At 60.1% G+C, this 115,343-nt stretch carries 93 protein-coding genes (1 of these 93 running past the window's edge); 49 read left to right on the plus strand and 44 right to left on the minus strand.

Translation table 11 applies throughout. The features are described from left to right. The 3 genes from AC1DF8_RS25520 to AC1DF8_RS25530 all read left to right on the plus strand — a co-directional run. Positions 1-249: outer membrane protein (locus AC1DF8_RS25520; protein WP_478155514.1), on the plus strand; the 249-nt coding region annotated here is incomplete at its 5' end. A gap of 222 nt (positions 250-471) precedes the next feature. After that, a complete protein-coding gene (locus AC1DF8_RS25525; protein WP_112542385.1) occupies positions 472-1,131 on the plus strand; it encodes a response regulator in 660 nt (219 codons plus the stop codon). Continuing rightward, on the plus strand, positions 1,128-2,459 hold the full coding sequence (locus tag AC1DF8_RS25530) for a sensor histidine kinase (RefSeq protein ID WP_478155515.1): 1,332 nt from the start codon (positions 1,128-1,130) through the stop codon (positions 2,457-2,459). The genes AC1DF8_RS25525 and AC1DF8_RS25530 overlap by 4 nt, the downstream gene beginning before the upstream one ends. A gap of 3 nt (positions 2,460-2,462) precedes the next feature. Here AC1DF8_RS25530 and AC1DF8_RS25535 read toward each other — a convergent pair whose 3' ends face one another. From AC1DF8_RS25535 to AC1DF8_RS25555, 5 genes are all read right to left on the minus strand, one after another. Beyond that, positions 2,463-3,173: a phosphatase PAP2 family protein gene (locus AC1DF8_RS25535; protein ID WP_162710002.1), complete on the minus strand. Its 711-nt coding sequence runs from the start codon at positions 3,171-3,173 to the stop codon at positions 2,463-2,465. Positions 3,174-3,809: 636 nt separating this feature from the next. Next, the gene (locus AC1DF8_RS25540) at positions 3,810-4,835 is read right to left on the minus strand and encodes an ABC transporter permease (protein WP_112542382.1); all 1,026 of its coding nucleotides are present in this window, start codon (positions 4,833-4,835) and stop codon (positions 3,810-3,812) included. Positions 4,836-4,876: 41 nt separating this feature from the next. Further along, on the minus strand, positions 4,877-6,418 hold the full coding sequence (locus AC1DF8_RS25545) for a sugar ABC transporter ATP-binding protein (protein ID WP_478155516.1): 1,542 nt from the start codon (positions 6,416-6,418) through the stop codon (positions 4,877-4,879). A gap of 72 nt (positions 6,419-6,490) precedes the next feature. Then, a complete protein-coding gene (locus AC1DF8_RS25550; protein ID WP_478155517.1) occupies positions 6,491-7,456 on the minus strand; it encodes a sugar-binding protein in 966 nt (321 codons plus the stop codon). Positions 7,457-7,888: 432 nt separating this feature from the next. Beyond that, positions 7,889-9,049, minus strand: a complete 1,161-nt coding sequence (locus tag AC1DF8_RS25555; RefSeq protein WP_478155518.1) for a serine hydrolase domain-containing protein — start codon at positions 9,047-9,049, stop codon at positions 7,889-7,891. Positions 9,050-9,114: 65 nt separating this feature from the next. Between AC1DF8_RS25555 and AC1DF8_RS25560 the strand changes: the two genes are divergently transcribed. Continuing rightward, positions 9,115-9,762 (plus strand): TetR/AcrR family transcriptional regulator, encoded by a 648-nt coding sequence (locus AC1DF8_RS25560; protein WP_478155519.1) that lies wholly within the window; start codon positions 9,115-9,117, stop codon positions 9,760-9,762. A gap of 124 nt (positions 9,763-9,886) precedes the next feature. Here AC1DF8_RS25560 and AC1DF8_RS25565 read toward each other — a convergent pair whose 3' ends face one another. Together AC1DF8_RS25565 and AC1DF8_RS25570 are read right to left on the minus strand one after the other, a co-directional pair. Continuing rightward, complete coding sequence (locus AC1DF8_RS25565; RefSeq protein ID WP_478155520.1) at positions 9,887-11,845, minus strand: C1 family peptidase; 1,959 nt, start codon at positions 11,843-11,845, stop codon at positions 9,887-9,889. Between the two features lie 118 nt (positions 11,846-11,963). Further along, complete coding sequence (locus AC1DF8_RS25570; protein ID WP_478155521.1) at positions 11,964-13,697, minus strand: hypothetical protein; 1,734 nt, start codon at positions 13,695-13,697, stop codon at positions 11,964-11,966. Positions 13,698-14,205: 508 nt separating this feature from the next. Here AC1DF8_RS25570 and AC1DF8_RS25575 point away from each other — a divergent pair. The 6 genes from AC1DF8_RS25575 to AC1DF8_RS25600 are packed head-to-tail and all read left to right on the plus strand — an operon-like array spanning position 14,206 to position 23,653. Next, positions 14,206-15,591 (plus strand): NADH:flavin oxidoreductase, encoded by a 1,386-nt coding sequence (locus AC1DF8_RS25575; RefSeq protein ID WP_183880411.1) that lies wholly within the window; start codon positions 14,206-14,208, stop codon positions 15,589-15,591. A 33-nt stretch (positions 15,592-15,624) separates the two neighbouring features. After that, positions 15,625-17,151, plus strand: a complete 1,527-nt coding sequence (locus AC1DF8_RS25580) for a c-type cytochrome (RefSeq protein WP_478155522.1) — start codon at positions 15,625-15,627, stop codon at positions 17,149-17,151. Further along, entirely contained in the window at positions 17,148-17,579 is a 432-nt protein-coding gene (locus AC1DF8_RS25585) for a hypothetical protein (RefSeq protein WP_113014739.1), read from the plus strand. The genes AC1DF8_RS25580 and AC1DF8_RS25585 overlap by 4 nt, the downstream gene beginning before the upstream one ends. After that, positions 17,576-19,051 carry a c-type cytochrome gene (locus AC1DF8_RS25590; RefSeq protein ID WP_478155523.1) on the plus strand — a complete coding sequence of 492 codons (1,476 nt, stop codon included), beginning with the start codon at positions 17,576-17,578 and terminating at the stop codon, positions 19,049-19,051. The genes AC1DF8_RS25585 and AC1DF8_RS25590 overlap by 4 nt, the downstream gene beginning before the upstream one ends. 16 nt (positions 19,052-19,067) lie before the next feature. Further along, entirely contained in the window at positions 19,068-21,857 is a 2,790-nt protein-coding gene (locus AC1DF8_RS25595) for a cytochrome c family protein (protein WP_113205103.1), read from the plus strand. Between the two features lie 2 nt (positions 21,858-21,859). After that, positions 21,860-23,653, plus strand: coding sequence for a GMC family oxidoreductase (locus AC1DF8_RS25600; RefSeq protein ID WP_478155524.1), 1,794 nt, complete (start codon positions 21,860-21,862; stop codon positions 23,651-23,653). A 122-nt stretch (positions 23,654-23,775) separates the two neighbouring features. Here AC1DF8_RS25600 and AC1DF8_RS25605 read toward each other — a convergent pair whose 3' ends face one another. Next, entirely contained in the window at positions 23,776-24,849 is a 1,074-nt protein-coding gene (locus AC1DF8_RS25605) for a LacI family DNA-binding transcriptional regulator (protein ID WP_112542369.1), read from the minus strand. 243 nt (positions 24,850-25,092) lie between these two features. On the opposite strand from AC1DF8_RS25605, the gene AC1DF8_RS25610 reads away from it, so the two are divergent. The 14 genes from AC1DF8_RS25610 (at position 25,093) to AC1DF8_RS25675 (ending at position 42,208) form a co-directional block, all read left to right on the plus strand. Beyond that, positions 25,093-26,061, plus strand: coding sequence for a substrate-binding domain-containing protein (locus AC1DF8_RS25610; RefSeq protein WP_112542368.1), 969 nt, complete (start codon positions 25,093-25,095; stop codon positions 26,059-26,061). Positions 26,062-26,173: 112 nt separating this feature from the next. Next, positions 26,174-27,664, plus strand: coding sequence for a sugar ABC transporter ATP-binding protein (locus tag AC1DF8_RS25615; RefSeq protein WP_478155525.1), 1,491 nt, complete (start codon positions 26,174-26,176; stop codon positions 27,662-27,664). Beyond that, positions 27,657-28,673: an ABC transporter permease gene (locus AC1DF8_RS25620; RefSeq protein WP_112542366.1), complete on the plus strand. Its 1,017-nt coding sequence runs from the start codon at positions 27,657-27,659 to the stop codon at positions 28,671-28,673. Before AC1DF8_RS25615 ends, AC1DF8_RS25620 begins: the two co-directional genes overlap by 8 nt. Next, positions 28,670-29,665, plus strand: coding sequence for an ABC transporter permease (locus AC1DF8_RS25625; RefSeq protein ID WP_113014745.1), 996 nt, complete (start codon positions 28,670-28,672; stop codon positions 29,663-29,665). The genes AC1DF8_RS25620 and AC1DF8_RS25625 overlap by 4 nt, the downstream gene beginning before the upstream one ends. Positions 29,666-29,667: 2 nt before the next feature. After that, positions 29,668-30,516: a sugar phosphate isomerase/epimerase family protein gene (locus AC1DF8_RS25630; RefSeq protein WP_478155590.1), complete on the plus strand. Its 849-nt coding sequence runs from the start codon at positions 29,668-29,670 to the stop codon at positions 30,514-30,516. A 70-nt stretch (positions 30,517-30,586) separates the two neighbouring features. Continuing rightward, the gene (locus AC1DF8_RS25635) at positions 30,587-31,234 is read left to right on the plus strand and encodes a nucleoside triphosphate hydrolase (RefSeq protein WP_113117728.1); all 648 of its coding nucleotides are present in this window, start codon (positions 30,587-30,589) and stop codon (positions 31,232-31,234) included. 94 nt (positions 31,235-31,328) lie between these two features. Then, positions 31,329-32,198 carry a D-psicose 3-epimerase gene (locus AC1DF8_RS25640; protein WP_113117727.1) on the plus strand — a complete coding sequence of 290 codons (870 nt, stop codon included), beginning with the start codon at positions 31,329-31,331 and terminating at the stop codon, positions 32,196-32,198. A gap of 384 nt (positions 32,199-32,582) precedes the next feature. Then, positions 32,583-33,677 carry a LacI family DNA-binding transcriptional regulator gene (locus tag AC1DF8_RS25645; protein ID WP_112542362.1) on the plus strand — a complete coding sequence of 365 codons (1,095 nt, stop codon included), beginning with the start codon at positions 32,583-32,585 and terminating at the stop codon, positions 33,675-33,677. Positions 33,678-33,897: 220 nt separating this feature from the next. Further along, positions 33,898-35,517 carry an ABC transporter substrate-binding protein gene (locus tag AC1DF8_RS25650; protein ID WP_478155526.1) on the plus strand — a complete coding sequence of 540 codons (1,620 nt, stop codon included), beginning with the start codon at positions 33,898-33,900 and terminating at the stop codon, positions 35,515-35,517. 208 nt (positions 35,518-35,725) lie between these two features. Further along, a complete protein-coding gene (locus tag AC1DF8_RS25655; RefSeq protein ID WP_478155527.1) occupies positions 35,726-38,287 on the plus strand; it encodes a hypothetical protein in 2,562 nt (853 codons plus the stop codon). A gap of 93 nt (positions 38,288-38,380) precedes the next feature. Continuing rightward, entirely contained in the window at positions 38,381-39,316 is a 936-nt protein-coding gene (locus AC1DF8_RS25660; RefSeq protein ID WP_112971600.1) for an ABC transporter permease, read from the plus strand. Then, positions 39,313-40,197 (plus strand): ABC transporter permease, encoded by an 885-nt coding sequence (locus tag AC1DF8_RS25665; protein ID WP_246781625.1) that lies wholly within the window; start codon positions 39,313-39,315, stop codon positions 40,195-40,197. Before AC1DF8_RS25660 ends, AC1DF8_RS25665 begins: the two co-directional genes overlap by 4 nt. Next, a complete protein-coding gene (locus AC1DF8_RS25670; protein ID WP_478155528.1) occupies positions 40,194-41,198 on the plus strand; it encodes an ABC transporter ATP-binding protein in 1,005 nt (334 codons plus the stop codon). Before AC1DF8_RS25665 ends, AC1DF8_RS25670 begins: the two co-directional genes overlap by 4 nt. Beyond that, entirely contained in the window at positions 41,195-42,208 is a 1,014-nt protein-coding gene (locus AC1DF8_RS25675; protein ID WP_478155529.1) for an ABC transporter ATP-binding protein, read from the plus strand. The genes AC1DF8_RS25670 and AC1DF8_RS25675 overlap by 4 nt, the downstream gene beginning before the upstream one ends. A 2-nt stretch (positions 42,209-42,210) precedes the next feature. Here the strand turns inward: AC1DF8_RS25675 and AC1DF8_RS25680 are convergent, their stop codons facing one another. Both AC1DF8_RS25680 and AC1DF8_RS25685 read right to left on the minus strand, forming a co-directional pair. Beyond that, positions 42,211-45,477 (minus strand): GH36-type glycosyl hydrolase domain-containing protein, encoded by a 3,267-nt coding sequence (locus tag AC1DF8_RS25680; RefSeq protein ID WP_478155530.1) that lies wholly within the window; start codon positions 45,475-45,477, stop codon positions 42,211-42,213. 293 nt (positions 45,478-45,770) lie between these two features. Continuing rightward, entirely contained in the window at positions 45,771-46,526 is a 756-nt protein-coding gene (locus AC1DF8_RS25685; RefSeq protein ID WP_478155531.1) for an SDR family NAD(P)-dependent oxidoreductase, read from the minus strand. Positions 46,527-46,734: 208 nt separating this feature from the next. Here AC1DF8_RS25685 and AC1DF8_RS25690 point away from each other — a divergent pair, with 208 nt between their 5' ends. Then, complete coding sequence (locus AC1DF8_RS25690) at positions 46,735-47,634, plus strand: AraC family transcriptional regulator (RefSeq protein WP_478155591.1); 900 nt, start codon at positions 46,735-46,737, stop codon at positions 47,632-47,634. Between the two features lie 42 nt (positions 47,635-47,676). Here AC1DF8_RS25690 and cysG read toward each other — a convergent pair whose 3' ends face one another. From cysG to AC1DF8_RS25725, 7 genes are all read right to left on the minus strand, one after another. Further along, positions 47,677-49,152, minus strand: a complete 1,476-nt coding sequence (gene cysG / locus AC1DF8_RS25695) for a siroheme synthase CysG (protein WP_478155532.1) — start codon at positions 49,150-49,152, stop codon at positions 47,677-47,679. Next, positions 49,124-51,778 (minus strand): nitrate reductase, encoded by a 2,655-nt coding sequence (locus AC1DF8_RS25700; protein ID WP_478155533.1) that lies wholly within the window; start codon positions 51,776-51,778, stop codon positions 49,124-49,126. The genes cysG and AC1DF8_RS25700 overlap by 29 nt, the downstream gene beginning before the upstream one ends. Next, positions 51,778-52,107 carry a nitrite reductase small subunit NirD gene (gene nirD, locus AC1DF8_RS25705; protein WP_478155534.1) on the minus strand — a complete coding sequence of 110 codons (330 nt, stop codon included), beginning with the start codon at positions 52,105-52,107 and terminating at the stop codon, positions 51,778-51,780. Before nirD ends, AC1DF8_RS25700 begins: the two co-directional genes overlap by 1 nt. An 11-nt stretch (positions 52,108-52,118) precedes the next feature. Beyond that, positions 52,119-54,569 (minus strand): nitrite reductase large subunit NirB, encoded by a 2,451-nt coding sequence (nirB, locus tag AC1DF8_RS25710; protein WP_478155535.1) that lies wholly within the window; start codon positions 54,567-54,569, stop codon positions 52,119-52,121. A 17-nt stretch (positions 54,570-54,586) separates the two neighbouring features. Beyond that, positions 54,587-55,828, minus strand: a complete 1,242-nt coding sequence (locus tag AC1DF8_RS25715) for an MFS transporter (RefSeq protein WP_478155536.1) — start codon at positions 55,826-55,828, stop codon at positions 54,587-54,589. A 453-nt stretch (positions 55,829-56,281) separates the two neighbouring features. Further along, entirely contained in the window at positions 56,282-57,565 is a 1,284-nt protein-coding gene (locus AC1DF8_RS25720) for a CmpA/NrtA family ABC transporter substrate-binding protein (RefSeq protein WP_478155537.1), read from the minus strand. A gap of 37 nt (positions 57,566-57,602) precedes the next feature. Continuing rightward, positions 57,603-58,190, minus strand: coding sequence for an ANTAR domain-containing response regulator (locus tag AC1DF8_RS25725; protein ID WP_112542347.1), 588 nt, complete (start codon positions 58,188-58,190; stop codon positions 57,603-57,605). A 248-nt stretch (positions 58,191-58,438) separates the two neighbouring features. Here AC1DF8_RS25725 and AC1DF8_RS25730 point away from each other — a divergent pair, with 248 nt between their 5' ends. Beyond that, the gene (locus AC1DF8_RS25730; RefSeq protein ID WP_478155538.1) at positions 58,439-60,742 is read left to right on the plus strand and encodes an FdhF/YdeP family oxidoreductase; all 2,304 of its coding nucleotides are present in this window, start codon (positions 58,439-58,441) and stop codon (positions 60,740-60,742) included. Here the strand turns inward: AC1DF8_RS25730 and AC1DF8_RS25735 are convergent. Beyond that, the gene (locus tag AC1DF8_RS25735) at positions 60,739-61,761 is read right to left on the minus strand and encodes a LacI family DNA-binding transcriptional regulator (RefSeq protein WP_112542345.1); all 1,023 of its coding nucleotides are present in this window, start codon (positions 61,759-61,761) and stop codon (positions 60,739-60,741) included. The two genes, AC1DF8_RS25730 and AC1DF8_RS25735, sit on opposite strands and share 4 nt — an antisense overlap. A gap of 235 nt (positions 61,762-61,996) precedes the next feature. Between AC1DF8_RS25735 and AC1DF8_RS25740 the strand changes: the two genes are divergently transcribed. From AC1DF8_RS25740 to dhaL (AC1DF8_RS25795), 12 genes are all read left to right on the plus strand, one after another. Continuing rightward, the gene (locus AC1DF8_RS25740; protein ID WP_478155539.1) at positions 61,997-63,136 is read left to right on the plus strand and encodes a sugar ABC transporter substrate-binding protein; all 1,140 of its coding nucleotides are present in this window, start codon (positions 61,997-61,999) and stop codon (positions 63,134-63,136) included. Between the two features lie 78 nt (positions 63,137-63,214). Continuing rightward, positions 63,215-64,753: a sugar ABC transporter ATP-binding protein gene (locus AC1DF8_RS25745; RefSeq protein WP_478155540.1), complete on the plus strand. Its 1,539-nt coding sequence runs from the start codon at positions 63,215-63,217 to the stop codon at positions 64,751-64,753. Then, on the plus strand, positions 64,750-65,745 hold the full coding sequence (locus AC1DF8_RS25750) for an ABC transporter permease (RefSeq protein ID WP_112542342.1): 996 nt from the start codon (positions 64,750-64,752) through the stop codon (positions 65,743-65,745). The genes AC1DF8_RS25745 and AC1DF8_RS25750 overlap by 4 nt, the downstream gene beginning before the upstream one ends. After that, complete coding sequence (locus AC1DF8_RS25755) at positions 65,742-66,725, plus strand: ABC transporter permease (protein ID WP_112542341.1); 984 nt, start codon at positions 65,742-65,744, stop codon at positions 66,723-66,725. The genes AC1DF8_RS25750 and AC1DF8_RS25755 overlap by 4 nt, the downstream gene beginning before the upstream one ends. Positions 66,726-67,271: 546 nt before the next feature. Beyond that, positions 67,272-68,750: a sugar ABC transporter ATP-binding protein gene (locus AC1DF8_RS25760; protein ID WP_113207447.1), complete on the plus strand. Its 1,479-nt coding sequence runs from the start codon at positions 67,272-67,274 to the stop codon at positions 68,748-68,750. Continuing rightward, complete coding sequence (locus AC1DF8_RS25765) at positions 68,719-69,795, plus strand: ABC transporter permease (RefSeq protein WP_478155541.1); 1,077 nt, start codon at positions 68,719-68,721, stop codon at positions 69,793-69,795. The genes AC1DF8_RS25760 and AC1DF8_RS25765 overlap by 32 nt, the downstream gene beginning before the upstream one ends. Before the next feature lie 95 nt (positions 69,796-69,890). Beyond that, on the plus strand, positions 69,891-70,877 hold the full coding sequence (locus AC1DF8_RS25770) for a substrate-binding domain-containing protein (protein WP_478155542.1): 987 nt from the start codon (positions 69,891-69,893) through the stop codon (positions 70,875-70,877). A 56-nt stretch (positions 70,878-70,933) separates the two neighbouring features. Beyond that, positions 70,934-71,704, plus strand: a complete 771-nt coding sequence (locus AC1DF8_RS25775) for an SDR family oxidoreductase (RefSeq protein ID WP_113202686.1) — start codon at positions 70,934-70,936, stop codon at positions 71,702-71,704. 22 nt (positions 71,705-71,726) lie between these two features. Next, on the plus strand, positions 71,727-72,722 hold the full coding sequence (locus tag AC1DF8_RS25780; RefSeq protein ID WP_478155543.1) for a dihydroxyacetone kinase subunit DhaK: 996 nt from the start codon (positions 71,727-71,729) through the stop codon (positions 72,720-72,722). Positions 72,723-72,736: 14 nt separating this feature from the next. Then, positions 72,737-73,384 carry a dihydroxyacetone kinase subunit DhaL gene (dhaL, locus tag AC1DF8_RS25785; protein WP_478155544.1) on the plus strand — a complete coding sequence of 216 codons (648 nt, stop codon included), beginning with the start codon at positions 72,737-72,739 and terminating at the stop codon, positions 73,382-73,384. Positions 73,385-73,537: 153 nt separating this feature from the next. Continuing rightward, positions 73,538-75,628 carry a bifunctional sugar-binding transcriptional regulator/dihydroxyacetone kinase subunit DhaK gene (locus AC1DF8_RS25790; RefSeq protein ID WP_478155545.1) on the plus strand — a complete coding sequence of 697 codons (2,091 nt, stop codon included), beginning with the start codon at positions 73,538-73,540 and terminating at the stop codon, positions 75,626-75,628. Positions 75,629-75,678: 50 nt separating this feature from the next. After that, positions 75,679-76,335 (plus strand): dihydroxyacetone kinase subunit DhaL, encoded by a 657-nt coding sequence (gene dhaL / locus AC1DF8_RS25795; RefSeq protein ID WP_112542334.1) that lies wholly within the window; start codon positions 75,679-75,681, stop codon positions 76,333-76,335. Positions 76,336-76,367: 32 nt separating this feature from the next. On the opposite strand, the gene AC1DF8_RS25800 is transcribed toward dhaL (AC1DF8_RS25795), so the two are convergent. Both AC1DF8_RS25800 and AC1DF8_RS25805 read right to left on the minus strand, forming a co-directional pair. Next, positions 76,368-77,126 carry an alpha/beta fold hydrolase gene (locus AC1DF8_RS25800; protein WP_478155546.1) on the minus strand — a complete coding sequence of 253 codons (759 nt, stop codon included), beginning with the start codon at positions 77,124-77,126 and terminating at the stop codon, positions 76,368-76,370. A gap of 42 nt (positions 77,127-77,168) precedes the next feature. Next, entirely contained in the window at positions 77,169-78,941 is a 1,773-nt protein-coding gene (locus tag AC1DF8_RS25805) for a cytochrome c biogenesis protein DipZ (protein ID WP_478155547.1), read from the minus strand. Between the two features lie 224 nt (positions 78,942-79,165). On the opposite strand from AC1DF8_RS25805, the gene AC1DF8_RS25810 reads away from it, so the two are divergent. From AC1DF8_RS25810 to AC1DF8_RS25840, 7 genes are all read left to right on the plus strand, one after another. Then, a complete protein-coding gene (locus AC1DF8_RS25810; protein ID WP_478155548.1) occupies positions 79,166-79,537 on the plus strand; it encodes a DUF488 domain-containing protein in 372 nt (123 codons plus the stop codon). A gap of 135 nt (positions 79,538-79,672) precedes the next feature. Further along, positions 79,673-80,713: an alpha/beta fold hydrolase gene (locus AC1DF8_RS25815; RefSeq protein WP_478155549.1), complete on the plus strand. Its 1,041-nt coding sequence runs from the start codon at positions 79,673-79,675 to the stop codon at positions 80,711-80,713. 135 nt (positions 80,714-80,848) lie between these two features. Then, positions 80,849-81,589 (plus strand): response regulator, encoded by a 741-nt coding sequence (locus AC1DF8_RS25820; RefSeq protein WP_112542329.1) that lies wholly within the window; start codon positions 80,849-80,851, stop codon positions 81,587-81,589. Continuing rightward, positions 81,586-82,911, plus strand: a complete 1,326-nt coding sequence (locus AC1DF8_RS25825; protein ID WP_478155550.1) for an ATP-binding protein — start codon at positions 81,586-81,588, stop codon at positions 82,909-82,911. The genes AC1DF8_RS25820 and AC1DF8_RS25825 overlap by 4 nt, the downstream gene beginning before the upstream one ends. A gap of 165 nt (positions 82,912-83,076) precedes the next feature. After that, the gene (locus tag AC1DF8_RS25830; RefSeq protein ID WP_113212970.1) at positions 83,077-83,493 is read left to right on the plus strand and encodes an organic hydroperoxide resistance protein; all 417 of its coding nucleotides are present in this window, start codon (positions 83,077-83,079) and stop codon (positions 83,491-83,493) included. A gap of 339 nt (positions 83,494-83,832) precedes the next feature. Then, positions 83,833-84,432 (plus strand): TetR/AcrR family transcriptional regulator, encoded by a 600-nt coding sequence (locus AC1DF8_RS25835; RefSeq protein ID WP_478155551.1) that lies wholly within the window; start codon positions 83,833-83,835, stop codon positions 84,430-84,432. Beyond that, positions 84,422-85,315, plus strand: coding sequence for a haloalkane dehalogenase (locus AC1DF8_RS25840; RefSeq protein ID WP_478155552.1), 894 nt, complete (start codon positions 84,422-84,424; stop codon positions 85,313-85,315). Before AC1DF8_RS25835 ends, AC1DF8_RS25840 begins: the two co-directional genes overlap by 11 nt. An 86-nt stretch (positions 85,316-85,401) precedes the next feature. Here the strand turns inward: AC1DF8_RS25840 and AC1DF8_RS25845 are convergent, their stop codons facing one another. From AC1DF8_RS25845 to AC1DF8_RS25915, 15 genes are all read right to left on the minus strand, one after another. Then, entirely contained in the window at positions 85,402-86,361 is a 960-nt protein-coding gene (locus tag AC1DF8_RS25845; protein ID WP_478155553.1) for a S1C family serine protease, read from the minus strand. A 136-nt stretch (positions 86,362-86,497) separates the two neighbouring features. After that, on the minus strand, positions 86,498-87,292 hold the full coding sequence (locus AC1DF8_RS25850) for a PfkB family carbohydrate kinase (RefSeq protein WP_112542324.1): 795 nt from the start codon (positions 87,290-87,292) through the stop codon (positions 86,498-86,500). 29 nt (positions 87,293-87,321) lie between these two features. After that, entirely contained in the window at positions 87,322-88,173 is an 852-nt protein-coding gene (phnE, locus tag AC1DF8_RS25855; protein ID WP_113117699.1) for a phosphonate ABC transporter, permease protein PhnE, read from the minus strand. A 1-nt stretch (position 88,174) separates the two neighbouring features. Continuing rightward, positions 88,175-89,095 carry a phosphonate ABC transporter, permease protein PhnE gene (gene phnE / locus AC1DF8_RS25860; protein WP_478155554.1) on the minus strand — a complete coding sequence of 307 codons (921 nt, stop codon included), beginning with the start codon at positions 89,093-89,095 and terminating at the stop codon, positions 88,175-88,177. Positions 89,096-89,162: 67 nt separating this feature from the next. Beyond that, positions 89,163-90,077, minus strand: a complete 915-nt coding sequence (gene phnD / locus AC1DF8_RS25865) for a phosphonate ABC transporter substrate-binding protein (RefSeq protein WP_183880367.1) — start codon at positions 90,075-90,077, stop codon at positions 89,163-89,165. A gap of 51 nt (positions 90,078-90,128) precedes the next feature. Continuing rightward, the gene (phnC, locus tag AC1DF8_RS25870; RefSeq protein WP_478155555.1) at positions 90,129-90,950 is read right to left on the minus strand and encodes a phosphonate ABC transporter ATP-binding protein; all 822 of its coding nucleotides are present in this window, start codon (positions 90,948-90,950) and stop codon (positions 90,129-90,131) included. 218 nt (positions 90,951-91,168) lie between these two features. Beyond that, positions 91,169-92,341: an alpha-D-ribose 1-methylphosphonate 5-triphosphate diphosphatase gene (locus AC1DF8_RS25875; protein ID WP_478155556.1), complete on the minus strand. Its 1,173-nt coding sequence runs from the start codon at positions 92,339-92,341 to the stop codon at positions 91,169-91,171. Continuing rightward, on the minus strand, positions 92,328-93,074 hold the full coding sequence (locus AC1DF8_RS25880; RefSeq protein ID WP_478155557.1) for a phosphonate C-P lyase system protein PhnL: 747 nt from the start codon (positions 93,072-93,074) through the stop codon (positions 92,328-92,330). Before AC1DF8_RS25880 ends, AC1DF8_RS25875 begins: the two co-directional genes overlap by 14 nt. 15 nt (positions 93,075-93,089) lie before the next feature. Next, positions 93,090-93,923, minus strand: a complete 834-nt coding sequence (locus tag AC1DF8_RS25885) for an ATP-binding cassette domain-containing protein (protein ID WP_112542319.1) — start codon at positions 93,921-93,923, stop codon at positions 93,090-93,092. Then, the gene (locus tag AC1DF8_RS25890; protein WP_478155558.1) at positions 93,920-94,834 is read right to left on the minus strand and encodes an alpha-D-ribose 1-methylphosphonate 5-phosphate C-P-lyase PhnJ; all 915 of its coding nucleotides are present in this window, start codon (positions 94,832-94,834) and stop codon (positions 93,920-93,922) included. The genes AC1DF8_RS25885 and AC1DF8_RS25890 overlap by 4 nt, the downstream gene beginning before the upstream one ends. After that, positions 94,831-95,925, minus strand: coding sequence for a carbon-phosphorus lyase complex subunit PhnI (locus AC1DF8_RS25895; protein ID WP_478155559.1), 1,095 nt, complete (start codon positions 95,923-95,925; stop codon positions 94,831-94,833). The genes AC1DF8_RS25890 and AC1DF8_RS25895 overlap by 4 nt, the downstream gene beginning before the upstream one ends. After that, entirely contained in the window at positions 95,925-96,470 is a 546-nt protein-coding gene (gene phnH, locus AC1DF8_RS25900; RefSeq protein ID WP_478155560.1) for a phosphonate C-P lyase system protein PhnH, read from the minus strand. Before phnH ends, AC1DF8_RS25895 begins: the two co-directional genes overlap by 1 nt. Next, on the minus strand, positions 96,470-96,928 hold the full coding sequence (locus AC1DF8_RS25905; RefSeq protein WP_112542315.1) for a phosphonate C-P lyase system protein PhnG: 459 nt from the start codon (positions 96,926-96,928) through the stop codon (positions 96,470-96,472). Before AC1DF8_RS25905 ends, phnH begins: the two co-directional genes overlap by 1 nt. Then, positions 96,921-97,709 (minus strand): phosphonate metabolism transcriptional regulator PhnF, encoded by a 789-nt coding sequence (gene phnF, locus AC1DF8_RS25910; protein WP_478155561.1) that lies wholly within the window; start codon positions 97,707-97,709, stop codon positions 96,921-96,923. Before phnF ends, AC1DF8_RS25905 begins: the two co-directional genes overlap by 8 nt. A 213-nt stretch (positions 97,710-97,922) precedes the next feature. Next, positions 97,923-99,068 carry a M24 family metallopeptidase gene (locus tag AC1DF8_RS25915; protein ID WP_478155562.1) on the minus strand — a complete coding sequence of 382 codons (1,146 nt, stop codon included), beginning with the start codon at positions 99,066-99,068 and terminating at the stop codon, positions 97,923-97,925. Between the two features lie 96 nt (positions 99,069-99,164). Here AC1DF8_RS25915 and AC1DF8_RS25920 point away from each other — a divergent pair, with 96 nt between their 5' ends. Continuing rightward, the gene (locus AC1DF8_RS25920) at positions 99,165-100,463 is read left to right on the plus strand and encodes an alpha/beta fold hydrolase (protein ID WP_478155563.1); all 1,299 of its coding nucleotides are present in this window, start codon (positions 99,165-99,167) and stop codon (positions 100,461-100,463) included. A gap of 30 nt (positions 100,464-100,493) precedes the next feature. Here AC1DF8_RS25920 and AC1DF8_RS25925 read toward each other — a convergent pair whose 3' ends face one another. The 5 genes from AC1DF8_RS25925 to AC1DF8_RS25945 all read right to left on the minus strand — a co-directional run bounded on the left by AC1DF8_RS25925 (position 100,494) and on the right by AC1DF8_RS25945 (position 106,671). Further along, on the minus strand, positions 100,494-101,591 hold the full coding sequence (locus AC1DF8_RS25925; RefSeq protein WP_112971639.1) for a sn-glycerol-3-phosphate ABC transporter ATP-binding protein UgpC: 1,098 nt from the start codon (positions 101,589-101,591) through the stop codon (positions 100,494-100,496). A 9-nt stretch (positions 101,592-101,600) separates the two neighbouring features. Further along, the gene (locus AC1DF8_RS25930) at positions 101,601-103,532 is read right to left on the minus strand and encodes a glycoside hydrolase family 127 protein (protein ID WP_478155564.1); all 1,932 of its coding nucleotides are present in this window, start codon (positions 103,530-103,532) and stop codon (positions 101,601-101,603) included. 29 nt (positions 103,533-103,561) lie between these two features. Then, the gene (locus tag AC1DF8_RS25935; RefSeq protein ID WP_112542309.1) at positions 103,562-104,425 is read right to left on the minus strand and encodes a carbohydrate ABC transporter permease; all 864 of its coding nucleotides are present in this window, start codon (positions 104,423-104,425) and stop codon (positions 103,562-103,564) included. Continuing rightward, positions 104,425-105,351, minus strand: coding sequence for a carbohydrate ABC transporter permease (locus AC1DF8_RS25940; protein ID WP_478155565.1), 927 nt, complete (start codon positions 105,349-105,351; stop codon positions 104,425-104,427). The genes AC1DF8_RS25935 and AC1DF8_RS25940 overlap by 1 nt, the downstream gene beginning before the upstream one ends. A 75-nt stretch (positions 105,352-105,426) precedes the next feature. Beyond that, positions 105,427-106,671, minus strand: a complete 1,245-nt coding sequence (locus tag AC1DF8_RS25945) for an ABC transporter substrate-binding protein (protein WP_112542307.1) — start codon at positions 106,669-106,671, stop codon at positions 105,427-105,429. 168 nt (positions 106,672-106,839) lie between these two features. Here AC1DF8_RS25945 and AC1DF8_RS25950 point away from each other — a divergent pair, with 168 nt between their 5' ends. Then, entirely contained in the window at positions 106,840-107,865 is a 1,026-nt protein-coding gene (locus AC1DF8_RS25950) for a LacI family DNA-binding transcriptional regulator (protein WP_112971643.1), read from the plus strand. 49 nt (positions 107,866-107,914) lie between these two features. Here AC1DF8_RS25950 and AC1DF8_RS25955 read toward each other — a convergent pair whose 3' ends face one another. After that, the gene (locus AC1DF8_RS25955; protein WP_478155566.1) at positions 107,915-109,105 is read right to left on the minus strand and encodes an MFS transporter; all 1,191 of its coding nucleotides are present in this window, start codon (positions 109,103-109,105) and stop codon (positions 107,915-107,917) included. A gap of 250 nt (positions 109,106-109,355) precedes the next feature. Here AC1DF8_RS25955 and AC1DF8_RS25960 point away from each other — a divergent pair, with 250 nt between their 5' ends. Further along, positions 109,356-109,769 (plus strand): cupin domain-containing protein, encoded by a 414-nt coding sequence (locus AC1DF8_RS25960; RefSeq protein WP_478155567.1) that lies wholly within the window; start codon positions 109,356-109,358, stop codon positions 109,767-109,769. A 65-nt stretch (positions 109,770-109,834) separates the two neighbouring features. On the opposite strand, the gene AC1DF8_RS25965 is transcribed toward AC1DF8_RS25960, so the two are convergent. Further along, the gene (locus tag AC1DF8_RS25965; RefSeq protein ID WP_478155568.1) at positions 109,835-110,974 is read right to left on the minus strand and encodes a helix-turn-helix transcriptional regulator; all 1,140 of its coding nucleotides are present in this window, start codon (positions 110,972-110,974) and stop codon (positions 109,835-109,837) included. A 416-nt stretch (positions 110,975-111,390) separates the two neighbouring features. Here AC1DF8_RS25965 and AC1DF8_RS25970 point away from each other — a divergent pair, with 416 nt between their 5' ends. Next, a complete protein-coding gene (locus AC1DF8_RS25970) occupies positions 111,391-113,619 on the plus strand; it encodes a methyl-accepting chemotaxis protein (protein WP_478155569.1) in 2,229 nt (742 codons plus the stop codon). 93 nt (positions 113,620-113,712) lie between these two features. Here AC1DF8_RS25970 and AC1DF8_RS25975 read toward each other — a convergent pair whose 3' ends face one another. Then, on the minus strand, positions 113,713-114,783 hold the full coding sequence (locus tag AC1DF8_RS25975) for an ABC transporter ATP-binding protein (RefSeq protein ID WP_113138808.1): 1,071 nt from the start codon (positions 114,781-114,783) through the stop codon (positions 113,713-113,715). A 70-nt stretch (positions 114,784-114,853) separates the two neighbouring features. Next, a protein-coding gene (locus AC1DF8_RS25980; RefSeq protein ID WP_478155570.1) for a D-tagatose-bisphosphate aldolase, class II, non-catalytic subunit crosses the window boundary here: on the minus strand, positions 114,854-115,343 show its 3' end. 812 nt of this gene lie beyond the right edge of the window; 490 of the gene's 1,302 nt are visible here — the last part of the coding sequence; the start codon falls outside the window, past its right edge; the stop codon is at positions 114,854-114,856.

Genomic DNA, 115,343 nt, shown 5'->3' on the forward strand with positions numbered 1-115,343 from the left:
GGCGTCGGCGTGAACATTCCGCATGTCGAAGTCACCCGTCCCCAGGGCACGACCTTCGACTACGAATTCGGCGGCGTAACCTTCCAGGCGCAGGCCGGCGTCGACTTCCGCGTCACCGACAACTGGTCGACCTTCGTGGAATACAAGGGTACCTATTCGCGCGTCGATGTTCCGATCGACAGCGGCGACCGCCTGAAGACGAACATCGTCACCAACGCGGTCAATGTCGGTATCTCCTATCACTGGTGATCGTCGCAAGCGATAAGCGCTGATACCCGACGCAGGTTGCTGCCCATCCCATCAGTCGCAATCATCGGGTCGGCGGTTTCGCGATAGCCGATCCGAGATCGGAAAAGCATCTGGCCGTATGGTGCATCGGCACGATATGGTCCTGTTGGCTTTATCCTCGGGACGGCTGCTGGACCAAGCTAACAACGGTGCAACCAGCCACTAGGTCGCAAGGGACGGATTGTGCGTATTCTCCTGGTCGAAGACGACGAGATTATCGGTGAGGCGGTTCGCGATCACACGAATACGGCCGGTTACGCGACGGACTGGGTCCGCACGGTCGTCGATGCAGAAGCCGCAAGCAGGTCATTCGAATACGGGCTCGTTCTCCTTGATCTGCATCTTCCGGACGGCAATGGTCTGGTCTTCCTGGAATATTTTCGGGCGCGGGGCGGGGAGGCTCCAGTGATTGTCCTCACCGCCAAAGATCAAATATCAGACCGCATCGCCGGACTTAACGCGGGCGCGGACGATTATCTGATCAAGCCCTTCAACCTCGACGAACTCGAAGCGCGAATCCTTGCCGTTCGTCGCCGCTACGAGGGACGTCGGCGAAATACCATCGAGGTTGCGGATATCGTGATAGAGAGATCGTCGCACTCTATCAGCGTCGGCGGACAGGACGTTCAGTTGACTCCGCGCGAGTGGGCGTTACTCGATCTGCTTGTCGAGCGTCCGGGAAAACTCGTTACCCTGAAACGGATCGAGGACGCCCTTTATGCTTTCGGTGAGGAGGTCGAAAGCAACACAGTGCAGGTGTATATCAGCAGATTGCGCAAGAAGATCGGAATGGAGAAGATCAGGACCGCCCGAGGGCTCGGCTACATGCTGGCGGTCGAATGAGAAGAGATCGAAGCATCGTCCGACCTCTTATAGCCGCGCTCACAGGCGTGCTGGTGCTGTTCTGGCTTGGTGCCATCGGGCTTGGGATCTCGGTGATGGGGTCGGAATTCGACGAGATCTTCGACAATGCGCTCGAGGAGACGACCGAACGATTGCTGGCGATCGTGGAAGAGGGACAACTGCCGAATGTTCAGGAGGGAGAGCAAGCGCATCGCGCGCCATCGACCCCGTCCAAAAAGGAATATCTTGTCTACCAGGTTCGCGGCAGGGACGGAGCGGTTGTCTTTCATTCGAAAGACGCACCGCTCGAGCCATTCGATGTCCCCCTGACCGTCGGGTTCCACGACACGGAAAAGTATCGATTTTATACGGCAATGAGCGCGGATGGCTCTCTCTTCCTGCAGACGGCGGACCGCTTCGGCCACCGGCGTGAGGCGGTGCGGGAGAGTGCGGTGACGATGCTCATCCCGCTTGCCATTCTGCTTCCGCTCAGTTTTCTCCTGATGACGTGGATTGCCAGAAGAGCCGTCGATCCGATCAACAAGCTGCGTGAGGCGATCTCAAAAAAGGGCAGTGGCAACCTGTCGCCTGTCGAGACCGAGACCGTACCCCGGGAACTGAAACCCATCGCTCAGTCGGTGAACCTGCTTTTGCAGCGCGTTCGGGCGGCGATAGCCGCGGAACGGGAGTTCGCCACCAACAGTGCTCACGAGCTTCGCACGCCCGTGGCCGGCGCGCTTGCGCAGACGCAAAGACTTCTCGCCGAGTTGCCGGATGAGGTCATGAAAGCGCGTGCCCGCAATATCGAGGCGGCGCTCTTAAAGCTCGGACGCACGTCGGAAAAGCTTCTCCAGCTTGCCCGAGCTGACGCCGGTCTTGGGCAGACGGCTGCGACGAGCGATCTTCGTCAGGTGCTTGACCTGATCGTCCGCGACTATCGCCGCAGTCCTGCCATAGAGCACCGTCTCGCCTACAGCCCATCGGCAGATCCCCTTATGCGAGCCGTCGATGTCGATGCTTTCGGCATTGTGGTCAGCAATCTCATAGAGAATGCCATCCTCCACGGACGCCCCACCGGCATAATCGACGTGTCGGTAAACCGCGACGGCAGCGTCAGCATCTCTAATGACTGCGCGTTATTATCTGCGGCCGATCTGGATGGGTTGAAAGTCCGGTTTCGAAGAGGGGCGACGTCCGCCAGGGGCGCTGGTCTGGGGCTCTCCATCGCCGATACGATCGTCCGACATATGGGAGGTGTATTGGAACTTCGATCGCCGGCGAGCGGCCGCTCGGAAGGGTTCGAAGCTCGTATCTTTTTGCCTGAATGATCGTCAGGCCCGAATAGCGTCGAGACGCCAGGACAGGGGCTGGAGCCGCCCATCGTTCGCGTAGCTGAAGACGAGTTGTCTGCGGGCAAACTGGTGGGCGAGCCAAAGCGTGAATGCGGCGCCGACCGCCCAGCCCATGATCGTATCGCTTGCCCAGTGTGCGCCGATCATCTGACGGGAGAGGCAGATCGCAACGCCAATTGCGACGACGAAGGGCCGGAGCGCCGGAAACGTCAATGCGACCGACATTGCCATCGCGCCCGCAGTCGCGGAATGGCCGGACGGGAAAGCGGCGAATTCCGAATTGAAAGCGAACGGTTTGAAATAGAATGGTCCGTCGACCGCGAGCAGTTCTGGCCGCGCCCGCCCCACGATGTTCTTGGCCAAGGCGCTTGCAATACCTGCGCCCGCTACAGACAGGAACAGGAAGGCGGTAATCGCGGTTGCGGCATTTACTTTGCGGACTGTCGAGCGGCACAAACCGCCGAGAGGCATCACGATGCGAGAAAGCAATATGATACCCGTGACGGTCAGGAGGAGCTGACCTGTCCCGAGGTCGCTCAGCCAGTTGATAATGCCGTGCAATTGTTTCGGGACGGATTGCATCCAGACACCGAGGGCGAGATCGGCCTCGTTCATGGTCACGAGCGACGCCAGGAAAAAGACGAGAAGTATGAAGGTGGGTCTCTCCAGGAGCGCTCTGCGCGAGGGCACGATCTGGGCCTGGCTGGCAAAAAATCTCCGGTAACCTGCCCGCAAGCGCTTTCGAGCGCGTCCCAGAATTCGGTCTGTCGCCGCAGCGAAGGCGACGAAGAGCAAGGCAGACCTTTTGGATATCGCGGGGACGTCGGTGGCTTGTACGCTCACTGTAATCGAACTTCCGTGGGTAATCTCGGCAAGAGGGGTGATCGGGAACATCACTCCACTGCGAAGTTCGATAGCCGATCAGCCTGACAACAGCCTGAAGGCGATTTTCCCGGCTTGAGAAATCCGAGCGGACGGCGGGCGGGGTCGGGCAGTCACAACGAGAATTTCTCGCTGGTGTGATGCTGACGGGAGGGCACGATGATGGACGTTCACAGTGTAATTGGCGGCGCAGGGTATGTGGGGAAGAGGACGCGCCGTCGATACTGTTCATTCACGGATGGCCACAGAGCATCTTTGCTGGAAGCCAATGAGAGCACGCGTGCAGAGAATTTCCGCCTCGTTGCCTCGGCCTGCGCGGCCATGGCGGATCGGGTGCTCCCCTTGACGTGGATATTCCGCTGAGCTGCAGCTTTGGGCGGACGATATCGCCGCCGTCATAGATCAGCTCAACCCTTGCAAGCCGGTTCTTGCCGGCAAGGAGGCCTAGTCCTGACTGGCAACTACCGGCACTGTGCCTTCGTCCGGAACACGGGCCTCGGTCTGCCTGGCTGCTGACACAAGGCGCCGCTGTGCGCGGATTGCGTGCCATTGTTGGTCGATGAGGACGCCAATAAGGATAACACCACCCATGACGGCGAAATTTAGCGAAGACGGGATGCCGAGCAGATTAACGAGGTTCTGCAATTCCTGGAGCAGAACCGTTCCGAGCACGACGCCGACGATCGATCCCTCGCCGCCGCGGAGCGAAAAGCCGCCGAGTACGGCAGCGGCAATCGCGTAGAGTTCATAGAACTGGCCATGGCTCGCCGGCGAGATCGAGCGCGTATACATGGCGAAATAGATCGCAGAAAGCGCCGTCAGCAGCCCGCAGATGACATAGGCCGACATTACCATCCGGCCGGTACGGATACCGGAATAGCGGGCCGCTTCCTCGTTCTTGCCGATCGCGTAGAGATAGCGCCCAAAGATTGAGCGATGCAATATCACCCACATGACCACGGAAATGATGACAAGCGCAATGAAGGTGTTGGGAACGCCGTAGAACCGTCCGGCCGTCAGAAATTCGAGGTCCGGAAAGTTCTGACCGAACGCAAAGCCCGCTGTTCCGTCGGCCGTATAGAAGCGCGCTGCACCGCGATAGATAAGGAGACCGCAGAGGGTGACGACGAAAGGCTGCAGGTTCAGTCGGGTGATCAGCAAGCCGTGGATGGCACCTATACCCGCGCCGAGCACGAGAATGAGTGGTAGCGCCAGCATCCATGGCATGTCCTGGACGGCGACGAAATCGACAAACAGCACCCCGAGCAGGGCTACGAGCGATCCGACGGAAAGTTCGATGCCGCCTGTAATGATGACGTAGGCCTGGCCGATCGACAGGATACCAAACAGGCCGATCAGGTTGGCGGTATTCGCCAGGTTGATCGGCAGCAGGAAGCGCGGATTGATGACGGCGACGACGATCCCGACGACGACGATGAGAAGCAGCAGTCCAAGATCTTTTTTGACCATGCGAGATCCATTCCCGATACCCAGTTATATTGCCGCAGCTGCTATTTTACGCCTTTACCGACAGCAAGCAAAAGGACGCTTTCCTGACTGAACTCATCCTCATCGAGGATGCCGGCGATCTGGCCTTCATGCATGACGGCAATGCGGTCGGAAACGCCGATCACCTCTTCCATGTCGCTGGAGATCATCAGGATCGCAACTCYGGCATCGGCAAGCGCCCGCATAAGTCCGTAAATCTCGTTCTTCGCGCCGATATCGATGCCGCGTGTCGGCTCGTCGAAGATCATCACCTTCGGGCTCATCGACAGCCATTTGGCAAGCACCACCTTTTGCTGATTGCCGCCCGACAAAGTGCCGGTTCGTGTCGAAACGGAGGGCGCCTTGATGCCGAGGCGAGCGCGCTGCTTTTCGGCCGCCGCAATCTCCCGCTCGGCTGAAAGCATGAAGCGGCTGGCGAGCGCGGGAAGGTCGGCAAGGGTTATGTTCTGGGCGATCGGGAAATCAAGAAGTATGCCGTTACGCTTGCGATCCTCCGGGACCAGGAAAATACCGCGAGCAACGGCGTCCCGGGCGGAACGAAGCACGATTTCTTCTCGGTCCTGCACAATAGCTCCGCCGTAACTGCGGTCTATGCCGAAGAGCACCCTTGCGAGCTCGGTGCGGCCAGACCCGACGAGGCCGGCAAGCCCGAGGATTTCTCCATACCTCATTTCAAGATCGACGGGGCGACTGGGATAGGCCGCAGTACGCACGCCGCTTGCTTTCAGCGCAACTGATCCAGGCGAGCGCTGCGGCTTTGCCGTACGGGCCGCAAGCGCCCGGCCGATCATCAGCTTGACCATCTGATCGTGACCAATGTCCTTTTTTGCGAGCGTGCCGACAAGTGCACCATCGCGCAGGACTACAACCCGGTCGGCGACGCGCTCAACCTCGTGGAGGCGATGCGAGATGAAAATCACACTGATGCCATCCGCCTTCAGCAACTTGATGATATTGAGCAGCCGTTCGGTTTCCGCCAACGGAAGGCTGGATGTTGGTTCGTCGAAGATCACCAGCCTTGCGTTGATGGATAGCGCCTTGGCAATTTCCACCATCTGCTGCTCGGCGAGCGAGAGCGATGCGACTGGCGTGTCGGCGGAGAAATGCGCGCCCACGCGCTTCAGAAGCGGCTTCACCATCTCCCTTAATCGATCGCGATCGACGAGCTTGAAAGGTCCCGCCTTGAGCGGTTCGCGCCCGAGGAAGATATTGGCGGCGACATCGAGATTCTCAAAGAGATTGAGTTCCTGATGCACGAAGGCGATGCCGGACGAGATGCTCGATTCCACAGTGAGGTGACGAAGCTCTGTCCCGTCGAGCAGGATCTTTCCCCGGTCGGGGGCAATCACGCCGCCGAGGATCTTCATCAACGTCGATTTTCCGGCCCCGTTTTCGCCGACGAGGCCGATGACCTCGCCTGGCGCGATGTCCAGTGAAAGACCCTCGAGTGCGACGACGCCTGGATAGGTCTTGCCAACTCCGGAAAGCGAAAGGAACGGCGTTGAGGGCACGCCCGGTGACGGGATGTCGCTGCTATGATTCATCGCCTGCCCATGACTGCTGGTAATGTCAACGTGTTCAGCGGCAGCGGCGAGGGCCGCTGCCGCGAAGCCGGTTTATTTTCCGGCCATAGCCTTCAGGTTGGCGGCATATTTGTCCACGTCATCCTTGCCGATGATGACCGTGGGGATAATGATCAGGCCGTCGGCGGGAACGCCGGACTTGTCGCCCTTGAGGTAGGCGGCCATCAGTTTCATGCCCTGATAGGCCCATTCGAACGGCTGCTGGACGACGGTCGCGGCGATCGTGCCTTCCTTGACGCCCCCGAGTGTAATCGGGTCGTCATCAAAGCCGACGACGGTGATCTGGCCAAGCTTGCCTGCGTCACGAAGCGCCTCATAGATGCGTGGCGTGTTGTAGGAATAGAAGCCTACCATGCATGTCAGATCGGGGCTGGCGACCAGCGCATCCTCGACGTTCTTCTTGGCACGGGTCTGGTCGATGTCGTCCCCGCGAACGTCCACCAGCTCGATCTTGGTGCCCTTGAGCCCCTCCTTCATGCCTTCGATGCGTTCGCGAGCATTATCGGCACCCAGCAGGCCGACGAAGCCCATGCATTTGCCGCCGTCCGGCATCGCCTTCTTGGCGATTTCGGCGGCCTGCTTGCCGGCATCAACGTTCGAGGAGCCGATATAGGCGACGCGATTGGTCTTCGGTGCGTCGCTGTCGGTGGTGAAGAGAGCCGTCTGCGAGCCGATTTTGTTGAGGCCGTCCGTCTGGGTCTTGGGATCGACGGCGGAAACCATGATCCCCTTGACGCCAGCACTGACAAGATCTTCCATCAGGCGCTGCTGAATGGCGACGGCCGCCTGCTCAGGATATTTGAGCTCCATGGTGTAATCAGGCATTTCGCTCTGCGCCTTTTTCACCCCCGCCTCGGCGGCTTTCCAGAAGTCGGACGCTCCGTTGACGACGAATGCGAGCGTCGGCTTGTCGGCAGCGTGGGATGCAGCCAGAGGCACCGCGCTCAGCATCAACCCGGCGAAAAACAAGGCAGCATTCTTGCGTTTCATTTGTTTCATAATACTCCTCCCGAAGGCCGCAATTGCGAGGGCCCGTTCGCGACTTACGGTCGGCCGAATGCGCGCGCCCCCTCCAAGGGCCTGTCGCAAGGCGACGTCTGGCATGGGTGCCGATCGCCCTCCGACGGTATACCAGAATCTCAATTAGTAAATAGTAATATTAGTGGGAGTAGCAGGAGCTTCGGCATAGCAGTTCGATGGAGAAGTTGTACCCGCTGCCCCGCGACCGCTTGTTCCTTTTTCAGGGGAACTCGCCATCACTCGATATCCTCCAACCAACGGCCAGTCCGCCGGCAGCGCGCCGCCGGCGCGCGGTGCAATTCCACCGAGGCAGGTCCGTGTCCGAATTGCTGTTTTGCTGCAATCCCCGAATTGCGCGAGTCAATCGGACCAGCGCAAGGGCTCCTCGTGTTCGCTAGAGCGGATACGAGATCAGAGGGCGCCGTAAATGGTATTGCGCAGGTCGACGGTGAACTGCCCCCACATACCCTCCAGTGCAGTATTGGTCAGCGCCACGACCGTCAGTTCCTTCTGTGGATCCACGAACCAGCTGTGACCATAAACCCCGCCCCAGCGATAGGTGCCCTTTGACCACGGTGTCTGCGCGGCGACGGGATCGGTGACCACGGCCCATCCGAAACCGAAGCCGATCCCAGGGTCCAGCGGCTGGCGCACGCCGTGCGCCTGGTCGCGGGTCATGAGGGCCACCGTCTCCTTGGAAAGAAGCGGTGCTCCGCCTCTACGGATCGTCTCCAGTATCGCGAGCACCTCACGCGCCGTCCCTGCCATGCCGGCACCGCCGGAATGATAGGACTCCGGATTGAAGATGCGGTCCGGCGCGAACTTCACCGATCCGGTCAATGCCGCGACGGATGCCTCCGTGCCCATGCGCTCGGGCTCGGGTGAGGCGTTCTTATAGGCGGCCGCCAGTCTCTCGCGGTCAGTAATGTGGAACGCGGTGTCGCTTAGTCCAAGGGGGCCGGTCACAAGCTTTTCGATCGCCTCGCCAAGCCTGGTGCCGGTTTGCTTTTCGATGACACCGCCGATGACATCCATCGACAGCGAATATTGCCAGTTTGTGCCCGGCGTGAAGAGCAGGGGCGCGCTTGCGATACGCCGGAGGTTTTCGACCAGCGACAGGCCAGGCTCCGCCAGCCCATCGGAAACGCCAGCGCGAACATAGGGGCCATTCTCCTCCGCGAACCCGTAGGTGAGGCCGGCCGTATGCGTCAGGAGATCGCGGATAAGGATCACCGGTTCGTTGCCGTCCGCGAGACGCGGCCGGAAATCCGGCAGCCATCTCGTCACGGGATCGTCCAGTTCGATCAGCCCCTGTTCGACAAGGCGCATGGCCGCAATCGCAACGATCGGCTTCGTTACCGATGCCAAGCGGAAGATCGTATCCTCCGTCATGGCGCGGTTCGCCTCGCGGTCGGCCAGGCCGGCAGCGCGGTGGTAGACGAGTTCCCCATGCCGAGCAACGAGAACGACCGCACCCACGAGCCGACTTTCGAAGAGCGTGTGATCGATGACGGCGTCGAGGCTTCTAGCCAGGGAATTGTCTGCAACAGCAGTTTCGAGAGGGAGACTCATGCGACCAAACCTCCTATATCACAATGATCGTTCCTGAATAACCTGAATCGATTTTGATTTCTAGAGTGATCGTTGTGAAAAATAAGGATAGCGATAAAGAATCCACGGCACGCAAGCGTGGCCGCCCGCCCGCTTTCGATCGCGAGACGGTGCTTGCGGCGGCGCGCGACGTTTTCTGGGAGCATGGTTACGACGGCTCGTCGATCGCCGATCTCACGGCATCCATGGGCATCACGCCGCAAAGCCTCTATGCGGCGTTTCAGTCCAAGGCAGACCTCTACCGGGAGGCTCTTGACCAATATCGCCGTATGCCCCGGCCCTATCCGGGCAATCCGTTGAGGGAGCAGATTGATACGGTTTCCGCCTTCGAACGTTTCCTGATAAATTCGGCGATGATCTTTACTGCCCCCGATCACCCGAAAGGCTGCATGATTTCCACGGCCGTGCTCAACTGTGCCTCCGAAAACGAAGACATTGCCTATCATGTGTCCTCGCTTCGCCAGCAGACGCTCGATGCCTTCACAGCGCGTATCGAGAGCGGAATAGCGGATGGGGAGCTTCGCCCCGACACGAATGCAAGATCATTGGCGCGTTTTCTGGGCGCGATCGTACAGGGCATGTCCGTCCAGGCGCGTGACGGGGCCACGTCGGAGGAACTGATGGAAATGGTGACGCACGCCATGAACGAACTCGGCCGCTACCATTCGAACTGAAGAAGAGTTGATACCCCGCTATGTACCCGAAGGCTATGCGTGGTGAGCTGACATCGCCCACGCGATGCCAGCAAATCAGCCCCACAGACCGAGTGCGATTGCCGACGTTGGATCCACAACATCTTCAGTACTTTGTGACGGCAGCATCGCTGGCGAGCTTGCGCTCCAGTTGCCTTCTGAATTCCTTCTTCTGAACGTTCGACGCGAACCGGGTCTTCCTGAGCGAATCCTCCGCCACCCGAGATACGGATGTGCCGAGAATGCGCTGTAACGTCGACAACAACGTTGCCTTGTCGTTGTCGAAATCGCCGTGATGTCTGGCGTCGCTTGCGCCGCTTGGCGCAAGGAGCCATCGGAGGCGGTCTCCGTCGAATATGGATGCCTGGGACGCGTCCACATCCTTCGCCAGGCCCAACAACGGAATTCCAGGCCGTATGGCGGGGATGTGCGGGGATTTTTCGAATGCGTTGCTGACGAGATAGAGCAGCGACTTATGATAGATCTGGGCGCAGTCGTCATCCTGTTCCGTTGCGTCGTCCAGCGTATAGAGATCGAATTCTTCGATCGCCTTGCTTTTTATTGCAGGAAGATACGCCTTTTTGAAAAGTTCGATCGTGCAGGCCGGAGCCCAGAGGTTCAAGCTTTTGATCGGGACTTTCGCCGCGGCGAACTTCTCGACCAACGGGGCGTGAAATATCGATCCAGCACTGTGACCAACCAGGTGAATCTCATCGATTTTTCCAGCTTTATACAGGTCGATAAGGTGATCACCGACGAGCCTTGCCGAGCCGTTCTTGTTGCTGGTAGCCAGGAGTGCGTTCTCCTTCATCTCGTCCCAAAGAGCTTTCCCGCCCAGATTCCTCGCGAGCACTTCGAGTGTGTCGTCAAGCCGATCGAGCATGAAGTCCTTGGCCCGGTCGAGAACGTCCTCGTCACGGCGGCGTCCGACGGCATCGCGCAGGATGTTCTCGATCGTCGTCCACGCGTCCGAGCGCCAAATGAAAGATAAAGGATAAACTTGCGACTGCAGCAACGGCGCGAGATTGCTCGACACCGTTTGAATTGCGCCGTCCTGACCAACGAGGCCACCGTGGGCGTACAAGAGCACCCTTTTCCGCTTCCAGGATTTCATCGCCGCGGGCATCCGCTCCGTAACGAGCGTCTTCAAACCCTCCGACGTCAGACCATAAGTGCCCTTGTCGTCCAGAACGCCGTCGTTCTTTGAAGTTATAATGTACGGCCTCAGATCGGCGTAGATCTGGCTCTCGTAGCTTCGCGGCGCATTGGCACGCATATTGGCGGTCGCCAGGGAGGAGGTAAGATCGACGGGCGCACCGAGAGCGGCGACCCAGACATCAGAGCCGTTTGCAAGCCAGTCGGCATAGGAGAGATTCGCGAGCCCGCTCGTGCCCCATTTGTCGCCCCAGCTGTTCTGGATCCAGAAACCACGCCGGTCGAAACCGACGATGGCGAAGGCGTGTCCACCGATCACACCGGGACGGTACTCGATGTTCTCGTCGCCAGACTTCACCGCTTGCCAGCCGTCGTGTACGCGTGAGGTGGCATATAATATTCCGGTCTCGGAAATCGCGGCGTGCATCGACACCAGGTCTTTATGATTGACCCGGAAATATGCTCCAAGCGGCCGGGCCAAAGCATCTGCCGACCGTTTTTCTTCGAGGGTCGGGTCAGGGTCTCGCTCCTTCCAGAGCGCGTAAGCACAGAGGCCATGTTTGAACCAGCCCTTCATCGCGCCGCGCGCGCTCGAGCCGTTGTAATTCTCGCCGGGCCATTCGTCGTAGCGCTTTGCCATCGCGTACAGCATCCACGCGCTGACTTCGTCCGCGGTTGGATTCTGGCCCCTTGCTCTCAGCAGGTAATTCGCCACGGTCGCGAGACCGAACCCCGTACACGCTCCCTCGCTCCCTTGATCCAGGATCGGGATCTTGAAGTTACGATATGCCTGCAGGTCCGATTTCGCCGGAACACGGACCAGCGTTGGTATGAAGATCGTATCGCGAAAGTCTATTGTGTCCGGTAACGCATCGAGTGTGCGTGCTGGGTCTTTCTTGGACGTTGGCATGCTGGACCTCCGGTGCTGAGACGAGTGATTATGAGAGGAAAAGCAGATCCGTCGGGATCGTCAGCATCGACCGATCGCAGGGCTCTTCGCGTCGATTATCAGTCGTTCCGCGACGAGATTAACGCTGGTCGGCAGGAATATCGGCACAGGACTGACTTTGGCCGGTAGCAGCAATCCAACAGGGAAAGGATAGCTGTTCGACCAGGTCAGATCCGACGTTCTCCCGCCTGGCTTTCTCCAGTGTGATCTGCCGTATTCTCTTGTTTCCGTCGTAGAAGAGTAGAAAGCGGTAAATGTGATCGGGGATTTTCGCCGCTGCCTTTGCGTCCGTCATCGATGTTGTCGTCGACGTGTTGCTTTGCGAGCCTGTGGCCGAACCTGACGCGGGCACGATCGGAGGTTCGGTGGCGACGTTTGCCAAAGCGTCCAGTATCTGGCTCCGACGTGTGGCCACAATTGTGATCGGGCTCTGTTCTGCTGAGGTGACGGAGTATCGATTGAGCCTGAACCCGTCCAGGCAGGCGGCGACTTCCGTTCTCGACTTGTTGACGCCCGTGCAGGAAAGCACGGCTTCTCCGGTATTGTCCTCGACCTGCTCGAGATTATCGGCAATCTGTTCCAGGTAGATCGAATTTGGCTTGAAGCCGAGACGCAAGCCCGTCGCGAAATAATCGATCAGCCTTTTATCCGGAAGTACCTCAAGATCGTCGGGAATTATCTTGAAGTCCGATAACTTGTTCCAATCACGTCCCTGGAAGCACGTCCTGGAGCCGCGGGTATAGAGGTCCTGCCTGCCGCCCATTTCCAGCAATTCGTAGATTGTCCGGAGCGTGTCGATGTCATTAAAGCCGAAATTGCTAAAAATTGTCTGCCGAAGCTGCCGGCAGTCGTTTTCGACGATCGGGCCTGTTCCATATGCGACTTTCGAAAGCATCGCGCGTTTATCGTCATCCGCGGCAAGGCTGGAGAACAGGGTATTCTTCTGATCCCCGATTGCCGGCATTTGGATCGACAGCATATTCGTATTGACGTTCGAATAGTCCGGTGCGGGCAGATCCCGGGTTAGCTCGCTCCAACCTATGTCGTTGCCGGCGACCATCGATCTCCGGAACTTTACAGTTGCGGTCAGAGTGCCCACCTCATCATCGCCTTGCGGAGTGGTGAGGACGAGAACGCGTTTGATCACACCGTCACGCGATCTCTCGGCGAAACCGAAGGTCGCGTTCGATGACTCTTCGAAGCTATAGTAGGAGGTAAGAATGCTGTCGGTAATTTCGGTCGCCGCGTCCAGCGCAGGTTTTGCCGCCTCCGAAATAACTCCTCCTCCGGCGACGTCTATGAGCGGCTTAACGCGATCCAGCAGGGCTTTCACATCGAAGTTCGCCTTGGTCGTCGCACGGGCCTTCAGGACGAAGCTCAGAGGGTCGTTGTCGTAGCGGATATACGGCGTGCTGAATTCAAAATCGCTATTGGTGCCGAACGTGCGCTCGGTGTTGTTGGCCAYGTAAGAATAGATTGGACGCTCGGTCGATACGTAGCTACCCAACCGCGGTGCCACCGAAATCGTGATTTCATCGGTGTCAGCCGACGTGAAAATCCGCTTGAACATCGCGCCGATCGACGCGGTGCTTCGCGATCCCGGCGGTCTCGACTTAAGTTCGAAACGGAACGTCAGAGCGACRTAGTATTCGCCGGCTTGAGGGATGAAGCCGCCGTTCCAATTGTCGCAGCTTGTCTGGTTTATATTCAGACCACGCCACGACGCGCTGCCTTGGCCCTGGCACGTCTGTTGAGCGCCAACGCCTCCACACATCGCGAAGAACAGGAAGAAAATCACAAGCAACTTCCGCATTCCAGCCCCCCGCCAGACGACCTGAATCGACATGCGTGCACGGCCGGCACGCGTTCATCTAATCCATGTCATGAAGAAAAATTGCAAGTTTAAGTAAAGTCAGTCGTCGGATTTTGTCAAGCGATATCCGCCTCAGATCGAGGCCGCGTGAATGCGCGACGATGCAGGCGTCGAAGCGAAATGGTTGGCGATATAGGCGCTCAATACCTCCGAACCGGCTGCGGCTTCTCTTGCAGAACGTGCTACCGCTTCTGAAGCGAACGCAAATACTTCGACATGAAATGCGCAGCTTACGGTCATGCCGGACACGACCAACGTTGTGAATGTAAGTGCCTGCAGCTTCGTCCTCTAATACCTAAGGGGCGCCGATTGCTGCGATAGGCGGTACCGAAATCCATTTGCAAACTACATTAGATTGCATTACCGTCCATAACACTTGGGGGTTATAAACCTCGCATTGCATTTCGGCTTTTTGTTTTCCTGTTGCTCGTCATTCGGAAGGCCCTGCATGCACCCAGATAGCCAGTACACACACGCCGACAACGCGACCCTCATCTTCAACGAGCTGAAATTTCGCTCGTTGAGGGTCAAGAACCGGCTCTTCCGATCCAACATATCAGGCCAGTTCGACGACTATAACGGCCACGGCGGCAATGCCCGGCTGAACTGGGAGGAGAAGTTCGCGCGCGGCGGGATCGGCTGCATCATTTCATCCTTTACCCCGGTCTCGGTGCGCGGCCGTATCCTCGTGCGTTACGCGATGATCGACGACGACGACAAGATCCCGTTCTGGCGGGAGGTCGGCAGCCGCGTCCACAGCCATGACTGTCGGTTTATCATGCAGCTCAGCCATTCCGGCCGCCAGCAGGACATGGGCGGCGTCGAAAACCTGTTCAACAGGGGCCTGAGCTCGACCAACAAGAGCGATTACTTCCATGGACTGCTCGCCCAGGCGATGACGAAACCCGAGATCGCCGAGGTCGTTGAGCAGTTCGCGCAAGGGGCGCGGCGCGCACGCGAGGCAGGGCTCGACGGTGTCGAGCTTCACGGCGCCAACGGCTATCTGCTGACGCAGTTCCTGAGCTCCGGCATCAACGACCGGACGGACGAATATGGAGGCGGCTGGGAGGGGAGGGCGCGTTTCGTGCTCGAGATCGTCAGGGCGATCCGCCGCGAGGTTGGCCAGGACTTTCACCTGCAAATGAAGATCAACGGTGTCGACCACAATGACTGGCTCTATCCGTGGATAAAGAAGGGCAACACGCTCGACGAGACCGTCAAGATCTGCACAATGCTGCTCGACGGCGGCAAGGGCGTTGACTCCTTTCATGTTTCCAGCGGCTCGACATTTCCGCATCCGCGCAATCCGGCCGGCGACCTGCCGCTGAACGACCTGCATCGCTGGTACGACGGCATGCTCTCGCAAGGCACGCGAGCGCCGATGAATTATGCGATCTTTTCCAATCCCCTGCTGGGGCGCGCCTTCCAGGCGCTCTGGCGCTGGCGTCGGGGCAAGGTCATCGAGGGCATCAATCTCGATTATGCGCGCGCCGTTTCCGAAGCGATCGGCAAGATCGACCCTGCGATCAAGGTGCTCTGTACCGGCGGGTTCCAGCATGCCGACAGGATCGCCGAGGCCATCCGTTCGAAAGCCTGCGACGGCGTCACCATGGCCCGCCCGCTGGTCGCCAACAACGATTTGCCGAAGATCCTAGCCGAGGCCAACGGCCCGGAGAAGGAATGCACCTACTGCAACAAGTGTCTGCTCAACGATCTCGAAAACCCGCTCGGCTGTTATGACCTCAGCCGGTTCGACGGCGCGACCTTCGAGGATCGCTACAGCGAGATGATCAAGCAGGTCATGTCGGTTTTCGAGCCGCCGACCTTCCATTGAGGCCCGCATCGCACGCGCATTCGGAGGGGATCCATGAGCAGCGACAACGACCGCAAGACACCCGTCGAGATCGCCATCGCCCGCCACCGCCGCTGGTGGCTGGCGATCGTCGTGCTGCTGTTGCTCGCGCTCGTCTACTATCTGGTTTTCGTCAACCAGTATGTCGTCGCGTTCAAAAGTCAGAGCGAGCATTTCATGCATGGCTCGATCGGCAGCGAGACGGCGACGGGGCCGCCCTATTGGGTCTTCAAGGCCTTGCCGGTCATGTATGCCGACAAGCTCGGGCCGGAAGGCTGGAGCCGCTTCGGTTTCCTCTACGAAAAGCCCGGCGACGATCTTCCGATCGGGGTGTCGCGCCGCGTGGTCTCAGGCGTCGAGCGGGTCTGGCTCAACTGTTCCGTCTGCCATGTCGGCACCTATCGTCTGCCCGGCGATCCGGTTCGCCACCTCATTGCCGGCGCGCCGTCCAACAATCTGCGTCTGCAGGAATTCATCCGTTTCTTCATCGACGTCGGCCGCGATCCCGGCTTCACCGCCGACACGCTGATTGCGACGATCGATAGCTCCAGGGTTGGAGGCGACCTCAATGTCTTCGAGCGGCTGATCTATCGTTACGTGGTCTTTCCAAGGGTCAAGAGCGCCTTCCTCGATCTCGGCACCCAGCTCGATTTCGTCAAGCGTCAGGAGGATTGGGGGCCCGGCCGCRTGGATACGTTCAATCCTTACAAGGCGCTGCAGTTCAACTTCCCCATGGACGAGGCCCATATATCAGGCGCGGCGCTGAACGGCTCTTCCGACTATCCCGCCATTTGGCGCCAGCGCCCCCGAGAGGGCATGAACCTCCATTGGGACGGCAACAATGATTCCGTCGCCGAACGAAACCTGAGCGCCGCACTCGGCGCCGGCGTGACGCCTGTGACGGTCGACCGGGCATCGATCGCGCGCATCGAGGACTGGATGTGGGATCTGCCTTCGCCCCCATTCCCCTCCGCAGCCAAGATCGATCAAGCGAAAGTGGCGGAGGGCAAGACGCTGTTCCTGCATTACTGTGCCGATTGCCACGGCTTCAAGGATGCGAACGACTACAGCTACGACAGGCGGCGTTTCACACGCCTCGGCAAGACGGTTCCGCTCGCTGATATCGGCACCGATGCCGGACGCTGGACCTCCTATACGGCAAATTTTGCTGCTGAGCAGAACCTGCTTTACGCCGGCTATCCCTGGCGCTTCAGCCGCTTCCACAAGACGGACGGCTATGCCAACCACCCGCTCGACGGCATCTGGGCGCGCTCGCCCTATCTGCACAACGGCTCGGTGCCGACGCTACGCGATCTGCTCGAGCCGAGCACCAGGCGGCCGCCCGTCTGGTTTCGTGGCAGCGACGAATTCGATCTCGCCAGGGTGGGCTACCGCTCGGATCAGTCGGCCGAAGGGGATCTCTTCCGCTACGACACCACGCGGCCCGGCAATGGCAATGCCGGCCATGAAGGATATCGCTACGGCACCGAGCTGCCGGACGCGGCAAAAGACGCCCTCGTCGAATATATGAAAACGCTATGACCCAGTCGCGCTCGCTCAGCAAATGGAAGGCACGGCATGCGGTCCTCGTCTGGATCGGCATCCTTCTGAACTTCGCCTTCGTCCTGCCGCTCATCTTCTGTCCGGAATGGATCCTCGGCCTCTTCGGAATTACCGTCAACCAGCTGATCTGGCCGCGATTTGCCGGTCTGCTGCTCGGGATCCTGTCGATCTTCTACATTCCGGCGACGCTCGATATCGACCGCTACCGCGTGTTCGCCTGGCTCGCGGTCTTCCCCTCCCGTACGCTCGGCACGGTTTTCTTCTTTCTTGCCGTCTTCGTCTTCGACCAGCCGCTCGGCTATCTCGCCGGCGTCTTCCTCGATGGATCGGTCGGCATCGCGACGCTTTTCTGTCTCCTGCGCATCCTGCGGCTCGAACAGAATATCGCCGAAGGGAGACCGGCATGAGGCGCGTCTTCTGGAAATGGCTTTTCGGCGTTCTGGTCCTGCTCGTCGTCGGCGCCTTCGCGCTGTTCTTCCTGCTCTTCCGGCCGGTGGCCCAGCCGCGGACGAACGATCTCGCGGAGGTTTTCAATCACGGTTCGATTGGCAATGAAGAAGCGCAGGGCATTCCCTACTGGATCTGGCGCGTCCTGCCGCAGCTCTTTCCCGAGCATCTGCCCGCCAATGCCGATGGCTACGGCGCCTTCGGCCTCTATTGGCGGGCCGGCGACGAGGTTCCGGTCGGCCTTTCGGTCAGGACGCTCGGCGTCATCGAGCGCGTCGCGCCGAACTGCGCCTTCTGCCACCAGGGCAGCTACCGGCTTCGCGCCGACGAGCCGGCGCGGCTGGTCGAGGCAGGGCCGGGAACGAGGGTCAATCCGCAGGCTTATATCCGCTTCCTGATCGCCGTCGGCGCCGATCCGCGGTTCACCGCCGACGGGGTGATGGCGGAGATCGGCAGGATCTACGACATGCCGCTCTGGGAACGGGCGCTCTATCGTTTCGTCCTGATCCCAGCGACCCGGTCGGCCCTGCAGGAACAGGGGCGACGCTTCGCCTGGATGAAGGATCGGCCGGACTGGGGTCCTGGCCGGATCGATCCCTTCAATCCGGTCAAGTTCCAGAATCTTGAACTGGCCGACGATCACACGATCGGCAATTCCGACATGATGCCGCTGTGGTCGCTTGCCGATCTCGCCGCCACCAACACGCGCCGTTTCTCGCTCCATTGGGACGGCTTGCAGACCGACCTCTACGAGACCGTAGTTTCCGGTGCGATCGGTGACGGCATGACCTACAAATCCTACGGGGGGACGGAAGAGGGGCTTCGCCGCATTACCGATTTCATTCGCCTGCAGGGACCGCCGCCGTCGCCCTTTTCTCCGCTCAAGCCAGAAGGCGATTCCTATCATGTCGATGCGGCGGCGGTAGACGCCGGTCGAGCGATCTATCTGGCGCGATGCGCCGTCTGCCACGATGCCAAGGGTGCGCGCTACCGGACCCCGATCTCGATCGTCGAACTCGGCACGGACCGCCATCGCCTCGACATGTGGACCCCCGCGGCCCGCGATCGGTACGCGGCTTACGAGCCTGGTTATGCCTGGGGTTTTACCAACTTCCAGAAGACTGACGGTTATGTCGCGACGGGTCTCAGAGGTCTCTGGCTGCGCGGTCCCTACCTGCATAATGGCAGCGTCCCGACATTGCGCGCCTTGCTGCTTCCACCGGCCGAGCGGCCGACACAGTTCTACCGCGGCTACGATCTGGTGGATGCTGAGAACGGCGGCTTCGTGAGCGCGCGTGACACAGCGGGGCAACAGTACGGCACGCTTTACGATACGAGCCAGCCGGGCAACGGCAATGGCGGCCACCTCTGGGGCACGGATCTGCCTCAGGAGGCGAAGGAGCAGCTGCTTTCCTATCTCAAGACACTTTGACCATCAGGAGGGGTCGATGGCAAACGTCAGACAGCGCATCGTACGGTTTCTCGGCTGGATCGTGGTGGCGGTCGTCACTCTTGCCGTTGTCGCCATTGTCGGGGTTGCGCTCATCGTCTGGTGGCTGATCGAGCCGGATTCCGGCCAGTTCGGCCGCGTCGAGGATGAGGCGAAGAAAGTCGACCGTAAGGTCGAGGAGTTTCCAGGGGCGAGCGAGCCTTACTTTGCGGCGATGGACAAGGGCCTGCTCTTGCCGCCGGCAGCCGGCGTCGATTATCCCGCCGAGATCAAGGAGGTCGCAAGCGCCACCGGCCTCGATCCGGAGGCCGTCCGCAAGGCGGCGATCCGCGGACAGAATGCCTGGATCGTCTGGACCGGCGGCAACGACAAGTTCTGGGATTTCGCCGCCCGTGCCACGATCGGCTCATTCGATCTTCTGAAAACCATTTCGTCCCATCCGACGATGGCCTATGGCCGCGACAATCGCTTCCGCTATCTCGGGCTCGTCAATGAGCCCTGCTTCACAGCCGCGAAGAGCGCCGATACCGATCACTGGGGCCTGTGGCTCGATCAGCGCGACAAGGACTGCGCAGCCGACAGTTTCGGCGGCAATGCCGAGGCCGATGCCCGTTATCCCGGCGTGCAGATCGGCTCGCGCGGTACCACGGTCAAGGTGAAGGGCGAAGAGAAGAAAATCCCTGTCGGCTCCTACTATGGCGAGCCGACAGGGGTCATGGGCCTGCGTCTCTTCCCTAACCCCGATTTCGACAGCAAAGCCGCCGAACATTGGGATGCGCTGCGCTACTACACCGATCCGTCCTATTACAACGACAAGGATCTCGTGCGACCTTATCGCGTCGGGATGTCCTGCGCCTTCTGCCATGTCGGTCCCAACCCGATCAATCCGCCGAAGAATGTCGAGAGCCCCGAATTTTCTGAAATCTCCTCCAATCCCGGCGCCCAGTATTTCTGGGTCGACCGCATCTTCTTCTGGAACACCAAGCCGCGCGCAAAGCCGGGGGAGCCGGCCCAAAACGAAGGCAACTTCCTCTTCCAACTCTTCCACACGAACCCGCCGGGTTCGCTCGATACGTCGCTGGTCTCGAGCGATTACATGAACAATCCCCGCACCATGAACGCCGTCTACGACGTCCTGGAGCGGCTGCGCATCGGGGCGAAGACAGGCAAGGAAATCATCAAGGGGGACGAGAAGGACAACAAGCAGGCGCAGGACTATCCGCAGACCGCAGCCTTCGGTTCGCTTTACGACAAGGCGACCGGCACCGTTGCCTCGATGCGCGTCCTGAAGGACGGCGCCGATTCCGTCGGCACGCTCGGCGCGCTCAACCGCGTCTATCTCAATATCGGCCTTTTCAGCGAAGAATGGCTGCTGCATTTCCGCCCCTTCCTCGGCGGGCAGAAGATCTCGCCGATCCGCATTGCCGATGCCCAGAAGAATTCGGTCTACTGGCAGGCGACCGAGGCGATGACACCAGACATGGCGATATTCTTCCTGGTTGCCGCCCGCGCCGATCATTTGAAGGATACGCTGGTCGGAGAAAAGGTGCTCGAAGCGCGCAATCCGGTCGAGGTCGAGCGCGGCAAGATCGTCTTTGCCGAAAACTGCGCGGCCTGCCATTCGAGCAAGCAGCCGGTGCCTGCGCCGGATCTCGGCGTCGATCAGGGCATATGCGCCGGCGGCGGGTCCGGCCCGCATTATCGCGAATGCTGGGATCGCTACTGGGCCTGGGCGCAGTCAGATGCCTTCAAGGCAGGCATGGTCAAGCTCGTCACCGAGAAGGATGCTGATGGAAAGGACTTCCTCGACGGCAATTACCTTTCCACGGAACGGCGCGTGCCGATGGATGTCGTGCGCACCAATGCCTGCAGCGCGATCGCCACCAATGGGCTTTCGGGCGATATCTGGGACAACTTCACCTCTTCTACCTACAAATCGCTGCCACCACCGCATGAGGTGACCGTCAATCATCCGGTTTCAGGGGCGGCGACGCCGCTGCAGGCGGCAGGCAACGGGCGCGGCTATCTGAGGCCGCCCTCACTCGTCAGCCTCTGGTCGACAGCGCCCTTCCTGCTCAACAATTCGGTTGGCCACGAAGACAGCTATTACGGGACCGACTACTACAATCAGGACTATGCCGGCGGTTACGGCACCGGGCGAGGCACTTCTTGCCCGGCGGCGGACGCCCGCGATCCCTATATGCCCTGCATCGAAAACAGGCTTGCGGTCTTCGATCGGTCGATCCGCCAGATGCTCTCGCCGCAGACGCGCCGCATGGACAAGATGACTGAGGCGCCGGTGCCCGGTTATATCTACCGGACGAGCGCTCCCTCCTGCCTGATTGTGCCGCCGGGCTTCGTGCCCGATAAGGTGCGGCCCTTCACCGGCCTGTTGAGCCGAGTTGCCGGTTGGGCCTTCAAGAAGGACGGCTCGATCACTATCGGCCCGTTCCCGGCCGGTTTCCCAGTCAACGCGCTGACCAATACCGAGCTGCTGCCCGACAATGACGAGGAGGACAAGTTCGCCAACTACAAGAGGCTGATCGCCAACGGCCCGGCGCTGATCGGGGCCTTCTCCGAGCTCGGCGGTCAATGCTCGCCGGAAGAGCTTGCCGATCCCGCCGTGCTCGCCAAGGCCGAGAAGGTGGTGCGAGACACCAGGCTCGTCGATCGCCTTGTAGGCTTGAGCAAGTGTCCTGACTATGTCGTCAATGGCGGGCACACATTCGGCGCCGATCTTCCGCAATCGGACAAGAACGCRCTGATCTCCTATCTGAAGCAGTTCTGACTATGTCCGGCGGGCAGACCTACGATTATATCGTCATCGGCAGCGGAGCGGGCGGCGCCGTCGTCGCCGCACGGCTCGCCGAAGAGGGGCGGACCGTACTCGTCATCGAGGCTGGCGGCGATCCGCTCGCCAAGGTGGGCGACAGTTCCGATATGCCCCTTGCCGATGCCTCCCGCGTGCCGGCCTTTCACGCCTTTGCTTCGGAACATCCCGGCATGGCTGAGAACCATTGGGTGCGCCACTACGAAAACCAGGAGATGCAGGAGCGTGACTGGCGTTACTGCAAGAAAAGGGATGGCGTGCTCTATCCGCGTGTGCGCGGGCTCGGCGGCTGCACCGCCCATCATGCGATGATCATCGTGCGGCCCAATCATTGCGACTGGAACCACATCTTTGCGATCACCGGCGACGAGAGCTGGAAGGCCTCGCACATGCAGGGTTATTTCGAGCGCATCGAACGCTGCCGCTACCGTTTCTTCCTGTGGCGATGGCTCGCCGCCGCAACTGGCCTCAATCCGACCGGCCACGGATGGTGGGGGTGGATGACGACGGAGCGGGCGCTGCCGCTCAGGGTCCTGCGAGACTGGCCGCTGTGGCGGGCACTGCTGCGCAGCGTCGGCGCAGCCGCCGATGCTTTCGGCAAGAGGGGCTCCGACTGGGAGACGACCGAGATCGACCCGAACGACAGCCGCAACTGGAATGTCGGCGCCTGCGGCGTGCGCGTCACGCCACTTTCGACGCGCCGCCACACCAGGCACGGGCCGCGCGAGCGGCTACTCGACGTGCTGAAGCGGCACCCGGACCGCCTAACGCTTCGTTTGAATACCACGGTCACGCGCATTGAATTTGACGGCAAGCGGGCGGTGGCGGTCCGCTGCGTCGACGGTGAGGGACGTGAGCAGGTCATCCGGGCCGGGCGCGAGATCATCCTCTCAGGCGGCGCCTTCGCCTCGCCGCAACTTCTGATGCTTTCCGGCATCGGCGATCCCGCGCATCTGCGCAAGCACAAGATCCGTGTCGTCGAAGCGCTTCCAGGCGTTGGGCGGAACCTGCAGGACCGCTATGAGGTCGGAGTCGTCAGCCGGATGAACGAACCCTGGTCGGCGCTCAAGGGCGTGACCTATACGACGCGCGACGCTCATTACAGGCGATGGCGCAGGTTCCGCATCGGCAATTATACGAGCAACGGCGTCATGTTTTCCCTGACGCTCAAATCCCGCGACACGCTGACGGAACCCGACCTGCATTGTTTCTCGCTGCTGGCCGATTTCCGCGGCTATTATCCCGATTATTCCGCGCGCATCCGCAAGCCGGATTACATGACCTGGGCGATCCTCAAGGCCTATACCGAAAATCAGGGCGGAACGGTCCGGCTGAGAAGCGCCGATCCCGCTGTCCTGCCTGYCGTCGTCTTCCATTCCTTCTCCGAGGGGACCGGCAATTACGACCTCGACCTCGACGCCGTTGTCCATGCCATTCGCTTCGTCAGGAAGGTCAACGATGCCATGGATGATATCATTGCTTGCGAAGAGGAGCCCGGTCGGCAAAACGAGAGCGACGAGGCGCTTCGAAATTACGTCGCCGAAAATGCCTGGGGCCACCATGCCTGCGGCACCTGCGCCATCGGTCCTCGGGAAGATGGCGGCGTGCTCGACAGCCGTTTCCGGGTGCATGGAATCGAAGGCCTGCGCGTCGTCGATGCTTCGGTCTTCCCTCGAATTCCCGGATACTTCCTTGCCACGGCGGTCTACATGATCGCCGAGAAGGCGGCCGACGTCATTCTTGCCGATAGCTGACGGAGTACGGCCATGAACAAACACCAGCCCCGGCTTTGCCGGATGGATCGCCCTTGCCCCGGTATCCTGTTCGACCCGCTGATGGAAATCCTGCAGGGTCTCGTCATTGTCGTTGCGGTGCTTCATTCGGCAAACACAAATGGCGGGGAAGGATCATTTAACGCATCAAGCGGGCCCTCCAAGGCGGTGCGGGGAGGAACCAGCTCCGGCTCGATCATGATCGTCAAAGGCTTCGGCTCTTCGAGAAGGTCAAAACCCCGCTCGAGCATTTTCGAGATATTCGGTCTGATCATGTAAACGGGAAAGGGTAGGAATGAAGCGAACGGATCGTAGTCGAAGCATCCGACGACGATGTCTCCGAACGCCTCTCCGTCGTGGCGCCCCATGAACCGCAATAGCCCTTCAAAATTGATGGACGAGTTGATGAAAAAGCATCTGGGCAGCCTGCCGTGCTTGTCGAAAAAACGGTCGAACGCAAGCGCCGTCGCGCCAGGCGAGTAGCCTGTGATCTCGATATCTCCTTTTGTGACCGCTCCAAATACGGATTGCTTGACGGCATGGAAACCGGCGATACGCTCCCGACTGGCGTGGTCGTTGCGGCCGCCGAACAGGTAGACATCGCCGGCGTGCAGTGGTCCTAATGTTTCGGCATGGCGAATGATGGCCGAAGTCAACGCTTCAGCGCCTTGACGGTTATCCGCAATCACGGATGACGCGAACTTGCCTGGCAGATCGATGTTGACGTGAGGCAGCCCTGCACGCATGCAGATCTCGTGGACGCCATCCGGATCTGTTGCTCCGGCGATAAACAGCGAGTCGATCGCATAGGCGATGAGAGACTCCACCGTACGGCGCTCTTCCTGGGGGTCGCGGCGGCCTGAGACAACCATAGGCACAAGGCCCCGCTTTCGCGCTTCGCTCTCGAAGGTCTGCGCCATGGACGAGAAGAACCTGTTGTCGTAGACGGGCAAAAGCAACCCGACCAGACCCGAACGGGAACTGCGCAGCGCGCGAGCCTGCAGGTTCGCCTTGTAGTCATGCTCTCTGGCCAGCGACAGTATCTTGGCGGCGGTCTCCTCGGAGATGCGCCGCTTGCGCCATGTGCCGTTTAGCACCGAGGCCACTGTCGACGGGGATGCTCCTGACACGACGGACAAATCATAAATAGTTGCTTTTTTTCGTTCTTTTTCAGACATCCGCAAACCTTCCAGTGGCTCTTTCTCTCTAGATCAGCAGTCCTCTTGACGAAAGTCTTTTCCGTGGTAGGGTAATTGCACCATCGATGGTGCATAAATGCAAGACCGATTGTGCATGGAGATGGGGCTTTGAGGAAAGCGACAGGGAGGAGTTCCGCAATGCGGGGCTAACGTTGAGCGCGAGAGCATGGGGCTTTCGCGAACGGTGCTTCCTTGCCGGCTCAGTGGAGGAGGGAATACCCAATGAAAAAGCTATTTGCGATCACGCTCGGCTTGTCCTTGCTCGCGTCAACGGCCTTTGCTGGTCCGAAGATTGGTGTCGTGGTGAAGATCGGTGGCATCCCGTGGTTTAATGCCATGGAGGCGGGCATCAAGGAGCAGAGTGCCAAGCTCGGCGTTGAAGGCTTCATGGTTGGTCCGACCAGTGCCGACCCTGCGCTGCAGGTTCGCGCCATCGAAGACCTGATTGCTCAGAAGGTCGATTACATCGGCGTCGTGCCGAATGATGCCAAGGTTCTCGAACCTGTTCTCAAGAAGGCCCAGGAGGCCGGTATCAAGGTCATTACCCATGAATCGCCCAAGCAGGTCGGCGCCGATTGGGATTTCGAACTGGCCTCCGCCAAGGGCTTCGGCGAGGCGCATGGCAAGCTGCTCGCTGAGAAGATGGGCGGCAAGGGATCGTATGCCGTATTTGTCGGCTCGCTCACCGTGCCCCTGCACAATGCCTGGGCCGATGCAGCAATCGCCTATATCAAGGCGAACTACCCGGACATGAAGCTTGTCGGTGACCGCTACGGCGTGGCTGAAGACGTCGACAAGAGCCGCTCGACCGCGCTCGACCTGATGGCGGCCAACGCTGATCTGACGGGTTTCCTCGCCTTCGGTTCGCAGGGGCCGATCGGTGCGGGTCGTGCTGTCGAAGAGCGCCGCAAGGACGGCAAGGTGTTCGTGATCGGTCCGTTTTCTCCCGGGCAGGGGGCAAAGCTCATCAAGTCTGGTGCGCTGACTGGCGGCTTCATGTGGAACCCCAAGCAGGCCGGTGAAGTCTTCGTGACGCTTGCCGATCGCATCTCCAAGGGTGAGACGCCGAAGGCCGGCGACGACATCGAGGGCCTTGGAAAGATCAACCCCGAGGGCAACACCATCGTCGTCGACCAGTTGCTGGCGATCAACAAGGATAGCATCGACAAGCTTGTCGGCATGGGCCTCTAATCCTCCCTGGACCCAAGCCCGGGGTCGCGGACAATTCCCGCGACCCCCCAGTTTACGAATATCGGAAAACCTGAACCAGCCGCCATCCAGCGGCTGAACAGGAGGATACTCCATGAGCGACGAACCGCTGCTTTCACTCAAGAACATCAAGGTGACCTTCGGCGGCGTGCGCGCGCTGAAGGGCGTATCGTTTGAAGTCAACCCGGGGGAGGTGCATTGCCTGGCGGGGGAGAACGGCTGCGGCAAGAGCACGCTCATCAAGGTCATTACGGGGGTCTACAAGCCACAGGAGGGCGCCGAGTTCTTCTTCGACGGCAAGGCGATCTCGGCCATGACACCCACGTTGGCGCAATCGCTCGGCATCCAGGTGATCTGGCAGGACCTGGCACTGTTCGGGGAAATGACCGTCGCCGAGAACATCGGGTTTCAGTATGCCGTCAACGGCAAATATGGTCTCGTCGACAAACGCGCCATCGAGGAAGCAGCCAGGAAAGCGCTCAGCCGTCTCGGCGTCAGCATCGATATCCATCTTCCATTGAAGGAGCTGCCGATCGCCCAACGCCAGATCGTTGCGATCGCACGCGCTCTTGTCGGCGAGGCGCGTCTTGTCTTCATGGACGAGCCGACCGCTTCGCTGACGCAATCCGAGACCGATTACCTGATCGATATCGTGCGCAACCTGTCGGCGTCCGGAGTGGCCGTGGTCTTCGTCTCGCACCGTCTCGCGGAGGTGCTCGAAATCTCGGACCGCATGACCGTGCTTCGCGACGGAGCGCTGGTTGGCGTCTTCCCTGTCGAGGGCATGACTCAATCACGGGTGACCGAGCTGATGACCGGCAGAAACTTCGACAGTTCCGTCGTCGCCGCCGATCACGACGACGCGCAGGTCGTGCTTTCCGTCCGCGGGCTGACGCGCGCAATGGAGTTCGAAGATATATCGTTCGACCTTCGCCGAGGTGAGACGCTCGGTATTACCGGCCTCCTCGGCGCCGGCCGCACCGAACTGGCGCTTACACTCTTCGGGATGCACCGTCCGCAGGCGGGGGAAATCGCCATCGAGGGCAAGACTGTCAAGTTCGGCTCCAATCGCGACGCAATTCGCGCCGGCGTTGGCTACCTCTCCGAAGACCGTTTGTCTCTCGGCCTCAACCAGCCGCAGTCGATAGCCGACAACCTGGTCATGGCATCGCTTGATAAGCTTCTGTCCGGGGGGATGATCTCGCCCGTGAAGAAGGCGAGTGTGGTCAACCACTGGATTTCGGCGCTCGGTGTCAAGATCGGTACGCCTGACGACCCCATCCGGACGTTATCGGGCGGCAACCAGCAGCGCGTCGCGATTGCCAAATGGCTCGCGATCGGTCCGAAAATCCTCATTCTCGACGCCCCGACCGTGGGCGTAGACGTCGGTGCGCGCGCAGGCATCTTCGAGATCGTGCGCAAGCTTGCTGCGCAGGGCCTTGCGATCATTCTGATCTCCGATGAGCCGCCGGAAGTCTACTTCAATGCGGACCGCATCATTCACATGGTCGAGGGCAGGATCCGCGCAACCTACGACCCGCGACATTTATCGCTCACCGAACTGGAGTCTGCCGTCTATGCGTAGGCTGATCCTTGGACACACAACCGAATTCACGCTCCTGGCGGTCATGGTCGTGCTTTGCGTCGGGCTGTCTTTGGCCACCGATCGGTTTTTTACGATCTCGAACGCGTTCGATGTGCTGAACGTCTCGGCCGTCAACATCATCTTTGCGGTTGGCCTTCTCGTCGTCCTGATCTCGGGCGGGATCGACATTTCCTTCGCTGTGGCCGCCTCGGTGGTCCAATACATTACCGCGCTGGCCCTTGGCGCATTGGGCGGCGGCAACTGGGCGGAAGGCTTCATAATCGCCGGCGCCATCGGCATTGGCCTGGGTCTGATCAACGCGGCCCTGGTTTACCGGCTGCATATCATCTCGATCGTCGCAACCATCTCGACCTTCAACATCTTCTTCGGGCTGCTGATGTTCTTCACCAAGGGCGTGTCGATCTACGACCTGCCGGAATGGCTGACGACGCGCGTGGTATTTTTCGAACGCGAGATGGCTGACGGCTCCTGGATCGAGTTGACACTGCCTGTCGTCGTCATGATCCTTTGCTGCCTCGCGACCTGGTTCATGATTTCCCGCACCACCATCGGACGGCAGCTCTACGCATTTGGTGACAATCCGGAAGGGGCACGCCGCTTCGGGATCAATATCGCGGCGATGCACTACATTTCGTTTGGCTGGATGGGTCTCATGGCCGGGATCGCCGGATTGATGCAGGCCCACTATGCCGAGGAAGTCGTTCCGAACGCCCTCTATGGCCGGGAACTGGATGTCCTGGCGGCTACGGTTCTCGGCGGTGCGAGGCTCGGAGGCGGCAAGGGCTCGGTCATCGGCTGCGTGCTCGGCGTCTTGATGGTCTCGATCACCCAAAACGGTCTCAACCTGATGGGCGTGTCGCCCTTTGCATTCAAGATGATCGTCGGCGCGATCATCCTCATCGCCATCACGCTCTCGTCCGCACGGATCGACAAGCTTTTCCCGTTTCTCGCCACGGATAGCACCAAGAGGAAGGGCACGCACCAATGAAGGCCATGGCTCAAAAGTTCAATGCCACCTTTGGCGCCGATATGACCGGACCGGCTATCGCATTCGTGGCGGTGATCGTCATCTTCGGCCTGGCCGCAAACAATTTCATCTCCGCGGCAACATTCGGTTCGGTTGCCTTCCAGCTTCCTGAACTCGGGCTTCTCACGCTCGCCATGCTGCTTCCCCTCCTGACCGGCGGGATCAACCTCTCCATCACCTTCACGGCAAACCTTTCCGGATTGGCCGCAGCCTCGGTGATGCAGATGTACGGCGGGGCCGACGCGTCTCCAGGCGCGTTCCTGCTCGGTGTCCTTGCCGCACTCGCCACCGGTGGCGCTGCCGGGCTGATGACCGGTGCTGCGATCGCCTACACACGGGCGCATCCAATTCTCGTCACGCTATCCATGATGATCTTCCTGCGTGGCCTCGGCGAGTTTCTGACCCGCGGCGGCGATGTGTCCGGATTCCCTTCCTTCATCGCTCCGATCGGGCATGGTTCGATCCTGGGATTGCCGATCCCGCTTTTGATCTTCATCGCCTGCGTTGGCCTGTGGCAGCTCCTGCTGACGCGCTTCAAACTCGGCTTCGGGCTGTTGATGGTCGGTTCAAATATCGAGGCGGCACGCTACTCCGGCCTGAATACGCGCCGCATACTGGTTCTGGTCTACACGCTTTCGGGCCTCATGTGCGCGGTCGCCGGCGTTATCATGCTCGCCCGTTTCAACTCGGTCCGCGTCGGCCACGGTGAGTCCTATCTGTTGATCACGGTACTTGCGGCGTTTCTCGGCGGCATCAATCCGTTCGGCGGGTTTGGCCGTGTGTTGCCGGTGTTCGTGGCGCTTATCGTGCTCCAGCTTCTGTCTTCCGGCCTCAATCTCATGGGCGCAAACCAGCATCTCGCGACAGCACTCTGGGGCGTGTTGATGATCGTCGTCATGGCGGCAAGAACCATCGTTTCAACCTACATCGCATCGCGCAGAAAGAAGGGGTGACCGTGCAAGGGTTCGGTATTCACGCAAGCATGTGGACAATGAAGTGGGACCGCGCAGGCGCAGAGCGAGCCATCGCCGGCGCAGCCAGGTACAATATGGAATTCATTGAAATTCCGCTCGCAGACGCCGCATCGGTAGATGCCGAGCACACACGCGAGCTCCTGGAAAAGCATGGCCTGCGTGCGGCATGTTCGCTCGTGCTACCGCAGGCCGCCTGGGCATCCGTCCGGCCCGAGGCCGCAATTGAGCACCTGAAGGTGGCGATCGACAAGGCGGCCCAGATGGGAGCCGAGGCGCTTACGGGTGTCACTTATGGCGGCACCAACGAACGCACCGGCGTTCCGCCGACCCAGGCAGAATATGACAATATTGCCCATGCGCTCGGTGCTGCAGCCAAGCAGGCCAAGGCCCAAGGTATCCAATTCGGTGTGGAAGCGGTGAACCGGTACGAGAGCCATTTGATCAACTCGGCAGAACAGGCCGTGGCCCTGGTCGAACGCATCGGGATGGACAACGTCTTTGTCCACCTCGACACATTCCACATGAACATCGAGGAAAAGGGGGCAGCCAACGGCATTCTCGTTGCGCGTGAGCATCTCAAATACATGCATTTGTCCGAGAGCGACCGTGGAACGCCTGGAGCAGGAAACGTCCCTTGGGATTCGATTTTCGCCGCTCTGTCTGCGATCGGCTTCAAGGGCGCGCTGACCTTGGAGAGCTTCGTCAGCATGCCGCCGGAGATGGCCGGCGATATATCGACGTGGCGCCCGGTCGCGCGTGACGAGGACGAAGTCATGGGCAACGGCCTCTCGTTCCTACGCAACAAAGCCGCGCAGTATCAACTGGCATGACTTCGAGATGGTCGGCGTTTCCAGATGGTCTTAGCCGCCGAAAATGCGGCGAAGCAATGGGAGGAACTCATTGAGCAAAATTGATGAAAACGCGCAGAAGATAGCGAAGATCGCGGTTCAGCGCTTTGCGGAAAACGGCGGTCGGAGAGTTCTGATAGCGATTGCAGGTGCGCCGGGTTCAGGCAAATCGACGCTCGCGGAGCGCGCCGTCGAAGCGATCAGTAACGACCACCGTCTGGAAGCTGCGCTGTTCCCGATGGACGGATATCACTACGACGATGCCGTCTTGGAGCAGATGGGCCGCCGCCCCTACAAGGGAGCAATCGATACATTCGATGCGCATGGTTTGCGCCACATGCTCAAGCGCCTGAAGGCCAACGAGGATGACGTTGTTGCCGTTCCGGTATTCGACCGCTCGATCGAGATTGCTCGCGCCGGCGGCAGTCTCATTCCTCAGTCTACAAAGATCATCGTCTGCGAGGGTAACTACCTGCTTGCGCGACAGGCTCCCTGGGACAAGTTGAAAGAGATTTTCGACTTCACGGTGTTTGTTGACGTGGACGAGGCTCACCTGCGGCAGAGACTTCAAAACCGCTGGCGCAACTACGGCCTGGACGCTGCGGAAATTCGCCGGAAGGTCGAAGAGAACGATCTTCCTAACGGCCTTGCAATCGTGGCCGGAAGCGCCGAGCCCGATCTCCACATCGAGAACAACTGATCCGTCCAGGCCGAGCGGAGGTCGCCGCGACAGTCCACTGTCAACCCCGCCAAGGACGATCGGCGGGATCTACAACTGAAACTTGGAGACTCCTATGAAACACGGGATTTATTATTCTTACTGGGAACATGAGTGGAGCGCCAAGTTCGGCCCCTATGTCGAAAAGGTCGCGAAACTTGGCTTCGACGTCATCGAGGTCGCCGCACATCACATCAATGACTACAGTGATGCCGAACTTGCGGAAATCAGACGGACTGCCAAGGATAACAACATCATCCTGACGGCCGGAATTGGCCCGTCGAAGGCCAAGAATCTGTCGTCACCGGATATTGCGGTGCGCCAGGCGGGAAAGGCATTCTTCGAGCAGACGCTCACAAATGTCGCAAAGCTTGATATCAAGACAATTGGTGGCGCGCTTCATTCCTATTGGCCAGTGGACTACTCCAAGCCAGTCGACAAGGAGGGCGATCGGGCGCGCGGGGTCGAGGGCATTCATGGCATTGCGGACTTCGCCGGAAACCTCGGTATCAATCTTTGCATCGAAGTGCTCAACCGCTTTGAGAACCACGTTCTCAACACTGCTGCGGAGGGCGTGGCATTCGTCAAGGACGTCGGGAAGCCGAATGTCAAAGTGATGCTCGATACTTTCCATATGAACATCGAGGAAGACAGTTTCGGAGAAGCGATCCGTACCGCTGGCCCGCTGCTCGGACATTTCCATACCGGCGAAAGCAATCGCCGCGTCCCCGGTAAAGGCAGAATGCCTTGGCACGAGATCGGTCTTGCACTCCGCGATATTAATTACGCGGGCGTCGTTGTCATGGAGCCGTTCGTAAAGACCGGCGGAACGATCGGGTCAGACATCAGGGTTTGGCGCGATCTGAGCGATGGCGCGGACGAAGCAAAAATGGACGAGGATGCGCGGAGCGCCCTTGCATTTTCTCGATTTGTGCTCGGCGGTTGACCTTTCCGAAGCCCTCATCTGACGTGCATCACGATCTCTAGACCTCTACGAGATGCAGGGAGCCGGATCGCCGAAACCCTGCAGTCGTGATAGGTGCCGTGGCGACCTGTTTTCTCAAGGTTTGCGACGGCAATTGGCCTGATGGGGCTTCTAGTCGCGGCAAATAGACCGAGATAAGTAGACCCCATTTCGTTTCCACGATCGCAACCGTCACAGGGGTATCGCGCCCTACAGTTCTCAATGCGCTGCCTCGCCGGCCGGTCTTGCGTCTGCGTTGACTTCGGCGCTGCTTTTTGGAATTGACATATTCGTTTTGGGTAATGCCTGAGAAGCCTCCCAGGTAAGACGTGCAGCGCTGTTCCGAAATGCCGCGAGGGAAGAAGATTGCGAAGCCGACGGACCGATGGTCGCCCCACGATTGCGGATGTTGCGCGCCTGGCCGGAGTTGGCGCGATCACGGTGTCGCGGGCGCTGCGCGATCCGAGCCAGGTTTCCGCCGCCCTTCGCGCCAATATCGACAAGGCGGTGAAGGAACTGAACTATGTTCCCAATCTCAGCGCCCGGGCGCTTGCGTCCGTCAGGGCCGATGTCATCGGTGTGCTGGTCCCCTCGCTCACCCAGAACATCTTCTCCGACGTTTTACGCGGTGTGTACGACGGCGTGGAAGGTACGGAACTGCAGATCCAGATGGGCAACACCCGCTACCAGCCGGAAGAGGAAGAGCGGCTGATCGCACAGATGTTGCGGCAGAAGCCGGCGGGCATGATCGTCTCTGGTACCGAACAGAACGACCGGTCGCGCGAGATGCTGGAAAATGCCAGGTGTCCGGTTATCCAGATCATGGACCTGACGGACAAGCCGATCGATACGATCATCGGCTTTTCACATTATGAGGCGGGGCGGGCGATCACCCGTCACCTGATCGAGGCGGGCTATCGGCATATCGGTTTTCTAAGCGGCTGGCTGAATGGCCGTTCCTTCGGCCGTTATTCCGGTCTGAAGGACACGCTGACGGAAGCCGGCATCTATAACCCGAGCTATATTTCGCCGATCGACAGAAGCGACCATATTCCCGAAGGGGTAGGCTGGGAAACGCCGCGTTTTGCAACCCCTTCGACAGGCCGCAAGCTGATGGCCAATCTTCTGGACGCTAATCCAGATATGGACGCCGTCTTCTGCAACAATGACGTCATGGCGCTTGGCGCGCTGTTCGAGTGTATGGAGCGCGGTATCCGCGTGCCCGAGGATTTCGGTATCGCCGGCTTCAACGATTTCGACATCATGGCCGCAGCCTATCCTTCGATCACCAGCGTGCGCAGCCCACGCTGGGAATCCGGCTATAACGCCGTCATGGCGCTCCGTCGCCGCTTGAACGGAGACGACGGTGGAGACCGGATTATCGACCTGGGCTTCAAAATCCAGAGACGCGTCAGCACCGACCGCAGCGGTGAACTGCGGCGTGGGCTGACTGGCCACTGACGCCTGGAGTACCGCGTTTCGCCTTCGGCATATGTCGCTATTTGAATAAGAGCTTTTCCGAAACGCCCATAAATCTGCGGCCGAACAAACTTGACGCTTATGTCTGGTAGCGCTACCGTCCCCTTGCGCTGCTCGTCGACCCAGAAGACGCTCCACAATAAAAACACAGGAAATCAAGCTTCAGACGGGATGCAGCGCCTCGATAAGGGAGGATCTGAGCATGGCGATTACTCGACGTCGATTCATGGAAAACTCTGCGGCTGCTGTTGTCGGCGCCGGTATTGCGGCAAGCCTGGGGCCGGCCGCTTTTGCGCAAGCCACCGATACATTGAAAATTGCTTTTGCTGCCCGCGGCCTCAAGACGATCGATCCTGCAAAGTCGATCCAGGGTGTCGATAACTGGGCGATTATTCACATTTACGACAAGCTTGTTGACCTGCCGCTCTGGAAGTTTCCGGCAACGATAGACGAACTCGTACCGCGCCTTGCGACGAGCTGGAGCTCGACACCGGATTCAAAGTCCTGGACCCTGAAACTCCGCCAAGGCGTCAAATTTCACAAGGGTTATGGTGAGATGACGTCCGCGGACGTCAAGTTCACGTTCGATCGCATTCGCGATGCCGTTCGCGTGGGCGGGGTACGTCCGAAATTCACCAATATCAGCGAGGTCGTGGCTGACGATCCTTACACGGTCACCTTCAAGTTGGCGCAGCCGGACCCGCTCTTCCTGCTCGGTGCTCTCAGCGACTACGACGCCTCGGTCATGAGCAAGAAGGCAGTTGAGGAAAAAGGCGAAGAACCGATCGGCCGTGATCCGATCGGAACCGGTCCTTACGTGCTGGAGACAGTCTATCCGGATCCGTCGCAGGGCGTCATGCTGGTCGCCAATGCGGAGCACTGGGACGTCCAGCCGGCGACACCGAAGCTGCAATGCCTCTATATCGCCGATACGACGGCGCGTACGCTGGCGCTGCTGTCAGGCGACGTGCATCTGATCGAGGGCGTTCGCGCCCCCGGCTGGGCGGCCTCCATGTCGCAGCGCGATCCGAACCTGATCTTCGACGTCGCCAGCCCCGGCAGTTTCTTCACCATGCAGGTCAACCTAACGAAGAAGCCTTTCGACGATGTGCGTGTGCGCCAGGCGCTCTTTTATGCGATCGACCGCGACGAAATCACCACAGCAATCGCGCCGATCAGCAAGCGTACCTATGGGCTCAATCCGCCCTCCTATCCCGGTGGCTTCTCCGCGGAGAACATTCCGGCGGACGTTGCCTACAAGTATGATCCCGAAAAGGCCAAATCCCTGCTTGCAGAAGCCGGATTCCCTGATGGTTTCAGCTTCAAGAACGATACGTCGCAGCGCGAGGACTTTTCGGCGATCATGCTGATGATCCAGGCGCAGTTGCGCAAGGTCGGCATCAACATGGAACTCAACATCAAGGACCATACCGCCTTCCATGCCGATCAGAACATCGGCACCAACACACTGTCGCAGCAGTCATCTGCACTGCCGCCGGTGCCGACACAGGTGATCGTCACCTACTTGTCGAAAGGCGCCGAAGTTCGCTCGGATGGCAATGGCGGGGCAAATATGAGCCATTACGGCGTTGCCATTCCAGGGATCGACGACCTCCTGGGCAAGGCGCTTGCCGAACCGGACCTCAACAAGCGTCTGGAAATCGTCAAGGAAATCGAGATCAAAGCACTCACGGACGCGGTCATCCTGCCCGTTTCCAACAACGGCTTCATGGTCGTTCGCTCCGAAAAAGTCGATCTCGGCTACGACGTGGTTTCCGGCTATGTGAACTGGCCGCTGACCAAGGCCAAGATCAAGGCCTGAACCGTTGAGGGCGGCGGGTGGAAGAAGAGAAATGCCTCCGCCGCTCTAAGCTTTGTTGAAGCATCGGATTACCCTGAAAACCGCTTCATAAGTTTCAGCCCGGTGCTCCAGTCGCGAACACGCTCCGACATCGTCATCTCTCCCCGCTGTTGAACCGGGGTGTTGCGCCCTGCGCGCAGATATTGGTCCTTCTCCTGTGAGGTCAGACATGGCGCAAGCCAACACCATATCCATGAGCCTGCCATCCAAGCCGCTTTCGGACGGCGTCACATGGGCAATCGACGAACTGCGCAGCCGCCTGAAGCGGAGGGGCGCGAAATTCTCGGACAACGCATCGGGGCAGGACATCTCGATCAACGTGGCCGAGGTGGGATCGCCGCAGGCGCCGGCTGCGATGGCGCGTAGTGAGGAGGCTTTTGCTCTCACCCGGGACGGCAACAGGATTACCGTCTGGGCGCATGACGACAGGGGCATGGTCTATGCTTTGACCGAACTCGCCGACCGGGTGCGCTATAGCGGTGATGAAGACCTGTTCGCCGGCAAGTTTCCGGTTACCGAACAACCGTCTGCCCGCATCCGCAGCATCGCCCGGCTTTTCTGCAGCGAGGAGGAAGACAAGATCTGGTTCTACGACAAGCAGCAATGGCGCGACTATCTGACCATGCTGGCATCGAACCGCTTCAACCGTTTCGCCCTGACGCTTGGCATGGGCTACAACTATCCCTACCACAATCCGTGGATTACCGACGTCTACTTCTATTTCCCCTATCCGTTTCTCTTGAAGCTGCCGGGTTACGGCGTCGAGGTCACCGAGCTCTCCGATGAGGAGCGCGAAACCAATCTTGAGATGTTGAAATTCATTGGTCGTGAGGCGGCCAGGCGCGGATTGGAATTCCAGCTGGCGCTCTGGACGCAGCGCTATGATTTCGACGATGTCCCGCGAGCCAATTACACGGTTACAGGCGTGACGGATGATAATCTCGCCCCTTATTGCCGTGACGCGATCACCGAATTGCTGCGGCAGGTGCCTGAGATTACTGGTCTGACATTCCGCGTCCATGTCGAGGGCGGCATCGCCGAAGGCGAATACGGCTTCTGGAAGGAGGCGTTTGCAGGTGTTGCCGCAGCCGGTCGTCCAGTCGAGATCGACATGCATGGCAAGGGTCTCGATCACACCATGCTGCAGATCGCCCGGGAGTCCGGCATGCCCTTTGCCGCTTCGCCAAAATATCTCGCCGAGCATATGGGGCCGCCCTATCACCAGTCAGCTATCCGCAACAAGGAATACCCGCCGGAAGTGGCGCGCAGCGAGCGCGAGCAGCTCAGCGAAGGGTCCCGAAAATTCCTGCGCTACAGCTATGGTGATCTTCTGACGAAGGACAAGGACTACAAGGTCATCTATCGCATCTGGGCGGGAACGCAGCGCGTGCTTCTCTGGGGCGATCCGGAATTTGCTGCCGGTTATGGCCGCAGCTCCATGTTCGCAGGCTCCGATGGCGTTGAATGGTGCGAGCCGCAGAGCTTCAAGGGCCGTATGGGCACCGGCATTCCCGGTGGCCGCTTCAATTACCAGAAGCACGGTCTGCCGACGCGCTACGACTGGCAGAAATATGAGTATCAATACCGTATCTGGGGGCGACTGCTCTACTATCCTGAAGCGCCGCGCGAAAGCTGGATGCGTTATCTCGAACATGAATGCGGCGATGCCGCCGCCGATTGCGAGAAGGGGCTCTCCTGGGCAAGCCGCGTGCTGCCGCTGATCACCCTGGCGCATGGCCCTTCGGCCTCTAACAATCACTACTGGCCGGAGGTCTATACCAACCTCCCGCTTGTCGAGGGCTCGGGCCGTCGCGCCTACGCTTTCGACATGGAAGGGCCGGTCCGTTTCGGAAATGCGCCGACCTTCGATTCAGCGCTCTTTGCCAATGCGCGCGAATATGCGGAACTGCTTCTCGCGGGAAAGCCCTCGCATCGCTACACGCCGCTTGATGTGGCCGACTGGCTGGACGAGATGGCGGAAGGCTGTGAGACGGCGCTAACGGGTGTGAAGGCGACCGAAAGCTTCGGCTCCGCCACTGTCCAGCGCATCATGATCGATGTGCAGATCTCAGCCGGCATCGCCCGTTTCTTTGCCGAGCGGTTCCGCGCGGCTTGTTGGGCCGAGCTGTTCATTGCCACCAAGGTGACGACACTGATCGAGCCGGCAATCGATCACGCCAAGCGGTCGGTCATGGCCTGGCAGGCGGCCGCTGATATTTCGCGCGATGTCTACCACGACGATCTGACTTACGGACCACAATCCTGGCTGCGTGGTTCCTGGCAGTCCCGCCTGCCGGAGATGGCGGCCGAGGTTCTCGACCTGGAGTCACTGCGCGGCGGCGGCAAGTTTGAATCGGTGCAGGCGGGCGAACAGGTGCTCGCAGCCGTGAGAGCACTCAAGGCTCGCCGACCTGTGATCGCCAGCGCGGCAGGCATCATAGCCCCCGCGACGTTCAAGGCGGGCGAAGCCCTCACGGTGCGTGTCAATGAAACCATGGACGAGGAACCGGTGCTGCACTATCGTCACGTCAATCAGGCCGAGCGTTGGAGTTCGGCGAAGATGACACGGAATGGCAATGGCTTCGACGCCACCATTCCCGGCGATTACACCGACTCCAAGTTTCACCTGCAGTTTTTCGTCAGCTCGAGGAGGGGCGGGCGAAGCGTGCTGTCACCGGGTCTTGAGGACAATCTGTCCAACGAGCCCTATTACACGGCGCTGCAGAACTGAAGTTTGCATACCATCATGGACGTCCGTTGACGGGAACGCCGGCGGCGCCAAAGGAGGAGACCGCTCCGGCGGTAACAGGGAGGAGACGGATCTGTGACCCGGTATCTCTTGTTCAGGCTAGCGGATGCCATTCCGACCATCCTGCTGGTTTTGACGCTCGTCTTCATCGCCATGCGCATTCTGCCTGGCGATCCGGCGATTGCGGCGCTTGGCGACAATGCCACGGCCGAACAGCTCCAGCTCTTTCGCGAGCGCATGGGGCTGAATGCCCCCCTGTGGCAGCAATATATCAACTTTGTCATCGGAACGCTCAGCCTGGATTTCGGCCGTTCGGTCATGACCGACCAGCCGGTGCTCGGCCTGATCGCCTATAATCTTCCCTATACGATCGAGCTGACGATTGTCGCGATGATCATGGGGGTTGTCGTTGGCGTACCCTTCGGCGTTTGGGCGGCAACGCACCGCAACGGATTGCCGGATTCGGCCATGCGCGGTTTTTCGCTGTTTGGCTACGCCATTCCCGATTTTTATCTCGGCGCGCTGCTTCTCATCACCTTCGCGCTCAATCTCGGCTGGTTCCCTATCAATGGGGGCGGCACAGGCTTCATCGACCGCATGCACCACGTGTTCCTGCCGGCGCTGACACTGGCCCTTGTGAAGGCTGCCTTTATTGGTCGCCTGACGCGCACATCGCTGCTGGAAGTCATGGGCCGCGATTATGTGCGAACTGCTCGTGCCAAGGGCGCGCGCGAAACGCGCGTCATCTATCGCCATGGATTGCGCAACGCGCTTCTGCCGCTGACGACCGGGCTTGGCCTCAGCATGCTGGCAACCCTCTCCGGCTCGGTGGCGATAGAACTCGTCTTCAATCGTCCCGGCATCGGCAAGCTTTTGATCAGCGCCATCGCCGAGCGCGACTACGGTGTCATCCAGGGGGGCGTCGTCGTCTTCGCGATGTTCGTCGTGCTGATCAACCTGGCGATGGACCTCATCTACATCGTTGTCGATCCAAGAATCCGGGTGAAATGATGGCCACATCAGAACAGGCTCCCCAGATCATCACGGACGACCACCGGCTGGCAGATGCGTTCCGCCACATTCTCTATGGGCGGATATCGACCAGCTTTGCGTTGCTTGTGGTATTGATCTTCATCTTCGTCGCCGCCTTTGCACCTTGGCTCGCGCCTTACGACCCACTCGCCCAAAGCATCCTGGCGATCAACCAGAAACCGTCAGCAGCCCATTGGCTCGGAACCGATCAGTTCGGACGCGATGTGCTGTCGCGCATGATCTATGGCTCGCGCAATTCGCTGATCTTCGGCTTCATCTCGCCGGTTCTGGCAGCGATCTTCGGCACGCTGCTCGGCGTCACGGCCGGTTATTTCGGCGGCATCACCGATCGCATCATTTCGCGCCTGATCGATCTGCTGCTCGCTTTCCCGGAATTGCTGCTCGCCATCATCATCGCCGCTGTTCTCGGCGGTGGCTTCTGGAATATCATCGCAGTCATCACCGTCGCCTTCATTCCCGGCTTCGCCCGCGTCGCCCGTGCCTCGACACTGGCCGTCAAGCAAGAACCTTACGTGGAAGCGGCAATCGCGGTCGGCGTGCGCACGCCTGTCATCATTTTCCGGCACATCATCCCGAATATCGCAGCCCCCATCGTCGTGCTGATGACGCTCTGGGTCGCGTCAGCCATCCGCCTCGAAGCCTCGCTCAGCTTCCTCGGCATCGGCACTCAGCCGCCGAATCCGAGCTGGGGCAATATCATTCGCGACGGTCTCAATAACCTCTTCGGTTCGCCTTGGCCGATCATCGGTGCCGGCATTGCGATCACGCTCGTCGTCCTCTCCTTCAACCTGATCGGCGACGCCGTGCGCGACGTGCTCGATCCGGAGACGGCGCAATGAAGCAGCCCTTGCTGAGCGTCGAGCATCTGCGGGTAGAATTCGGAACGGCGACGAACCCTGTTGTCGTCGTCGACGATGTGAGCTTCGAGATCGAGGCCGGCGGAGCGGTCGGAATCGTTGGCGAGTCTGGTTCCGGCAAGTCGATCACGTCGCTGTCGATCATGCGGCTTGTGCCGGAGCTCTGTCGGATTTCCGCTGGCAAAGTTAGTTTCGAGGGCAACGATCTGCTGAAGCTGCCGGCAAGCGCGATGCCTGAGATCCGCGGTCGCGATATCGCGATGATCTTTCAGGAGCCGATGAGTTCTCTGAACCCGGTCATGACGATCGGCGACCAGATCGGCGAGGCGATCAAGCTCCATGAGAGGATGAGCCGCCAACAGCGCCGCGCGCGCATCATCGAACTTCTGAAACTCGTCGGCATCCCCAATCCGGAAGGCCGCCTCGATGCTTATCCGCATCAGTTCTCCGGCGGCATGCGCCAGCGCGTGATGATCGCCATGGCCGTTGCCTGCAATCCGAAACTCTTGATCGCCGACGAACCGACAACGGCACTCGACGTCACCATCCAGGCCCAGGTGCTCGACCTGATGGCGAAGGTGCGCAAGACGCTGAACACCGCCGTGCTCTTGATCTCGCACGATCTCGGCGTCATCGCCGAAGTCTGCGATCGCGTCATCGTCATGTATGCCGGACGAGTGGTCGAGGACGCCGATGTCCGCTCGATCTTCAGGAACCCGAGCCATCCCTATACGCGCGGCCTGCTTCAGTCCATTCCGCGCCTCGACGACGAGCGCTCGCGTCTCTACCAGATCCCCGGCTCCGTGCCGCTTGCCGGCACCGTCAAGCAGGGCTGTCCCTTCTACGCCCGCTGTCCTTTGCATATCGATAAGTGCCGCAGTGAAATGCCGCCGATGTTTGCCTTCGGCCCGAAACATAAGGCCGCCTGCTGGGTCACCGCCGAAAACAAGGCATCCCTCCCATCGATCGAGGAGCATATGTGATGAATGCGATCCTGCGTGCTGAAGGGTTGAGCAAGGTCTTTTCCGACGGTGGCATGCTGTCCTTCAAGCAGGAGAGCAGTGGCGTGCGCGCTGTCGATGATTTGAGTTTCGAGATCTTGCGTGGCGAAACGCTGGCGCTGGTGGGTGAATCCGGCTGCGGCAAGTCCACGCTCGGACGGTTGCTGCTGAGGCTGATCGAGCCGACGGATGGTCGCGTCTTCTTCGAGGGCACGGAACTGACGGCGTTGTCGCACGAGAAGATGCGCAGCATGCGCCGCAATGTGCAGATGATCTTTCAGGACCCCTATGGTTCACTCAGCCCGCGCCGCTCCATCGCGGAAATCATCGGAGAACCGCTGGACGCCTTTGGTCTCGTCCGCTCGAAGCGCGAACGGCGCGAAAAGGTCGCCGATCTCCTGACCCAGGTCGGTCTGCCAACGAGCGCTATGGACCGCTATCCCAGGCAGTTTTCCGGCGGTCAGCGTCAACGCATCGGTATTGCCCGGGCGATCTCCCTCAATCCCGGCTTTATCGTCGCCGACGAGCCGGTCTCGGCGCTCGATGTTTCCGTGCAGGCGCAGATCATCAACCTGATGCAGGATTTGCAGGAGACGAAGGGTTTCTCCTTCCTCTTTATCGCTCACGACCTCGCCGTCGTGCGCCATATCGCCGACCGCGTAGCGGTGATGTATCTCGGCAGGATCGTAGAGATCGGCGACAAACGGAAGGTCTATTCGGCCCCGCAGCACCCTTATACGCAGGCACTACTGTCGGCTGCGCCAGAGCCCGACCCGGATCGCAAAAGCCGCCGTATCGTGCTTGAAGGCGATGTGCCGAGCCCATCGCGCATTCCGTCCGGCTGCAGCTTCCATACGCGCTGCCCGATTGCCAAGGACATTTGCAAGGTCGAGCGGCCCGCCCTGAAAGAGGTTGCGAGCGGTCAGATGGCCGCCTGCCATTTCGCCGCTCCCAATCCAATCCCGCCGCGCGTGCGGGAAGTCGTCGCCTAGCCCTAGCGCTTCAACCGCCGCCAAGGCGCATGATCCGTCTTGATCGTGATCGACGCGGACGACGGCAGTAGCGGTTCGCGCTTGCGCCGTCCGAAGCGACGCTTGAAGCCGAGGATGTTCTCGATGAAGCTGCGGGCGTAGAGGCCGGGGCCGCTGGAATAGATGCGCCAGCCACCATCGATATCGATTTCGCCCTTCTTGACCCGATCCCAGTCGGTCATCGCCTGATAACGGTCGAGGAAAGCGGCATCGCTGCTGCTGAAATAGGTGTTGCGCTGGCGCAGCGACGCGTGCGGCAGGGCGTCAGTGACGGAGATCGGGTTGACGAGGCCGATCGTCTTCCAGAGCGCCTTCGTATCCTCGGCAATGGCGAGCGTCTCGCAGTAACGCAGATGCGCATGCACATACATGAGGCCGATCTCGCGGCCGAAGAAGGATGAGGATTCTGCGCGCCGGAACAGCGTTTCCGGGCCGCCGGCATAGGTCGCCGGCTTCTCCATCAGGCGCACGCCATCCGGGAAGAGCAGGTGTTTTTCGACAAGCTTCATATGCGCCTGCCGCTGCTCCGGCGTGAATAGCTTGCCGAGCATGGCCTGCGTCATCGAGATCAGCGAATAGTGCAGACCCGTGCGCTTGTCATCGGGATGCAGCAGCAGTTCGACGCCATTATGGGCGGGGTCGAAGATGCCATAACCGGCGACAACGCCATCGCGGATCAGGTGCTTGTTGAAATCGCGCCGCATAGCGGTGGCGATCTTGCGCAGTTCGGTCGCGTCGGCGCCTTTGCCGATACGGCGCAGGATTGCGGAATAACGCACGATCTGTTCATAGAGCAGAGAAACGGTCCAGCTGCTCACCATCCAGTCACGAAGATGCGGATCGGCCGGCTGCAGGGAATCGTTCCAGTCGCCTTCGCCATAGCGGATCAGATGGGTGCCGGGAATGAAGCGCTCACGCACCGTCGCGAGAAGCTTGTCGACATGGACGCTGATCGTATCGGCGGGTGCCCTGCCCATGGTCTTGTCATCGCGCCAAGCCACCTTTTCGTCGAGAATGGCAAGGTCGCCGGTCGCTTCGATATAGTCGCAGAGCGCCTTCAACGGCCAGACGACGATATCGCCATGGCTATCGCCGGAGCGGATGTTGGAATAGGGCTCCAGCATGAACCATTGCGGCCAGTCTCCCTTTTCAAGGTACTGTTCGCTGAAGACGGTCTTCACCACTTCCTTGGCTTCGCGATCATGCTCATAGGCGAGGAGGAATTCCACCGGTCCCTGACAGGCATCGCGCGTGCCCCAGGCAGCGCCGGTATATTGTTCCAATCCGTGCGGCACGCTCAGATGCACGATCGCATCATGCGCAAGCCAGGGCAGGATCGTCGCATGGGCCACGGTATCGCCTTTCGGCTTGTCGAACGTCAGGCCGCGAATGGCGTGCTGCCAGAAGCGCGAGGCTGGTGCCAGCATCATCTCCTGAGTGACGCCGCTTGCGTAGCGATCCGCCAGTCGCTCGGCCTCTGCCATATCGGTCATCGAGCCGACGACGGCGAAGGAGAGCGACTGTGTCTCGGTGGAGCGCAGGGCAATGAAAGCGCCGTTACGAGCAACGCCGTCCTCATAGAGAAGCTCGTCGCCACCGACCGCCTCGATGGCGTCAGGCGTGGAGCTTACCAGCCAGTAGCTGGCATCGGGAAAACGCTCGCCCCAGAGCCAATGCGGGTCAGGGCGGAAGCGGATGCGCTTGGCTTCGCCGTCGAATTCGGCATAACCGCTCGCATCATATTCCCGCTCGCCGAGAACGAGATGTCCGAACACGAGGAACCGGCACGGCTTGCCCTCGACGGAGACGGCCCATTGCATTGCGGGATCTTCACCCGATGCAGCAGCCGTCACGATGATGGTGCGGTCGGCAAGGCGGTAGATCCAGCGGCAGTCACTGAGGCCCATGTCGAAGGCTGAGGGCACGCCGAGGAGCTGCCAGCCATGACCGGCATCGACAAGAATGCGCAAACCGCTCGTCCGAGTGAGGTTGTAGGGCTCGCGCGAGACGGAAAACAGCTTGTGGAAGGATGTGTTGCCGATCGTCAGCTGTGCAGCAAAAATGCCTTGCATCCAGCAGGTCGAGGCCAGCGTCACATCGTCGAGCAGCATGTTCTGGCCGCTGCGCACGATCGCGCCATGACGGCGCGCCACGTGTGACTCCTTCTCTTGCAGAACCACGTGACGGTTGAGAGCGCCCTCGGACACGAAGAAGGACAGGAGCTTTCCCTCGACGCGCTCTTCAAGTATGCGCGCCGGATAGAGGCGGGCGAGTGCTTTCTCGTCCAGTGCCTCGGCGGCCAGCAGCCCGGCATCCTGCAGGATGCTGCGCGGCGGCATCTGTTCGGCCGCGCCTGATACATTCCTTCCGATCGTGCTCAGATGGTCGAGACGGGACAGGTCGGCATTATCGGACGCCGCCTGGTGGTCGTTGAGGAAAAGGCCGAAGAAACTTGCGGTGACGCCCTCGGCTGAAACGGCGAGCGGCTTCGATTGAAGGGCCGGGCAGGCCATTTCATGCTGGCGGCGCTGGCTCGGCAGATCGGTGCCGAAGGGACCTACGAGACGATCATCGTTGGCGGCAGCCGATTTTACTAACTGGATTGCATCGGTGGCGTAAGCGGAGACACCTTCCAGGCAGCCCTGCGCGAGCCAGGGATTGCGCCCGCCGCCCTGCTTCAGGTTCTGGCGGTTCATCACTACAGGCCCGAAGACCGGATGCTGGGCAATATGATGGTCGACATATTGCGACGCATAGGCCTCGCTGTTCATCAGGAAACCGCGGTCGCCGAGGCCGATATCCTGAACCAGGACGAGGTCGGCCGGCAGTTTTTCCGTGCCGGAATGCGTCAGCGTCACATGCCAGAACCACGTCGTCTCTGAAGGGGCAAGCACGAGGCTAACCTGATAGCGGATATCGGCGACATTTCCGCTCCAGGAGAAACCCGCTTCGCTAAAGCCGAACTTGCCCTGCGCCCGGGGGCCGACAATCTCGGCGGTGGCAGGCTTTTTGCCACCAATCCGCAGATAGAGCCGTCCGACGCCGCCGGACAGCGGCGATCCCTGGATCTGATTGATCTGCACCGATCCCAGGCTGTCGCCATAGTCGATGGAAAACAGCGTGCCGTTCGGCAGGGCGGAGATGGAAAGGCCAGTGCCGTTGGCGATCGTCAGAAGGCCGAGGTCGTCGCGGCGGGGCATCTGCAATTTGCGATTCAGTCTCGTGGGCATGTGAGATCTCGTGTCGCCTAAAGGGAATCGGACAATGACGCAGAATGTTTGTGCGAAATATTACCCAATGTCACTGGTTAGATCATGGCGCCCATGATGAACTCAAATCAGAGTGAAGCAAACGATGACTTAAGAGGGAGGACGGCTTGACCAAGTCCTCCTTGGCCCCTCGACGACGCGAGTATTGAAGCGCGTCGCCTCAGCAGTGCCGAGGAACATGATTTTCTCTGGGAGGGCAGATGTATCGAAGACATTCGAGGCCGGTCTGGCGGAACGCCGGACCGGCCCTGAGACTAGATATTCTGACCGCCAGACACTTCAATGCGCTGTGCCGTGACCCAGCCGTTGTCAGGGCCAATCAGGCTGGCGATCATCGGGCCAATATCGTCTGGCAGCCCGACACGGCCAAGGGCGATCATCTTTGCGAATGCCTCGTTATAGGCGGGCGTATCGCGTACCGCGCCGCCCAGGAAATCTGTCGCAATCGCACCTGGAGCGACCGTATTCGCCGTAATGCCGCGACTTCCGAGCTCTTTTGCCAGGTAGAGCGTGAGTATTTCGACCGCTCCTTTGGCTGCGGAATAGGCGGAAAATCCTGGATAGGAAACGCGGGTGAGGCCGGACGAGAAATTGACGATACGGCCGCCATCGATAATCAGCGGGAGCAGGGTCTGGGTCAGGAAGAAGACGCCCTTGACGTGGACATTGAAGAGATTGTCGAACTGCGCTTCGGTGGTCTCTGCGAAGCCCGCCATCTCGCCATGACCGGCATTGTTGATGAGGTGATCGAAATTGGTACGCGACCAGGTAACCGTCAGGGCGGATCGAACAGCGTCCGCGAAGGCCGGGAATGCCGATATGGTGCCGACGTCGAGCTGCAGCGCCACTGCCTTGCGGCCGAGAGCTTCTATTTCGGCCACGACAGCCTTGGCTTCTTCCGCGCCATTTCGGTAGGTCAAGATAACATCGCCACCGTGCTTGGCGATGCTGATGGCGGTGTTACGTCCAAGGCCACGGCTGCCGCCGGTTACGATTGAGATTGTCGTCATAGGTCAACTCCTTTTGTGCTGATTGCTGATCAACACAATGCCCCCAGCCCTATTGGAACTGCTGCCTATTTCTCCAAACGAATTGCCTATTTATCCGAAAACGAAGAGTGACATCGCCTCACGTGCTTGCGACATGCCTCAAAGGCCTGCTAATCTGGCGTCATTAAAGGCAGGCGGACGATTTCGACTTGCCTTTTTCTCCATTGTCATGGGAGTTCTGATGGGTTTGCTGGAGATCGTCCGCCGTCATGCAGACATCAACGTCGATCGCTTCGGAGCGGCGGCAACTCCGATCGCCGGTCTGACGGCTATCCGCGCCCTGATTCCAAGTGAGATCCAGTTTGCGATCAACAGGCCTCTGGTCGCGCTGGTTCTCCAGGGTCGAAAGAGAGTGAGCATCGGGCCGGAGACGTTCGACTTCGGCGCAGGCGATAGCCTTCTGATCACCGCTGACGTGCCCACGGTGAGCCAGATCACAACGGCAAGCCGCATTGCTCCCTATTATTCTCTCGTTCTCGAACTTGATCCTGCCATGATCCGTGAACTGGGTTCGGAGATTGGTCCGGTGACAGCTTCGACTTCGAAACCCGTTAAGGTAGACCCGACGGAAACTGAGGTCGCGGACATCGCCGCCAGGCTCATGAGCCTCATTGATCGGCCCTCAGTCATGCCGATCCTGGCGAGACAGCATCTAAGGGAGATGCATTTCTGGCTGATGACCGGCAAACACGGAGCCTCGATCCGGGCGCTCGGTCAGGCAGATGGCCACGCGGAGAGAATTGGTCGTGCCGTTGCCATGATCCGCGAAGGCTTCGCTCGTCCCTTGCGAGTGAATGAGCTTGCAGAGACGGCGGGCATGAGCCTTTCGTCATTTCACCAGCATTTCCGCGCAGTGACCACATTGTCACCACTTCAGTTCCAGAAGCAGTTGCGCCTGATCGAGGCGCGAAGGCAGATGATCTCGGAAGGCGTTCCGGCCAGTTCGGCTGCATATTCCGTCGGCTATGAGAGCATCACGCAGTTCACGAGAGAATATGCCCGCCAGTTTGGAGCACCGCCCGTTCGTGATCTCAAGGCGTTGCTGGAAAATGGCGTAACCGCGGCGTGAGCTCGGCAAGGCAAGGTTTTTACTCCGCGTTCCGGCGCTTCCTTAGGCCTGGGCAACGAACGGCAGATCGACTTCAGCCATCAGATCGCAAGCTGCGAAAACCTCGCCGACGCCGATCAGTACCGGCCGGTCGAGGCCGATTTCCGCCATGGCCGAAGAAAGACCGTCCAGGCTGCCGGCCCAGCGCCGCTCGTCGGCATTGGCAACAGAGCTGACGATGACGACAGGCGTTCTTGCATCGAGCCCGGCCTCGATCAACCTGTTCTGGATTGCTCCGGCTGTTCGTCCACCCATGTAGAAGATCGTCGTTTTTCTTGTGTCTGCGATAGCCTGCCAGTCGATCGTCTCGGGCAGGTTGCCATGGCGCGAATGTCCGGTGACGAATTGCACGCTCTGCGCATGATCGCGATGGGTCAGGGAAATGCCGAGCCGTGATGCCATGGCGCTCGCCGCCGTGATGCCGGGGATGACCTCGACCGAAATATTGTGCTTTTTCAGATAGGCGATCTCCTCGCCGGCGCGGCCGAAGATCATCGGATCGCCGGATTTCAAGCGTGCAACATTCTTGCCGGCCTTGGCGAAAGTCAGCATCATCTCGTTGATGTCTTCCTGCCGGCAGCTTTCGCGCCCGCCGCGTTTGCCGACCAGCAGGCGCTTTGCTTCGCGCCGCGCGAGTTCCAGAACCTCGTCCGAGACGAGATCGTCGAACAGGATGACATCGGCGGCCTGCAATGCCCGCACCGCCTTCAGCGTCAGATACTCCGCGTCGCCCGGACCGGCGCCGACAAGCGTCACCCGTCCGACGGGGCGCATCTGCGCCGGCCTTTGCATATCGGACAGCAGATCGCGGACGCTTGTCTCTGTCGGCTCAGCGCCGAAAGCACGATCCACAAAACGTTCCCAGAAGGCGCGGCGGGCTGCGCCGGGCTTCAAGCGAATAGCAATTTCCTCGCGGAGAGACTGGGCAAGGCCCGCCCACGATTTCAGGGATGTCGGCAGCAGCGTCTCGATGCGGCGGCGAATGGCCTGCGCGAGAATAGGGGCCGCGCCATCCGTAGAGATCGACACCACCACGGGCGAGCGATTTACGATGGAGCCGAATTGGAACTGGCAGAAAGCCGGCTTGTCGATCACGTTGACAGGAACGCCGGCTCGCCGTGCAGCATCGAAGAAAGCGTGAGCCTCGGTCTCCTCATCGCAATCCGCTATGGCAAGCGCCGCACCAGCAAAAACGTCCTCGCGCCATGCCATAGGACAGTGGATGAGTGCGCCTTCCGGATGCGGTGAACCTCGCGCGACGAGAGTCGCGCATGCCTCGCCGAGATGTTCGCAATAGATCTCGACTCTGGCGCCGCAGGCAGCCAACAATTCTGCCTTCCAGGCACAGGCATCCGAGCCGCCGGCGACGATCACCCGTTGTCCGGCAAGCGACCAGAAGACGGGCAGTTTGGCGAGCGGCGCCATGCGGGCAGGTGCCCGGTCGGCAACATCATTCGGCAGCGTCTGCAACACAGGCATTGATGATCCCCCTGATTTCGGCACGGCAGGAGCCGCAATTGGTGCCGGCTTTGAGCTCGTTGCCGATCGCTTCGACGCTACGGCAGCCGGAGCGAACGGCGGTGACGATCTGGTTGACGCCGACGCTGAAGCAGGAGCAGACCGTCGCCCCCGGATCAGGCCTGTCGGCGCCAGGCCGGCCGGCGATGATGGCAAAGCGGCGACGCAGATCGCTGTGATCAGCAGTCAGTTGCGCCACCGCCCAGTTGCGTGCGACGGCGACCGGCTCTCTTGCAAGGAAGAGCGCGGCAAGCAGCCTCTCTCCGTCGAAGAAGGCGATCCGCCGGTTGCCGGACTGCTGGTCGGCATAACCCAAGGGCTCGATATGGTCGGCAATGGCGAAGCTTTTTCGGCACCAGGCCGTCCAGTCTTCAATACCGTCATGGAATGCAAGCTCCAGCCGCCATCCGCCGTCGGCCTTGGCGAGTGCCCAATAGTCCGCGTCCGCCACATCAGGCTTTGCCAGGCTGACGGCGAAGCCATAAGCGGCAGCGCGATAGCGGCTGACGGCAACCGCAACATTCTTCGAGGCGGGCTGGCCCGAAATGGGGTCCGTTGCGGGTTTGACGACGGCGCCGATTCTCGCTTCAGCCGAATTCTGGTCGCTCCAGTGCATCGGCACGAAGACGCTGCCGCGCGCCTGCCGGTCGGTCACCAGGGCGCGGATAATCGCCTTGCCATGGCTGCTTTCGATCTGCACGAGGGCGGCGTCGGCYACGCCGAGTTCCATCGCGTCGCGCGGATGGATTTCCGCGAAAGGTTCGGCGATATGGGATGACAGTCGCGCGCTCTTTCCCGTCCGCGTCATCGTGTGCCACTGGTCGCGGATGCGGCCGGTATTCAACGTGAAGGGATAGGCCGAATCTGTTCTATCGGTTGCCGGCGCTTCGACGGCAATAAAGCGCGCCTTGCGATCGGAATGGAAGAAACCGCCCTTGGCGAAGAACCGCGTTTCCCTTTTCTGTGCCCCGAAAGGCTGCGGCCATTGGAACGGCTTCAGCGCATTGTAGTCTGCCGCTTCCGTCTCGGCATAGGCGCCGATATCGAAGTCGCGGCTGCCGTCATTCTCGAAGGCGGAGAGTGCAGCGTGCTCGGCGAAAATATCGGCCGGGGACCTGTAGTCGAATGCGGCAAAGCCCATCCGGCGGCCGACTTCTGCCATCTGCCACCAGTCGGCTCGTGCCTCTCCCGGCAGAGCAAGGAAGGGGCGTTGCCTCGATATGCGGCGTTCCGAATTGGTGACCGTTCCGTCCTTCTCGCCCCAGCCGAGGGATGGTAGCAGCACATGCGCGTGCCGCGTCGTATCGGTCTCGCGCAACATGTCGGAAACGACCACGAAGGGGCAGGCGGCAATCGTCGCCTCGACGCGGCGGGCATCGGGCATGGATACGACCGGATTGGTCGCCATGATCCAGAGCGCCTTGACGCGGCCCTCCTCGACGGCCCGAAACAGATCGACGGCCTTCAGGCCGGGCTTGGCGGCAATAGCAGGTGCATTCCAGAAGCGCTGCACACGGTCGCGATCAACAGTATTTTCGATCGCCATATGGGCAGCCAGCATATTGGCCAGGCCACCGACCTCACGACCGCCCATCGCATTCGGCTGCCCCGTCAGTGAAAACGGCCCCATTCCGGGTCGGCCGATGCGCCCCGTCGCCAGATGGCAATTGATGATGGCGTTGACCTTGTCGGTGCCGGAAACGGACTGGTTGACGCCCTGGCTGTAGCAGGTGACAACTTTCTCGGTCGTCTCGAACAGGCGGAAGAATTCTCTCACCTGCATGGCCGGTAAGCCCGTGCGTTCAAGCAGGTCGTCCACCGTTAGTGCGGCGGCAGCGGCGAAGGCTGCTCCAAAACCTTCCGTGTGGGCGCCTATATAGTTCTGGTCGATAGCAGGGCTTGCCGCGAGATGGGCGAGCAGTCCCATGAAGAGTGCGACGTCGCCGTCGGGGCGGATGGCCAGGTGCAGGTCGGCGATGTCGCATGTCATCGTCCGGCGCGGATCGATGACGACGATTTTCAGGCCCGGTCGGGTCGCCTTGGCGGCTGCCAGCCGCTGGTAGATGACGGGATGGCACCAGGCAAGGTTGGACCCCGTGAGTATGACAAGATCGGCAAGTTCCAGATCCTCATAGAGGCCGGGCACCGTATCCGAGCCGAAAGCGCGGCGATGACCGGCGACCGAGGAAGACATGCAGAGGCGAGAATTGGTGTCGATATTGGCAGAGCCGATGAAGCCCTTCATCAGCTTGTTGGCGACGTAATAGTCTTCTGTCAGAAGCTGACCCGAGACATAGAAGGCGATGGAATCGGGGCCATGTTCGGCAATGGTCTCGGAAAACCTGCTGGCGACGAGATCGAGCGCCTCATCCCAGCCCGCCTCTCTGCCCTTGATTTCAGGATGGAGCAGCCGACCTTCGAGATCGATCGTTTCGGCAAGCGCCGAACCCTTGGAACAGAGCCGGCCGAAATTGGCCGGATGCTCAGGGTCGCCCTTCACTGTTACGGTGCCGGTATCATCCACGTTGGCGATCACGCCGCAGCCGACGCCGCAATAAGGACAGGTGGTCTTGACTTCTGCTCCCATTATTCCGCCGCCATGACAAGGCTTTCGAGCGCGATATAGAGCATGCCGCCCTCGTTCCTTAGCGGGATGGTACGCAACGCACCGTCATCGGCACCGAGCGCCTTACCGGTCTCCAGCGAGATCACCCAGTTGTGCAGAGGGCAGGTGACGGCATTGCCGTGCACGATGCCTTCCGAGAGCGGGCCGCCCTTGTGCGGGCAGCGATTTTCGATCGCATAGACCTCGTGTTCGCCCGTGCGGAAGACGGCGATGGTCATCTGCGGAGTTTTCACGCAGCGCGATCCGCGCAGCGGAATATCGGAAATGTCGCCGATCGGGTGCCAGTTCATGATGGTTCTCCTCACTCGGCTGCCTGACTGAAACCGATGGTCGCCATCGGCCGGAATTCGTGCTTGTCCTTGCCGGAGACGCGTTCCGACCAGGGATCGACCTGAGCGAATTTCTGGGAAAAGACGAAGCGCTCGTAATAGGCCTTGCGCTTGTCGTGATCCTCCATGATCTGCCGGCGGATCTCGTCGAGGCCGATGCGCTTGGCCCATTTGTAGATGCGCTCAAGATAGCGGCCCTGTTCGCGGTACATCTGCGTCAGCGCCACGATATGTTCGAGCGCCTCGTCCTCGGTCCTCACCAGGCCGAGCACCTCCGTGCCCTTGATGTCGAGGCCCGCAGCGCCGGCGAAATGGATCTCGAAGCCGGAATCCACGCAGATCACGCCGATATCCTTACAAGTGGCCTCGGCGCAGTTTCGCGGACATCCTGACACTGCCATCTTCAGCTTTGCCGGTGTCCAGGAGCCCCACATGAATTTCTCGATGCGGATGCCGAGACCCGTGGAATCCTGCGTTCCGAAGCGGCACCAGTCGGAGCCGACGCAGGTCTTCACCGTGCGCAGGCCCTTGGCATAGGCTTGGCCCGAGATGAAGCCGACCTTGCCAAGATCGGCCCAGACTGCCGGAAGGTCTTCCTTTTCGACGCCGAGCAGATCGATGCGCTGGCCGCCGGTGACCTTGACCATCGGGATTGCGAACTTGTCGACGACATCGGCGATGGCGCGCAGTTCGCCGGAGCTGGTCACTCCGCCCCACATGCGCGGCACGACGGAATAGGTGCCATCCTTCTGGATGTTGGCGTGGACGCGTTCATTGATGAAACGCGACTGGTAGTCGTCGGCATATTCATCCGGCCAGTCGCAGACGAGGTAGTAATTGAGCGCCGGGCGACATTTGGCGCAGCCGCCCGATGTCTTCCATTCCAGCTCCTGCATGACGGCGGGAATGGTCTTCAGCTTCTTTGCCTTGATGAGGCGGCGCACGTCATCATGGCCGAGCTCGGTGCAGGTGCACATCGGCTGCACGGCTTTTGGGTTATAGGCATCCCCCAGCGTCAAGGACATGAGCTGTTCGACAAGGCCGGTGCAGGAGCCGCAGGAGGCCGATGCCTTCGTATGGGCGCGCACATCATCGAGCGATGTCAGCCCCTTGGCCGTGATCGTTGAAGTGATTTTGCCCTTGCAGACGCCGTTGCAGCCGCAGATTTCCGCATCATCCGGCAAGGCTGCAACGGCCGCCATAGGGTCCAATGGGGACCCTCCCTGATAGGCCTGGCCGAAGATCAGAGTGTCGCGCATCTCGGAGATGTCGACGGCCTTTTTCTTGAGGTCATTGAACCAGGCGCCGTCGGAGGTCTCGCCATAAAGCACCGTACCGATGATGCGGTTGTCTTTCAGCACAAGGCGCTTGTAGATCCCCGCAGTCGCATCGCGCAGCACGATTTCCTGCCGGTCGTCGCCGTCGGCGAAATCGCCGATCGAGTAGAGTTCGATACCGGTAACCTTGAGCTTCGTCGGCGTGTCGGAATGCGCAAAGGCCGGCTTCTTATCGTCGGACAGATGGGCGGCGGCGACACGGGCCATCTCGTAGAGCGGCGCGACGAGGCCATAGACCATGCCGCCCACCTCGGCGCATTCGCCGAGCGCGTAGATATCGCCGTCCGAGGTCTGCATGCCGGCATCGACGACGATGCCGCGATTGACGGCGAGCCCGGCGTCCTTGGCGAGATTGACGTTCGGGCGAATGCCGACGGCCATGACGACAAGCGTGGCAGGGATGATCGTGCCGTTGTCGAGCTCGACGCCTTCCACCTTGCCGTTGCCGATGATCTGTTTGGTGTTGGCTTTGCAGATAACCTTGATGCCGCGGTCCTCGACAGCCTTCTGTAAGAGGTAGCCGGCGGCGGGATCGAGCTGGCGTTCCATCAGCGTCGGCATGACGTGCAGCACAGTGACATCCATGCCACGTTGGGCGAGACCGGCGGCCGCTTCGAGCCCGAGCAGGCCACCGCCGATGACGATGGCCTTTTCGCGCGATTGGGCTGCAAGCAGCATGGCCTGCACGTCGTCGAGGTCGCGGTAGGTGATGACGCCGCGAAGATCCTTTCCGGGCACTGGAATGATGAAGGGTACCGAGCCTGTCGCGATGACGAGCTTGTCGTAGCTCTCGGTGACGCCGTGGTCGGAGGTGACGGTCTTGGCGACGCGATCGATGTTGACGATCTTGTGACCCTTGTAGAGCGTTATGCCGTGCTTGATATACCAGCCATCACCGTGAATGATGATCTGCTCGTAGTCCTTTTCTCCCGACAGGACCGGCGACAGCATGATGCGATCGTAATTGACGCGTGGCTCGGCGTTGAAGATCGTAACCTCGTAGCGTCCGGGCGCCTGTTCGAAGAGGTGCTCCAGCATGCGCCCAGGCGCCATGCCATTGCCGATGATAACGAGTTTTTCTGTCATATTTACAGGTCCTTGGATCAGGTTGCAGCCACGGGCGCGGAGTGGCTGTGGCGCGATAGTTGCTTGACGGACAGGTGCATCCAGATGAGCGAGATCGCGACGATCGCGAAGAGCAGCAGGAAACAGCTCGACCAGAGGCCGGTCATGTCCTTGAGGAGGCCAAAGGCGATCGGAAGGATGAAGCCACCAAGGCCGCCCATCATCCCGACGATGCCGCCGACGGCGCCGACGCTCTCTGGGTAATAGGCCGGAATGTGCTTGTAGACGGCAGCCTTGCCGAGGCTCATGAAGAAGCCGAGCACGAAGATGACCACGATGAAGATGACGGGCGTGATGGTGGAAGCAGGCAGTGACAGGATGAGCGTGGCCACGGCTGACACGGCAAACATCGTGTACATCACGCTGCGCGCGCCCTTCTTGTCCGACAGCACGCCGCCGAAGGCACGGAAGATGCTGCCCGGGATCGAATAGGCAGCGGCGATCATGCCGGCAGCTTCCAGATTGAAGCCGTAGACACCGACAAGATAGCGCGGCAGCCACAGCGAGAGGGCAACGAAGCCGCCGAAGGCGAAGAAGTAATAGAGTGAGAAGCGCCAGACCTGAAGGTTCTGCAATGGCGCGAATTCTTGGGCGAGGCTTTTGGAGGCGACGCCGCGTTCGCGGCGAAGACGAAAGGCCGGATCATCTGTTGTGGTGAACCAGAAAATGATTGCCATCAGCGCCAGACCGACCGCCCATATTTCAGCGACTGCCTGCCAGCCCCAAGCGAGGAGCACGAAGGGGGCCGCGAATTTTGTCACGGCCGCGCCCACATTGCCTGCACCGAAGATGCCAAGTGCCGTACCTTGCTTCTCCGCTGGAAAGAAGGGCGAGACATAGGCGACGCCGACCGCAAACGAGCCGCCGGCGAGCCCGACACCCAAGCCGGCGATCAGCATCTGCGTATAGGTGTGGGCGTAGGAAAGCAGAAAGGTTGCGACTGCAGCGGCAAGCATGGTCAGCGTATAAACGAGACGGCCGCCGTAACGTCCTGTCCAGATGCCAAGCACGATGCGCACGAGCGAGCCGGTCAGCACAGGGGTGCCGATGAGCAGTCCGAACTCGGCTTCGTTCAGCCCGAGTTCCTGCTTGATGCGAATGCCGATGATCGCAAAGATCGTCCAGACCGCAAAACAGAGCGTGAAGGCGACCGTGGAGATCCACAGTGCTTTGGCTGGTTCGCCGGCGGACATGGGCTGCGCTTTCTTGATGACAGTCATGGCTTCTCCGTGGCCCGACAAGGTCGTGCCGATCCATCGCTGGGGGTTAAAAACAAAAAGCCGCTGGTCAGGACGCGCATGCACGAGGCGCGCGAAATATCCTGATCAGCGGCTTTGCTGGTGACGCCCGTCGTTGGACGCCGAATTCATGGCCTTCTGGCCCATCTGCCTCAAGCAATCCGCATGACAGATTGCACAAGGGTACTCCTGTATCCTCAATGAGCGCCTATCGTGCGCTCATTCTGCTCTGATCGCCTTTGATCAGTGCATAACTATCGAAGCAAACCGCGTGCCAGTTTGCGGAGGCTGTCCCAGTGAATTGAATCTAAAGGATTTTTTAGAAATCCATCGGCTGCTGGTTTTTTGGGCCGCTGTCGCTTGTGCAAATCTTTTGTGCGCGATTGTGAGGTCGGTGCAAATCTCTGATGGCGTTTTGTGCAGGCCAGCATGAGATCAAATTCCTTCGCTGCTGGAAGCGAAGGGCAGGACGCTCTTTACCGCAAAGCCCGCAACATAATCCGGCAGTTTCGATGGGTCGAAAACGTGACCGTCCATGAAGCGGTCGGTTTCGTCGGCGCCTTCGATGCGCACGTCTGCATCGATAGGTGCGCTGCCCTCGCCAAGGGCTGCACGATAGAGGTCCGGGCGATAGGCGGAAGCGGCTGCGCGTGCTGGATTGAGTCCGAGTTCGGCCTGACCCCAGCGGATCATCTGACTGTAGATCCAGAGCGCATGGCTCGTGCGAGGATAATTGGCGAAACCCGAATGGAACATGAAGTAATTGTCGATGATGCGCCGGTTCCCTTTTGCATCGAGGCTGAACTCGCCTGCCAGCACATGGCGGATGATGCGAACCGGTGCTGCGATATAGCGGGCATCCGCCAGGGCTTCGGCAAGTGCGTCTTGGTTTTCCGGCTGGTCGCACCAGCGTGCCGCTGCATCGAGAGCGACGATCAGTCGGGACACCGTTTCCGGATGGCTGTCTGCCCATTCCGGGCGCATGCCAATCACCTTTTCCGGTGCGGATGGCCAGATATCCTGTTTGGCGGCTACGATACGACCAACGCCGCGCTCTGACGCCACCATGTTCCAGGGTGCGCCTACACAGAAGCCATCGATCGCGCCGGCGGCTAGCGCATCCGAGGTCAGTGGTGGCGGCACGACGACGAGTTTGACGTCCTTGTCCGGATCGATGCCACCGGCGGCGAGCCAGTAGCGGAATTCGTAATTATGCGAGGAAAAGGGATAGGTGACGCCGAAAGTCGGCAGCGGCTCGCCGCTTGCCTTCATCTCTGCTAGCACCTTTGCCAGTGCCTTGGCGTTTTCCAGCGCGCTGGCGCTTTCCGATAGGTTCTCGGCGTCCCGCATCCTGTCGAACAGGCGGGTTGAGAGCGTGATCGCATTACCGCCGCGCCCGAGAGAGAAGGGTGTAATCGTCGGTGATGGATTGGAGCCAAGGCCGAGCATGGAGGCAACGGGCATCGGCGAGAGCATGTGGGCGATATCGAACTGCCGGAAAGCGAGGCGGTCGCGAATGTTTGCCCAGGAGACGTCCTTGACGAGATCGAGCGTCAAGCCTTCCCGCTTGGCAAAGCCAAATTCCGCTGCCGCGATAAGCACGGAAGCGTCGACGAGCGGAATGAAGCCGGCTCTCAGGGTTCTGGAGCCTTCGCAGTTGGCATGGGCGGGCGCTGGCAGACCGGCATCGGGATTGAGGCTTTTCGTCATCATGTTCACTCCGGCCTCCTCCGGACAGTCGCGACCAGAGAGGTCATCACATTAAAAGCCCTGCTGCGGTCACGACGCTCTGGGCGATGTCGGACATCTTCTTTTTCTCGTTCATTGCCGTCTGACGAAGCAGCGCAAACGCTTCCTCCTCCGACAGGCCACGCATCTTCATCAATATGCCTTTGGCGCGTTCGACGATCTTGCGCTCCTCGAGGGCCGACTTGGCATCGGCAAGTTCGCGTTGCAGCCGGTCGAATGCATTGAAGCGGCTGACCGCCATATCGAGAATGGGTTTGACGCGTTCCTTCTTCAACCCGTCGACGATGTATGCCGACACGCCGGCATCCACTGCTGCCTCGATGGAGGCCGTGTCGGAGCGGTCGACGAACATGGCAATCGGCCTGCCGACCGTACGGGTCAACTGGAACAGATGCTCCATCATGTCGCGATTGGGGTTCTCGATATCGATGATGATGACGTCGGGCCTCAGCGTATCGATAATACGCGCCACGCCTTGGACTTCGTGGATGACCGTCACGCGCGCATGGCCGGCCTCTCGCAGCCCCTCCTCGATGATGGAGGCGCGAATGGTATTTTCATCGATCACAAGGATGGTCAGATCGAGCCGGCTCATGCGACATTTATGACGCAATGCAGCAAGCCCGACAAGCTAGAAAGGCAATTTATTAGGCATTTTATAAAGTTGATTAAATAATGGGCAGTCTGCTTTATATATGAGCAACGTCTGGTCTCATTTAGGTTTTCGAAAAAGATTTCCGCATCCGTTCACTTGTCGACAACTGCGCTACCTATGCCTCAGTATAATGCACCGCCCGCGCGCTCGCTGTTATCGTCGGGCTATCTTGGAGACGGAGAGCGAAGATGAGCGACAAGCGGCCAGAAGGTGTTGAGGCGTACAGTCATCCGGCAGGCGGGTGGGATGCGCTGAAAGCGGTGGCGAAAACGCTGAAGCATCAGCAGATCGTTGCACAGGGCAGTACCACACTGCTCAAGGCAAACCAGCCTGAAGGTTTCGATTGTCCCGGCTGCGCCTGGCCCGATCCAAAGCACACCTCTTCCTTCGAGTTCTGCGAGAACGGCGCAAAGGCGATCACCTGGGAGTCCACCGCCCGGCGCGTCACACCTGAATTCTTTGCCGAACACACGGTCTCCGAGCTTTGGGATTGGATCGATCACAAGCTTGAGGACCAGGGCCGGCTGACGCATCCGCTGAAATACAATAGCGCCACGGATAAATACGAGACGATCGATTGGGATGATGCATTCAGCCTGATAGGCTTGGAACTCAACAAGCTCGCAAGCCCCGACGAAGCTGAATTCTACACGTCGGGACGCGCTTCCAACGAGGCGGCCTTCCTCTATCAGCTCTTCGTGCGGGCCTATGGCACCAACAATTTCCCCGATTGTTCGAACATGTGTCATGAGGCGACGAGCGTTGGCCTACCGCTGTCGCTCGGTGTCGGCAAGGGTACTGTGACGCTTGAGGATTTCGATCATGCCGACGCCATTTTCAGCTTCGGCCACAACCCCGGAACCAACCACCCCCGCATGATGACGACTTTGCACGAGGCATCCCGTCGCGGTGTTCCGATTATCGTCTTCAACCCGTTGAAGGAGCGGGCGCTCGAGCGTTTCGCCGCGCCGCAAAATCCGGTGGAGATGGTGACCTTATCCTCGACGCCCATTGCATCTGCCTATCACCAGCTCCGCACCGGTGGCGACCTTGCCGCCCTCAAGGGTCTGATGAAGCTGATCTTCGAACGCGATGTGGCCGATCTCTCCGGCGGCGGCAAGGGCGTCCTCGACCGAGATTTCATCGCCGAGCACACCGCTGGCATCGATGCCCTGAGGGAGGATCTCGCCAAGGCCAGCTGGGCAGACATCCTCAGCGTGTCCGGTCTGACCATGGAGGCGCTGAACAGTGCCGTTGATGTCTACCTCAATGCCCGCAATGTCATCCTTTGCTACGGCATGGGCATCACGCAGCACGCGAACGGAACGGCAAATGTCCAGCAGCTTGCCAATTTCCTGATGCTGCGCGGCAATATCGGCCGGCCCGGCGCTGGCCTCTGCCCGCTGCGCGGCCATTCCAATGTGCAGGGGGACCGGACCGTCGGCATCACAGAGATCCCGAACAAGGCGCTGATCGACGGCATGGAACGGGCCTTTGGTTTCCGTCCTTCTGCAGAGAAAGGCCACAATGCGATCGAATCTATCGAGGCGATTGCAGACGGCCGATCCAAGGCGCTGATCTGCCTCGGCGGCAATCTGGCCGTCGCCATGTCCGATCCTGATGTCACCTTCCAGGCCATGCGCAAGCTCGATCTTGCCGTCCATATTGCCACCAAGCTCAATCGCTCGCATCTCCTGACGGCAAAGACCTCCATCATTCTTCCCTGCCTCGGGCGGACCGATCTCGACACCCAGGCATCAGGGCCGCAAGCTGTGACGGTCGAGGATTCCATGTCCATGGTGCATGCTTCGCGCGGTTTCCTGAAGCCGCCGGGCGAATTGTTGAAATCCGAGCCCGCCATCATCGCAGGCATTGCAATGGCCACGCTCGGTGCAAAATACGGCATCGACTGGAAGGGTCTGATTGCCAATTACGATCGCATCCGAGACAAGATCGAGGTGGTCTTCCCGGATTTTCATGAATTCAACAGCCGGGTCCGCGCCCCCGGTGGTTTTCGGCTGGATGTTCCGGCTTCCTATCGGGTCTGGAAGACTGCGAGCGGCAAGGCGAACTTCCTCATCGCTCCCGGTCTCGACGAAGATCCCCGCCTGAAGAACCCCGCGACACTGGTGCTGACGACGCTGCGCAGCCATGACCAGTACAACACGACCGTCTATGGCCTCGACGATCGCTACCGCGGCATTTTCGGCCGCCGTGACGTGATATTCATGAGCGGTCAGGATCTCGCTGAACGGGGCCTGCGTGACGGAGACAGGATCGATATCCGCTCGGCCACCGGCCACGGTGGCGGGAGAACCGTCATCGGTTTCACGGCTGTCGAATATAATATCCCCGTCGGTTCGGTGGCAGGCTATTACCCGGAAATGAATGCGGTGATCGCGCTTGATCACTATGACCGCAAATCGGGCACGCCGAGCTACAAGGGTGTTCCCGTCGCGATCACCAAGAGTGAGGCTCAGGCTGCGGCTTAGCGTGAGACCGCAATTGTCCCGCCCGTGCTTTCGCGGGCGATGACCTCGAAGCCAAGGTCGATCTGGTTTGGTGGCTGGCGGCTCGTCGAATTGAGGGCCGACAGCACCTTTTCGGCGGCCAGCTTGCCCGTCTCGAACCGCCTCGTCATGATCGATGACAGGGATGGTGACGCACAGGCGGAAAATTCGAGATCGTGGAAACCGATGATGGCGATGTCGTCAGGCACGCGGATGCCGCGCTTGCGGCACTCCTGCATGGCGCCGAGAGCCAGATTGTCGTCGATGCAGAAGATCGCTTCCGGCCGGTCGCCACGTTCATGCATGAGAGCCAGGAGATCGGACCCGAGCGCAACCGAGCTGTGCCGCTGCCATTGCGTGATGATTTCGAGCTTCTGCAGTCCTGACTCCTGCATCGCCAGACGGTAGCCATCAAAGCGGGATTGGGCGCGGTGGTCGAGATTGCCGGCGAGGAAGGCGACACGATCAAAGCCTTGGTCGATGAGATGCTGCGTCGCTGCTTGCCCGGCACGATCCTGCAGCATGCCGATATTGAGGTCGATCGGATCGGGCGAGAGCTCGAATGTCTCAACGACGGGCAGATGCGCGCGCGTGAGAAGTTGGCGGGCTAGTGGCGTGTGATGGGTGCCGGCGATGATGATCGCTTCGACCCTTTGGCCGAGCAACACCTTGATGGCATTTTCCTCTTCCTGCTCGGAATAGCGGCTGTTGACGACAATGACCTGGAAGCCCGCCGCGACAAGCACGTCGTGCAGAGCGAAGAGATATTCGGCAAAGATAACATTGTAGAGGGTCGGCACGATGACGCCGATTGCGTGCGTTCGCGACGAGGCGAGCCGGCTGGCCGCAATATTCGGCACATAGCCAAGCTCCTGGACAGCGGCAGTGACGCGCTGCCGCAGGGCCTCTGACACTGCATCGGGTTTGCGAAGCACGCGTGAGACTGTGATCGGGCTGACGCCGGCCAGAGTTGCCACGTCATCCAAAGTTACTCTTCGCATTGTACTCTCGATTCATACAGAAAATTCATGCAGATCTGCAATTTATCTCGCAATTGCGAAATATTTAGCTCGGAAAATTCCAGTTGACAGCGCTAGCAAATACGATTTGACAGCGCTGTCAACTATGTTAGGCTCGAAATGTACCGGAAAAGGATGGGATGGAACCTTCCGGGATCAGCATGCAAATAAGATTTTGTGGAGGGCGGCCTGGGTCCGCCTGAGGAGGAGACATTCAATGCTTAAGGTGAAGAAAGCGAAGATGGCCCGTATCGCCGCGTTTTCCGCGTCGGCGTTTGCTCTGCTCTGCAGCACGGCCATGGCGGAACCAAAGGTCGTGTCCGGCCCCGCCGCCGATCCGAACTGCATGGTTCCGTGGTCGGCCGAAACCCAGTTCCTGCAATATCCGAAGAAGGATGGTCCTTACCGCATCGCCCTTGCGAATGGCTATATCGCCAATACTTGGCGCATCCAGATGGTGCAGACGGCAAAGGCATACGCTGCCCAACCGGATGTCGCCGCCAAGCTGAAAGAATTCAAGGTCGTATCGACCGGCGAGGACGTTCCGGCCCAGATTTCCGCGATCAACAACTTCATCGATGCCGGCTACGATGCCGTCGTCGTCAACGCTCAGAACCCGACAGCCTTCGGTCCGGTCATCAAGCGCGCCAAGGAAGCCGGCGTCGTTCTCGTCGCCTTCGACAACATCCTTGACACCAAGGATGCAATCAACGTCAACGTCGACCAGAAGGGCCTTGGCGTCATCTGGGCCAACTGGCTGGCAAAACATCTGCCGCAGGGCGGCAAGATCCTGGAAGTACGTGGCGTTGCCGGCACTTCTGTCGATACCGATCGCCATAATGGGATTCATGAAGCTCTGGATGCTTCCGGCAAGAAATTCACCGTCACCGAAGTCGTTGGCAAGTGGGATGATGGTGTAGCGCAGAAGGCGGCGGCCGATGCGATTGCCACCAATGGTCCGTTTGATGGCATCACCGCACAGGGCGGTGACACCGGCGTCGTGCAGGCGATGATCGACGCGAAGCACCCGTTCGTGCCGTTCGGCGGTGAGACGGAGAACGGCTTCCGCAAGTTCTGCGCCGCCCATACGGGGGATGGTCTGAAGTGCTCATCAGCAGGTACCGGCCCGGCGCAGGTTGCGGTTGCCATCAAGACTGCCATCGCCGCTCTCGAAGGTCAGGTCGTTCCTCAGGCCGTCAAGCTGCCGACGGCACTCGTTTCCGATCCCGATTTCAAGGAAGGCGAGGACTTCTACCCCAAGGAATCCGACAACTTTTTCGTCGGCAATTCCTTCCCGACCTGCGGCATCAATTTCTCCGCACAGGAAATCATGGGGCAGACCAAGGAAAACCAGTAAGCGCCACCATCCGGACCTGACTGCGGGCGTTCGCGCCCGCAGTCTCGATCTCGACGCGACCGAATGGAGGCTGGATGCATGATCCTTTCCGAACCGCTTCTGCGCCTGGAAGGCATATCGAAACGCTATGGCGGCGCGATTGCGCTGAAGGAAGCCAATATCGCCGTGCGCCCCGGCGCGATCCACGCCGTGCTTGGCGAAAACGGTGCCGGCAAATCGACCCTCATCAAGATCATGGCCGGTGTGGTGGCGCCTGACGAAGGGCGCATGCTGCTCGACGGAAACGAAGTCTCCTTTGCCTCGCCGGCTGCCGCCAATGCTGCAGGTATCGTCTGTGTTTTCCAGGAACTGTCGCTCATTCCGGATCTCTCGGTGGCCGACAACATCGTGATCAGCAATCCGCCGCTGCGTTTCGGCATGATCGACCGCAACAAGCAGCGCCAGATTGCCGAGGAAGCACTTGCCCGCGCCGGGGCCGCCGATATTCATCCCGCCTCTCTGGTGAAGGATCTGCCGCTTTCGCGCCGCCAGATGGTTGAGATCGCCAAGGCGCTCGCCCGCAAGCCGCGGCTGATGATCCTCGACGAGGCGACTTCGGCCCTGACTCAATCCGATGTCGAGAAGGTCTTCGGCGTGTTGAAGCAGCTTCGGGCCGAGGGCATGGCGCTGATCTATATCTCGCATCGCATGCATGAGATTGCAGAACTCGCCGATGACTGCACAGTCTTTCGAAACGGCCGCAGCATCGAATCCTATCCCGCCGGCACCAAGTCCGACCAGCAGGTGGTGGAGCTGATGATCGGCCGCGAATATACCAACGTCTTTCCGCCCAAGCCGCTGCACCCGAAGGCAGACGCGCCGGTTCTGTCCTGCCGCGACCTCTCCTGGGGGGATCGGCTCTCCGGGATCAACTTCGATGTGCGTCCCGGTGAGATCATTGGTTTCGGCGGACTGGACGGGCAGGGGCAGCGTGAATTGCTGCTGGCGCTGTTCGGCGTGCTGCGCGACCTCAGGGGCGAGGTGGCGGTCGATGGCAAACCGATAAGGTTGAAGAGCCCCGGCGCGGCGAAATCAGGTGATATCTCCATGGCGCTGATCCCGGAAGATCGCAAGACGGAAGGGCTCATGCTGCCGATGACCGTTCGTGAGAACCTGTCGATCGCAGCGCTTGACCGCGTTTCGCGCAACGGCGTGATCGACCGCGCTGCCGAGCTTCGCGAGATCGACGAACTCCTGAAGCTCCTGTCAATCAAGGCAACGACGATCGACATGCCGGTCGCATCCCTGTCTGGTGGCAACCAGCAGAAGGTGGTGATCGCCAAATGGCTGATGAACAGGCCGCGCATCATCCTTCTCAACGATCCGACCCGTGGCATCGATGTTGGCACCAAGCAGGAAATCTATGCCCTGCTGCGCAAGCTTGCCGATGCGGGTGCGGCCATCATCTTCTATTCGACTGACTATGACGAGCTGGTGGGCTGCTGTGACCGCGTGCTCGTCATGTATGATGGCAGCATCATCCGCGTCCTCGAAGGAGACGAGATCACCGAACGCGAACTGGTCAGTGCCGCGCTCAACATCGATGCCGGCGAGGCGCAGAAAAGGATGGCCCAATGAGCAGGCAGTCGACGGGTGAATGGCGCTATCGGTACGTTCAGCAGAAGGGCACGCTTTTCGCAGCGCTGCTCTTCATCCTGATGTTCATCATCTATGTTTCGAACCATCCCGCCGGCTTCACGCCGAACGTGGTGCAGACCGCTGCCAACAAGGCAACGCTGCTGGCTTTCGTGGCCATGGCGCAATGTTTCGTGGTCATCACGGCTGGCATTGATCTTTCTGTCGGCATGATCCTCATCCTGTGCAACTGCCTGGCCTCATGGCTCGTGGTCGGCACGCCGCTGCAGACCGGGCTGGGTGTCGCAGCTGTGCTCCTGACGGGTCTCGCCTGCGGCCTGCTCAATGGGCTGGTCATCATTTTCGGTCGGTTGCAGCCGATCGTCACCACGATTGCGACCAGTGCGGTCTTTTACGGGCTGGCATTGCTGTTGCGGCCCACACCGGGCGGCTCGGTCAATGAAGATCTTGCCGATGTCTTCACCTCGAAGCTCTTTGGCGTCGTGCCGGCAAGCCTCGTCGTGCTTGCACTCATCGTACTGATAATCTGGGTACCCTTCAGCCGTTCGGTCCTCGGCCGCACCGCCTATGCGGTCGGATCGGCGGAAAACGCCGCCTACATGTCGGCGATGCCGGTAAAGAGGGCAAAGCTTGCGGCTTACGCGCTGGCAGGCCTGCTTTCGGCAATTGGCGGGCTCTATCTGACCTTTTTCTCGTATACGGGCGAGGCGGCCTTTGCGAGCGGTAACGCATATACGCTCTATTCGATCGCAGCAGTGGTGCTCGGTGGTGTCTCGCTTGCGGGGGGGAAGGGAAGCGCCGTCGGTGCCGTCTTCGGTGCGCTGGCCTTCCGCACTATCGGCGACCTGTTGTTCGTCTTCGATCTCGATCCGCTCTGGCAGCCGCTCTTTCAAGGCGTGGTGTTGATGTTGGCGGTCAGTATCGGCTGCATCGGCCTGTCGCGTGTTCGCAATCGTCTGGAGTGGTTCCAATGAGCGAGGATGCTTCCACAATGCGGCAAATTCCTGTGCCCGCCCGACTGCGCGGCGTCGATCCGGCTGTGGCAATCGCCTTCGGCTGCATCATCCTGCTGCTCCTTGGCGGCTCGCTCTACTCCTCTAATTTCCTGTCGCTGGACTACCTGCTGCAGCAGTTGAAAGTGGCCTCCTTCCTCGGCGTCATCGCAACCGGCATGATGGCGGTCATCCTGCTTGGCCAGATCGACCTGTCAGTGCCCTGGGTGGTGACGACAGGAGCGATGATGGCTTGCGCTGCCACTGCTTACGGAACGACCGGCGCGGTTCTCGCAATCCCCTTCGGTATTCTCTGCGGTGCTACGATCGGCCTCGTCAATGGCATCGCGGTCGCCTATCTGCGCATTCCCTCGATGATCATCACGCTTGCGACCAACGCTGTCGCGCAAGGGCTGATGGTCGTCTACACCGGCGGTTTCTCGCCGCAGGATTCGGCCTCTGCCGCCATGCGCTTCCTGGCGACCGGCTATGCCATTCCCGGGCTTCCGAACGGCGTTCTCGTCTGGCTCGCCGTCGGCTTGCTCGCCGTCTTCCTGCTGACACGCACGACCTTCGGCCGGTCGCTCTATGCGATCGGCAACCGCGAACGTGCCGCCTACATGTCCGGCATCAATACACGCAGGATCACGCTTCTTGCCTTCATTATGTCGGGCGGTCTCAGCGCACTCGGCGGCGTGCTTCTCGCCGGTTATGCTTCGAAAGCATCCCAGTCCATGGGTGACGCCTATCTTCTGCCGTCGATTGCTGCCGTGGTGCTTGGCGGTACGCACGTGCTTGGCGGCAAGGGCTCCTATCTCGGAACTGTCGCCGGCGTCATCCTGATCACTCTGCTGCAGTCGATTCTCTCGGTCATGCAGATCGAGGAGGCTGGCCGTCAGCTGATCTATGGCGCCGTCATCATCGGCATGCTGCTGCTTTATGGGCGGCAGAAGGTCTTGTGACGAGTTTCAGTATTTCAGTCCATCCGGGCAGTCACTTGCCTCGATGTTTCGGCGGATGGGTCACTCGAGCCGAAGCTGGAGATGATGCTGCTATCGACAATTCCTGGTAGGGGCCAACTTCCGGTGCATCGATGGCGATGGCCTAAGCATTGTGACTTGGCCATGCTCGGCCGGATAGCTTCATAGAAGCCTGAATCACCTAGATATGCCACCGTTGTGCCGGCCTCTCCAGCCGATGCAAGGCCATGGCACGCAACAGCAGTTTGCTGGCTCTGGTGCTCCGGTGGCAATATTTTCGCGTAAATTCTTTCCAGCTTCCCCAAGGCCCTCATTCTCGTCGTGACTACGCTCTCAAGCCTGCAAATGCTGGCTTTTTCTGCGTGGTTCCTGGTCTCCCGACGACCTGACATTTATATGATCGCGCGTCACTTGACATTTGTCGATCATGTCTTGAATATTGTCAGCATCGACATCTGGCGGAGGTTTCCAGGTGTCCGATGGCGCGCTGGAGCGTAGTCGCCAGACGCACGCATGGAGGAGACAGACGTGGAATTTTTGCTGGAAGTGGAGGGGCTCAGGAAGTCCTTTGGCGGTGTCGCGGCCCTGCGCGACGGCCGCTTCCAACTTCGCGCCGGCTCGGTTCACGCGCTCTGCGGCGGTAATGGCGCCGGCAAATCGACTTTCCTGAAAATCCTGATGGGCATTTACAAGCGCGATGCCGGCTCGATCCGCCGCCGTGGCCAGGAAGTGGATTTCTCCAGTCCTGCGGATGCTCTCGCATCCGGTATTGCCATTATCGAGCAGGAGCTGAGCCCGGTTCCACACATGACGGTTGCCGAGAACATCTATCTCGGCCGTGAACCGTCTACCCGTTTCGGCGGCATTGATTTCCGCAGCATGAACCGGGCGGCGCAGAAGCTGCTTGACGAGCTGGAGTTCGACATCCGGGCCACCCAATACATGATGAACCTATCGGTCGCGCAGATGCAGCTGGTAGAGATCGCTAAGGCACTGAGCCATGACGCCGAAGTCATCTTCATGGATGAGCCGACCTCGGCCATCGGCGAGCGTGAAGCCCAGCAGCTCTTTGCGGCGATCCGCCACCTGCAGGCCCAGGGGCGTGGCATCGTCTACGTCTCGCACCGCCTGTCGGAAATCTTTCAGATTGCCGATTCCTATACGGTTTTCCGCGACGGCTCCTTCATCGGTGCCGGCGCCTTGTCGGAGATCGACCGGCCGAGCCTGATCCGCATGATCGTCGGACGGGAACTCGCCGAGGAATATGTCAAGACCAATAAGCCGACGTCGGATGTTGGTCTGGAGGTTAGCGCGCTTTCCTGCCCGAACAAGATCGAGGATATTTCATTTGCCGCACGCAAAGGCGAGATCTTCGGCATTTACGGGCTCATGGGTTCCGGCCGTACTGAAATCTTCAACTGTCTCTTCGGTCTCGACAAGCCGTCCGCCGGGCGCATCTCGGTTGATGGCGCCCCGATCCTCGTCTCGAAGCCCTCGGATGCGATGGCTCACGGATTGGCGCTGGTCACCGAAGACCGCAAGCAGACTGGCCTCAATCTGTCGGACTCCGTTCGCGCCAATATCTGCATGGCGAGCCTGCCGGCACTGAGCCCGGCCTTTGCCATGGACCATGCGAAGGAACTGGACGCCAGCCGGCGKATGCGCGAGCAGTTTCAAATCAAGGCAGCACGCGACACCATGCCGGTATCTGGCCTTTCCGGCGGCAATCAGCAGAAGGTCGTCCTCGGCAAGTGGTTCCTGCGCAACCCCAAGGTCCTGCTGCTGGATGAGCCAACGCGCGGCGTCGATGTCGGGGCCAAGCGTGAAATCTATCGCATCATCTGCGATTTCGCCGAAGGCGGCGGCACTGTGGTGATGATCTCATCGGAAATCGACGAAGTTCTCGGCATGTCGGACCGCATCATGGTGATGCGCGGCGGCAAGAGCGCCGGAATATACAGCCGGGAGGAGACGAATGCCCAATCACTCGTCCACTTATCAACCTGACCAGAGTCAGGGCGTTCGTCCGGCACCAGAGGAGCAGGCAGTGTCAGTGAGTGAGAACAAGAGTACGGGTGGCTGGTTCAAGACGGAACAGCGGCGCCTGATCGTGCAGGAATACGGGATCTTCCTCGCGTTCCTGATCCTGGTCATTATCCTGTCGTTCTCGAACGAATTCTTCCTGACCGGCGGCAATATCTCCAACGTGCTGCTGCAGACGTCGATCAACGGCGTGCTGGCGATCGGCATGACCTTCGTCATCCTGACGCGCGGTATCGACCTGTCGGTCGGCTCGGTGGTCGCGCTCGCCGGCATCGTCAGTGCAAGTTTTGCAACGACGTCTGCTACGGCGGGCGTCATTGGCTCGCCTTATCCGGTCGGCGTCGGCCTGCTTGTCGGCGTGTTCGTCGGCATCATCTGCGGTTCGATCTCGGGTGTGATCGTCTCACGTTTCTCGGTGCCGGCCTTCGTAGCGACACTCGGCATGCTTTCGGCTGCCCGCGGCATGACGCTGATCTACGGCGGCGGCCGTCCGGTTCCCGCGCTGACACCTGCCTTCCGCTGGATCGGCACCGGCGACGTGCTCGGCGTTCCCGCGCCGGTCATCGTGCTTGCCGTCGTCTTCGCGATCTCCTGGTGGATCCTCAACCGCACGCGCTTCGGCCGCTACATCTATGCTGTCGGCGGCAATCCGCATGCAGCCAAGACTTCGGGTATCAATACCGACCGTATCCGTTTCACCGTCTATGTCATCTCGGGCGGCCTGGCAGGGCTTGCGGGTATTCTGCTCAGCGCCCGTACAGGTTCGGGTCTGCCGCAGGCAGGTGTCGCCTATGAGCTGGACGCGATCGCGGCAGTCGTCATCGGCGGGACAAGCCTTTCCGGCGGCGTTGGCCGTGTGACGGGAACACTGATTGGCGCCCTCATCATCGGTGTCATGAACAATGGCCTCGATCTGATGGGTATTCAGTCCTACTACCAGCAGGTCCTGAAGGGTGCCCTGATTGTCGGCGCCGTCATGCTCGACCAGAAACGAAATTTCGGAGCTTGAGCTCACCAGCAGAAATTCGGGGGCAGGCAGCTCGCCGCCCCGTCCGACAGGCAAGCCATGCCGGCAGCCTAAACCCAAAGTGGAGGAGAATGGAAATGAGAAAGCTTCTGATTGCGCTTGCTTCGGCAACGGCGCTGCTGGCAACGTCTGCCGCAGCCCAGGAAAAGATCAAGATCGGCGCAGCACCTTACGGCCTCAACGCAGAATTCATGCAGATCTGGACGGCAGCGCTCCAGGACCACCCGGCCGTCAAGAGCGGCGAAGTCGAACTGACGGTTTTCGACGGCCGTTATGATGCGCTGGTCCAGCAGGACCAGTTCAAGACGATGATCACGCAGAAGTACAACGCGATCATCTTCGCCCCGATCGACGTCGATGCAGGTGCGGCCGCCGTCCAGTCGGCCGTCGATGCCGGCATTCCGGTCATCGGTTCCAACACCCGCGTCAACTCCGATCAGCTGACATCCTATGTCGGTTCCGACGATACTGTGTCCGGCTATCTCGAAGCCAAGAGCGTTCTGGACAAGATCGGCTGCAAGGGTAATGTCGTTATCATCGAAGGCCCGGTCGGTCAGTCCGCCCAGATCCAGCGTCTGGAAGGCAACAAGAAGGCGCTTGCCGAGTGCCCGGATGTGAAGGTTCTCGAAGACCAGACGGCAAACTGGTCGCGCGCGGAGGCCCAGACGCTGATGGAAAACTGGCTGACGGCTCATCCGAACCAGATCAACGGTATCATCGGCCAGAACGATGAAATGGCGCTTGGCGCCATCGAAGCGGTCAAGGCTGCCGGTCTCGACGTCAAGAGCTTCGCGATCGCCGGCATCGACGGCGTCACCGATGCCCTGCGTGCAGTCAAGGCGGGCGAAATGACGTCGATCCTGCAAGATGCGCGCGCTCAGGCTCAGGGCGCCCTGGATCTGGCGATCTACAATGCCAAGAAGGGCGACTACAAGCCGGAGTCCGATATCTGGACCACCTACAAGGACATGCCTTGGAACGGCGGTAAGGATAAAACCTACAATGTTCCGTGGACCCCGGTGACGGCTGAAAACGTCGATCAGCTGCTGTCCACCCGCAAGTGATCCTCGCTGGGGGCGGGATCATATCCCGCCCCAAACCCTGAGTTCGAGAGAGAGCCATGACTGATTCCAAAGAGGTTGACCTGAACTTTTCCCTGAGCGGCAAGGTCGCTCTGGTTACGGGCGGCGCGTCCGGTATCGGCAGCGCCATTGCATCCGCCATGGCCGCCAAGGGCGCTGTCGTTGCCGTCATCGACATCAATGAATCGGTGGCACGGAGCAAGGCTGAAGAACTCGGCAACGGTTCCAGATCCTTTGTCTGTGACGTGTCAAATCCGCAGTCTGTCGAGAATGTGATTGCCGGTGTCGAAGCTGCCTTCGGCCGCATCGATATCGCCGTCAACAGCGCTGGCGTCGTCATGCTTGCGCCGGCCGAGGACCTGGGTCTCGACGCCTGGGACAAGACGATCGCCATCAATCTCAAGGGCACGTTCCTGGTCTCCCAGGCTGCTGGCCGCGCCATGATCAAGGCGGGCAAGGGTGGCAAGATCATCAACATGGCGTCGCAGGCAGGCACCGTCGCGATCGATCAGCACGTCGCCTACTGTGCTTCGAAATTCGGCGTCATCGGTCTTTCCAAGACACTTGCCGCCGAATGGGGCAAACACGGCATTACCGTCAACACCATCTCTCCGACAGTCGTCCTGACCGATCTCGGCAGGAAGGCATGGGATGGCCCGCGCGGCGAGGCGCTGAAACAGCGCATTCCCTCCGGTCGTTTTGCTTTTCCGGAGGAGATTGCGGCCGCGGCAGTGTTCCTGGCTTCCAATGGTGCCGATATGATCAACGGCGCGGACCTTCTGGTCGACGGCGGTTACACCATTATCTGACGCGCGGTAGATAGGAGTTATAATGCAGCGATTTATCAACAATCCGGATGAAGTCGTCGAAGATACCGTCAAAGGTTTCGTCAAGGCTCATGCCGACATCGTAAGGCAATCAGCACAAAATCCCCGTGTCATCGCCGCCCGTCACGCACCAGTCGCCGGCAAGGTGGGCGTCATCACCGGCGGCGGTTCGGGTCATGAACCGGCCTTCATCGGCTATACCGGTCGCAACATGCTGGATGCCGTGGCAGTCGGCGAACTTTTCTCTTCGCCAACCGCAAAGAGCTTCCTCGATGCGGCGCGCGAAGCCAATGGCGGCAAGGGCGTCGTCTGCCTCTATGGCAACTATGCCGGCGACAACATGAATGTGAAGATGGCGATCAAGCTGGCGGCGAAGGAAGGCATCGAGATCGCCACGGTTGTCGCCAATGATGACGTCTGTTCCGCAAGCCCCGAGGAGCGCGAGAAGCGTCGTGGCGTTGCCGGCGAGATCTTCATGTGGAAGTGCGGCGCCGCGAGAGCTGCCGAGGGCGCAAGCCTCGAGGAAGTCAGGGCGATCGCGCAGAAGGCGATCGACAATTGCCGTTCGATCGGTGTCGGCCTCGGCCCCTGTACCCTGCCTTCCGTCGGCCATCCGAATTTCACCATCGAGCCTGGCACGATGGAGGTCGGCATCGGCCACCATGGCGAACCCGGCGTGCGTGTCGAGCCGTTGAAATCGGCCAGGGACGTCGCGGAGGAGATGGCGAAGATCGTTCTCGACGATCACCAGCTTGCTGCTGGAGCCGAAGTCGCCGTAATCGTGTCCGGCCTCGGCGCCACGCCGCTTAACGAGCTCTATATTCTCCACGATACTATTGAATCCGAGATCACCGGACGCGGACTGAAGATCCACAAGGTCTATATCGGCAACTATTTCACATCGCTAGAAATGGTCGGCGCGACACTGACCGTGATGGCATTGGACGACGAACTGAAGCGACTGCTGGATGTCGATGTCCAGTGCCCTGCGATGCTCTGAGGGGAGGCGGGTCAATGCAGCAATTTCAGAATGCCAGATCGGGTGAAATCGTTCTCTCGCTGGCCGACCGGATCATCGAAAACCGCGCCTATCTGAGCGAAATTGACGGCAAGATCGGAGACGGCGATCACGGCGTCAACATGGCCAAGGGTTTCGGCATGGCCGCCGAGCGCATCAAGGGAGCGGACATGTCGCTGGCTGAAGCGCTCGACACGCTCGGCACGGTTCTGATGACGGAGATCGGCGGCTCCATGGGGCCGCTTTATGGCGTGATGTTCACGCAGTTTGCTGAAACCATCGAAAAGTCCGATGCAATCGATGCCGCCGCCTTCAGCTCCATGCTCCACAATGGTCTCGACGGCATTCAGGCGATCGGTTCGGCCAAGGTCGGCGACAAGACATTGCTCGACACACTCGTGCCGGCGATCACTGCATTCGATACGGCAATCGGCAGCGGAAAGCCCTTTGCCGAGGCGCTTCACGCGCTCGTCGCAGCTGCTGAGGCCGGACGCGACAGCACACGCGATCTCGTCGCAAAGGTCGGTCGCGCTAGTCGGCTCGGCGAACGTTCGCTCGGTGTGCTCGATGCGGGCGCGACATCCTGTGCATTGATCCTGACGTCGCTGGCTGAAGGCGTGGAACCGAGGCTGCAGTCGGCCTGACAGATCGGGCTTTGGTGAGAGCCCGCGATCCTCCCTTGCATCACCTTCCCGGCCGCTTCGGCGGCCGGGAACAATCAGGCGAAGGCACGTTGAAAACTGCAGCTTTTACGCTCATCTTCGCCGTCGATTGCAGACGAGGAGAAACCAGGCAGGATGACGGCTAAGACATCATCGGCACGAAAGAACAACGCGGCAGACGTTTCGGCCGAACCCATCCCGCTGCGCTACGGCGACGATCCCTATGTATGGGCATGCTGGCTCTATTATGAAGACGGCATGACTCAGGGCGACATCGCCGAGACCATGGGCATTTCGCGCGCTACGGTGAACAGCTACCTCGCCGATGCGCGCGCTCGCGGCATCGTCAATATTTCCATCGAACCCTCACGCCTCAGTTCGCTCACCATCGCTCAGGAGCTGAAGCGGCATTTCGGCCTGCATGACTGTCTTGTCGTGCCGAGCGACGACAATGCGCGGCCGCTGATCGAGCGGCTTGGTGCAGCAGGCGCGCAGGCACTGCAGAAGCTCCTGAAGTCGGGCGACACCCTGGCGGTTGTCTGGGGACGCACCATCATGGCGGTTGGCGAGCAGGCCGCCATCTCGGGCCTGCAGGATATGACCATCGTGCAGGCCACCGGTGGCACGAGCGCAACTTTCGCCTATACGCCGGAACTCTGTGCTGCGGCCTTTGCCGATGCGGTCGACGGCCGGCTCATCAACATTGCGGCGCCTGCCATTGTGTCCAGCGCCGAAGTGCGTGATCTGCTGATGCGCGAACCGCTGCTTGATCGTCAGTTTGAGTCGCTTTCACGGGCGAACAGGGTAATTTTCGGCATCGCTTCAATGCGGCCGAATTCCACCATCCACACCAGTGGTTTTTTCGAGTCCGTATCGCTGCAGGACTATCTGGCGAAGGATGCGACCGGTGTCGTGGCAGGGCGCTTCATCGATGGCCATGGGCGGCCCGTCGCCGGTCCGCTAGACGACCGGACGGTCGGCATCTCGCTTGATATGCTGAAGAGGATCAACATGCGCATTGCTGTTGCCGGCGGCTTCGACAAGGTGCCGGCCATTCTCGCGGCGCTTCGCGGCGGCTATGTCAATGTCCTCATTACCGATGCGGCTACGGGCCGCGGCATCCTCAATGCCGACGGGGTTACTGAAATCGCTCAGAAGAGCCTCCAGCGTCCGCGTGTGGAAAGCGAGATTTCAGCGCCGTTGAACAGCGCCCGCACCCAGATCAAGAAGTTCCTGAACAACCCTGACGACGTCGTCGAGGAAATGCTCGAGGGCGTCGTCAAGGCACATGCGGGCTATCTCCGCCCGGTCGACGGCTCCAACCGTGCGCTCGTTGCCCGCGCAGGCCCCCGGGCGGGCAAGGTTGGACTGGTCGTCGGCGGCGGCACCGGCCACGAGCCGGCCTTCCTGGGGTATGTGGGCAAGGGGCTCGCCGATGCTGTCGCGGTCGGCAATATCTTTTCCTCCCCGCCTCCGGGGCCGATCCTTCAATGCGCCAGGGCGGCATCGGGCGGGGAGGGCGTACTGTTCGTCTACGGCAACTATGCCGGCGACGTCATGAATTTTGAGATGGCTGCCGAAATGGCCGCGGAGGACAATATCGAGGTCCGTACCGTGGTTACCACCGACGATATTTCCTCCTCGCCAGTAGAGGATCGGGATGGCCGCCGCGGAGTCGCCGGCAATTTCTTTATCTTCAAGATCGCCGGTGCGGCCTGCGATCGTGGCCTGTCGCTGAATGCTTGCGAGGCAGCAACGCGAAAAGCCAATGACCGTACCTTCACGATGGGTGTTGCGTTGGAGCCCTGTTCGCTGCCGCAGACGCGTCGCCACAATTTCGAGATCGGTCCCGACGATATGGAAATCGGCATGGGCATCCACGGCGAACCGGGCGTGATGCGTGAAAAGATGATGAGCGCCGATGCCGTGGTCGATGTCGTCATGGATCGCATATTCTCGGAAATGAAACCGGTGGCGGGGGACCGCGTTGCCGTTCTCGTCAACTCGTTCGGCGGCACGCCGCTGATGGAGCTCTATATTCTCTATCGACGGGTGGAACAGCGCCTGAGCGCAAAGGGGATCAAGATCGAAGCGAACTGGGTGGGGCATTATTGCACATCGCTCGACATGGTCGGCGCATCCATATCCATTCTGCATCTCGACCAGGAATTGACGGATCTGCTGCACCACCCCTGCGATACCGCGTTTCTGAGGGTCGTAAACTGAAAAGTAAAAGCATCCCAGGGAACTGGGCTGCATGAATTGGGAGGATACGCATGTCCGCAAACGCGGCCCGCCGCCTCAGCAGGATGTTTCACCGGATATCGGTGGCGATCTCGGCTGAGAAGGATCATCTCTCCGATCTGGATGGCGCGATCGGCGATGCCGACCACGGCATTACCATGTCGCTCGGCTTCCAGGCGGTGAATGGCGAACTGGCAAAGCAAGATCTCGATAAAATATTGCCATCAGAGGTCTTTTCGCTTGCCGCATCCGCCTTTCTCGATGCCGTTGGCGCATCGACCGGCCCGCTCTATGCCACCGCCTTCCGCAAGGCCGCGCAGGCCCTGAAGCGGGACGAGACGCTTTCGATCGACTCTCAGGCCGCAATTGTCGAGGCCATGACATCAGGTATCCGGGATCGCGGCAAGGGCCAGCGCGGCGATAAGACCATGCTGGATGCCTGGATCCCGGCAACCGAAGCGGCAGCTGCCGCCCGCGACCGGCAGGCGACCGTCTCGGACATGTGGAACGACATTCTGGAAGCCGGTGATGCCGGCGCACGCTCGACCCGTTCGATGGTTGCGACCCGCGGGCGGGCGGCCCGCCTCGGCGAACGATCCCTTGGCCACATCGATCCCGGCGCGGCATCTGCCGTCGTCATTATCAGAGCGATGAAGGAGACATTCACTGAGAACGAGCCGGCGGAGTGATCCACCGGCTCCGGTTGCTACTTTTGATCCGATTACTTGCTGGCCGCCTCGGCTGCCTTTGCGATCACATCGGCAACCTTTTCCGGCTGAGATGCGAAGACAGCATGGCTTGCCTTGATCTCCGTCACCGTGCTGTTCGCGCGTTTTGCCATGTCGCGTTCGAGGTCGGGATTGATCGAACGGTCTTCGGTGGCGACGATCGTCCAGCTTTTCTTGGTCTTCCAGGCAGGGTCGCCAACTTTCGCCGAGAAAGCCTCCTTGGAGGCGAAGACCTGTGACTTCGCGAGGAATGCCGCCTCGTCCTTCGGCAGGTCGGCGGCGAAGTCGTTCGCGAAGGCGGCCGGGTCTAGGTAAAGATATTTTCCGTCCTTCGTCTCACGAATATTCATGCCGCCAGCCGGCTTGGAACTCGCCAGGCTGATGAGGCTTTCCCCCTTGTCCGGCTGGAAGGCCGCGACATAGACCAGGCCCTCCACATTGGGGCTGTTGCCGGCTTCGGTGATGACCATGCCGCCATAGCTATGGCCGACGAGCAGGGTTGGGCCGTCCTGCAGGTCCAGCACCCGGTTGGTGGCGGCGACGTCATCGGCAAGCGAGGTGATTGGCTCCTGGACGATGGTGACGTTGAAGCCGCGTTTTTCGAGAATTTCAGTCGCCTGGCGCCAGCCGGAACCATCGGCAAGAGCGCCGTGGACGATGACGATGTTCTTCACCTCTGCTGCCTGGGCGGTGAAAGCGATGACGCTGGCGGCGAAGGCGAGGGCGAGTGTGGAAAAATACTTGTGTTTCATGGTGTTTATTCCTGTTGTTCAAGTTAAACGGGAGTAGGAACTTCAGCCGAAGGTAAAGGCGTAGGCCTGGACGCCGGGATCGAGGAAACGGATCTCGAAGTTGCGTGCTTCCACGGCACCGGACTGGCGCACGAGCTGGTAGAGTTTGGTTGAGGTCACCGTGCCGTTTCCATCGGCATCGATATCGCTGCCGTGGTCGGCACCTGGCGCCTTGCCGTCGACCGTCACCTGAAAGCGGATCGGTTTGCCGTCAGTCGCTGGGCCAAGAACGAGATGCAGGTCGCGAGCGCTGAAACGGTAGGCGATGCCGCCGCCTGACTGATCGAGGGTCGCCTCTTCGGCGCCGACAGTCCATTTGCCCGAAAGACCCCACTGGTTGAGACCAGGCTGCTTGACCGAATAGTCCCTGCTGGCATCGGCGCGCATGCTCTCGTTGGAGGCAAAGCCGCTGGCCTGCTGATAGCCGATATAGGTCTCGCCGGAGCCGATGTCCTTCAGGTCCGGGCTCATCTCGGCACCTTTCGCATCCGGCACGACCGGTGCGCTTGTTGCCATCTCGCTGCCGGCTTCGCGCAACAGATCCTGGATCGCCTGCTCGGTCTGTCGGTAGTTGCCTTCGCCGAAGTGATGTTCGCGGATCTGGCCCTTGGCATCGATCAGGTAATGAGCCGGCCAGTAGCTGTTATCGAAGGCGCGCCAGATCTTGTAGTCGTTGTCGATTGCGACCGGATAGCCGATATTAAAGTTGCCAATGGCCTTTTTGACATTGTCGATCTTCTTTTCGAAGGCAAATTCCGGGGCATGCACGCCGATCACAACCAGGCCCTGGTCTTTGTATTTTTCAGCCCAGGCGCGGACATAGGGGATAGTGCGGATGCAGTTGATGCAGGAATAGGTCCAGAAATCGACGAGTACGACCTTGCCGCGGAGTTGTTCCATAGTCAGCGGCGGCGAGTTCAGCCATTCGACGGCACCGTCCAGCGATGGCGCCCGACCTTCGACCGGCAGATCGCTATGGAAAGGTTTCGCATCGGCAAGACCGATCGCCTTGTCGTTGCTCGCGACTTCGGACGATCCTCCATCGGTTGGCTTCACATTCACCCTGTCGAGAACGGCCTGCTCGAAGGATGCGGTGCTGGCATAGGAAAGCTGCGAAAGCAGGCCAGTGTCGAGACCGAGTGCAATGACAGCGACGCCTGCGAGTACGGCAGCGCCGAGGCCCTGACGAATGCGCTCGCTGACGCCAAGCGACTTCTTCATGCTGGCAAAGATCTTGCCGCCGACTGAGAGTGCAATAGCCAGCGAAGTGGCGGCGCCAGCGGCATAGGCAAGCAGCAGGAACGTCGTCTGCAGGTTCGCGCCCTGGAGCGCGGCGCCGGTCAGTACGAGACCGAGGATTGGCCCGGCGCAGGGCGCCCAGAGCAGACCGGTCGCGACGCCGAGAACGAGCGCGCTCGCCACAGTCGGCGCAGCACCGGTCTTGCCGGAAGCGTTCAGCAGGCGGTTGCCGAAATCGACGACAGGCTGGGTGATGAAGCTTGCGATGCGGGGCGAAAGAAGACTGATGCCAAAGATGGCAAGTAGGGTCAGCGCGGCAAGGCGGCCATATTCATTGGCGTTGATCGCCCAGCTGCCGCCAACTGCCGCAAGCGTCGCTACCAACGCGAATGTTGCGGCCATGCCGATCAGCATGGGCAGCGTGCTGCGCACGAATGGCTGTCCGGCACGGGCAAAGACGAAGGGGAGAATGGGGAGAATGCAGGGGCTGAATATGGTCAGCGCTCCTCCAAGATAAGCAATGATAAGAAGCGTCATCGTCGTTTCCTTTGAAACCGGGTGATCGGACTCTGGACGGCGATGCGGCCCGATCAGCAACGTGGCTATCTGGTCGAGGCGATGTATCTCGGATGTGTCTGGTTTTATGGCAATGTGTACCGAAGTGTAGGAAGCGCAAAGATGAGGGCTACGCTATCTTCCCGCATCATGTCTCGCCGATGGAACCTTCTTTTGGGCGAGCGTGGCCGAGCAGGTAGGATCACATGACGATCAGTCCGGAGAATATAAAGCTGAAGCGGGTTTATGCGGCCAAAGCTGTCGCGGATGGCGCCCGCCTGCTTGTCGATCGCATCTGGCCGCGCGGCCTCAGCAAAGACCGCGCTGCTCTCGATGCCTGGCTGAAGGAGGTCGCACCCAGCACCGAGCTGCGCCACCGGTTCAATCATGAGCCCGATCGCTGGGAGGATTTCTGCAAGCGCTACATCGTCGAGCTTCGGCAAAAGGAGGAAGAGGTAGATCAGGTGCTCGGTTTCGCAGAAAAAGGCACGGTCACCCTGCTTTATGCCGCCCGCGATGATGAGCACAACAATGCCGTGGTGCTTCGTGATTTCCTCATCAAACGGATTTTCGATTAGGAAGGCAGCCATTGTATCAGAACGTATCCGGAAGCCCGGATGCTACATCCGCATGCAATTGAAGCGGATGCCGAAACATCGGGGATACATGCGAGCTGTTTTCTCCTTGCCATCAACTTGAAACGGAGAAAGCCAATGTCCAGCGAAATCAATATTCAGCGTCGTCGTTTTTTCGGTGTTGCGGCCATGACCATGGCTGCCGTCGAGTTCGGTCTGACCAGCGCCGCCGGCGCCCAGTCACAGGTGACCGCGCCCGCCGTCACGCCAGGTTCGAATACGTCCTTTGCACCGCTGAAGCAGATCAAGGCTGGCGTACTGAATGTCGGCTACGCTGAAGCCGGTCCCGCAAATGGTCCGGTTGTGCTGCTGCTCCATGGCTGGCCCTACGACATCTACAGCTACGTCGATGTAGCGCCTGCGCTCGCCGATGCCGGCTACCGGGTACTGATCCCCTATCTGCGCGGCTATGGCACAACCGAATTCCTCTCCGCGAAGACACCGCGCAACGGTCAGCAGGCTGCCATCGCCATCGATATCATCGCCTTCATGGACGCTTTGAAGATCGAGCGTGCCGTGATCGGCGGCTATGACTGGGGCGGCCGCACTGCGGACATCCTGGCCGCTGTCTGGCCGGAACGCTGCAAGGGTTTGGTGTCTGTCAGCGGCTATCTGATCGGCAGCCAGGAAGCCAACAAGAAGCCGCTTCCGCCGCAGGCCGAATTGTCCTGGTGGTACCAGTTCTATTTCGCTACGGAACGCGGCCGCGAGGGATACGAAGCCAACCGGCATGATTTCGCGAAGCTGATTTGGAAGCTCGCTTCGCCGCAGTGGAAATTTGATGACGCAACTTTTGACCGCACCGCCAAGGCATTCGAAAACCCGGATCATGTCGCGATCACCATCCACAACTACCGCTGGCGGCTTGGCCTTGCCAATGGCGAAAAGAAGTATGACGCGTTGGAAAAGAAACTTGCCGCCTTCCCGGTCATCAAGGTGCCGACCATCACCATGGAGGGCGACGCCAATGGCGCGCCGCATCCGGACCCTTCTGCCTATGCCAAGAAGTTCACCGGCACATATGAGCATCGCACCATCACCGGCGGCATCGGCCACAACCTGCCGCAAGAAGCACCACAGGCCTTTGCCCAGGCCATCCTGGATGTCGATCGCTTCTAAAGTCAGCCTTTGCTGCCGCGGACGGAATTCCCTGTTTCGCGGCAGCCAATTCAGAGTCAAAACAGGAAGCAGCGAGTCTGCGTTAAGATAAAAATTCTGCTGACGCCAACAGATAGAGGATCCGAAAGTCCTGACATGGAGCATATCGACCATATCCTGATCGTCGATGACGATCGTGAAATCCGTGAGCTGGTTTCGAGCTATCTGAAGAAGAACGGCCTTCGGGCGTCAGTCGCGGCCGATGGCCGACAGATGCGCAGTTTTCTCGAAGGCAATACGGTCGATCTCATCGTGCTCGACGTCATGATGCCGGGTGACGACGGGCTCGTGCTCTGCCGCGAGTTGCGTGCGGGTAAGCATAAGGCGACGCCGATCCTGATGCTGACGGCCAGGAGCGACGAGATGGATCGCATTATCGGGCTGGAGATGGGTGCCGACGATTATCTGCCGAAACCCTTCGCAGCGCGCGAATTGCTGGCGCGCATAAAGGCTGTGCTGCGACGCACGCGCGCTCTGCCTCCGAACCTGCAGATCTCGGAGGCGGGGCAATGGCTTCGTTTCGGCGACTGGCGTCTCGATACTGTCGGCCGGCATCTTCTCGACAGACAGGGAACGGAGATTGCGCTCAGCGGCGCCGAATATCGGCTGCTGCGCGTCTTCATCGATCATCCTCAGCGGGTGCTCAACCGCGATCAGCTCTTGAACCTGACACAGGGCCGCGATGCGGAGCTCTTCGACCGCTCGATCGACCTTCTGGTCAGCCGCGTGCGTCAGCGATTGGGCGATGACGCACGCGAGCCGACCTATATCAAGACGGTGCGTAGCGAGGGTTACGTCTTTTCCGTTCCGGTGGAGATTGAAGAGGCGAGGTCATGAGTGCGAGCGGGGGGCTTCGCTTCGGGTTTTGGCCGAGCACGCTGAGGGCCCGGCTTTTCCTTATCCTGCTCTTCGGCCTGGCGATTGCCTACGGCCTGTCATTCACGGTGCTCTTCGTCGAGCGTTCCATGTCGGCCAAGGCCGTCATGCTTGGTACGCTGGAGAGTGACGTTGCGACCTCGATTGCGGTACTCGACCGCCTGCCGGCGGATCAGCGGGGCGACCTGCTCGACCGCCTGAGTCGCGGCAATTATCGTTTCGAACTTGGGCCGGGTCTGCCGGGCGTGCCCGATAACTCCAGCAAGGGCAAGGAAATCGGCGGCAGGATCGAAGAGGCGATCGGGGGTACTTATCCGATCCGCATGGAATCGATTCCAGGCGACATTAGCCGCCTGCAGGCGCATCTGACGCTGAGTGATGGAAGTCCCCTGACGATCGACATCACGCCGCGCCCGCCCATGCCCATTGCGGCATGGCTGCCCTACGTGCTTGCCATTCAAATGGTGCTGCTTGTGCTCTGCACGTGGTTTGCCGTGCGTCAGGCGATCCGCCCGCTTGGCGCTCTTGCCGCGGCAGCAGATGAACTTGACCCGAACAAGAAGGGGCCGCCGCTCAGTGAGCGCGGACCGAGTGAGGTTGCCCATGCGGCTCGCGCCTTCAACGCCATGCGGGAGCGAATTGCGCACTATCTCGAGGAGCGTGTGCAGATACTGGCCGCAATCTCCCACGATCTGCAAACGCCGATCACCCGCATGCGGCTGCGCGCCGACATGGCAGATGAGTCCCCCGAAAAGGACAAGCTGGTCCGTGATCTCGGCGAGATCGAACGCTTGGTGCAGGACGGGATCGCTTATGCCCGTAGCGCCCACGGCAGTGGTGAAAAGTTTTCGCGCATTGATCTCTCGTCCTTCATCGATAGCATCGCCTACGACTATCAGGACATGGACAAAGACGTCAGTGTCGTCGGTCTGGTGCAGGGTGTCGCATCGACCAAGCCACATGCCTTGCGTCGTATTCTGACGAATTTTATCGACAACGCCCTGAAATTTGCCGGCGCCGCCGAAATCGGCGTTGAGCGAAAAGGTGAAGAGGCGATCGTTATCACTGTGATGGACTGCGGCCCCGGCATTCCGGAGGCTATGCTCGAGGCTGCAATGCAGCCCTTCTTCCGGCTGGAGCAATCGCGCAATCGCGAGACAGGCGGCACGGGACTCGGTCTTGCCATCGCCCAGCAGCTGGCCGCCGCGATCGGCGGTTCAGTGCGGTTGTATAACCGCGAGGGCGGCGGATTGGCAGCCGAGGTCACCATCCGCGCCAACTGAATTTTTCGCTGTTTTGTATGCGAAAATGTCCAGATTGACCTGCGCTACGCTTTGATACAGTTCCGCCGATTTCAGAAACATAGTGGATACGTCGAACCGTCAAAACCACTCCGTCACCAGATGTCGCAGCTCGCGACACGAAACACGAAATCGAGGAGTGCTCTCATGACGACGATTGAAAAGGTTCTTTATACCGGCAAGACCCACACGACAGGCGGCCGTGACGGCTCTGCCCGCAGCAGCGACGCGCAGCTCGACGTGAAGCTTTCGCCTCCGGGCGGCGCCCATGCCGGCACCAATCCCGAACAGCTCTTTGCTGCCGGCTGGTCCGCCTGCTTCATCGGCGCGATGGGCCTTGCTGCCGGCAAGCGGAAGCTGAGGCTTCCCGCCGATACCGCTGTCGATGCGGAAGTCGATCTCGGAATGACGGGCGATGCCTATTTCCTGCAGGCTCGCCTCAACATCAGCCTGCCGGGTCTCGAGCCCGAGGTCGCTCGGGCGCTGGTCGAAGAGGCTCATCAGACCTGCCCCTATTCTAAGGCGACGCGCGGCAACATCAATGTCGAGCTGAACCTCGTCTAGGGTTACTGATAACAGAAGGCGCAGTCCGGCTGCGCCGATGGAGGCTTCGATGAAAAGGATCATCATCGTCATTCTGGGAGCAGCGGTTTTCGCAGCACCCTGCATTTATGACGTGTTCTCTGATGAGCCGTCTGCACTATACGGACTACTTGCTGCGACCTCGGGAATGTCTGGTTCCTTGTAGGCCGGTCTAAGTTCGATATCGCGGAAGGCAATGATCAAGGCACCGGCCGGTAGGCGGGTGCCTTTATTTTTATGCATGCTTGCGGTTCGACGCCGTCGCGTCGCGCCGGCAATTTCAATCTTGATTTTAATACGGTCGTACGTATTATAGCAGCCATGGCAAAGCACTCACACCGAAACACAATTCTTGAAGCGGGCCGCAAGGTCATGTTCCGCAAGGGTTACATTGGCGCAGGCGTTCGCGACATCGTTGCCGAGGCGGGCGTGCCGCAGGGCTCGTTTACCAACCACTTCCGTTCCAAAGAGGAATTCACGAAGGAGGTGCTCGATCTCTATTTTCAGGATCTTCAGTGTGCCATCGAGACGGCGCTGGGGGATGTGAGGCTGAGGCCACGCCAGCGCATCGAGAAATACCTCGATATCATCACCGGGCGTCTGGCCGCTGATGGTTTCCGCCGCGGCTGCCTCATCGGCGATCTCAGCCTGGAGGCGGCGCCGCAGAGCGAGATGCTGCGCACGCGGCTCGCGGAAATTTTTGGCGAATGGAGCGCGCCATTTACCGCTTGCATTGCCGAAGGACAGGCCTCCGGAGAGATCGATGATGCGATCGGTTCGGAAGATCTGGCCGAATTCCTCCTTGCTTCATGGGAAGGTGCGATCCTGCGCATGAAAGTATCGCGGGATGCCCAGCCCTTGGGGCGGTTCAAGAAGATCGTTTTTGCCACCGTGTTCAAGGATCACACCCATGAGACATGATATCAGTCTGCCGCGCGTCCCGGTGCTCGATTCCGAAATGGCATATCGCGAGGCCGGCAGGACGGACGGCCCCGTCGCCCTGTTTCTGCATGGCAATCCCACGTCGTCCTATATCTGGCGCAATATCATTCCGCTTGTCGCCGAGGCCGCTCATTGCATTGCCCCCGACCTGATCGGCTTCGGACAATCGGGCAAGCCGGACATTGCCTATCGCTTCGAGGATCATGCGCGTTACCTCGATGCGTTCATCGCGACGATGGGCATTAAGTCGGCCTATCTCGTCGCCCAGGATTGGGGAAGCGGGCTGGCACTCCATCTCGCCGCCCGCCGTCCCGACTTCGTTCGTGGCCTGGCCTTCATGGAGTTCATCCGGCCGATACCGACCTGGGACGAATTCCTGCAGAACAGTGCCGAGCGTGAGATATTTCGCAAGTTTCGCACGCCGGGAGAGGGCGAAGAACTCATCCTGAGGGAAAATATCTTCGTTGAAGGCGTGCTTCCCGGCGCAACCTCCCGCCAACTCAGCGAGGAGGAGATGGCCGTCTATCGAGCGCCGTTCCCCACACCGGCCTCGCGTCGGCCAACCTGGCGATTTCCGAATGAACTGCCGATTGCCGGTGAGCCGGCGGATGTCTATGCAAGCATGAAAAAAGCACATGAGGCTTTGGCGGCATCGACCTATCCGAAGCTCCTCTTTGCTGGAGATCCGGGTGCGCTCATTCCGTTGGCGGTTGCCGAGGATCTTGCGAGACGTCTGCACAATTGCCGGCTGGTGAAGCTGGGGTCTGGCCTGCACTATCTACAGGAGGACCACCCAGAAATCATCGGCGAGACCGTTGCCCAGTTTGTCGCCGAAATCGAGGCCGAAAGCCTCGTCGCCTGAGGACTGCCATAGCCTGCAGCGATTGGAGAACGAAGCACGATCTCCGGCTTCGTTCTCTTCTTTAGCTATATCGGCTAAACAGTTGCCTAATGTGCTCTTTTAGCCGGCCGAACGGTGCGTTGTTCGATCCGCCCCGCAATGGAGAAAATCAACACTTCTACATCGGCGTCGATCGTCGACCCATCCAGCAGCCGGACGACATCATCTATCCCCGATACCGGATGGCCGGCGATTGCAAGCAGATAGTCGCCTTCACGAAGGCCAGCTATCGCGGCAGGGCCACCATCTTCGACGCGGCGCAGGCGGACCGTTGTCCGTTGCGGAAGGCCGGCTTCAAGCGCAATGCGCCGATGCAGATCAACCGTATCGGCGGCGATACCGATATATCCGCGGCGGACCTCGCCGAAACGCAGGATTTCGGACACGACATGTTTGGCGGTGTTCGAGGCGACTGCAAAAGCGATGCTCTGTGCGCCCTGTATCACTGCGGTATTGACGCCGATGACCTCACCAGACGAAGAGACCAGCGGACCGCCGGAATTGCCGGGGTTAAGCGCCGCATCCGTCTGGATGATATCTTCCATCAGGCGACCGCTCGCGGCGCGCATCGAGCGTCCGAGGGCAGAAACGACGCCGGCAGTGACGGTCCATTCGAAGCCAAGCGGATTGCCGATGGCGACAGCAATATGCCCGCGCTTCAGTTTCTTCGAGTCGGCAAGCTGCGCCCAGGCGCCGGACCAGTCGTTGGCCCGGATCAATGCAAGGTCGGTATCTTCATCCCGGCCAAGCACCCGGCCCTCGACGACTGTACCGTCAGGTGTCTTGATGGTGACAGCTTTCGCATCGCCGACGACGTGATTGTTGGTAACGATGAGACCGTCGGGCGAGATGGCAAAGCCGGAACCATGCCCTGCTCGTCCGCCAATGCGCTCGATACGGCTGACCGCCGGACCGACCATGTCGACGGTATTCGACACCGTTTCGGAATAGGCATCCAGCAGCCCGGCGTCTGACGACGGCTGAATGTCACGATCAATGAATCCCATGAAATCTCCTCCGACGCGTGAGGCGTCGATGTTGAGGACCGGCAGCGACTGCTGATGGCAAAGGGCTGTCGTTCGACAGGTGAACAATGGAGATATCAGGTGAGATTGATGTGCCCGTCTTTCAAGAGCCGCGATTTCAGGACGCGGCAAGGTAAGAGGCCGCGACCCCGCAGGCGGCCAGCGCTGCCGCGCCGGCATCAAGGCCTCTGACCATGGCATCGATGTAGCCACCGGCAAAATAATCGCCCGCTCCTGTCGTGTCGCGTGCAGGAGGCGCTGGCGGCACCTCGATGATGATCGAACTTCGTTGACTGACGATCTCGATTGGTTGCATGCCACTCGTCAGCACGAGAGTTTCAAGTCGCGGCGCGGCGATTTCCGAAGCTGCCTGCCAGGCCGTTTGCGCTGTTCCCTTCACGTCCGAGCGCGAGGCGATCAAAACATTCGCGGGCCGGCGTTCGGCCGAGAGCGGATATTGCGAAACCACCACGTCGAAATCTTCCAATTGCCTGAGGGCAGCCGGGCTCATTACCCGTGCATTGAGATAGACAAGCGACGCATCGATCGGCGGTAAGTTATCTATGCCCGGTCGCCGCCGGCCCGCCGGCGCGATGATGGTGCGCTCGCCGTTGGGATCGACGAGGATATCGACGGGTGCTGTCTCCCCGGGTACAACATCGATGAAATCGGTGTTGAAACCGCGCTTTCCGAGATCCTTCAGATAGCTGCGTCCTCTATCGTCATCGCTAAGGCTGGTGACCAGAACCACCTCATGGCCGAGATCGAGCAGGGCCAGGCCGGTATGGAAGCCGCCGCCGCCGTAACGCTCCTCGATCGACTGGCAAGAGAGCCTCCCACCCGGCACGAGCGGCCGGTCGAGCCGCCAGATCCGGTCGACATTGGCATTGCCGACCACCATTATCCTTGCCATTCCAACTCCCTCGTCGCGATATTCCGGCCTTACCGGGCGCTGTCGTTCTTGCCGATGATCTTGCCGCGCAGCCATGCGGAGGAGAGATCGATAGCATATACGACGGCGACGATCAGGAAGATGATCGTCCAGGCCTCCGGCCAGCGATAGGCGGCAATGCGGTCCGCCAGCAGGAAGCCGATTCCCCCGGCGCCGACAATGCCGAGAATGGTGCCGGAGCGGGTGTTGGATTCGAAATTATAGAGCATGATCGACAGGATGACCGGCATCGCCTGAGGCATGATGGCAAGGCGGATGGTTTGCAGCGGCCCGCCGCCCGATGCCAGAACACCGTCGACAGGTTTGCGCGAGGTATTTTCGATCGCTTCTGAAAAGAGCTTGGCGAAAGTGCCGATTTCCGAAACGGCGATCGCGAAGACACCGGGAAGCGGGCCGAGGCCGAAGGCGCGGATGAAGATCAGCGCGAGCACGATCTGTTCGACGGCGCGCAATGCATCGAAGCCGCGGCGGGTCGATAGCCGCACCCAGCCGAGCGGCATGATGTTCTTCGCGCCGAGAAAGGCGAGCGGAAAAGCGGCGAGCGCGCCGAGCAGCGTTCCGAGGAACGCCATCGAAATCGTCTGGCCGAGGCCAACCAGAACGTCGCTCCATTCCTGCCAGGTCGTCCAGACGTAGGGCGGGAACATGAACGAGAAGATCGTGCCGAGCCGCGTCAGGCCGTTCAGGATGCGGGCTGGCGAAAAGTCGAAGAGATAGAGGCCTGCAAGCAAGGGCAGGACCAAGGCGGCAGCGCCTGCATAACGCATAAGCCGCACGCGCGGCGGCACCGTGAATGCATCTGGCACCCGCTGTCGCACTCCGGAAGAAGAAATGTCGATCATGTCAGATGCTCCGGCTTTCGATACCGATGATGCGGTGACGCAGCTTCTCGCTCAGGAAATCGATGACGACGACGGTGAGAAGGATGATGACGAATAGCGCCGAGAGATCGGTATATTCCTGAAGCGACATGGCGGTGCGGATTTCCTGGCCGAGACCGCCGGCACCGACATAGCCGATGATCGAGGAGGAGCGCACATTGATCTCGAAACGCAGCAGCGTGTAACTGATGATGTTCGGGATCACCTGCGGCACAACGCCATAACGCATCTGCTGGAACCAGGTGCCGCCGGAAGCCTTGACGTTCTCTAGCGGCCGCATGTCGATATTCTCGTTCACTTCAGAATAGAGCTTGCCGAGCGAGCCCGTCGCATGCGTGGCGATTGCCAGTACGCCTGCAAGCGGCCCGACGCCGAAGCAGAAGACGTAGATCAGTGCCCAGACGATATCGGGAACGGTGCGGATGACCTCCAGATAACGACGTGAAGCGATCAGCAGAAAGCCATTGGGGCTGAGGTTGCGGGCCGCCGGGAAACTCAGGATAAAGGCTCCGACGACTCCGAAAAACGTCGCCACATAGGCGATCAGGATCGTTTCCCCAAGCAGTTCCAGCCAGACCGGCCAGCGCCAGAACCATTCGGCAAGATCGGCGCCGAGCGTCTCGATGCGAAGGTGCGGCAGCGTCTTGTAGAGATATTCGCCGAGACGGGGCAGGGAGGCCCACAGTTTCCAGGTGGTGATGCGCTCGCCCGAGGGGAGGTTGACCTCGGTCATGTCGAAAAAGCCGCCCGTCCAGGCCGTCAGCAAGACGGCGGCGGCAAAAAGCGTCGCCGAAACAAGCTGGACGGTTTTGGCGCGGCTGCGGATGCGACGGTAGTCGGCCTCGAACCGGCGGATGGTGATGGAAGCGGATGCGATCGTCATGTCTGATCCCGGTCGTGGAAGCGCCGGAGGGCGCGGCGCTCCCGTTGCTTGGCGTGGATGGCGGATATCAGCCGTTGCGACGCTGCTTCTTCAGCCAGTCGCGCATGTCGACGATCCACTGGTAGCGCTGGTGGTCGACATCGACGTAACCCTTCGAGGTGGAGTTATCGCCGCCGCTCATTTCCTTGAAAGCCTCAGGCGCCTTTTCCGGCGTGGCCTTCACCACAGCCTTGACGTCAGCGATCATGTCGGCTGGCAGGTTGGTGCGGGTGGTGAAGGGACCGTTGGTAATCTCCGGCGACTGCCAGATGCGGCAGATCTCGCCCTTCGGGATCATACCCTTCGATTCCATACGCTGCGGGATGCCGCTGATGTCGTTGTTGACATAGGTTGCGGCCGCATCGAACTGCTTATTGGCGACGGCCATGACGCCGGTTTCGTGGGCGCCGGAGAAGGGGATTGCCGAGAAGAAGGTCTTCGGATCATAGCCCTGCTTGACGAGGTTGTAGTAGGGAACGGCATAGCCTGAGGTCGAATCCGGATCGGCGAAGGCGAGAACCTTGCCCTTGAGGTCCTCGACGGATTTATAGCCGGAATCGCAGCGAACGGTGATGACCGAATAGTAGCCGGTCGAGCCGTCCTGTTCCTGACCGGCGAGCAGCGGTTCAACGCCGCCGTTCGTTTCGGTATAGGCGGCGGCATAGGCCGAGGAGCCGAGGAACGCAAATTCGATCTGATCGGAAGCGAGCGCCTGGATGACACCGTCATAATTGCCGGCGGTGAAGATTTCGACCTTCACGCCGAGTTCCTTTTCCAGATACTGCTGGAAGCCCACGCGGCGTGCGATGCGGTCCTTTTCGTTCTCGCCCGAGAGAACGCCGAGGCGGATCGTCTTGTACTTGTCTTTCCAACCTTCAGCATGGGCCTGGCTGGAAAGGGCGAGCGCAGCCGTTACGGCCGCAAGCATGAGGACGTTTTTCATTCCAACTCTCCTGTTGCAAAAAAGCCGCGGCCTTGGGGCCACGGGCGAAACTCACACCGCCTGGTAGACCTTTTCCTTCGCGGTTCGACCTGTGTTGAATGAGGTGGACGTCACTGCCTCGTCGATCTCTGCATCGAAATCGTCGGTGCCGTAGATTTCGCGGACTCGTTCCTGGGTCAGGTCCGCTGGTGCGCCGTCGAAGCGCACCCGTCCGGCCCGCATGGCGATGATGCGTTCGCAATAGTTCCGGGCCGTATCGAGCGTATGAAGATTGACGAGAACGGTAATGCCGTCCTCTCGGTTGATCTTGCGCAGCGCCTCCATGACACGTGTCGCATTGGCCGGATCGAGCGACGCGATCGGCTCGTCGGCAAGCATGATCTTCGGCTTCTGGACCAACGCCTTGGCGATGGCGACACGCTGCTGTTGTCCGCCGGACAAGGTGCCGGCTCGCTGCAGCGCCTGCGGCACAAGATCGAGCCGGTCGAGCGCACTGATCGCCATTTCCTTTTCTTCATCCGTGAAGYGGCGCAGCATCGATGAGAGGAAGCCGTGTTGGGCAACGCGGCCAATCAGCACGTTGGTCAGCACATCCATGCGCTCGACCAGATTGAACTGCTGGAACACCATCGCGCAGGATGCGCGCCACAGACGCAACTCGCGGCCGCGCAGCTTGGTGATATCCTTGCCCTCGAACATGATCGTACCGGATGTCGGGTCGAGCAGACGATTGATCAGCCGGAGCAATGTCGATTTCCCGGCGCCGCTGCGCCCGATAATGCCGACCATCTGTCCGGCATCGATCGACAGATTTACATCGTCGACCGCCTGTGTTTGACCGAATTTCTTCTTGAGGGAATGAAGTTCAAGCACCGGAAGGTCTCCGCTTGCCAGAAACGTCAAAGACGAAACTGAATTATATTTAATTTCAACCTATGAAACTAAATATAGCATTTCAGTGTGACGGTTTTATTAAGTAATTATCCAATAATTACGAGTATTTATGCGGATTTTATCAAGCAATACATCCGGAATTTCCGGATGTATTTTGTGAGAAATGAAGCTATCCGCTGTCGGAGGCGGCGGCCTTATCAGGCAGCCTGTTGGAATCGCAAAACAATTCCGTCGGAATAGACCTGCCTGCCTTTGGAGAAGGTGGCGCGCACACGCGGCAGGCGGCCGCGTTCGGCGATCACCAGATCGGCACGCAGCCCGGTCTCGATCGCGCCGCGATCCTCGAGGCCGAGTGCACGGGCCGGATTGGCGCTGACGAGGGCAACGGAAGCGGGCAGTCCGCCGGCTCCGGCCTCTGCCAGTGCGATTACCGCCGGCAGCATGGCCGAGGGGTGATAATCGCTGGCAAGAATATCAAGAATGCCGCGTTCATAGGCTTCGCGGGCCGAGAGATTGCCGGAGTAGGAAAGGCCGCGAAGAGCATTCGGCGCGCCCATTGCGGTTGCCAGCCCGAACTTGCGCGCTTCCTGCGCGGCTGCCATCGTCACCGGAAACTCGCTGATGCGCGCGCCCAGTCCCTCGACGATAGCCACCTTTTCGATACTGTCGTCATCGTGGGAGGCGATGATGACGCCATGGTCGCGCGCCGTGGCGGCGATCCCCTGCAGATTGTCGACCGCATCGCCGTTCTGGGCGCGGTTTTCCATGCGTTGCTGAACACGCTGGGCAGCCTGTTCGAGGGTGATCTTGTTGTTGCGCGCAATCGTTTCGATGTGACGTTCGAMATCGCGGTATTGGCCCTGGCCCGGCGTGTGATCCATCAGCGAGACGAGATCGAGGGCGCCGGCGCGCAGCAGATCTTCAATGACGGCGCGGGCATGGGTGAAGGTGATTTCGAAGCGCGCATGAACCCTGTGATCGATCAGGAGATCGTTCTTCCTAAGTTCGACCAAGGTCTGGATGATCGAGCGCGAATGTTCTTCCGAGCGGATGTGGCCGTAGCTGCTGTTGGCGTGGAAGGAAAGCGCGGCATAGGCTGTGGTGATACCATTGCCGGCGAGCTTCTTGTCGAGTTCGAAAATGCCGAGTTCCAGGGGAAAGCGCACATTCGGGCGCGGCTCGATTTCGCGCTCGATCATGTCGCCATGCATATCGATGAAGCCGGGAAGCAGAAGCCTGCCGTCGCCGGAAATATCGGCTGCGGCCACTGGTTCTTCGCTGATCTCTGCGATGATACCGTCTTCGATCCTGACTGCGCCGCGCGGTATGACCCTATCGCGCAGCACGATTTCGAAATCACTCAGCCACATCTTCTGCTCCATCCTGGATCTGTCGTGTTTGAAGGCTGATTTCGCGGTCGATGAGATCCGCGACATCGTCGGGGTGGTGAAAGACGCCGATCATTGCGACGCCAGCGGCTTTCAGCTCGGCGAGGCGGGCAACGAGTGCGCGACGCGCATTCTTGTCGAGCGAGGCGGTTGGCTCGTCGAGAAAGAGAAGTCGTTGCGGGAGGATGAGCGCGCGAGCCAGGTTGACCTTCTGCTGCTCGCCGCCGGAGAAGGTTGACGGATAGGCGGCCCAGAGCCCTCGCTTCACGCCGAAGGCGGAGAGCCACCGGCGGGCCTCTTCGATCGCCTCGTCGTACGGCCGGCCGGCGAGGCGCAGCGGTTCGGCGACCAGTTCTTCGGCCGCCACGCGCGGGCGGGCCTGCAGGAATTGCGTCACGAAGCCGATCTCGCGCTTGCGCAACAGGGCTATATCTACGTCGGCTGCGACGGTCRGGTCGATGACGCCTTCGCGCGTGTGATAATAGGCATGGCCCGCGCGCGGTACGTAGGAGCGGTAAAGCGTGCGCAGCAAAGTCGATTTGCCGGCGCCGTTTTCGCCCGTCAACAGGATGAATTCACCCTCGCGCAGTTCGAAATCGACCTTGTCGAAGGCGTGAAGCGTCCGCTTTAGGTGATGCATTTCGAAATGCTTGGCGAGACCCTGGACGGAGAGGATCATTTGCCCGGAAGCGGATGGATGTGTGTGCATGTTCATCTGATGCCTCTCCCGTCAAAGCTTCGCATGCACGAGCTGCTGAGTATATTCATGCTGCGGGTCCTGGAAGATCTGGTCGGCGAGACCCTCTTCGACGGCTTCGCCGTTGCGCATCACCATGACCCGGTCTGCCATGGTGCGGATAACACCGAGATCATGCGAAACGATGACGATAGTGATGCGGCGTTCGCGCTGCAGCCGCTTCAGCGTGTCGAGCACTAGAGCCTGGACGCTGACATCGAGCCCGGTCGTCGGCTCATCAAGCAGGAGCAGGGCGGGCTCGAGTGCGATTGCCTTGGCCAACTGCACACGCTGCTGCATGCCGCCGGAAAGCTCGGCCGGACGGGCATCCATGCGCGCGACCGGAAACTCCGAGGCGTCGAGGGCACCTTTGGCGCGGGCGCGAAGCGTCGCGAAATTCCGCTCACCGGCAATGAGCAGCCGCTCGGCGACATTGCCGCTGCTTGTATGGTTCATCCGAAGGCCGAGATGCGGGTTCTGGTAGACGATGCCGATATGGCGCGCCCGCAGCATGCGCCGCTCGAACCGGTCGAGCGTGAAGAGATTGAGATCCTCTCGGCCGGGCAGCGCCAGCCGGTATTCGCCTTCGTCCGGCCGGTCTTCGAGGTTCATCATCCTGAGCAGCGTCGATTTGCCGGAACCGGATTCGCCGACGATGCCGAGTACTTCGCCGGGATAGACGGTAACATCGACGCCGCGCAGCGCCTGCACGTCACCGAAGCTCTTGCGGATGCCGTTCATCGTCAGGATGGGAGAGGACAGCATCAGCCGCGGCGGCTGGCGCCCTGAGGTGGACGGACTGGGGGCGGAAAGATTTACGGCGCTCATTGCTCGATCCTGCCCTGCTTGTAATAGGTTTCGCCGACGGCGACGGCTTCACCATCCCGCTTGCGGATATGCTTGACGCCGTACTGGCTGTCGGAGACCTCGAAGGTGGAGGCACCATCGTCCTGCGGCACTTCGTTCATAAAGTAGCCTGTTACGCCGCTGCGGTGACAAATCTTGTCAGCATGGTCCTCGACCCGATAAGGCACGTCGTCGAAGACAAGCGGTTCGACGCGCGTATAGGGCGGCACGGCATGGATGCGCTTTTCGCGGCCGGCCGAAAGGATGGTGAGGTTTGCCGCCTGGTTCATCTTCGGCACATCCCAGCGCGGGATCGGAGACGGCGTCATCACGTGCCGGCCATTGACCATGCTCGGGTAGCTCGATCCCTGCATGATGCGGCCGGACCGGACCAGTTGCTCGTAAAGCGTAAGCCAAAGCTGGCCATAGTCGGCGTCGCCATGCATGATGCGCGCTTCCGACATGTCCGGCTGGACGGGCCGCAGCGGCTCGGGATTGGGAACCTGCAGCACGAGGATCTGATCCTCGCGCAGCTTCTCTTCGGGAATGCGGTGGCGCGACTGGATGATGTCGGCTTCCAGCGTATCCAGCGTCTCCCGGGCTGAGCTGACACGGCGCAGGAATTTGCGAATGCTGCTGGCATTGACGGAATCGTCGGCGCCCTGGTCGATGACCTTGACGACGGAGGTGGGCTTCAGAAGCGTCAGCGTAACCTGCAGGCCGCCGGTTCCCCAGCCACGGGCGATCGGGACTTCGCGGCTGGCATAGGGAACCTGATAGCCGGGAATGGCGATGGCCTTGAGGATGCGGCGGCGCATCTCGCGCTTGGCGGATTCATCGAGGAAGCCATAGCTGAAGGCCTCCCAGGGTTTGGTCAGTTGATCGAGTTTCACAGCATTGCCTCTTCGAGTTCGGCTTGCTTTGCCGCGCCCTCGGGCGCGCCTGTTGTATTGGCTGCCTTATCCGCCTTCACGCGCCGGATGGCGTCGAGGCTCGACTGGAAGGTCACGTAATGTGGCAGCTTGAAGTGAATGCAGAAGCCCGAGCTTTCGACCGGTTCCGTATGGTAGAGGATGAATTCCTCGTTCGAGGCCGGATGCGGATTGGGCTGGTTGGAAGCAAGATCGAGCGAGGCGGCGGCGATCACTTTGACCTCATTCCAGCCGAAGGTGGCGGAAAAGCCGAGCTCCAGCCCCTTGCTCTTGGAGATGACCTCGCTCTGGCTGACGCGCACGCGTCCGGCGCTGAAGAGCGTGCCGCGCGGATGGCGGATACGGACCTCGGCCTCGCCGAGCCTGAGCTCGTTGACGGTCGGATGCACGCTGCCGTAACCGCGCATGGTCGAATAGCCGAGCGCCAATGTGCCGCCGGTATCCGCACGCGCCAGACTCTGCAGCTTATGGGCCCGGCTTGCTGGAAAGAGCAGCGGTTCGCGCGTCACATCGGGGATCTCGTCAAGCGGCACATCCTCGGTCGGCGTTTCGGCGATCAAGCCCTGTGCCTTCTGCCAATCAGTCAGCGAAGGCTGCGTGGCGGGTGCCGGCTTGTCTGCAGATTCCACAGGTTCGGGAATGAAAGTCGCGCCATTCAAGACGTCGACATTCAGCAGCCGGTGCGAGTAGTCGAGCGTCGGACCGAGGATCTGGCCGCCAGGAATATCCTTGAAAGCCGCCGAAATACGCCTGACGGTGAAAAGATCCTGCTGACGAACCGGCTCGGCGATCGTCAGGCGTGGTTGCGTCGTGCGATAGGCACGCAGCAAGAGCACGGCCTCGTAGAGGTCGCCGCCGGACTGGGCGAGCGCAAGTGCTGCAAGTTCAGGCGCGTAGAGCGATGCCTCGCCCATGACACGGTCGACCAGATAGGGCAGGCTTCCGCCGATCGCGTCGACGCGGGCCTTGTCGATCCGTCCAAGCTCCTCGCGGTAAAGCCGTTCTGATTGTTCAATGGCGTGTTCGCCGCCACGTGTTGCAACATAGGCCATCAGAGCACCTCGATCTTCGTGGAGCGGGGAATGCCGATCAGGCTTGCGCCGTCTGCGAGGTAAATGTCCCAGCCAAGTGGATAACGGATGGCCTCGGCGCGCAGCGCCCAGAAATCCGGATGAACGCCACCGATGGCGATATCGATCGCACCATTGACGCCCGGGCCGGCGAGGCGAAGCTTCGTTCCCGAGCCGATCTCAGCCTCCGCAAAAATCGTCGCCGAGGCATCAGGATAGAGCAGATTGCCGCTCAGCATCGCCGATAGTGCGGAAACTTCTGCACGGTCGCCGATTGATGCGAAGACATATTCTGCCTCCGGTAGGGCAACGGCATTCGCGCCTGTCCTGGCAATGTCGGCCTTCAGCCCTTCATCGGAGCAGAAGAAGCTGCATTCACGGTCGAGCAGGCTTTCCGCCAGCGCGAGCAAGCCGGGAAAAGGCAGGGGCTGGACACGGCCGGGGCGAGCGAGCGCCCACATCAACGCATCGAATGTTGCATTGGTGCGCATGTCTTCAACGGTTGGAAGGAGCAAAGTCTGGTTCATCAGAAGGTCTCCATCCGCACGCGCGTCGCCTCGACCTTGCGCAGTCTGATATCGTCGTCCTGTGTCTGACGCCTCTGTTCGCTCGTCAGGAAATTCACGATGCCGGCCTTGCCGATATCACTGGCGAAGCTCGCATCGATGACGGCCATTGCCATGGCATGTTCGAGATCGCGTCCGATGATCGCGCCATAGCCTTCCACATCCCGGTCCGGCAGGCGAATATGGGCTTCGGCCATGAGCACCTCACCGAGATGGAAGGCCGTGTTTTGCACTGTGTCTGTATAGGGCAGCATCGCAAGGCCGGTGCGGTTCACGAGAACCTCCACTGGCCCGAGTTCATCGAGCAAATCCTCTGCTACGGCTTTGATTCCCTCGGCATCGGCCCTCGCAAGTATGTCGAGCATGCTTGCATGGCTGAAGCTGGCAGGGGGCGCGCCGGCTTCCATTGTGTCATTCATCGTCCTGTCCTTTCGCCGTGGTCGCGACGCGATCCTCCGGCTCGTTGTCAATGCTGAATTGAACGCGTTCTCCGGCCCAGACCGTCTCGGAATAGGCGATCGGCCGGCCTTCCATGTCTACGTCGGTCTTCTGGACGAGGAGCACCGGCTGCTGCGGCGATTGGGCGAGAAGCTGCGCTTCATCAACGATCGCCCGGCGGGTGAGGATCACGGYGCTCTGCCGGACATAGTCAGGAATTCCAAAGGCAGCGTAGATGGTCGTGACCGATTCACCCGCGCGGCGGCGCAGATGCATATTCGGGAAACGCTCCACCGGATGGTAAGAATGGCTGAGACTGATCGGCACGTCGTCGGCAAAGCCGCGACGGGCGATCATGTAGACCTTTGCGCCCTCGGGAAGCTTCAACGCCGCGGCGACGCCAGGTGGCGCTGCGATCTCAGCTTCGGAGACCGGTTGACCCGAAGGGATGCGCCCCTGTTCCAGCAGGTTTTTGCGGAAGCGTGTTCGCCGGGCGATATTGTAGGTGATGACGGAGTGCTCTTCGACGAAAGTGCCGCGTCCCTGCTCGACCCGCACCTTGCCGGCAGATGCCAGTTCGGCAATCGCCCGCCTCACGCTGTGGCGACCGACCTTGAACTGATCCATGATCTCGGTTTCCGTGGGCAGGCGGCTACCAGGCGCGAGTGCGCCCGAAGCGATATCCCGACTGATCTGTTTCTCGAGGATCTGCCACTGGCCGGACCGGGATCTTGCTTCGATCGAATGTTCTTCGCTTGTCATTCGGATGAATCCAAAATTCATTCGGATGACTTAAGATAGCCGTTGTCGGTGACGCTTTTGTGTAAGTACTGACGATTTCTGCGCTGATTGATCGCTGCCGAAGTGAAACGGTCGCGCGGCCCCGATCCGGAAGCCTGCATGGCAAGCAGGCTGACGAATTGAATTCTCGGCCGCCGCAGTGCCGGATGACTTCGCTCGGACGCGAAACGAAAACTAGGCCGCGTAGGGATTTGCCGCCGGCGTCGTGAACCAGCGCGGGCCGTCTTCGGTCATATAGATATGGTCTTCGAGACGAACGCCGAATGTGCCGGGGAAGACGACCATCGGTTCATTGGAGAAGCACATGCCCGGCGCCAGCGGAGTTTTGTTGCCGCGGACGATATAGGGTGCCTCGTGGATTTCGAGGCCGAGGCCATGGCCGGCGCGATGTGGCAGGCCGGGCAGGCGATAGTCGGGGCCGAGCCCGTGCCGCGCAAACACGTCACGGGCGGCGGCGTCGAGGTTTTCGCAGGGCGTGCCGAGTTTTGCCGCATCGAAAACGGCTTGCTGGCCCTCCCGTTCGATTGCCCATGCGCGTTCGAATTCGCGATTGCCTTCGTCGAGCATATAGGTACGTGTCAGATCGGAATGATAGCCATCGATCCGGCAACCCGTATCGACGAGAATGACGTCACCCGCCTGCAGGATCTGTTCGCCATCCGCCCCATGCGGCAGTGCGGTTGCGTCACCAAAGGAGACGATGCAGAAGGTCGAACCGCCATCGGCGCCGGCAGCCCGATGCTGCTGGTCGATCAAGCGCGCAACATCCGAGGCGGCTATGCCGGGCGCGAGTGTGTCGCGGACCTTGCGATGAATATCAAGCGTGATACCCATCGCATATCGGATAAGGGCGATTTCAGCCGGCGACTTGATGGTTCGCAGCGCGCGGATGACAGGCCCGGCATCGACAAGTCGGCCCGCTCCCATCTCGCCGGTAAAAGCGTGATAGAAGGCGAGCGGCAGCGCATCATCGAGCGCGAGCTTTCCAGACGGGTTAACGAGCCGTGATACCAATGCGGCGGGGCTCTCATCTTCTTCCCAGACGGCAATCTCACCCGGCAGATGCGGCAGCGACTCGACGCGGCTGCGCTCGAAACCGGGTACGATATAAGTGAGCTTGTCGTCCGTCACGACCGCGCCGAGCAGCCGCTCGCTCAGGTGCCAGACGAGGCCGGTGAAGTAGCGTAGGCTCTCGGTTGGGCCGAGCAGTGTGGCGGCGATGCCGTGTGCCTGCATCCGCTCGCGCAAGCGCGACAGGCGGCTTTGCCGCTCTTCGTCAGTGATGGCTGCGACGGGATGGGACCAGACCGGGAGAGACACGCTATATATCCGTTATCTTTGTCAAAGCTGAATGGTTGATTCCAGCATAGGGCAATTGTAGGCAGTGTGTCGACAAACATTCCACAGGATTTGATCATGCTCGTTAGCGAATATACGATCCCCGGCGTCCTTGTCCGCGACCACTTCGTCGAAGTGCCGCTCGATTGGAAAAAGCCGGATGGCGCCTCGATCAAGGTTTTTGCGCGAGAGGTTTGCGATCCCGCGCGCAAGCAGGAAAAGCTGCCCATCCTGCTGTTCCTGCAGGGCGGTCCGGGCGGGAAGTCGCCGCGCCCGGTGGGTGGCGGGCCGTCCTGGCTCGGGGAGGCGCTCAAGAACTACCGTGTCGTGCTACTCGATCAGCGCGGCACCGGCAGAAGCACACGCATCGAGAGCGCCACCATGGCTGGCTTTGCGAATGGGAAGGCCGGAGCCGACTATCTCCGCCATTTCCGAGCCGACAGCATCATTGCCGATTGCGAGCATCTGCGGAAGACCGTGTTCGGCGGCGTGCGCTGGGAGACGCTTGGCCAGAGCTATGGCGGCTTCCTGACGCTCACCTATCTGTCGCAGGCGCCGGAGGGGCTGGCTGCCTGCTATGTCACGGGCGGGCTGGCCGGCTTGTCCGCGACGGCTGATGACGTTTACCGCCGCACCTATCCGCGTGTCGCCGGCAAGAACCGGGAATATTACCACCGCTATCCAGCCGATCGCGATCGCATCGCCCGGATCGCCGCCTGCATTGCCGCCGATGATGTGCGTCTGCCTGACGGGGATCGTCTCACGGTGCGCAGGCTGCAAACCATCGGCATCGATTTCGGCATGGCGCCCGGCTATGAAAACGTGCACTGGCTGGTGGATGAAGCCTTCTCCGATCCGGAGGAAACGCGGTTCTCCGATGCTTTCCTCGCCTCCGTCATGTCTTTGACCTCCTATGACGGCAACCCAATGTTTGCGGTGCTGCAGGAGAGCATTTACGGGCAGGGCAGGGACGCGACCGCCTGGGCGGCGGAGCGCATCCGGTCGGAATTTGCCGAGTTCGGCGAAGAGAGCCGGCCGCTCTATCTGACCGGTGAGATGATGTATCCATGGATGTTCGAGGAAGTCCGCTCGCTGCGGCCGTTCCGCGACGCTGTGGAAGCGCTGGCGCGCTACGATGGCTTCGAACCGCTCTACGATCCGGCCCGGCTGGCTTCGAACGAAATTCCGGTGGCCGCAGCAGTCTATTTTGACGATATGTATGTCGATGCCGAGCTGTCGCTTGCGACCGCGGGTGATGTCGGCAATGTCCGGGCCTGGGTGACCAACGAATTCGAGCACGACGGCGTGCGCCAGTCACCGGCCGTGTTCACACGCCTGCGGCAAATGGTGCGCGAGCATGGGGGTCCCCTCGGCTAGGCCGAGGGTATCCGTCATCACTCCCGACGGTCAGGCCGAAAGCGACCTGCCGCCGACCGGGTCGAAGAGATGCATGCGGTTCATGTTGAAGGAGAGCGGCATTTTCGTGCGCGGGCGCGGATCGCTCTCCGGATCGACATTGGCGCACATGCTGACTGAGCCGATGTCGAAATAGATCATCGTTTCCGGCCCAAGTGGCTCCACCAGATCCACATTCGCCTCGATGGTTTCAAAGCCGGGCTTCTGTGTAAGGCTTGATATCGATTCCGGCCGGATTCCGAAGATGACCGGCTTGCCGGCATGCGCCTGATACTCTTGAAACCGTGTCGCGGGAACAGCAAGCCGGCTGCCGTCGTCCAGGATGACGACCAGCCCATCTCCCTCGGTTTGAAGCATCGCAGTGAGGAAGTTCATCGACGGTGATCCGATGAAGCCAGCCACGAACTGGCTAACCGGGTGATGATAGAGTTCCTGCGGCGGTCCAGCCTGCTCGATGATGCCGCCATTCATGACGACAACGCGATCGGCCATGGTCATGGCCTCCACCTGGTCGTGCGTGACATAGACCGTGGTGGTCGGCAGCAATTGGTGCAAGCGCTTGATTTCGGTGCGCATTTGCACGCGCAGCTTGGCGTCTAGATTGGAGAGCGGCTCGTCGAACAGGAAGACTTTTGGATTGCGCACGATGGCGCGGCCCATGGCGACACGCTGGCGCTGACCACCCGAAAGCTGGCCGGGACGACGTGACAGAAGCTCGGTAATATGCAGCGTTTCGGCAGCACGGCTGATGCGCTCGTCGATCTCTGCCTTTGGGAGCTTTTGTTGCTCAAGGCAGAAAGAGATGTTTTCCCTGACACTCATATGCGGATAGAGCGCGTAATTCTGGAACACCATGGCAATGTCGCGCTTTCCCGGGCCAAGCCGGTTGACGACCTGATCGCCGATGACGATATCGCCGCCGGTAATGTGCTCCAGGCCGGCGATCATGCGCAGGGTCGTCGACTTGCCGCAGCCCGATGGGCCGACGAAGACGACGAATTCATTGTCCTCGATATCGAGATTAATGCCGCGCACGGCTTCGTAAATGCCGTAGGATTTGACCACGTTGCGCAGTTCAAGGCGAGCCATGGTGATCTCCTACTTTTCGTGCAGCCAGACGGCCATGGCGCCCGGCTCGCGGTTGGCCCAGAGATGGTAGGGGATTGCCCTGAAACGCCTCGGCTTCAGCGCTGGCGGCTGGATGCGATAGAGCGTCTCCTGCCAGTCGGATGCATCGGCTTCCAGCGCATCGCCCTCGAGAACCGTGGCGCCACCGAGAAGCGTTTCGTCGAAGCTTGCGGCGATCTCGCCCTGTGACGGCAACCTCAGGCGCTGTGGCTCCGTACCCAGATCGGCCTCCTCGACACAGAAAATGACAGGTCCGCGTCGCAGCGCAAAGCGGCCGTTGTCTTCGGTTGCCGCCGGATGTGCATAGAGGCGGTCTACCGGCATGTCGAAGGCGAGCCGAACTTCGTCGCCATCCTTCCATTCTCGATCGATTGCGGCATATCCCTTGACAACGTCGAGCTTGGTGCCTTCGCCATTGACGAAGGCCTTTGTATCGCGGCACCAGCCGGGAATGCGCAGACGCAGCGTGAAGCGCTTCGGCTGATCGAGGCCGAGCGAGACTTTGACATCGCCGTTCCACGGATACTGTGTCTTCTGTGTCAGCCGTAGGAAAACATTGCCGACCGAGAGTTCGGCGGCATTTTCGCCATACAGATGGATTGCCACCTCGTCGGCCTTGGTCGAGTAGAAATACTGGCCGAGCGAGGTGATGAATCGGGCGATATTGGTCGGGCAGCACGGGCAGTAGTGCCACTTCCAGCGACGGTTCTGACCGTGGCTTTCGAGCACATTTTCGTAGAAATAATGCTCACCGTCGCGGGATATGCCTGACAGGGCGCCATTGTAGAGCACGGTTTCGAGCTTGTCGGTGAACTTGCTGTCGAGCTCGATCTGCGCCATGCGGTGGCTGAAGAAACCGAGCGCCACGGCGGCACAGGTCTCGGCATAGGCCGTTTCATTCGGCAGGTCGTATTCCCTGGTGAAGCCCTCGTTCGAAGCGGAGGGGCCGAGGCCGCCGGTAACATAGAGCTGGCGGCCGACCAGATTGTCGAAAAGCCGGGAGCAGGCGCTCTTCAGGCTCTCGTCGTCATTCTCGAACGCGAGATCGGCCATCGCCGAGAACAGATACATGGCGCGCACGGCATGCCCGACCACCTGCGTCTGTTCGCGCACCGGCATATGCGCCTGGCTGTAGGCATATGTCTGGAAGACATAGCTGGCCGGGTCTTCGCCACGCTTGCGCGCCTCCTCGTCATAATAGGAGGGCATCTGGCCGCGTTCGTCGACGAAATAGGTCGCGAGATCAAGATGGCGGGGATCCCTGGTGACGCGGTAAAGCTTGACCAGCGCCAGCTCGATTTCCTCATGCGCATCATAGCCGCGCAGCTTGTCCGGTTCGCGGCCGAACGTGTCGATGATGTGATCGACGGCGCGGATCATCACATCGAGGAATCGGCGCTTGCCGGTCGCCTCGTAATAGGCGACGGCGCCTTCCAGCAGATGGCCCATCGAATACATTTCATGCAGGTCGCGCAGATTGGTCCAGCGCTTTTCCGGCTCGCGCCGGATGAACCAGCTGTTGAGGTAGCCGTCGGCCATCTGGCCATGTTCGAGCTTCTCGACGATCGCGTCGATCTTTGCCTCGATGTCTGGATTCGGGTTGTTCTTCAGCGTGTAGCTTGCCGCCTCGATCCACTTGCCGAAATCGGAATCGAAGAAATGCTGCATCGACAACCCGCTCGGCTGGATCGGCCGCGCCAGCGGACCGGCCGGCTTGTCGAAATCGAGCACCTCGAGGAAGCCTTCCTCGTCGAGCCGCATATGCTGGGTCGGGATGGTCACGTTACGGACGGTTTCCGTCCAGCTCTTCCAGAAGCCGCCATTGAACGCGACGCAGGTGTGGTCGGCGGGCACGTAACGGTCGATCGGCGATCGGGAAGGGGATTTCTGGGCGATAGGCATTGGAACTCCTTGAGCGGACGGGCCGCTTTTCATTTCACGGCGCCGGCCGTCAGGCCGCGCACATAATAGCGTTGCAGAAGAAGGAAGAGGATGATGCAGGGGATCATGGTGACGGCGATGCCCGCCTGCAGGGCGCCCCAGTCGATGATGCCGTAGAGGCCGGAGGAGACATTCACGAGCATGATCGGCAACGTGAACTTGTTCTGGTCCGACAGGAAGATGAGGGCAGCCAGGAACTCGTTCCACGAGTTGAGGAAGGCAAACATCGCCACTGTCGCGACGCCCGGCAACGCGATCGGCAGCATGATACGGCGCAGGATCGTCGCCTGCGAGGCCCCATCGATACGCGCCGCCTCGATCAGCGCCTTCGGCACGGCGTCAAAGGCATTGCGCATCATGAAGACGGAGAAGGGCAACTGGAAGGTCACGTAGATCAGCACCAGGCCGACCAGGCTGTTCTGCAATCCAAGCAGTTTCAGGATCAGGAACAGCGGCGTCAGGATCGACTGGAACGGGATCATCATCGTTGCCATGATCAGCACGAAGAGGATCGATTGGCCCGGAAACTTGAACTTGGAGAAGCCGTAACCGGCCGGCACGGAGACGATCACGGTCAGAAGAACCGTACCGATCGCGATCATCACGGAATTGGCGGCATAGACATACCAGCCGGCACCGACATTCTCGAGCCGGCGGTAATTCTCCAGCGAGAAGGTCTTCGAAAAGAGCGCGGCCGGATTGGCAAGCGCTTCGGCGGCCGGCTTGAAGGAATTGGCAAGCGACCAGACGATCGGCATGATGAAGAAGATCGCAAACAGGATCGATACGAGCAGGAAGAGGAGATATCCCGTCTGGCCGCCGCGCGAATTGGTGTTTGTCTTCGCTTGAGTCATTAGCCTTCCTCCGGCCGCTCGCGCAGCAGCACGAATTGAATGGCGCTGATGGCGACCAGCACGATCAGCAGCGCAAAGGAAAGCGCCGAGCCGTAGCCGAGCCGATAAGACGAGAAGGACGCCAGATAGATCGAAAATACCGCCGAGATCGTGCTGTTTTCAGGCCCGCCCTGGGTGATGATGAAGAACTGGTCGAAGGCGAGCATGGACGAAGTGACGTTGAGAACCAGCGCCAGCACCAGCGAATTGCGCATCAGGGGCAGGGTGATACGGCGGAAGCGGCTGAAGACGCTGGCGCCGTCGATCTTCGCGGCTTCGATGACGTCATTGGAAATGCCCTGCAGGCCTGTCAGCAGGATGACCATGGTGAAGCCCGCAGTCTTCCAGACGACCATCAGGATGATGACTGCCATCGCCGGCCAGAAGCTCTCGAGCGGACGAGGCGCCGAGCTGATGAGACCGATGCCGCGCAGCACTTGTGCGAAAACGCCACTGTCTGGATTGAGCAGCCACATCCAGAGCGTCGAGGCCGCGCCGAAACCGATCACGACAGGCATGAAGAAGATCGTGCGGAAGAAGCCGGCGGAGCGCAGCGGGCGGTCGACGAGCAGCGCCAGCGGAAAGGCAACGGCGAAAATCGCTGCCGTCACCAACACCGTATAGAGCATGGTAAAGCCGAGCGAATGCCAGAGCTGCATGTCGCCGAGAAGTTCGCTGTAATTGGCAAGACCGATGAATTTCTTCCGGCCGAGTAGCGGCCAGTTGTAGAAGCTCATCCATATGGTCATGGCGAGCGGAACGAGAAACAGCACCAGGATGAAGAGGAAGCCGGGCAGGATGAAGGCCAGTCCCAGCCACCCCTTCGGCTCCGGCTCCCCGGAGACCGGCTGTCTTATGTGTGTTGTCGGCGTGTCGACCACTGTCATTCCTCGAAGATTTGAAAACCGCGTGTCGGCAATCCGGAATGTGCGGGGCGGACGACCGCCCCGCTTCAGATGTTGTTACGGGTTTGTGCGGTCGAGGATCTTGGTGAAGTCGTCCTGCGCCTTCTTGATCGAACCATCGACGTCGTCGCCGAAGATCGTGCCCTGGATCAGGTTGAGAAACGGGCCGGTGCGGCTGACGAACAACTCATCCGAGGAGAAGGTATAGGGCGTGCGCGCTTTGGCGAGGATGTCATAGGCGATCAGGTTGCGCGGGTCGAATTTGGCGTAGGCTTCCTTGGCAAGGTCCGTGCGCGACGGCATGCCGGATTCCTGCGTGATATAAACCTGCTGTTCGGGCTCCATGTAGAATTTCACGAAGTCGAGCGCGACCTTCTTCTTCCCCTCGCTGATGCCCTTGATGAGGGCGACTGTATCACCGCCGGCAAAGCTCGATGCGCCGCCCTTCGGGCCGGGGATCGGGGCGACCGCGAACTTCACGTCCGGATATTTGCTGGTCAGGAGGTTGACGATGTAGGAACCGGTCATGAGGATGCCGACCTTTCCGGAAGCAAACGCTTCGACGGCGTTGTTGCCATTGCCGGAACGTGAAGTCGGATGGATCGCGCCTTCCTTCCACATGTCACGATAGGCGGCAATCGTGTCGCGCATCGCCGGCGTATCGACGGTGGCGGTGCGGCCGTCATCGGAAAGCACATCGGCATTGGCGGCCCAGAGGTGCGGCAGGAAATCGTAGATCAACCAGCTGCCGGAATTGGCGACGAAATAGAAGCCATAGGTTTCCTTGTCGAGCGCATGGATCTTCTTCGCATCGGCAGCAATCTCCTCAAGGGAGGCCGGCGCCTTGTCCGGGTCGAGGCCGGCTTTCTTGAAGAGGTCGGTATTGTAGGCGATGATCGAGGCATCGGGCAGGGCCGGCACGCCGTAGACCTTGCCGTCATAGGTGGCAAGGCGGATATGCGATGGGCTGAGCGCCGCCGAATAGGGCAATCCCTTGACGAAATCGCTGATGTCCTCAAGGCTGTCATTGGCGGCGAAGGTCGGCAGATAGATCAGGTCGAGGACCGCGCCGTCAGGCGCTGCGCCGCCGGCAATCGCGGCGCCCAGCTTCGGCACCATCTGCTCGGCGGTGATCTGGGTCACATTAACCTTGTCGGAATGCGAGGCATTGTATTTTTCGGCGAGTCCCTGAAGCACGGCACCCGAAGACGTTCGCACCCATAGCGTGATTTCTTCGGCGCTGGCGAGAGAAGAGCTCGCCAGCAGTGCAACAGCGGCAATGGTGGTTTTCAAATGTATCATGCGGGTTCCCCTTCTCTTATGCGAGGCTCCTCTGCCTCGAGACAAAGACGACGTTAAATGAGAAAATTTTTCATGTCGACAGGCTGTATGCATCAAAAGGCCATGTTTTTGTTAAAACCTTTTAGCAGCTAAATTTTTTCTGCTAAAAGGTTTTAACAAAGTAGTTGAATGGGTGCGAATTTGAAAGAATCGGGTGGCGGCCGGCATACGATCCGTGACGTAGCGAAGGCTGCGGGGGTAAGTATTTCAACGGCCTCGAACGCGCTGAACGGCACCGGGCGAACCAATGCCGAAACCCGCGAAAAGGTGAGACGGATCGCCGAGGAAATCGGATTTCGCCCGAATGCGCTCGCGCGTGGGTTGCTGACCAAGCGCAGCCACGCGATTGGAATGCTGACCAACGACACCTATGGGCGTCTAACCTTGCCGATGGCGAGCGGCGTCTCGGAAGTGCTGGTCGATCACGGCGTCTCGCTTTTCCTCTGTGCCACCAACAATGATCCGCGACTGGCGAGACTGCATCTCGAAGCGCTGCGCGACAGACAGGTCGACGGCATCATCTTCACCGCGACACGCATCGACATGGAGCCACCTCCGGAACTGACACAGCTGGGCATTCCGGTGGTCTATGTCTTCGCGCAGGGGCCATCGGACAGCGTCAGCTTTCATCCCGATGATGCTCAAGGCGCGCGCCTCGCAGTCGAACATCTTCAGGCTCTCGGCCGGTCGCGTATTCTGCATATCACCGGCGAGCAGAACTATCGCGCTGCCTGCATCCGCGCCGAGGCCTATCGGGAGCTCGTCGGGTCGGCGGCCGAGGTCATGTTCGGCGATTGGTCGGAGGAGTGGGGACATGCGGCGATCGAAACCGTCTTCTCGCGATCCGGGGCGAAACCGGATGCGATCTTCTGCGGCAGCGACGAGATCGCCCGTGGCGTCATCGATGCGCTGCGCGACAGAAACATTTCCATCCCGGGCGACGTCGCGGTGGTCGGTTTCGACAATTGGGAGGTCGTCTCACGGCAGACACGTCCGCCGCTGACGACCATCGACATGGAACTCAAGGAGCTTGGTCACCGGGCGGGACTAGCGATCCTTGCCCTGTCTAAAGGCGAGGCGATCGAGCCAGGCGTCGAGAGACTGCCATGTACGCTCGTCTTTCGCCGCTCCGCCGGGCAAGCCGATCAACCTTGAAGTGGCTGCACGATTGTGGGCGGCCAAGGTGCGGCGAGTAGATCGAGCCTCAGCCGCGTGCGGCCTGATCGGCCGTGGCTTCGATCCTTGTCCCGCTTTCAACTTCGCGGGACTTCAGCGCCTTCGTCAAACACAGGGCGACAATGATGACCGGCAGGCAGACGAGGTAGGCGATCCTGATGCCCGCATGCTCGGCGACGAAGCCGAGCAAGGGTGGCGCCAGAAAGAACACGACGAAGGACATCTGCCCGAGGGCTGCAACGTTCAGATGGGCGGGGCGATCAGTCCGTTGTGCTGCCGCGGAAACGGCGAGAGGATAGACCGCACTGCAGCCGCCGCCCATCAATGCAAAACCGAGCAGCGCGACATAGGGGTGCGGCGCCAGCCAGACGGCACAAAGTCCTATGGTCGAGAAAATGAGCAAGAACGTTGCAACCGCACGCGCACCAAACCGGTCGACGAGCGGATCAACAAACAGTCGGGCGATCGCCATGAAGAAGGTAAATAGCGTCAGCCCAAGACCGCCGAGAAAGGGTTCAACTGCGAAAACGTCGCGCATATAGATCGCTGACCAGTCGATGCCGGCGCCTTCCACCAGAAATGCGGCAATGCCGATCACGCAAAGTGGCATGAGCCCCCATGTCGGCAGCGCTATGCTTGGGCCATCCACATGCTCGGCCCCGGCACGGGCCGGCGCATTCTCAATGCCTGAGATCACGACAATGCCGACGATCAGAACGAAAGTGAATGTCAGCGCAAGATGCAGATGCATCGGCACGCCCGCTTGACGAACGGCGGAGCCGGCAAGTGCGGTCAGGAAGAATCCAAGGCTCCAGAAGCCATGCGCCCTGTTCATCACGCCGCGGCCGAGTTGAGCCTCGATGCGATCGATCTCGACATTGAGATTGATTTCCAGCGCGCCGGCCAGCAAGCCCTCACAGAAAAGGATAAAGRAAACCAGCCAGGCGGCGTTGGCCCAGGGGATGGTTGCCAGCAGAGCGGACGTGCCGAGTACTGTCAGAAACGCCGTCTTGCGCGCACCAAAGCGGGCAATCAGCGGCGAAGCGAAGGTCAAGGAGATCAGCGCTCCGATTGCGGCGCCGATCAGCGTCAGGCCGAGCTCGGACTTGTTGACGGCCAGTGCGTCCTGAAGGTCGGGCAGGCGCGAGAGTAGCGCACCCATCGAGATGGCGAAGAGAAAGAAGCAGACATAGATCCGGTGTTGCGGCTGGATATGCATTCGATCGCTCCGGGATGTGATCGGTTCAGAAGTTTGACCTCAATCGCAACGGCGGCGAAAAAAGACAATTTCGAGTGGCRTTTCGGAGATATATCTTGTCGGGGGTAATCGCAACAGCAACCTTAACTAGTTCCGGGCATAGACTTGGCTTCTTTTCAGGCCGCCGGTTAAACCATCGTATATCTGACCTTTCGCCGCCCGCGGACTTAGCTTGTCCGGGTCTTAGCGAGCCCCAGAGGAGAAAGATACGATGTTCAAATCCATGACCATTGCCGCGCTGGCGCTGACCTTTGCTGCAGTCCCGTCTTTTGCGGCCCAGAAAGCCCATAACGCCAAGATCACCGTCGTGTTCGATCACGAATTGCCAAACGTCCCGGGCAAAAGCATGCGCGGCGTTCTCGTTGAATATGGACCGGGCGGCTATAACCCCGCGCATACCCATGCAAAGAGCGCGTTCATCTACGCCACGGTCGTCGAGGGTGAAATCAAGAGCAAGGTGAACGACGGCGCGGAAAAGGTCTTCAAGACTGGCGAGAACTGGATCGAAGTCCCTGGCGATCATCACCTTGTCAGCGCGAATGCCAGCAAGACGAAGCCTGCAAAAATCCTGGCAGTATTCGTCGTCGACACGAAGGAAACAGAGTTGACGACGCCTGACCCCTGATCGCGAAGCTGATTTCTGAGTGGGGAGGGGATGTCCCGGCATCACCTTTCCATAGTTTCGGACGTCTAGGGCCGATCGGGGCGCGTAGGGACGGAAGCCATCAACCGCGCAAATGCCGCCTGAGATCGAACACCCGTCTTGGACAGAAGCCTTGCTGTATGCGTTTTGACAGTGTTGGGAGACAGGGCAAGTATCCTGGCGGTCTCTGGAACCGAATAGCCACAACCGACGAGTACGGCCACCTTCGCCTCGGCGGCGGTCAGGCTGAAAATGCTCCGAAGCTGTTCAGCCTGCCCGGTGGCCCGGCTTTCCATATCGACGATCTGAAGAAGCACGCGGGCGCCGGAGTCGGTCGAATCCCAGGCCACGAAGGAACTTGGCGGTAAGGGAGTGACCTGCGCGAAGTAGGGCGGTAAACCCGATGGCCGGAGAATCTGGACCGCGCCCTGCAATTGCGCAGCCGTTCCGCCTGCGACTTCGAGGGCCTGCCGTATCGCGCGGGTCAGAGCCTTGGAACTGCTAGAAATCCTTGGCAGCGTCGTGCGCTCATGTTTGTTGATCGAAAGTCCGTCGCCGTGTCTCAGAATGTCTTCAGCGGCGGAATTCAGCGCGACGATTTCGCCTTGGCTATCGAGCAGCACGGCTGCGTCTGGCAGGGCTTCGAGCAGCGGCTGCAGGAGATTGGCCTCTCGCCTGATGCTTCCGACGTTGAGGGAAAGTTCTATCGAGCGGGAGAGATGAGGCGTCAACTGCAGAAGCTTCCGGGCTGCCAGGCCACTTTCGGTGTCCTGGGCCTTGGAGAGAAAAAGCGCGACCCCACCGATGCCGCCGCGTTCATGCAGGCTTGCATGTGGGACGAAGAGCTGATTGTAGATATCCTGCGGGGCGCAGATGTCGGCATAATAAGCAGTGCGCCGGACGGCTGCATCGTCGATAAGCTCATTACCGATCGCCACCTGATCCGGATGGACTTTCTCGAAGGCCTTTGCATAGGGATTGCCGGCGTAGTACTGCAGATAGAGATCGTTCAGATCTTCGCGCATCCGGCCTGGGATCAGAAAACTGCTTTTTCCGTCAGGAGCCTGATAGACAATATTGCCGGCTGTTGCTCCAACGTAATCGACAACCGCGCATAACGTGCTCGACCACAACTCTACGTCTACGGAGGCGCGATAGATCTTATCGACAATATCCGTATGCGCCATTTGACTGTCTTTCCATTCGTAAAGTCATATGAGCGGCCAAAGCCGAATATTAGTCCAGACTGATCTTTTAGAGAAGTGAAAGATACTTGAACATCACCCTATTGGGTGACGATGAAAAACTCTTTGATTCATAAATAGATAAGCCGGATGGTATGTATTTGTTATCCGCTTCTTGTCGGGACATGTTGCGAATCTTCTCGGCGCCGGCGCAGGATGCCGCCACCTTATCGGCGGTCGTTTTGAGGCCGATTACACCGGATGGCGATCGGCAACTTTGGCGCGAATTTTGCACATCTTGCGCCACGCCGCGGCGATGCGGCCCCTAGGTTTCGCTGCATAATGTTGACCATTCAAAATTAAGTAAAAAACAAGTTTTCCCCACAAGAATTAGGTTCATCGATATTTGAGGGGACGTTATGGACGGGGGAAAGATCAAGCGGCCGATATGGATCCGCATCACGGCCTATGGGTTTGCGGCCGTTTTGTTTGCAAGCGCGGCTATCGGTGGTCTTGCCTGGTATCGTCAGAATACGATGAGCGATCAATCGCTTCAGAAGGAGCTTTCGTCCGATCTTCATGTGATTCAGGCGGACATGGACGCTCAGAAGCGAGCGGCTGCCGGGCTTGCCATCGCCCTAGCCGGTGAGCCTGAAACCGCTGATCTGATTGCCAGGAATGATCGCGCATCCATTCTTGCAAAATATACCGCCAGCCTGCCGGCGATCAAAGCGCAGGGCCTTCAGCTCATCACGTTCAGCAATTCCGATGGCTTGGCGGTCGCACGTATCCATACGCCGGATACTTTCGGCGACGACCTCAAGGGACGTCGCAAGATGATCGTCGCGGCTTTGACGCAGGGCAAGCTGAACGCCGGCATCGAACCTGGCCGGACCGCCGTCAGCATGTTTGCATCAGCACCTGTTATCAAGGATGGCAAGACCGTCGGCGTCGTCGATGTCGGCACCTCGCTCACGAACGACTATTTTGCGCCGCTGGCGCGGTCGGTTGATGCAGCCGTCGCAGTGCATATTCTTCAGGATGGCAAGTTCGTACCGCAGGCATCCACCTTTGGTGACAAGACAATCCTCACCCAGGAGCAGCTGCAGGCAGCCTTCAACGGTGACCGCATCCGTGTTCATGCCGTTCTCGGCGGCAAGGATTATGAAGTCACCGCTATTCCCTTTGAAGACTTCTCCGGTCGCAAGATTGGCGTCTTCGAAATCGGCTCCAATGTGACGGAGATCGTAGAAGCGTCGCAGCAGGCGCTCTGGACGGCGGCGATCGGCACGGTGATCGTCTCGCTGATTTCGCTTGTCGGCTTCCTCGTTTTCGCACGATCGATCGCTGCGGTCATCAAGAAGACAACCAACACCATGGCGCGTCTGGCGGCCGGCGATCTGAATGTCGAGGTTCAGGGTCAGGCCAGACCGGATGAAATCGGCGCCATGGCGCGCGCCGTTCAGGTCTTCAAGCAGAATGCGATCGAGCGGGTTCGCCTCGAACAGGAGGCAGAAGCCAATCGTGGCATGAGCGAGAGAGAGCAGATCGAACGCGAGAAGGAAAAGGCGAAAGACGCTGCCGATGTGCAGTTTGCCGTCGACAACCTCGCCGCGGGTCTTTCGAAACTCGCCGACGGCGATGTGTCCTACCGTATCGACCAGCCCTTCGTAACGAGGCTCGATGGCGTCCGCAGCGACTTCAACAATTCCGCTGACAAGCTGCAATCGGCGTTGAACCGGGTATCGCAGAATGCCCGCGGCATCGACTCGGGAGCAAACGAGATCAAATCGGCCGCTGACGATCTTGCCAAGCGCACAGAACAGCAGGCAGCGGCGCTGGAGGAAACGGCTGCAGCTCTCGAAGAAATCACCACGACCGTGAAGGATTCGAGCAAGCGAGCGAAGGAAGTCGGAGAGCTTGTCTCGCGTGCCAAGACCGGCGCGGAAAAATCCGGCGAAGTCGTCCGCAAGGCTGTTTCGGCCATGCAGCAGATTGAAAAATCCTCGGGCGAGATCTCCAACATCATCGGCGTCATTGACGACATCGCCTTCCAGACCAACCTTCTGGCTCTGAACGCCGGCGTCGAAGCGGCCCGCGCCGGCGAAGCCGGCAAGGGCTTTGCCGTCGTCGCCCAGGAAGTTCGCGAACTGGCCCAGCGTTCAGCAAACGCCGCCAAGGAAATCAAGGCTTTGATCAACACGTCAAGCGAACAGGTCAATTCCGGCGTCGGCCTCGTCGGCGAAACCGGCAAGGCGCTGGAAGCGATCGTCGCCGAGGTGCAGGAAATCAATCGCCATATTGCGGCGATCGTCGAAGCATCGCAGGAACAGTCCTCCGGTCTCGACCAGATCAACTTGGCGGTCAACCAGATGGACCAGGATACGCAGAAGAACGCGGCCATGGTCGAAGAGTCGACTGCCGCAAGCCATAATCTTGCGAAGGAAGTTGCGTCGCTCAACGAGCTTCTTGCCCAGTTCAAGCTGAGCGAAGCGGGTTATGCACTGCGTTCCGCTGCTCCCCGCGCCGCCGCACGAAACGATGCTCCGGCCCCGTCACCGGTTCGTGCCCTCGGCCGCAAGATCGCTTCTGCATTCTCGGGAAATGCCGCCCTCGATACAAAGGGCGACAACTGGGAAGAGTTCTGAAGCTCGAACCACCAGAGCAAGATACGGTGCGGCGACCGTCGCCGCACCACTTTCAGCGCCAGGCCTTCGTGGGCTCGATAGCCCAACCAGCCGCTAGCCGATCGACAGGCGCTTTTCAGTTTTGGCATCGAAGAGATGAAGTTTGTTGAGATCCGGCATCATCCTGACGGTCTCGCCCGCCTTCAGCGAAAGACGGTCACGTACGGTTGCGACCAGCGGATCCGATCCGAGCTTGGCGTTGATCTGGGTCTCGGCCCCCGTCGGTTCGATGACAGCCACCTCGGCGCTCACGCCGTCCTGGCTGACGATCAGATGCTCGGGACGGATGCCATAGACAACCTCCGCACCTCGCGCGACTGCCGCAGCCTCTGGCAGCGGCAGGTGCGCTCCTCCGTCGGCGATGAATTCAAGCGGCCCGGACGAGCTGATCTTGCCCTTGATAACATTCATGCCCGGAGAACCGATGAAGCCGGCGACGAAGAGATTGGCCGGGCGGTCGTAGAGGTCGAGCGGTGAACCGATCTGCTCGACATAGCCATCGCGCATCACGACGATCCGGTCTGCCATGGTCATGGCTTCGATCTGATCGTGCGTTACATAGATGGTTGTCGTCTTCAGCCGCTGGTGCAGCTGCTTGATCTCCGAGCGCATCTGCACGCGGAGCTTGGCATCGAGATTGGAGAGAGGCTCGTCGAAAAGAAAGACCTGCGGCTGGCGCACGATCGCTCGGCCCATCGCGACACGCTGACGCTGGCCGCCGGAGAGATTTCTGGGGTAGCGGTCGAGGAGATGTTCGAGGCCGAGGATCTGCGCTGCATCACGGACGCGCGCCTTGATCTGCTCTTTCGGTGCTTTCCCCAGTCGCAGCGAAAATCCCATATTCGCTTCGACCGTCATATGCGGATAAAGCGCGTAGGACTGAAAGACCATGGCAATGTCGCGCTCCTTCGGAGCGACATTGTTGACGACCTTGCTGCCGATCGAAACATTACCGCCAGAAATCTCCTCAAGCCCAGCGATCATGCGCAGCAAGGTCGACTTGCCGCAGCCGGAGGGCCCGACGAGGATGACGAATTCTCCATCGCGGATGTCGATGTCGACCCCGTGCAACACCTCGAAGTGACCATAGTTCTTGCGGACATTCGCCACGTTTACGGACGCCATAATTGTCTCCGGCTGAAAATCTGATTTCGGATCTGCAATCGCCCGCTGAGAGCGACATTTGACATGCCTGCTACCGAGGCTTTGTCGCGGTGGCGTAGGGTGCGAGGGCCGCATCGATAGCGGCAAGGCAAAGATCGCGAGYCTTTGGCGCCAAACGCTTCTCGACCACATCGGGATAGAGACGGGCAAGATGCTGGCTGATCAGCGTTTCCGGGATCTCGTCGGGCAACTGCGCGAGCAGTTTGTCGACCGCGGCGCTAGCGCGCGCGTCCGGCCAATAATAACGGATGCGGTCGCTATAGCTGAAATGTCGCTGCAGGCGCTGTTCATCTGCCGTACCGCCATAGTGACCGGCCCAATGTCCAGGCTCGGCGAGCATGATCTCTTCCATTGTCGCTACCAGCCCGCGGGCTTCCTTGCCGCCTGAGATCGTGTTGGCGATCGCATCGAGGCCGTAGAGCGCCTCGCGCAATGCAAAGGTCAGGCCCGGCCCGACTTTAAGGATCGAAAACCCACCGTCGACCAGAGAAGCCAGCAAGTCTGCCGGCTGGTAATCGGTG

Source organism: Rhizobium sp. 05N49 (assembly GCF_056396805.1).

Coding starts and splice junctions, on each gene's coding strand:
- AC1DF8_RS25715 (WP_478155536.1), bottom strand. CDS start 55,828: ATGACTGTCATCAAGAAAGCGCAGCCCATGTCCGCCGGCGAACCAGCC.
- AC1DF8_RS25975 (WP_113138808.1), bottom strand. CDS start 114,783: ATGGCGTCCGTAAACGTGGCGAATGTCCGCAAGAACTATGGTCACTTC.
- AC1DF8_RS25750 (WP_112542342.1), top strand. CDS start 64,750: ATGAGCAGGCAGTCGACGGGTGAATGGCGCTATCGGTACGTTCAGCAG.
- AC1DF8_RS25590 (WP_478155523.1), top strand. CDS start 17,576: ATGAGGCGCGTCTTCTGGAAATGGCTTTTCGGCGTTCTGGTCCTGCTC.
- cysG (WP_478155532.1), bottom strand. CDS start 49,152: ATGCCTGTGTTGCAGACGCTGCCGAATGATGTTGCCGACCGGGCACCT.
- AC1DF8_RS25680 (WP_478155530.1), bottom strand. CDS start 45,477: ATGCCCACGAGACTGAATCGCAAATTGCAGATGCCCCGCCGCGACGAC.
- AC1DF8_RS25755 (WP_112542341.1), top strand. CDS start 65,742: ATGAGCGAGGATGCTTCCACAATGCGGCAAATTCCTGTGCCCGCCCGA.
- AC1DF8_RS25905 (WP_112542315.1), bottom strand. CDS start 96,928: ATGAATGACACAATGGAAGCCGGCGCGCCCCCTGCCAGCTTCAGCCAT.
- AC1DF8_RS25770 (WP_478155542.1), top strand. CDS start 69,891: ATGAGAAAGCTTCTGATTGCGCTTGCTTCGGCAACGGCGCTGCTGGCA.
- AC1DF8_RS25730 (WP_478155538.1), top strand. CDS start 58,439: ATGAGCGACAAGCGGCCAGAAGGTGTTGAGGCGTACAGTCATCCGGCA.
- AC1DF8_RS25920 (WP_478155563.1), top strand. CDS start 99,165: ATGCTCGTTAGCGAATATACGATCCCCGGCGTCCTTGTCCGCGACCAC.
- AC1DF8_RS25640 (WP_113117727.1), top strand. CDS start 31,329: ATGAAACACGGGATTTATTATTCTTACTGGGAACATGAGTGGAGCGCC.
- AC1DF8_RS25780 (WP_478155543.1), top strand. CDS start 71,727: ATGCAGCGATTTATCAACAATCCGGATGAAGTCGTCGAAGATACCGTC.
- phnE (WP_113117699.1), bottom strand. CDS start 88,173: ATGATCGACATTTCTTCTTCCGGAGTGCGACAGCGGGTGCCAGATGCA.
- AC1DF8_RS25530 (WP_478155515.1), top strand. CDS start 1,128: ATGAGAAGAGATCGAAGCATCGTCCGACCTCTTATAGCCGCGCTCACA.
- AC1DF8_RS25790 (WP_478155545.1), top strand. CDS start 73,538: ATGACGGCTAAGACATCATCGGCACGAAAGAACAACGCGGCAGACGTT.
- AC1DF8_RS25565 (WP_478155520.1), bottom strand. CDS start 11,845: ATGCCAACGTCCAAGAAAGACCCAGCACGCACACTCGATGCGTTACCG.
- AC1DF8_RS25800 (WP_478155546.1), bottom strand. CDS start 77,126: ATGAAACACAAGTATTTTTCCACACTCGCCCTCGCCTTCGCCGCCAGC.
- AC1DF8_RS25745 (WP_478155540.1), top strand. CDS start 63,215: ATGATCCTTTCCGAACCGCTTCTGCGCCTGGAAGGCATATCGAAACGC.
- dhaL (WP_478155544.1), top strand. CDS start 72,737: ATGCAGCAATTTCAGAATGCCAGATCGGGTGAAATCGTTCTCTCGCTG.
- AC1DF8_RS25825 (WP_478155550.1), top strand. CDS start 81,586: ATGAGTGCGAGCGGGGGGCTTCGCTTCGGGTTTTGGCCGAGCACGCTG.
- AC1DF8_RS25810 (WP_478155548.1), top strand. CDS start 79,166: ATGACGATCAGTCCGGAGAATATAAAGCTGAAGCGGGTTTATGCGGCC.
- AC1DF8_RS25850 (WP_112542324.1), bottom strand. CDS start 87,292: ATGGCAAGGATAATGGTGGTCGGCAATGCCAATGTCGACCGGATCTGG.
- AC1DF8_RS25685 (WP_478155531.1), bottom strand. CDS start 46,526: ATGACGACAATCTCAATCGTAACCGGCGGCAGCCGTGGCCTTGGACGT.
- AC1DF8_RS25885 (WP_112542319.1), bottom strand. CDS start 93,923: ATGAGCGCCGTAAATCTTTCCGCCCCCAGTCCGTCCACCTCAGGGCGC.
- AC1DF8_RS25835 (WP_478155551.1), top strand. CDS start 83,833: ATGGCAAAGCACTCACACCGAAACACAATTCTTGAAGCGGGCCGCAAG.
- AC1DF8_RS25555 (WP_478155518.1), bottom strand. CDS start 9,049: ATGAGTCTCCCTCTCGAAACTGCTGTTGCAGACAATTCCCTGGCTAGA.
- phnD (WP_183880367.1), bottom strand. CDS start 90,077: ATGAAAAACGTCCTCATGCTTGCGGCCGTAACGGCTGCGCTCGCCCTT.
- AC1DF8_RS25845 (WP_478155553.1), bottom strand. CDS start 86,361: ATGGGATTCATTGATCGTGACATTCAGCCGTCGTCAGACGCCGGGCTG.
- dhaL (WP_112542334.1), top strand. CDS start 75,679: ATGTCCGCAAACGCGGCCCGCCGCCTCAGCAGGATGTTTCACCGGATA.
- nirB (WP_478155535.1), bottom strand. CDS start 54,569: ATGACAGAAAAACTCGTTATCATCGGCAATGGCATGGCGCCTGGGCGC.
- AC1DF8_RS25690 (WP_478155591.1), top strand. CDS start 46,735: ATGGGAGTTCTGATGGGTTTGCTGGAGATCGTCCGCCGTCATGCAGAC.
- AC1DF8_RS25950 (WP_112971643.1), top strand. CDS start 106,840: ATGGGTGCGAATTTGAAAGAATCGGGTGGCGGCCGGCATACGATCCGT.
- AC1DF8_RS25830 (WP_113212970.1), top strand. CDS start 83,077: ATGACGACGATTGAAAAGGTTCTTTATACCGGCAAGACCCACACGACA.
- AC1DF8_RS25725 (WP_112542347.1), bottom strand. CDS start 58,190: ATGAGCCGGCTCGATCTGACCATCCTTGTGATCGATGAAAATACCATT.
- AC1DF8_RS25970 (WP_478155569.1), top strand. CDS start 111,391: ATGGACGGGGGAAAGATCAAGCGGCCGATATGGATCCGCATCACGGCC.
- AC1DF8_RS25585 (WP_113014739.1), top strand. CDS start 17,148: ATGACCCAGTCGCGCTCGCTCAGCAAATGGAAGGCACGGCATGCGGTC.
- AC1DF8_RS25815 (WP_478155549.1), top strand. CDS start 79,673: ATGTCCAGCGAAATCAATATTCAGCGTCGTCGTTTTTTCGGTGTTGCG.
- AC1DF8_RS25895 (WP_478155559.1), bottom strand. CDS start 95,925: ATGGCCTATGTTGCAACACGTGGCGGCGAACACGCCATTGAACAATCA.
- AC1DF8_RS25965 (WP_478155568.1), bottom strand. CDS start 110,974: ATGGCGCATACGGATATTGTCGATAAGATCTATCGCGCCTCCGTAGAC.
- AC1DF8_RS25625 (WP_113014745.1), top strand. CDS start 28,670: ATGAAGGCCATGGCTCAAAAGTTCAATGCCACCTTTGGCGCCGATATG.
- AC1DF8_RS25735 (WP_112542345.1), bottom strand. CDS start 61,761: ATGCGAAGAGTAACTTTGGATGACGTGGCAACTCTGGCCGGCGTCAGC.
- AC1DF8_RS25925 (WP_112971639.1), bottom strand. CDS start 101,591: ATGGCTCGCCTTGAACTGCGCAACGTGGTCAAATCCTACGGCATTTAC.
- AC1DF8_RS25540 (WP_112542382.1), bottom strand. CDS start 4,835: ATGGTCAAAAAAGATCTTGGACTGCTGCTTCTCATCGTCGTCGTCGGG.
- phnH (WP_478155560.1), bottom strand. CDS start 96,470: ATGAACCAGACTTTGCTCCTTCCAACCGTTGAAGACATGCGCACCAAT.
- phnE (WP_478155554.1), bottom strand. CDS start 89,095: ATGACGATCGCATCCGCTTCCATCACCATCCGCCGGTTCGAGGCCGAC.
- AC1DF8_RS25775 (WP_113202686.1), top strand. CDS start 70,934: ATGACTGATTCCAAAGAGGTTGACCTGAACTTTTCCCTGAGCGGCAAG.
- AC1DF8_RS25820 (WP_112542329.1), top strand. CDS start 80,849: ATGGAGCATATCGACCATATCCTGATCGTCGATGACGATCGTGAAATC.
- AC1DF8_RS25765 (WP_478155541.1), top strand. CDS start 68,719: ATGCCCAATCACTCGTCCACTTATCAACCTGACCAGAGTCAGGGCGTT.
- AC1DF8_RS25670 (WP_478155528.1), top strand. CDS start 40,194: ATGAAGCAGCCCTTGCTGAGCGTCGAGCATCTGCGGGTAGAATTCGGA.
- AC1DF8_RS25550 (WP_478155517.1), bottom strand. CDS start 7,456: ATGAAACAAATGAAACGCAAGAATGCTGCCTTGTTTTTCGCCGGGTTG.
- AC1DF8_RS25945 (WP_112542307.1), bottom strand. CDS start 106,671: ATGATACATTTGAAAACCACCATTGCCGCTGTTGCACTGCTGGCGAGC.
- AC1DF8_RS25960 (WP_478155567.1), top strand. CDS start 109,356: ATGTTCAAATCCATGACCATTGCCGCGCTGGCGCTGACCTTTGCTGCA.
- AC1DF8_RS25740 (WP_478155539.1), top strand. CDS start 61,997: ATGCTTAAGGTGAAGAAAGCGAAGATGGCCCGTATCGCCGCGTTTTCC.
- AC1DF8_RS25805 (WP_478155547.1), bottom strand. CDS start 78,941: ATGACGCTTCTTATCATTGCTTATCTTGGAGGAGCGCTGACCATATTC.
- nirD (WP_478155534.1), bottom strand. CDS start 52,107: ATGAACTGGCACCCGATCGGCGACATTTCCGATATTCCGCTGCGCGGA.
- AC1DF8_RS25650 (WP_478155526.1), top strand. CDS start 33,898: ATGGCGATTACTCGACGTCGATTCATGGAAAACTCTGCGGCTGCTGTT.
- AC1DF8_RS25605 (WP_112542369.1), bottom strand. CDS start 24,849: ATGTCTGAAAAAGAACGAAAAAAAGCAACTATTTATGATTTGTCCGTC.
- AC1DF8_RS25940 (WP_478155565.1), bottom strand. CDS start 105,351: ATGACAGTGGTCGACACGCCGACAACACACATAAGACAGCCGGTCTCC.
- AC1DF8_RS25575 (WP_183880411.1), top strand. CDS start 14,206: ATGCACCCAGATAGCCAGTACACACACGCCGACAACGCGACCCTCATC.
- AC1DF8_RS25620 (WP_112542366.1), top strand. CDS start 27,657: ATGCGTAGGCTGATCCTTGGACACACAACCGAATTCACGCTCCTGGCG.
- AC1DF8_RS25610 (WP_112542368.1), top strand. CDS start 25,093: ATGAAAAAGCTATTTGCGATCACGCTCGGCTTGTCCTTGCTCGCGTCA.
- AC1DF8_RS25655 (WP_478155527.1), top strand. CDS start 35,726: ATGGCGCAAGCCAACACCATATCCATGAGCCTGCCATCCAAGCCGCTT.
- AC1DF8_RS25665 (WP_246781625.1), top strand. CDS start 39,313: ATGATGGCCACATCAGAACAGGCTCCCCAGATCATCACGGACGACCAC.
- AC1DF8_RS25615 (WP_478155525.1), top strand. CDS start 26,174: ATGAGCGACGAACCGCTGCTTTCACTCAAGAACATCAAGGTGACCTTC.
- AC1DF8_RS25930 (WP_478155564.1), bottom strand. CDS start 103,532: ATGCCTATCGCCCAGAAATCCCCTTCCCGATCGCCGATCGACCGTTAC.
- AC1DF8_RS25935 (WP_112542309.1), bottom strand. CDS start 104,425: ATGACTCAAGCGAAGACAAACACCAATTCGCGCGGCGGCCAGACGGGA.
- AC1DF8_RS25840 (WP_478155552.1), top strand. CDS start 84,422: ATGAGACATGATATCAGTCTGCCGCGCGTCCCGGTGCTCGATTCCGAA.